Origin of the sequence: Nocardia takedensis NBRC 100417 (assembly GCF_000308695.1) — a bacterium.
Classification (GTDB): Bacteria; Actinomycetota; Actinomycetes; order Mycobacteriales; family Mycobacteriaceae; genus Nocardia; species Nocardia takedensis.
Genome location: NZ_BAGG01000021.1, coordinates 1 through 113100 on the forward strand (window position 1 = coordinate 1; position 113100 = coordinate 113100).

At 70.2% G+C, this 113100-nt stretch carries 104 protein-coding genes, 1 pseudogene and 1 riboswitch (1 of these 106 only partly in view); of the genes and pseudogenes, 65 read left to right on the forward strand and 40 right to left on the reverse strand.

Annotated features, from left to right (window positions below; translation table 11 throughout):
- The 7 genes from ON30_RS04960 to tsaD form a co-directional block, all read left to right on the forward strand.
- Positions 1-377 (forward strand): NAD(P)H-hydrate dehydratase (locus tag ON30_RS04960; protein ID WP_040704579.1); only part of this gene is annotated, 377 nt, incomplete at its 5' end.
- Positions 378-571: 194 nt separating this feature from the next.
- Positions 572-1720, forward strand: coding sequence for an alanine racemase (gene alr / locus ON30_RS04965; protein WP_040704580.1), 1149 nt, complete (start codon positions 572-574; stop codon positions 1718-1720).
- A 100-nt stretch (positions 1721-1820) separates the two neighbouring features.
- Positions 1821-2918 (forward strand): alpha/beta fold hydrolase, encoded by a 1098-nt coding sequence (locus tag ON30_RS04970; protein WP_040704724.1) that lies wholly within the window; start codon positions 1821-1823, stop codon positions 2916-2918.
- 75 nt (positions 2919-2993) lie between these two features.
- On the forward strand, positions 2994-3419 hold the full coding sequence (tsaE, locus tag ON30_RS04975) for a tRNA (adenosine(37)-N6)-threonylcarbamoyltransferase complex ATPase subunit type 1 TsaE (protein ID WP_083911159.1): 426 nt from the start codon (positions 2994-2996) through the stop codon (positions 3417-3419).
- 87 nt (positions 3420-3506) lie between these two features.
- On the forward strand, positions 3507-4202 hold the full coding sequence (tsaB, locus tag ON30_RS04980) for a tRNA (adenosine(37)-N6)-threonylcarbamoyltransferase complex dimerization subunit type 1 TsaB (protein ID WP_040704582.1): 696 nt from the start codon (positions 3507-3509) through the stop codon (positions 4200-4202).
- A gap of 5 nt (positions 4203-4207) precedes the next feature.
- Entirely contained in the window at positions 4208-4732 is a 525-nt protein-coding gene (gene rimI, locus ON30_RS04985) for a ribosomal protein S18-alanine N-acetyltransferase (protein ID WP_040704584.1), read from the forward strand.
- A complete protein-coding gene (gene tsaD / locus ON30_RS04990; RefSeq protein ID WP_040704585.1) occupies positions 4729-5787 on the forward strand; it encodes a tRNA (adenosine(37)-N6)-threonylcarbamoyltransferase complex transferase subunit TsaD in 1059 nt (352 codons plus the stop codon). The genes rimI and tsaD overlap by 4 nt, the downstream gene beginning before the upstream one ends.
- A 19-nt stretch (positions 5788-5806) precedes the next feature.
- Here tsaD and ON30_RS04995 read toward each other — a convergent pair whose 3' ends face one another.
- Positions 5807-7357, reverse strand: coding sequence for a DUF7159 family protein (locus ON30_RS04995; RefSeq protein WP_083911145.1), 1551 nt, complete (start codon positions 7355-7357; stop codon positions 5807-5809).
- 732 nt (positions 7358-8089) lie between these two features.
- On the opposite strand from ON30_RS04995, the gene groES reads away from it, so the two are divergent.
- Entirely contained in the window at positions 8090-8392 is a 303-nt protein-coding gene (gene groES / locus ON30_RS05000; protein ID WP_040704586.1) for a co-chaperone GroES, read from the forward strand.
- A gap of 109 nt (positions 8393-8501) precedes the next feature.
- Positions 8502-10112 carry a chaperonin GroEL gene (groL, locus tag ON30_RS05005; RefSeq protein ID WP_040704587.1) on the forward strand — a complete coding sequence of 537 codons (1611 nt, stop codon included), beginning with the start codon at positions 8502-8504 and terminating at the stop codon, positions 10110-10112.
- A 106-nt stretch (positions 10113-10218) separates the two neighbouring features.
- On the opposite strand, the gene ON30_RS05010 is transcribed toward groL, so the two are convergent.
- From ON30_RS05010 to ON30_RS05020, 3 genes are all read right to left on the reverse strand, one after another.
- On the reverse strand, positions 10219-10455 hold the full coding sequence (locus tag ON30_RS05010) for a hypothetical protein (protein WP_040704589.1): 237 nt from the start codon (positions 10453-10455) through the stop codon (positions 10219-10221).
- 1 nt (position 10456) lies between these two features.
- Positions 10457-11020, reverse strand: coding sequence for a sigma-70 family RNA polymerase sigma factor (locus ON30_RS05015; protein ID WP_174387383.1), 564 nt, complete (start codon positions 11018-11020; stop codon positions 10457-10459).
- A gap of 318 nt (positions 11021-11338) precedes the next feature.
- Positions 11339-11632, reverse strand: a complete 294-nt coding sequence (locus ON30_RS05020) for a WhiB family transcriptional regulator (RefSeq protein ID WP_040704593.1) — start codon at positions 11630-11632, stop codon at positions 11339-11341.
- A 619-nt stretch (positions 11633-12251) separates the two neighbouring features.
- Here ON30_RS05020 and ON30_RS05025 point away from each other — a divergent pair.
- The 3 genes from ON30_RS05025 (at position 12252) to ON30_RS05035 (ending at position 15001) form a co-directional block, all read left to right on the forward strand.
- Entirely contained in the window at positions 12252-13160 is a 909-nt protein-coding gene (locus tag ON30_RS05025; protein WP_040704594.1) for a hypothetical protein, read from the forward strand.
- Positions 13161-13314: 154 nt separating this feature from the next.
- Positions 13315-13893, forward strand: coding sequence for a sigma-70 family RNA polymerase sigma factor (locus tag ON30_RS05030; protein WP_040704595.1), 579 nt, complete (start codon positions 13315-13317; stop codon positions 13891-13893).
- A gap of 91 nt (positions 13894-13984) precedes the next feature.
- Positions 13985-15001, forward strand: coding sequence for an anti-sigma-D factor RsdA (locus ON30_RS05035; RefSeq protein ID WP_245553941.1), 1017 nt, complete (start codon positions 13985-13987; stop codon positions 14999-15001).
- Positions 15002-15197: 196 nt separating this feature from the next.
- Here the strand turns inward: ON30_RS05035 and ON30_RS05040 are convergent, their stop codons facing one another.
- Positions 15198-15608 (reverse strand): DUF5319 domain-containing protein, encoded by a 411-nt coding sequence (locus tag ON30_RS05040; RefSeq protein WP_040704598.1) that lies wholly within the window; start codon positions 15606-15608, stop codon positions 15198-15200.
- A 239-nt stretch (positions 15609-15847) separates the two neighbouring features.
- Between ON30_RS05040 and guaB the strand changes: the two genes are divergently transcribed.
- On the forward strand, positions 15848-17392 hold the full coding sequence (gene guaB, locus ON30_RS05045) for an IMP dehydrogenase (protein ID WP_281004713.1): 1545 nt from the start codon (positions 15848-15850) through the stop codon (positions 17390-17392).
- Between the two features lie 291 nt (positions 17393-17683).
- Positions 17684-18868, forward strand: a complete 1185-nt coding sequence (locus ON30_RS05050; protein ID WP_040704599.1) for a GuaB3 family IMP dehydrogenase-related protein — start codon at positions 17684-17686, stop codon at positions 18866-18868.
- Between the two features lie 14 nt (positions 18869-18882).
- Here the strand turns inward: ON30_RS05050 and ON30_RS05055 are convergent, their stop codons facing one another.
- A complete protein-coding gene (locus tag ON30_RS05055) occupies positions 18883-19737 on the reverse strand; it encodes an alpha/beta fold hydrolase (RefSeq protein ID WP_083911160.1) in 855 nt (284 codons plus the stop codon).
- A 137-nt stretch (positions 19738-19874) separates the two neighbouring features.
- Between ON30_RS05055 and guaA the strand changes: the two genes are divergently transcribed.
- The gene (guaA, locus tag ON30_RS05060; RefSeq protein WP_169334877.1) at positions 19875-21449 is read left to right on the forward strand and encodes a glutamine-hydrolyzing GMP synthase; all 1575 of its coding nucleotides are present in this window, start codon (positions 19875-19877) and stop codon (positions 21447-21449) included.
- Between the two features lie 29 nt (positions 21450-21478).
- Here guaA and ON30_RS38810 read toward each other — a convergent pair whose 3' ends face one another.
- The 3 genes from ON30_RS38810 to ON30_RS05070 are packed head-to-tail and all read right to left on the reverse strand — an operon-like array spanning position 21479 to position 23770.
- A complete protein-coding gene (locus tag ON30_RS38810; protein ID WP_157183613.1) occupies positions 21479-21622 on the reverse strand; it encodes a hypothetical protein in 144 nt (47 codons plus the stop codon).
- 20 nt (positions 21623-21642) lie between these two features.
- Entirely contained in the window at positions 21643-21942 is a 300-nt protein-coding gene (locus tag ON30_RS05065; protein WP_051028947.1) for a hypothetical protein, read from the reverse strand.
- Positions 21935-23770, reverse strand: a complete 1836-nt coding sequence (locus ON30_RS05070) for a PspC domain-containing protein (RefSeq protein ID WP_040704730.1) — start codon at positions 23768-23770, stop codon at positions 21935-21937. Before ON30_RS05070 ends, ON30_RS05065 begins: the two co-directional genes overlap by 8 nt.
- 145 nt (positions 23771-23915) lie before the next feature.
- On the opposite strand from ON30_RS05070, the gene ON30_RS05075 reads away from it, so the two are divergent.
- Entirely contained in the window at positions 23916-25301 is a 1386-nt protein-coding gene (locus ON30_RS05075) for an ATP-binding protein (RefSeq protein ID WP_083911146.1), read from the forward strand.
- Between the two features lie 92 nt (positions 25302-25393).
- Positions 25394-26029, forward strand: coding sequence for a LuxR C-terminal-related transcriptional regulator (locus ON30_RS05080; RefSeq protein WP_040704732.1), 636 nt, complete (start codon positions 25394-25396; stop codon positions 26027-26029).
- 36 nt (positions 26030-26065) lie between these two features.
- Here the strand turns inward: ON30_RS05080 and ON30_RS05085 are convergent, their stop codons facing one another.
- Positions 26066-27211, reverse strand: coding sequence for a serine/threonine-protein kinase (locus tag ON30_RS05085; RefSeq protein WP_040704601.1), 1146 nt, complete (start codon positions 27209-27211; stop codon positions 26066-26068).
- A gap of 440 nt (positions 27212-27651) precedes the next feature.
- Here ON30_RS05085 and imuA' point away from each other — a divergent pair.
- From imuA' to ON30_RS05100, 3 genes and pseudogenes are all read left to right on the forward strand, one after another.
- Positions 27652-28402: pseudogene (gene imuA' / locus ON30_RS05090) on the forward strand (DnaE2-dependent mutagenesis accessory factor ImuA').
- Positions 28403-28469: 67 nt separating this feature from the next.
- Complete coding sequence (locus tag ON30_RS05095) at positions 28470-30071, forward strand: DNA polymerase Y family protein (protein WP_373282494.1); 1602 nt, start codon at positions 28470-28472, stop codon at positions 30069-30071.
- Between the two features lie 239 nt (positions 30072-30310).
- Complete coding sequence (locus ON30_RS05100; protein ID WP_245553942.1) at positions 30311-31261, forward strand: ferredoxin family protein; 951 nt, start codon at positions 30311-30313, stop codon at positions 31259-31261.
- Between the two features lie 229 nt (positions 31262-31490).
- Here ON30_RS05100 and ON30_RS05105 read toward each other — a convergent pair whose 3' ends face one another.
- Positions 31491-32483, reverse strand: a complete 993-nt coding sequence (locus ON30_RS05105; RefSeq protein ID WP_040704602.1) for an SDR family NAD(P)-dependent oxidoreductase — start codon at positions 32481-32483, stop codon at positions 31491-31493.
- A gap of 330 nt (positions 32484-32813) precedes the next feature.
- Here ON30_RS05105 and ON30_RS05110 point away from each other — a divergent pair, with 330 nt between their 5' ends.
- The gene (locus tag ON30_RS05110; protein WP_040704603.1) at positions 32814-33269 is read left to right on the forward strand and encodes a hypothetical protein; all 456 of its coding nucleotides are present in this window, start codon (positions 32814-32816) and stop codon (positions 33267-33269) included.
- Between the two features lie 228 nt (positions 33270-33497).
- Positions 33498-34562, forward strand: coding sequence for a dTDP-glucose 4,6-dehydratase (locus tag ON30_RS05115; RefSeq protein ID WP_040704604.1), 1065 nt, complete (start codon positions 33498-33500; stop codon positions 34560-34562).
- Here the strand turns inward: ON30_RS05115 and ON30_RS35885 are convergent.
- Entirely contained in the window at positions 34559-36298 is a 1740-nt protein-coding gene (locus tag ON30_RS35885) for an FAD-dependent oxidoreductase (protein ID WP_051028949.1), read from the reverse strand. The genes ON30_RS05115 and ON30_RS35885 overlap by 4 nt on opposite strands.
- Positions 36299-36424: 126 nt before the next feature.
- Here ON30_RS35885 and ON30_RS05125 point away from each other — a divergent pair, with 126 nt between their 5' ends.
- The 7 genes from ON30_RS05125 to ON30_RS05150 all read left to right on the forward strand — a co-directional run bounded on the left by ON30_RS05125 (position 36425) and on the right by ON30_RS05150 (position 45165).
- Positions 36425-37657, forward strand: coding sequence for a helix-turn-helix domain-containing protein (locus ON30_RS05125; RefSeq protein ID WP_083911147.1), 1233 nt, complete (start codon positions 36425-36427; stop codon positions 37655-37657).
- Between the two features lie 167 nt (positions 37658-37824).
- On the forward strand, positions 37825-41148 hold the full coding sequence (locus ON30_RS05130; RefSeq protein ID WP_040704606.1) for an error-prone DNA polymerase: 3324 nt from the start codon (positions 37825-37827) through the stop codon (positions 41146-41148).
- 36 nt (positions 41149-41184) lie between these two features.
- Positions 41185-42162 (forward strand): M48 family metalloprotease, encoded by a 978-nt coding sequence (locus tag ON30_RS05135; RefSeq protein ID WP_051028951.1) that lies wholly within the window; start codon positions 41185-41187, stop codon positions 42160-42162.
- Between the two features lie 115 nt (positions 42163-42277).
- Positions 42278-43321, forward strand: a complete 1044-nt coding sequence (locus ON30_RS05140; protein ID WP_051028952.1) for a DUF4349 domain-containing protein — start codon at positions 42278-42280, stop codon at positions 43319-43321.
- Positions 43322-43361: 40 nt separating this feature from the next.
- Positions 43362-43595 carry a DUF167 domain-containing protein gene (locus ON30_RS05145; RefSeq protein ID WP_040704607.1) on the forward strand — a complete coding sequence of 78 codons (234 nt, stop codon included), beginning with the start codon at positions 43362-43364 and terminating at the stop codon, positions 43593-43595.
- A 576-nt stretch (positions 43596-44171) separates the two neighbouring features.
- Entirely contained in the window at positions 44172-44972 is an 801-nt protein-coding gene (locus ON30_RS37155) for a helix-turn-helix domain-containing protein (protein WP_083911148.1), read from the forward strand.
- Positions 44965-45165, forward strand: coding sequence for a DUF397 domain-containing protein (locus tag ON30_RS05150; RefSeq protein WP_040704608.1), 201 nt, complete (start codon positions 44965-44967; stop codon positions 45163-45165). Before ON30_RS37155 ends, ON30_RS05150 begins: the two co-directional genes overlap by 8 nt.
- A gap of 178 nt (positions 45166-45343) precedes the next feature.
- Here ON30_RS05150 and ON30_RS05155 read toward each other — a convergent pair whose 3' ends face one another.
- A complete protein-coding gene (locus ON30_RS05155) occupies positions 45344-45808 on the reverse strand; it encodes a tRNA (cytidine(34)-2'-O)-methyltransferase (protein WP_040704609.1) in 465 nt (154 codons plus the stop codon).
- A gap of 140 nt (positions 45809-45948) precedes the next feature.
- On the opposite strand from ON30_RS05155, the gene ON30_RS42490 reads away from it, so the two are divergent.
- Both ON30_RS42490 and ON30_RS05160 read left to right on the forward strand, forming a co-directional pair.
- The gene (locus tag ON30_RS42490; protein ID WP_444543690.1) at positions 45949-46062 is read left to right on the forward strand and encodes a GFA family protein; all 114 of its coding nucleotides are present in this window, start codon (positions 45949-45951) and stop codon (positions 46060-46062) included.
- Entirely contained in the window at positions 46062-46331 is a 270-nt protein-coding gene (locus tag ON30_RS05160; protein WP_218006237.1) for a GFA family protein, read from the forward strand. Before ON30_RS42490 ends, ON30_RS05160 begins: the two co-directional genes overlap by 1 nt.
- 226 nt (positions 46332-46557) lie before the next feature.
- On the opposite strand, the gene ON30_RS05165 is transcribed toward ON30_RS05160, so the two are convergent.
- On the reverse strand, positions 46558-47097 hold the full coding sequence (locus tag ON30_RS05165) for a hypothetical protein (protein ID WP_040704612.1): 540 nt from the start codon (positions 47095-47097) through the stop codon (positions 46558-46560).
- 334 nt (positions 47098-47431) lie between these two features.
- Here ON30_RS05165 and ON30_RS05170 point away from each other — a divergent pair, with 334 nt between their 5' ends.
- Complete coding sequence (locus tag ON30_RS05170) at positions 47432-47677, forward strand: DUF3017 domain-containing protein (RefSeq protein WP_051028965.1); 246 nt, start codon at positions 47432-47434, stop codon at positions 47675-47677.
- 126 nt (positions 47678-47803) lie between these two features.
- On the opposite strand, the gene metX is transcribed toward ON30_RS05170, so the two are convergent.
- Both metX and ON30_RS05180 read right to left on the reverse strand, forming a co-directional pair.
- Positions 47804-48958: a homoserine O-acetyltransferase MetX gene (gene metX / locus ON30_RS05175; protein ID WP_245553943.1), complete on the reverse strand. Its 1155-nt coding sequence runs from the start codon at positions 48956-48958 to the stop codon at positions 47804-47806.
- Positions 48955-50283, reverse strand: a complete 1329-nt coding sequence (locus tag ON30_RS05180; protein WP_051028953.1) for a bifunctional o-acetylhomoserine/o-acetylserine sulfhydrylase — start codon at positions 50281-50283, stop codon at positions 48955-48957. Before ON30_RS05180 ends, metX begins: the two co-directional genes overlap by 4 nt.
- An 89-nt stretch (positions 50284-50372) precedes the next feature.
- Positions 50373-50483: riboswitch (SAM riboswitch) on the reverse strand.
- Between the two features lie 433 nt (positions 50484-50916).
- Between ON30_RS05180 and ON30_RS05185 the strand changes: the two genes are divergently transcribed.
- The 8 genes from ON30_RS05185 (at position 50917) to ON30_RS05220 (ending at position 59075) form a co-directional block, all read left to right on the forward strand.
- Positions 50917-52134, forward strand: a complete 1218-nt coding sequence (locus ON30_RS05185) for an NADP-dependent isocitrate dehydrogenase (protein WP_040704613.1) — start codon at positions 50917-50919, stop codon at positions 52132-52134.
- A gap of 249 nt (positions 52135-52383) precedes the next feature.
- Positions 52384-53547 (forward strand): MFS transporter, encoded by a 1164-nt coding sequence (locus ON30_RS05190; protein ID WP_040704742.1) that lies wholly within the window; start codon positions 52384-52386, stop codon positions 53545-53547.
- 55 nt (positions 53548-53602) lie between these two features.
- Positions 53603-54241 carry a TetR/AcrR family transcriptional regulator gene (locus ON30_RS05195; RefSeq protein ID WP_040704615.1) on the forward strand — a complete coding sequence of 213 codons (639 nt, stop codon included), beginning with the start codon at positions 53603-53605 and terminating at the stop codon, positions 54239-54241.
- A gap of 111 nt (positions 54242-54352) precedes the next feature.
- Positions 54353-55558, forward strand: a complete 1206-nt coding sequence (locus ON30_RS05200) for a lipid-transfer protein (protein WP_040704616.1) — start codon at positions 54353-54355, stop codon at positions 55556-55558.
- A gap of 15 nt (positions 55559-55573) precedes the next feature.
- Positions 55574-56011, forward strand: a complete 438-nt coding sequence (locus ON30_RS05205; RefSeq protein ID WP_040704618.1) for a type II toxin-antitoxin system Rv0910 family toxin — start codon at positions 55574-55576, stop codon at positions 56009-56011.
- 10 nt (positions 56012-56021) lie between these two features.
- Positions 56022-56891, forward strand: coding sequence for a MaoC/PaaZ C-terminal domain-containing protein (locus tag ON30_RS05210; protein ID WP_040704619.1), 870 nt, complete (start codon positions 56022-56024; stop codon positions 56889-56891).
- 13 nt (positions 56892-56904) lie between these two features.
- A complete protein-coding gene (locus ON30_RS05215) occupies positions 56905-57783 on the forward strand; it encodes an SDR family oxidoreductase (protein ID WP_040704620.1) in 879 nt (292 codons plus the stop codon).
- A 44-nt stretch (positions 57784-57827) separates the two neighbouring features.
- Complete coding sequence (locus tag ON30_RS05220; RefSeq protein WP_040704621.1) at positions 57828-59075, forward strand: acyl-CoA dehydrogenase family protein; 1248 nt, start codon at positions 57828-57830, stop codon at positions 59073-59075.
- 39 nt (positions 59076-59114) lie between these two features.
- On the opposite strand, the gene ephH is transcribed toward ON30_RS05220, so the two are convergent.
- Positions 59115-60062: an epoxide hydrolase EphH gene (ephH, locus tag ON30_RS05225; protein ID WP_083911150.1), complete on the reverse strand. Its 948-nt coding sequence runs from the start codon at positions 60060-60062 to the stop codon at positions 59115-59117.
- Positions 60063-60131: 69 nt separating this feature from the next.
- Here ephH and ON30_RS05230 point away from each other — a divergent pair, with 69 nt between their 5' ends.
- From ON30_RS05230 to ON30_RS05240, 3 genes are read left to right on the forward strand one after another with little or no spacing between them, the layout of a single operon-like run.
- Entirely contained in the window at positions 60132-60920 is a 789-nt protein-coding gene (locus ON30_RS05230) for an exodeoxyribonuclease III (RefSeq protein WP_085999273.1), read from the forward strand.
- On the forward strand, positions 60917-61411 hold the full coding sequence (locus tag ON30_RS05235; protein WP_040704623.1) for a guanyl-specific ribonuclease: 495 nt from the start codon (positions 60917-60919) through the stop codon (positions 61409-61411). Before ON30_RS05230 ends, ON30_RS05235 begins: the two co-directional genes overlap by 4 nt.
- Positions 61411-61917, forward strand: a complete 507-nt coding sequence (locus ON30_RS05240) for a barstar family protein (RefSeq protein WP_051028954.1) — start codon at positions 61411-61413, stop codon at positions 61915-61917. Before ON30_RS05235 ends, ON30_RS05240 begins: the two co-directional genes overlap by 1 nt.
- Here ON30_RS05240 and ON30_RS05245 read toward each other — a convergent pair whose 3' ends face one another.
- On the reverse strand, positions 61918-62553 hold the full coding sequence (locus ON30_RS05245) for a TetR/AcrR family transcriptional regulator (RefSeq protein ID WP_040704624.1): 636 nt from the start codon (positions 62551-62553) through the stop codon (positions 61918-61920).
- 99 nt (positions 62554-62652) lie between these two features.
- Between ON30_RS05245 and ON30_RS05250 the strand changes: the two genes are divergently transcribed.
- Genes ON30_RS05250 through yhjD form a run of 3 tightly spaced genes read left to right on the forward strand, consistent with a single transcriptional unit; the run spans position 62653 to position 65703 of the window.
- The gene (locus ON30_RS05250; RefSeq protein ID WP_040704625.1) at positions 62653-63585 is read left to right on the forward strand and encodes an oxygenase MpaB family protein; all 933 of its coding nucleotides are present in this window, start codon (positions 62653-62655) and stop codon (positions 63583-63585) included.
- 21 nt (positions 63586-63606) lie between these two features.
- Positions 63607-64638, forward strand: coding sequence for a tryptophan--tRNA ligase (gene trpS, locus ON30_RS05255; RefSeq protein ID WP_040704626.1), 1032 nt, complete (start codon positions 63607-63609; stop codon positions 64636-64638).
- A gap of 42 nt (positions 64639-64680) precedes the next feature.
- On the forward strand, positions 64681-65703 hold the full coding sequence (yhjD, locus tag ON30_RS05260) for an inner membrane protein YhjD (protein WP_040704627.1): 1023 nt from the start codon (positions 64681-64683) through the stop codon (positions 65701-65703).
- A gap of 25 nt (positions 65704-65728) precedes the next feature.
- Here the strand turns inward: yhjD and ON30_RS05265 are convergent, their stop codons facing one another.
- Positions 65729-67018 carry a D-alanyl-D-alanine carboxypeptidase family protein gene (locus tag ON30_RS05265; protein ID WP_051028955.1) on the reverse strand — a complete coding sequence of 430 codons (1290 nt, stop codon included), beginning with the start codon at positions 67016-67018 and terminating at the stop codon, positions 65729-65731.
- A 135-nt stretch (positions 67019-67153) separates the two neighbouring features.
- Between ON30_RS05265 and ON30_RS05270 the strand changes: the two genes are divergently transcribed.
- The gene (locus ON30_RS05270; RefSeq protein WP_040704628.1) at positions 67154-67741 is read left to right on the forward strand and encodes a TetR/AcrR family transcriptional regulator; all 588 of its coding nucleotides are present in this window, start codon (positions 67154-67156) and stop codon (positions 67739-67741) included.
- On the opposite strand, the gene ON30_RS05275 is transcribed toward ON30_RS05270, so the two are convergent.
- Complete coding sequence (locus ON30_RS05275) at positions 67689-68618, reverse strand: phenylalanine 4-monooxygenase (protein WP_040704629.1); 930 nt, start codon at positions 68616-68618, stop codon at positions 67689-67691. The two genes, ON30_RS05270 and ON30_RS05275, sit on opposite strands and share 53 nt — an antisense overlap.
- Before the next feature lie 135 nt (positions 68619-68753).
- Between ON30_RS05275 and ON30_RS05280 the strand changes: the two genes are divergently transcribed.
- The 3 genes from ON30_RS05280 (at position 68754) to ON30_RS05290 (ending at position 70687) form a co-directional block, all read left to right on the forward strand.
- Positions 68754-68936 carry a type II toxin-antitoxin system VapB family antitoxin gene (locus ON30_RS05280; RefSeq protein ID WP_040704631.1) on the forward strand — a complete coding sequence of 61 codons (183 nt, stop codon included), beginning with the start codon at positions 68754-68756 and terminating at the stop codon, positions 68934-68936.
- 82 nt (positions 68937-69018) lie between these two features.
- Positions 69019-69696, forward strand: coding sequence for a RadC family protein (gene radC, locus ON30_RS05285; RefSeq protein ID WP_040704632.1), 678 nt, complete (start codon positions 69019-69021; stop codon positions 69694-69696).
- Positions 69697-69775: 79 nt separating this feature from the next.
- Positions 69776-70687, forward strand: coding sequence for an alpha/beta fold hydrolase (locus tag ON30_RS05290; RefSeq protein WP_040704634.1), 912 nt, complete (start codon positions 69776-69778; stop codon positions 70685-70687).
- Between the two features lie 156 nt (positions 70688-70843).
- Here the strand turns inward: ON30_RS05290 and ON30_RS05295 are convergent, their stop codons facing one another.
- Genes ON30_RS05295 through sdhC form a run of 4 tightly spaced genes read right to left on the reverse strand, consistent with a single transcriptional unit; the run spans position 70844 to position 74238 of the window.
- The gene (locus tag ON30_RS05295) at positions 70844-71617 is read right to left on the reverse strand and encodes a succinate dehydrogenase iron-sulfur subunit (protein ID WP_040704635.1); all 774 of its coding nucleotides are present in this window, start codon (positions 71615-71617) and stop codon (positions 70844-70846) included.
- A complete protein-coding gene (sdhA, locus tag ON30_RS05300; protein ID WP_040704636.1) occupies positions 71617-73386 on the reverse strand; it encodes a succinate dehydrogenase flavoprotein subunit in 1770 nt (589 codons plus the stop codon). The genes ON30_RS05295 and sdhA overlap by 1 nt, the downstream gene beginning before the upstream one ends.
- 16 nt (positions 73387-73402) lie before the next feature.
- Positions 73403-73834: a succinate dehydrogenase hydrophobic membrane anchor subunit gene (locus ON30_RS05305; RefSeq protein WP_040704637.1), complete on the reverse strand. Its 432-nt coding sequence runs from the start codon at positions 73832-73834 to the stop codon at positions 73403-73405.
- Positions 73835-73839: 5 nt separating this feature from the next.
- Entirely contained in the window at positions 73840-74238 is a 399-nt protein-coding gene (gene sdhC, locus ON30_RS05310) for a succinate dehydrogenase, cytochrome b556 subunit (RefSeq protein WP_083911151.1), read from the reverse strand.
- Between the two features lie 282 nt (positions 74239-74520).
- Here sdhC and ON30_RS05315 point away from each other — a divergent pair, with 282 nt between their 5' ends.
- From ON30_RS05315 to ON30_RS05330, 4 genes are all read left to right on the forward strand, one after another.
- Positions 74521-74922, forward strand: a complete 402-nt coding sequence (locus ON30_RS05315) for a cytidine deaminase (RefSeq protein WP_040704638.1) — start codon at positions 74521-74523, stop codon at positions 74920-74922.
- A gap of 25 nt (positions 74923-74947) precedes the next feature.
- Complete coding sequence (locus tag ON30_RS05320) at positions 74948-76246, forward strand: thymidine phosphorylase (protein WP_051028956.1); 1299 nt, start codon at positions 74948-74950, stop codon at positions 76244-76246.
- 61 nt (positions 76247-76307) lie between these two features.
- Positions 76308-77405 (forward strand): adenosine deaminase, encoded by a 1098-nt coding sequence (locus ON30_RS05325; protein ID WP_040704640.1) that lies wholly within the window; start codon positions 76308-76310, stop codon positions 77403-77405.
- Positions 77406-77492: 87 nt separating this feature from the next.
- On the forward strand, positions 77493-78245 hold the full coding sequence (locus ON30_RS05330; protein ID WP_040704642.1) for an SDR family oxidoreductase: 753 nt from the start codon (positions 77493-77495) through the stop codon (positions 78243-78245).
- A 45-nt stretch (positions 78246-78290) separates the two neighbouring features.
- Here ON30_RS05330 and ON30_RS05335 read toward each other — a convergent pair whose 3' ends face one another.
- From ON30_RS05335 to ON30_RS05360, 6 genes are all read right to left on the reverse strand, one after another.
- Positions 78291-79979, reverse strand: coding sequence for a serine/threonine-protein kinase (locus ON30_RS05335; RefSeq protein ID WP_040704643.1), 1689 nt, complete (start codon positions 79977-79979; stop codon positions 78291-78293).
- Positions 79980-80076: 97 nt separating this feature from the next.
- Positions 80077-81333, reverse strand: coding sequence for a SatS C-terminal domain-containing protein (locus ON30_RS05340; protein WP_040704644.1), 1257 nt, complete (start codon positions 81331-81333; stop codon positions 80077-80079).
- A 26-nt stretch (positions 81334-81359) separates the two neighbouring features.
- On the reverse strand, positions 81360-81707 hold the full coding sequence (locus ON30_RS05345; protein ID WP_040704647.1) for a YbaB/EbfC family nucleoid-associated protein: 348 nt from the start codon (positions 81705-81707) through the stop codon (positions 81360-81362).
- 40 nt (positions 81708-81747) lie between these two features.
- Positions 81748-82110, reverse strand: a complete 363-nt coding sequence (locus ON30_RS05350; RefSeq protein ID WP_040704648.1) for a hypothetical protein — start codon at positions 82108-82110, stop codon at positions 81748-81750.
- A complete protein-coding gene (locus tag ON30_RS05355) occupies positions 82107-83231 on the reverse strand; it encodes a C40 family peptidase (protein WP_040704649.1) in 1125 nt (374 codons plus the stop codon). Before ON30_RS05355 ends, ON30_RS05350 begins: the two co-directional genes overlap by 4 nt.
- 4 nt (positions 83232-83235) lie before the next feature.
- A complete protein-coding gene (locus tag ON30_RS05360) occupies positions 83236-83544 on the reverse strand; it encodes a hypothetical protein (RefSeq protein ID WP_306307324.1) in 309 nt (102 codons plus the stop codon).
- Between the two features lie 154 nt (positions 83545-83698).
- Here ON30_RS05360 and upp point away from each other — a divergent pair, with 154 nt between their 5' ends.
- Positions 83699-84322 (forward strand): uracil phosphoribosyltransferase, encoded by a 624-nt coding sequence (gene upp, locus ON30_RS05365; RefSeq protein ID WP_040704652.1) that lies wholly within the window; start codon positions 83699-83701, stop codon positions 84320-84322.
- Between the two features lie 32 nt (positions 84323-84354).
- Here upp and ON30_RS05370 read toward each other — a convergent pair whose 3' ends face one another.
- Together ON30_RS05370 and ON30_RS05375 are read right to left on the reverse strand one after the other, a co-directional pair.
- The gene (locus tag ON30_RS05370) at positions 84355-85947 is read right to left on the reverse strand and encodes a phospho-sugar mutase (RefSeq protein ID WP_051028957.1); all 1593 of its coding nucleotides are present in this window, start codon (positions 85945-85947) and stop codon (positions 84355-84357) included.
- The gene (locus ON30_RS05375) at positions 85892-86671 is read right to left on the reverse strand and encodes a purine-nucleoside phosphorylase (protein WP_040704654.1); all 780 of its coding nucleotides are present in this window, start codon (positions 86669-86671) and stop codon (positions 85892-85894) included. Before ON30_RS05375 ends, ON30_RS05370 begins: the two co-directional genes overlap by 56 nt.
- A 92-nt stretch (positions 86672-86763) precedes the next feature.
- Here ON30_RS05375 and ON30_RS05380 point away from each other — a divergent pair, with 92 nt between their 5' ends.
- The 3 genes from ON30_RS05380 (at position 86764) to ON30_RS05390 (ending at position 89985) form a co-directional block, all read left to right on the forward strand.
- Positions 86764-87468, forward strand: a complete 705-nt coding sequence (locus ON30_RS05380) for an enoyl-CoA hydratase/isomerase family protein (RefSeq protein WP_040704655.1) — start codon at positions 86764-86766, stop codon at positions 87466-87468.
- Between the two features lie 73 nt (positions 87469-87541).
- On the forward strand, positions 87542-88741 hold the full coding sequence (locus tag ON30_RS05385; protein ID WP_051028958.1) for a M20 family metallopeptidase: 1200 nt from the start codon (positions 87542-87544) through the stop codon (positions 88739-88741).
- A 113-nt stretch (positions 88742-88854) separates the two neighbouring features.
- Positions 88855-89985, forward strand: a complete 1131-nt coding sequence (locus tag ON30_RS05390) for a M20 family metallopeptidase (protein ID WP_040704749.1) — start codon at positions 88855-88857, stop codon at positions 89983-89985.
- Between the two features lie 59 nt (positions 89986-90044).
- Here the strand turns inward: ON30_RS05390 and ON30_RS05395 are convergent, their stop codons facing one another.
- Positions 90045-90518, reverse strand: coding sequence for a gamma-glutamylcyclotransferase family protein (locus ON30_RS05395; RefSeq protein WP_040704657.1), 474 nt, complete (start codon positions 90516-90518; stop codon positions 90045-90047).
- A 197-nt stretch (positions 90519-90715) separates the two neighbouring features.
- Here ON30_RS05395 and ON30_RS05400 point away from each other — a divergent pair, with 197 nt between their 5' ends.
- The 4 genes from ON30_RS05400 to ON30_RS05415 all read left to right on the forward strand — a co-directional run bounded on the left by ON30_RS05400 (position 90716) and on the right by ON30_RS05415 (position 96018).
- Positions 90716-92122, forward strand: coding sequence for an NAD(P)H-quinone dehydrogenase (locus ON30_RS05400; protein WP_040704658.1), 1407 nt, complete (start codon positions 90716-90718; stop codon positions 92120-92122).
- Between the two features lie 404 nt (positions 92123-92526).
- Positions 92527-93573 carry a hypothetical protein gene (locus tag ON30_RS05405; RefSeq protein ID WP_245553944.1) on the forward strand — a complete coding sequence of 349 codons (1047 nt, stop codon included), beginning with the start codon at positions 92527-92529 and terminating at the stop codon, positions 93571-93573.
- Positions 93574-93642: 69 nt separating this feature from the next.
- Entirely contained in the window at positions 93643-94644 is a 1002-nt protein-coding gene (locus ON30_RS05410) for a DUF8176 domain-containing protein (protein WP_245553945.1), read from the forward strand.
- Positions 94645-94812: 168 nt separating this feature from the next.
- On the forward strand, positions 94813-96018 hold the full coding sequence (locus ON30_RS05415) for an aminotransferase-like domain-containing protein (protein WP_040704660.1): 1206 nt from the start codon (positions 94813-94815) through the stop codon (positions 96016-96018).
- Here ON30_RS05415 and glpK read toward each other — a convergent pair.
- Positions 96000-97499, reverse strand: coding sequence for a glycerol kinase GlpK (gene glpK / locus ON30_RS05420; RefSeq protein WP_040704661.1), 1500 nt, complete (start codon positions 97497-97499; stop codon positions 96000-96002). The two genes, ON30_RS05415 and glpK, sit on opposite strands and share 19 nt — an antisense overlap.
- A 199-nt stretch (positions 97500-97698) precedes the next feature.
- Here glpK and ON30_RS05425 point away from each other — a divergent pair, with 199 nt between their 5' ends.
- On the forward strand, positions 97699-99432 hold the full coding sequence (locus ON30_RS05425) for a glycerol-3-phosphate dehydrogenase/oxidase (RefSeq protein ID WP_040704662.1): 1734 nt from the start codon (positions 97699-97701) through the stop codon (positions 99430-99432).
- 192 nt (positions 99433-99624) lie between these two features.
- Here ON30_RS05425 and ON30_RS05430 read toward each other — a convergent pair whose 3' ends face one another.
- From ON30_RS05430 to ON30_RS05445, 4 genes are all read right to left on the reverse strand, one after another.
- Positions 99625-100284: a TetR/AcrR family transcriptional regulator gene (locus ON30_RS05430; protein WP_306307325.1), complete on the reverse strand. Its 660-nt coding sequence runs from the start codon at positions 100282-100284 to the stop codon at positions 99625-99627.
- Positions 100281-101642, reverse strand: coding sequence for a hydroxysqualene dehydroxylase HpnE (gene hpnE / locus ON30_RS05435; protein ID WP_040704664.1), 1362 nt, complete (start codon positions 101640-101642; stop codon positions 100281-100283). The genes ON30_RS05430 and hpnE overlap by 4 nt, the downstream gene beginning before the upstream one ends.
- A 61-nt stretch (positions 101643-101703) precedes the next feature.
- Positions 101704-102501: a DNA-formamidopyrimidine glycosylase family protein gene (locus ON30_RS05440; RefSeq protein WP_040704665.1), complete on the reverse strand. Its 798-nt coding sequence runs from the start codon at positions 102499-102501 to the stop codon at positions 101704-101706.
- Between the two features lie 30 nt (positions 102502-102531).
- On the reverse strand, positions 102532-107223 hold the full coding sequence (locus tag ON30_RS05445) for an ATP-dependent helicase (protein WP_245553946.1): 4692 nt from the start codon (positions 107221-107223) through the stop codon (positions 102532-102534).
- A 101-nt stretch (positions 107224-107324) separates the two neighbouring features.
- On the opposite strand from ON30_RS05445, the gene ON30_RS05450 reads away from it, so the two are divergent.
- On the forward strand, positions 107325-107870 hold the full coding sequence (locus ON30_RS05450; RefSeq protein WP_040704666.1) for a histidine phosphatase family protein: 546 nt from the start codon (positions 107325-107327) through the stop codon (positions 107868-107870).
- Here ON30_RS05450 and ON30_RS05455 read toward each other — a convergent pair.
- Both ON30_RS05455 and ON30_RS05460 read right to left on the reverse strand, forming a co-directional pair.
- Positions 107834-109342, reverse strand: coding sequence for a nicotinate phosphoribosyltransferase (locus ON30_RS05455; protein WP_040704667.1), 1509 nt, complete (start codon positions 109340-109342; stop codon positions 107834-107836). The genes ON30_RS05450 and ON30_RS05455 overlap by 37 nt on opposite strands.
- The gene (locus ON30_RS05460) at positions 109342-110187 is read right to left on the reverse strand and encodes a phosphoribosyltransferase family protein (RefSeq protein WP_051028959.1); all 846 of its coding nucleotides are present in this window, start codon (positions 110185-110187) and stop codon (positions 109342-109344) included. Before ON30_RS05460 ends, ON30_RS05455 begins: the two co-directional genes overlap by 1 nt.
- 412 nt (positions 110188-110599) lie before the next feature.
- Between ON30_RS05460 and ON30_RS42005 the strand changes: the two genes are divergently transcribed.
- Positions 110600-113100: the 5' portion of a glycosyltransferase family 39 protein gene (locus tag ON30_RS42005; RefSeq protein WP_051028960.1), read on the forward strand. It continues 55 nt past the right edge of the window; the window shows 2501 of its 2556 coding nt (coding positions 1-2501); the start codon lies at positions 110600-110602; its stop codon lies beyond the right edge, outside the window.

The following is a 113100-nucleotide window of genomic DNA, read 5'->3' on the forward strand; positions in this document are numbered from 1 at the left end:
GACTCGCGGGCCGCGAGGTGGGGGACGACCGGGTCGCCGCCGTCCGCGACCTGGCCGAATCACTGCGGGCCACGGTCCTGCTGAAGGGCCGCGCCACCCTCGTCGCCGCGCCGGGGCACCCGACGCTGGTCAACGAAGCGGGCGGTTCCTGGGCCGCCACCGCAGGCGCGGGCGACGTCCTGTCCGGCGTCATCGGCGCGCTCCTGGCCGCGGGGCTCGATCCCGCCTGGTCCGCGGCGGCCGCCGCCCGCGCCCACAGCCTCGCCGCCGGCCTGGCCGCCCGCGCCTCCGGCGACGCGGGCGCTCCCATTTCCGCCGAACCCCTGCTGGACCACCTGCGCCCGGCCATCGCCACCCTGCGCGCCTTCGCCGGCTAGATCGCGGCCACGAGTGCCGGGCGACCTATCGCTTCGGTCGCCACCTCTCCGGAGCGCGGTGCTCGGCCGTGCGGTCGAGTCCGACTGTCTGCGACATCACTCGACCGCCCGCCGCGTCCCTGGTGAGCACGGTTGTTCCCCGGACCACATCAGCGGCGGTCGTGAGGCGCGCCGCGTCGACCCGGAGAACGGGGATGGCAGGATCGACCTTCGTGCATGCCCCACTGGAGACCGTCATCGACCTGGACGCCATCGCCCACAACGTGCGCGTGTTGCGTGAACACGCCGGGGACGCCGCGGTCATGGTCGTGGTGAAGGCGGATGCCTACAACCACGGGGCGGTCGAGGTGGCGCACGCGGCGCTGGCGGCGGGCGCGACGGAACTCGGGGTGACGACGGTCACCGAGGCGCTGCGCTTACGCGGCGCGGGCATCACCGCGCCGATACTGTGCTGGCTCAACAACTCCGACGCCGACTACGCCGCGGCGATCGCCGCCGACGTCGAGATCGGTGTGTCCTCCCTGGCGCACCTGCTCGCGGTCGCGGCGGCGGCGCGCGGTATCCGGCGCACCGGCGTGGTCGCGCTCAAGGTCGACACCGGACTAAATCGCAACGGCATCGCGCCCGACGCCTACCCGGCGCTGCTGACGGAACTGCGCGTGCTGGTCGAGGAGGGCGTGCTGCGTCTGCGGTCGGTGTTCTCGCATCTGGCGCACGCCGACGAACCCGAGCATCCGTTCGTGGACGTGCAGCGCGACCGCTTCGTCGCCGCGCTGGCCGCCGCCGAGGCGGCGGGCCTGCGACCGGAACTGGCGCACCTGTCGAATTCGGCGGCCACCCTGACCCGCCCCGATCTGGCTTTCGACATGGTCCGTCCCGGGATCGCCGTCTACGGTCTGAATCCGGTGCCGGACCTGCCCGATGTCGGCCTGCGTCCGGCGATGACGTTCCGGGCGCGGGTGGCGCTGGTCAAGCGGGTCGCCGCCGGGGAGGGCGTCTCCTACGGCCACCAATGGCTGGCCCCGCGCGATACCACCGTGGCCTTGGTGCCCGCGGGCTACGCCGACGGCGTGTTCCGTCCGTTGAGCGGACGTTTCGAGGTGCTGCTCGGCGGCGCGCGGCGGCCCAATGTCGGGCGCGTGTGCATGGACCAGTTCGTCGTCGACCTCGGTGACAACGCGGCGGGTGTGGCCGAGGGCGACGTGGCGGTGCTGTTCGGCGGCGGTCGGGACGAACCGCGCGCCCAGGACTGGGCCGATGTGCTCGACACCATCCACTACGAGGTGGTGTGCGCCCCGCGGGGGCGGGTAATCCGTCGGCATATCGGTGACCGCGCCGACTGATCGGCGGGTGACCGACGGCCGGGCGCGGTTGCGCGAGCGCCGTCGTCCGTGACATACATGTGGTCGGCTCGTGGCCTACGCCGTCACCGGGAGGGTTCCGATGGGATCGCGACGTTCGAATCGCACGGCCATCCTGCGCGGCGGGATGGCGACCGCGGGCGTGGTCGGCGCGCTGGCGGGCGCGCACGCACTGCGTCGGGTGGGGTCGCGGGTGCTGTGGCCCGCGCGTCGCGACGAGTACCGCGACGAGGATTTCACCCTGATGGAACGGGATCGGCCGGGTGCCGTCGTGGCCGAGGACGGTGTGCGGTTGACCACCCGCGAGTGCGGTCCCGCCGACGCCCCGATCACCGCGATCTTCGTGCACGGCTTCTGCAACAGCATGGAGTCCTTCCATTTCCAGCGCCGCGCCTTGGAGAAGCGCTGGGGTGAGCGGGTTCGGATGGTGTTCTTCGATCTGCGCGGGCACGGTCGTTCCGGGACGCCGAGCACCGAGAGTTGCTCGATCGCCCAACTCGGCCGCGACGTCGCCACGGTGATCGAGAGCGCCGCGCCCACCGGTCCGGTGCTGGTGATCGGGCATTCGCTGGGCGGTATGGCGGTGCTGGCGGCGGCCGCGCGGTTCCCGGCGCTGTTCGCCGAACGCGTGATCGGGGTCGGGCTGTTGTCGACCAGCGCCGCGGCGGTCACCTCGGCGGGCATCACCCAGTTGCTGCGTTCGCCCGCGATCGATGGTTTCCGGCTCGCCGTGCACACCGCACCGGCGCTGGTGCAGGCCGGGCGGACCTCGGCGCGGCACATCATCGCGCCGATCCTGCACGTCAGTTCCTTCCACGGTCCGGTCAGCCCGACGCTGTCGCGGTTCACCACGCTGATGATCGACCGGACCCCGGTGGAGACGGTGGTGAAATTCCTGAAGGCCGTGCAGGTGCACGACGAGTCGGCGGCGTTGCCGATCCTGGCCGAATTGCCGGTGCTGGTCGTCGGCAGCGGGCGCGATCTGGTGATCCCGTTCCGCAATTCGGCCGCGCTGCACAGCGCGTTGCCGGGCAGCGCGCTGGTGCGCATCGATGACGCCGCGCACATGCCGCACCTGCAATATCCGGAGGTCGTCAACGAGGCGCTGGACCAACTGCTGATCCGCGCGTGCGCGCATCAGGAGCGCACCCACTCCGATCCGGAGGCCGCCACCAGCTGAGCCGGACGCGCGCCGGTACGCTTCGGGCGGGATCGGGCGAGACGGGTGGAGGTGCTGGTGGCGCAACAGCGGCGGATGCTGCCGACGGTCGAGGACACCGAGGCGCTGGGCCGGGAACTGTCCGCCGATCTGTCCGCGGGCGATCTGGTCGTGTTGGACGGTCCGCTGGGCGCGGGCAAGACGGCGTTGACGCGCGGTATCGCCGCCGGACTCGGCGTGCAGGGCCGGGTGAGTTCGCCCACATTCGTCATCGCCAGGCAGCACCGGGCGGGCAGCGCGGCCGGTGCGGTGCCGTTGGTGCACGTCGACGCCTACCGCCTGGGCGGTGACCTGGACGAACTCGACGCCCTCGACCTCGACACCGATCTACAGCACGCGGTGGTGGTGGTGGAATGGGGTCTGGGCGTCGTGGAGCACCTGACCGACCGGCACCTGCGGGTGCTGTTGTCGCGCGAACCGGATTCCGATGTGCGGACCGCCGTCTGGGAGTGGGTCGGGTAGTCCCGATCACACCGCCCGGGCCCGCCGAGCCGCGACCAGGTAGCTCCGAACGCGGGCCGGCTACCACCCGGTATCGTGGGGCCAATCATGCTTGTACTAGCTGTCGACACCGCGACACCCGCCGTTACAGCGGGGTTGGTGGAACTGGGGCAGGCCGACGACGCCGCGGCCGGTGCGGGGCGGCCGCGCACCGTCTCCTCGCGGGTCCGGGTCGATCCCAGGGCGCACGCGGAGGTGCTCACCCCGCAGATCCTCGAATGCCTCACCGAGGCAGGTCGTTCCAGGACCGAGATCGCCGCGGTGGTGGTCGGGACGGGTCCCGGTCCGTTCACGGGCCTGCGCGTCGGCATGGCCACGGCGGCGGCATTCGGTGACGCGCTGGGCATTCCGGTGTACGGCGTGTGCAGCCTGGACGCCATCGCCGCGGACGCCGCCCCCGATCTGACGGCGGGCAGTGAACTGCTCGTGGTGACCGACGCGCGCAGGCGCGAGGTCTACTGGGCCCGCTACCACGACGGCGTCCGTATCGCGGGCCCCGAGGTGATCGCCCCCGGCGACCTCGACGCGGGCCAGGCCACGGTGATCGCCGGATCGGCCTCGCACGTCGACTTCTTCGATCTGCCGGTGCTGCCGGTGGAGACGCCCTCGCCGGCCGGTCTGGTCGCGGTCGCCGCGCCCGCGCTGCGTTCCCGGGCCGTGCCCGAGGCGCTGACGCCGCTGTATCTGCGCAGGCCGGACGCCGTGGAGAACAGTTTCCGCACCCTGGACCGGACGGGAGCGTGAGTGGCATGACCGACGACTCCGCGATCCGCGTCGAGCCCATGCGGACCGGCGACATCGCCCGCTGCGTCGAACTCGAGCAGTTGCTGTTCCCCGAGGACGATCCGTGGCACGCGGTGGCTTTCCGTTCGGAGTTGGCCGCCCCGCACAACCGCTACTTCGCCGCCCGCGACGACGACGGCCGCATGCTCGGCTACGCCGGGATCGCGCTGCTCGGTGACGCGGAACACCCGGAGGCCGAGGTGCACACCATCGGCGTCGACCCGGTCGTGCACCGGGGCGGGGTCGGCACGCTGCTGTTGGAGACGCTGCTCGCGGAGGCGGGCAAACGCGGCGGCCCGGTCTTCCTCGAGGTGCGCACCGACAACGAACCCGCGATCGCGCTCTACGCCAAGCACGGTTTCCACATCATCGGGTTGCGCAAGAACTACTACCACCCCAGCGGCGCGGACGCCTACACCATGCGCAGGCCGGAACTGACCGCCGAACCTCGGGCATGGGCGGCCGACGCGGCGGGGGAGGTGCTGTCGTGATCGTCATGGGCGTCGAGAGTTCCTGCGACGAGACCGGCGTGGGGATCGTGCGATGGCACGCCGACGGCACCTGCGAACTGCTCGCCGACGAGGTCGCCTCGAGCGTGGATCAGCACGCCCGTTTCGGCGGCGTCGTCCCCGAGATCGCCTCGCGCGCCCACCTCGAGGCCATCGTTCCCACGATGCGCCGCGCGCTCGCGGCGGCGGGGATCGCCAAGCCCGACGCGCTCGCGGTCACCATCGGCCCCGGGTTGGCGGGTGCGCTGCTGGTCGGCGTGGCGGCGGCCAAAGCCTATGCCGCGGCGTGGGATGTGCCGTTCTACGCGCTCAACCACCTCGGCGGCCACGTCGCCGTGGACACCCTCGAACACGGTCCGATGCCGCCGTGTGTGGCGCTGTTGGTCTCCGGCGGCCACACCCATCTGCTGCGCGTCGGGGATCTGGCCGCACCGATCGAAGAACTCGGCAGCACCGTCGACGACGCCGCGGGCGAGGCGTTCGACAAGGTCGCCCGCCTGCTCGGTCTCGGCTATCCGGGCGGCCCCGCCCTGGACGCCGCGGCCCGTACCGGCGACCCGGCCGCGATCGCCTTTCCCCGCGGCATGACGGGCCCGCGCGACCCGCGCTACGACTTCTCTTTCTCCGGTCTCAAGACCGCGGTGGCCCGGCACGTCGAGGCCGCCCACCGCGCGGGCGTCGATGCCGCGGACCTGCCGATCGCCGACATCTCGGCCTCCTTCCAGGAGGCGGTGGCCGACGTGCTCACCATGAAGGCGGTGCGCGCGGCCCGTGACGTCGGCGTCGACACGCTGGTCCTCGGCGGTGGCGCCACCGCGAACTCCCGCATCCGCTCGATGGCCGAACAGCGGTGCGCCGCGGCCGGACTCACCCTGCGCGTGCCGAAACCCCGCCTGTGCACCGACAACGGTGTGATGATCGCGGCGCTGGGCGCGCACGTCATCGCGGGGGGTGCGACGCCGTCGGAGTTGACCGTCGCCACCGATCCCGGTCTGGCCGTGTCCACCAGTCAGATCACGGTGCCGGTACCGAACTGAGCCCCGGAGGACGACGTCCTCAGCGCGGCGACTCGGCCACGGTGGGCAGCGGCACCGACGTCTCCGGCGGCAGCGACAGCGGAATGCTCGAATGCGCCGACTCCTGGGTGGGCGCGCCCGGCACGGGGGCCACCGACGGTGTGAGCGTGTGCGAACGCGACTCGGCCGGTGCGTAATCCGGTGCCGCGCCCGCGACCAACGGGCCGAGCATCTCGGGGAACGGGATGGGCGGCAGGTTGGGGTCGGGCCGCAATGTCGGCGGGGTGGTGGGGACGACGCCGGTACTCGACGTGGTGCGCGGCGGACCGGCCTCGCCGGCGGTGGGCGCGGTGCTCGGCGCGACGGGCGTGGGCGCGACCGTGGTGGGCGCGGTGGTGGTCGGGACGACCTCGGGCTCGATCGAGGGACCTGTCGGCGTGCCGACGACGGTGCTCGACGCGACCGGCGGCACGCTCGGCACGTGCTGGGCGCTGCTGGTGGTGCCCGCGGGCGACACCTCGTCGTCGGCGGTGGGCGCGAAGGTCTTGACGCCGTAACCGATCACGAGTCCGACCACGGCGATCGCCCCCGCGAGGGTGCCGACGACCTTCGTGAATGTGCCGACAGGAGCCTCGGGGGCCAGCGCGGCGACCGGGAATCCGGCGGGTTGGGCCGAATCGGCCACCAGCGCCGCGCCTTTGGCGATGACCGCCTCCGGGTCCTCGACGGTGTGCACGGGCATGTCGAGGCGGTCGTAGAGCGTCGTCACCACCGAGGGGATATTGGCGCCGCCGCCGATGACCGCGACCGCCTCCGGGTAGGTGGAGGCGCGGGCGAACACCGCCGCGGCGAATGCGGCCGTGTCGTGCAGCAGATCGGCGATGAGTTCCTCGAAATCGGCCCGCGTCAACTTCAGCGGTCGGCCCGCCACATGGTCGATGGTGACGGCGGGGGCGACCGAGAGATGTTCCTTGGCCGCGCGACCCCGGTTGGTCAGCATGTTGCGGTTGGGGCGGGTGCCGCGGCGCGCGTAGTGCAGATCGACCAGATGGTGGTAGATGAGGTCGTCGATGGCGTTGCCGCTGATCGCGGTGGTGCGTTCGGAGCGGAGGACGGACCCGCCGTCGCGATCGGCGACCGTCACGCTCAGGCCGGACGCGCCGAGATCGATGATGGCGACCGTCTCGTAGCGGTCCAGCAGGCCGGTGTGGCGCAGGTAGGTCAGTGCCGCCGTGCCTTCGGGGATCAGCTTCAGATCGCGCTGCTTGCCGGTGGCCGACCGGATGACCTGTGCCTGCTCGCGACTGCGGTAGGCGACCGCCACGCTGGTGGGAACCGCTTCGCGCGCACCGGATCTGGTCAAGCCGGTGCGCACGTCGAGCGGGAAGGCGACGTCGTAGGAGATCCGGTTGGTCGGCAACTGGGTGGTCATCAGTTCGATGGAGGAGGCCACCAGGTCGCCGAGGTCGGAGTGGGCGGCGTCGGCGGAGACCACCCGGTAGTCGAAGGTCTGGGAACCGTTGGGAGCGGTGGCGACCAGCGCCGAGCAGACGACTTCGTTTCCGGCGGAGATGCCGAGTGATGTTCGCATGTACACCTCCCTTCGAGCGAACGGTCCGTGCGGTTGGGACGCCCCCGACCCCGCGCGGCAACGAGATGCCGGACCTCCGCCGCGATGCGAACGGTCCTATCGACGATCCGACCCGCCGCGCGCGAGGCGAGCGGGTGACTGCCCCCGACGGATGCGCGCGCTCCCGGTGCGGTGGATCCGGTGAGCCGGCTTTCCGGTGACGCTGTCTTCTTCGGTGACGCTGTCTTCGATGACGCTGGGTTGTGGTGACGTCGGTGGTGCTGACGCTGGTCCGACGACGCTGGTTGTTGAACGACGCTGGTTGTTGAACGACGCTGGTTGTAGACGGTGGGTGGTCGGTGACGCCGGTGTTCGCGACGCCGCGGGCGCGCGCTACGGACGCGACCGTCGCCAATACTGTCACGATCTGTTATCCGAACGTTACAGATTCCGCGAAGTTATGGGAAGTCCGAATAGCTCCCGGAGGGTTGTCCCGTGCGGGGGTTGGCAACGCCTGCCCTTGAGCGCTGGCACTCGCGTGTATAGAGTGCTAGTCGGCACCGCGTGATGTGTGGGTGCCAAGCTTTTGACCACTGGGCAAGGGTCCCGGCACCCGCGACGACGGGGCTGTGCGCAGGGGTCAGATCGAACGGCCGCGGGTCATACCGGGCGGCCGAGCGAGACAACACGACACCGATGGTCCGGGGCAACAGTTCCGGACGACCGCAATCCCCTGAAAGTGGAGGGCTCAACGTGGCGAGCGTGAACATCAAGCCGCTCGAGGACAAGATCCTCGTCCAGGCCAACGAGGCCGAGACGACGACGGCCTCCGGCCTGGTCATCCCGGACACGGCCAAGGAGAAGCCGCAGGAAGGCACCGTCGTCGCCGTCGGCCCCGGCCGCTGGGACGACGAGGGCGAGAAGCGCATCCCGCTGGATGTCCAGGAGGGCGACACCGTCATCTACAGCAAGTACGGCGGCACCGAGATCAAGTACCAGGGCGAGGAGTACCTGATCCTCTCCGCGCGCGACGTGCTGGCTGTCGTCAGCAAGTGACCGCGTTCCCGGCCGACCGGTCGGGATCGAGTCGTAACGACACTGCCCCGGTTCCCCTACAGCGGGGCCGGGGCAGTGCTGTTCGTGGCCTATCCAAGGAAAAGGACTTATGGCAAAGCAGATCGAGTTCGACGAGAAGGCTCGCCGGGCTCTGGAACGCGGTGTCGACAAGCTCGCCGACGCCGTCAAGGTAACCCTCGGCCCGCGCGGCAGGCACGTGGTGCTCGCCAAGGCGTTCGGCGGCCCCACCGTCACCAACGACGGCGTCACCATCGCCCGCGACATCGACCTCGAGGACCCCTTCGAGAACCTCGGCGCGCAGCTGGTCAAGAGCGTCGCCACCAAGACCAACGACGTCGCGGGCGACGGCACCACCACCGCGACCGTGCTGGCCCAGGCGCTGGTGCGGGCCGGGCTGAAGAACGTCGCCGCGGGCGCGAATCCGATCGAGGTCGGCGCGGGCATCGCCCTGGCCGCCGACGCGGTCTCCGAGGCCCTGCTGGCCGCGGCCACCCCGGTCTCCGGCGAGCAGGCCATCGCCCAGGTCGCCACCGTCTCCTCGCGGGACGAGGAGATCGGCGCGATGGTCGGCAAGGCGCTCGACACCGTCGGCAAGGACGGCGTGGTCACCGTCGAGGAGTCCTCCACGATCCAGACCGACCTGGTCGTCACCGAGGGCGTGCAGTTCGACAAGGGCTTCCTCTCGCCGTACTTCATCACCGACGTCGACAGCCAGGAAGCGGTCCTCGAGGACGCCTACATCCTGCTGTACGGCGAGAAGATCAGCGCGCTCGCCGAGCTGCTTCCGGTGCTCGAGCAGATCGCCGAATCCGGCAAGCCCGCGCTGATCATCGCCGAGGAGGTCGAGGGCGAGGCCCTGTCGACCCTGGTCGTGAACTCGATCCGCAAGACCATCAAGGTCGTCGCGGTCAAGGCGCCCTTCTTCGGTGATCGCCGCAAGGCGTTCCTGGAGGATCTGGGCATCGTCACCGGCGGCACCGTGATCAACAACGATCTCGGCATCAGCCTGCGCGAGGCCGACATCCAGGCGCTGGGCACCGCGCGGCGCATCGTGGTCACCAAGGACGAGACCACGATCATCGACGGCGGCGGCACCAGCGAGGGCATCGAGGCGCGCGTGGGTCAACTGCGCCGCGAGATCGAGGCCAGCGATTCGGACTGGGATCGGGAGAAGCTGTCCGAGCGGCTGGCCAAGCTGTCCGGCGGCGTCGCGGTCATCAAGGTCGGCGCGGCCACCGAGACCGCGCTCAAGGAGCGCAAGTACCGCGTCGAGGACGCGGTGAGCGCGGCCAAGGCCGCCGTCGAGGAGGGCATCGTGCCCGGCGGTGGCACCGCCCTGGTGCAGGCCGCCACCAAGCTGGTCGACCTGCGCGACTCGCTCTCGGGCGACCGCGCTGTCGGCGTCGAGGTCGTGCGCACCGCGCTGTCGGCCCCGCTGTACTGGATCGCCAGCAACGCGGGCCTGGACGGCGCGGTCGTGGTGAGCAAGGTCGCCGAGGGCAAGGACGGCTTCAACGCCGCCACCCTCACCTACGGCGATCTGCTGACCGACGGTGTCGTCGACCCGGTCAAGGTGACCCGCTCGGCCGTCGTGAACGCGGCCTCGGTCGCGCGCATGATCCTCACCACCGAGAGCGCGGTCGTCGACAAGCCCGCCGAGGAGGCCGACGACCACGGCCACCACGGGCACAGCCACTGATCGCGTGCGCGAACGGACGAGGCCCCCGGATCGACGATCCGGGGGCCTCGTTCTCGATGCTGCTGCTCGTGCTGGAGAGGCGAAGCCGGTGACGCGAAGAGACGGGTCAGGAAGCGACCGGGGGCTGTTCGGCCACCGCCGCGAGCAGCCTGCCGCGTAACTCGGCGGGCGGTTCGGTGGCCGTGGCTTCCGCGAGGGCGGCCAGCGCGGCCCGCGTGCGCCGCACCTCGGCGCCGAAGGCGGGATCATCGCTGTCGAGCAGGTCCTGTACCGCGTGCTGGTCTTCGTCGTCGATCGATCCGAGCGCGACGGCGTGCGCGAGATCGATCCTGGCTTCGCTCATCTCACGTCACCCCCAAACTTTTCTTCAGTCGTGTCAGTCCGTCCCTGATCCGGGACTTGACGGTGGGTAGTCCGACGCCCAGATGGGCGGCCACTTCAGCGTAGGTCCGTCCGCCGTAGTAGGCGAGCGAGATGGCCTCGCGCTGGGTCTGGGTCAACGTGGTCAGCCCGTCCTGGACGGCCTGCTGTTCGAGTCGGCGCTCGACTTCCTCGGTGACCTCGTCGAATTCGTTGCCGAGCACACGGATGCCGTAGGCGACCTCGCGCTGGGTGTGGGCCTGTTCGGCACGGACCCGATCGACGGCGCGGCGATGCGCGAGCGTCATCAACCAGGTCACCGCGGAACCCTTGGCGGGGTCGAAACTGGCGGCGGTGCGCCATATCTGGAGGTAGACCTCCTGCGTGGTCTCCTCCGCGTACCCCGGATCGTGCAGCACCCGGAGCACCAGACCGAAGACGCGCGCACACGTCCGGTCGTACAGTTCGGCGAAAGCTTGCTGGTCGGCTCGACCGCAACGATGCAATAGGGCGGCGAGCTCGATACTTTCGGCTGCGCGTGCCGACATCGCAGATTCCACACTGGGTGGGATGGCTTCTCTACGGAACGAGTCGCCCTCTGCGGCCGGCCACCGCGTTGTCACAACGCTCCATTCTGTGTCATCGGTCACTACCGTAGCGCGCCGCTATGGCTTCCTTTCGGTGGGGTATCGGCACGGAACGACCGACGCCGATGCGCCGCCGGAGGTTCGACCGGAGTTCTGCTCCGGTGTTCGGTATTCGTGCTGGTCAGGCAATGGCCGGTTGTTTGCTAGGCATTCGGCGCACCGCTGCGTTCGGATGGGGCGGATCCCGGAAAGTGATTTTCAGACCGCCCGCACGCGGTGTCAGACCGCCATGCGGCGACGGTTGCGCCGAGCGTGCATCTCGCGCTCGGTCTCGGACATGCCGCCCCAGATGCCGTAGGGCTCGCTGACCTTCAGGGCGTGGCTGCGGCACTGCATGAGCACGGGGCAACTGCGGCAGATCTCCTTGGCGCGCATCTCGCGAGCGGTGCGGGCGCGGCCGCGTTCCCCGTCGGGATGGAAGAACACCGCGGAGTCCTGCCCGCGGCAAGAGCCTCGCATCTGCCAGTCCCAGACATCGGCGTTCGGTCCGGGAAGGTGGGTCGGCATGGGCATGGTGAACTCCTCGTGATGCGAGCTCGTCAGCGTTGTCGAGCAGTTGGTTCTGCAAATTCTCGGGCCGCGGCCGGATGGGGTGGCCCGAGGCTCGCCCTTCGTGGCCGCTGCTTTTCGCGCGGCGCCGACCGTGGCGATGAGCTACGTTAGGGCCGGCCGTGAAATTCCGTCAATAGTTCGACGCACCGGTTTTCCGAATCCACAGCGCGGAGATTTAACCTGCTCGCTGTTTACTTTTTACGATCACTCCGGTGATACTGTTCGATTGGCTAGTTGGCGGCTGGACCGAGGCTGGCCTCGTTCCGATCCGAATTGTGCTGGTGGACGGCCGATTACCCGCGAGTATCCCGATTGCTGGGCCGGTTGCCGGAAGGTGTCGATCTCCCTGACGCCCGGTACGGAAGCTTCCATCTGGTGCTGGTCAGATGGCGATGCCGGGGCGTGCAGGTTAATTGCGCGAAACGCATGTGAATTTGCATCGGCGACGATCTCGCAATGCCCCCGGGAGTTTTACCTGATGGAAACACGCCGTCCGTACCAGAACTGCTGGAAGTTAGCCGGAGCCGCGAAGAATTTCCCGCGAGCCGAGGGGAAACCGGCCTGCGGATAGAGTGCGACGGTGCTCTCGCAGGCTCCGCTCCAGGACACTCGATTCGAAGTACTCGCCGCCGCGGCCTTCGGGGGCCGACCCGGCACGGCCGCTGCCGAGTTGCCGGCCCCGGCGGACGGCGTCGACGGCTGGTTGAGCGCCGTCGCCCTGGCCGGACAGGGGTATTACGCTGCCGCCCGCGCGCGACTGCGTCGAGTCCGTCGCCTGAGCGCCGATCCGGTCCTGCTGTCGCTGGTCGCGAGCACCGAGGGCTCACTGCTGCGGCAGTCGGGCAGACACGCCGACGCCGCCGTCGCCGACGGTCGGGCCTTCGCGCTGATCGCCTCCCGAGCGTCGGCGGCGGCCGGTGCGCATGTCTCGAGTGCGCAACCTGTCGCACTCGAGATGTTCGACAAGCCGACATCCGTCACCCCCTCGGTATTCGCCGGCCTCGCCGACCCCGGCGCCGCGCTGTGCGACGCGCTCACCGGACTGGCCGCCGACGCGCTCGGCCGCGGCCGCACCGACCTGGCCGATCGCCTGTTGCGCCGCGCCGGCGGCCCCGCCGCGAGCCGACCGCGCGCGCTGATCCGCCTGCACTGGGTCAGCGCCGAGAACGCGTTGGCCGCCGGTGATCCGCGCCGGGCCCGACCGCACGCCGAGACCGCCCTCGCGCTCGCGCGCGCCTGTCCGTCGCGACGGCACGAGGTCAAATCCCTGTTGCTGACCGCCGCCGCCGCGGCCGCGGACGGCGACCTCGACACCGCCCGCGCCACCGCCGACGCGGTCGCCGCCCGCTGCGCCGAACATGATCTGTTTCCGCTGGCCTGGGCCGGTGCGATGTTGCGATCCGGACTCGGTGACGCGGCGGCCGCGAGCGACGCGGCGGCCTTCGGGGCGGTGATCGCCCGCCGCGGTGGGCATTTCCGACTCGGCTGATCGTCGGGGAGGCCGCGACGAGGTTGCGGCGACAACCGACCACGTTGCCCGGTGGTGTGCCCGATGTCGCTATTGTTAGAGCCGTTCCGCCGCCACGGCGGAAGCACAGGTCATGGGGTCTGTGTCACTTGTAACGCCAGGAATCTCTCTGACGATGACGAACACGGGCGAAGAGTTGGACCTCGCCGTCGCTGCCGCTGCGCAGGGCGACAGATCCGCTTTAGCTCAGGTACTAGAGCTTATCCGCCCGTTGGTAGTCCGCTACTGCCGTGCGCGGATCGGCGCGGCGGAGCGCGGCCAGCTCTCCGCCGACGACGTTGCGCAGGAGGTATGTCTGGCCGTGATGACCGCCTTGCCCCGGTATCAGGATCAGGGCAGGCCGTTCATGGCCTTCGTATACGGCATCGCCTCTCACAAGGTCGCCGACGCCCATCGTAACGCCGCCCGTAACAAGGCGGAGGCCATGGCCGAAGTACCAGATGTCATATCCACCGACCAAGGGCCGGAACAACGGGCTCTCGAATCCGAGACGAGCAGGCAGATGAACCGTCTGCTGGCCACGCTCCCGGAGAAGCATCGAGAGATCTTGATCCTCCGCTTGGTCATGGGTCTGTCAGCGGAAGAAACCGCGGTCGCCGTGGGCAGTACGGCGGGCGCTATACGGGTTGCCCAGCACAGGGCACTCGCGAAACTGAAGTCACAAGTGGCGAGGGCAGGTGAAATGTATGGCTAGGGATGGCGAGCGCGGTCGGGGCGACTGGAATGCGCGACGAGGATCGCGGAACAGCGGTCCCTACGCCGGGGCGTCCGAAGACTCGGGCCCGGTGGATATCGCCGCGGTCCGTCGCGACGACGCGCTGATCGAAGCCATCTCCAGCGATGGGCCGGTGCAGACCGACAGCACGGAGGAATTCCAGCTGGCGGCGCTGCTCGCGGATTGGCGCGCGGAGATCATCGAACCCCCGTTGCCCGGCGCCCCCGATCTGGACGTGGTGTTCGCCGCGGTCAACCAGGAGATCGGCGCGCGCAAGGTGCGGGTCAGCGCCCAGACCGGCGGCAGGCTACGTCTGGTTCGGCCGCTGCTGGGCACCGCCGCGGCGGTGGCGCTGGTGATCGGTGGTCTGACGGCGTTCTCCTACAACGCCGAGCCGGGCAATCCGCTGTGGCGGGTCAAAGAGGTCGTGTTCAGCGAGCAGGCCCAGTCCACGGTGGTCAACCGCGCCGACAGCCAGATCGATCAGGCCGAACAGCTTCTCGCCAAGGGTGATCCGACCGCGGCCAAGGTCCAGCTGGAGTCCGCTCTGGCCAATGTCGACCAGGTGACCGATCCGGACAAGCGCGCCCAGTTGCAGGCCGATTGGCAGCGCATGCTCGATACCCTGCGCGCCAAGAATCCCGCGCTGGCCGAGCAGATCACCACGGCGACGCGGACGCCCGATCCGCGGCCCTCGACAGCGCCGGGCGGCAACCCGTCCACGGCGCCGTCGCAACCGGGCCAGCCCGGGCAGCCGCAGCAACCGGCCAGCCAACAGACGACGCCGAACCCGACGATCATGCAGCTACCGATCGAGACCACCGGCGGCTCCGTGCCGCCGGTGACCCAGCAGCCCACCCAACCCAATGAGCCCGGCCCGACGACGGTTCCTCCGGTCACGCAGGAACCGCCGACGCAGGAGCCCCCGACCCAGGCTCCGCCGACCCAGTCGCCGCCCACCACCGTGAACTCACCCACGGTGGTGGTGCCGACCGGTGGCGCGGAGATTCCCACCCAGCCCACGAATCAGCTCCCCAACCCGGGGATCACGATTCCGAGCATCCCGCTGCCCATTCCGGGCGGGTAGTTCTCCGACGCACCGGAACCGATCGCCGCAGGTGGCGATCGGTTCTTTTCGTTTCGAAGACGAGAGCGCTCCCCGGCCCGATCCGCTGTGCGTGCGGCGATCGGGCGGGGGAGCGTGCGGCATTCCGGGCCGTCGGGGCGGTCCCGACACCCTGGGGGAGGTGCGGCGTCAGGTGACGCGCGGCACCGGGAAATCCCTAGTCGAACCCGTCGAATCCGTCGCCGTGGAACGCCTCGTTCATCGAGGCATCGGCGTAACCCCGGCAGTAATCCCAGGTGACGTATGCCTCGGGTGTCGGGTCGTAGGCGGGTTCGTGGGGGCGGACGGTTCCGTCGACCAGTAGTTGGAGCAGGTTGGCGCGGAGCATGTCCCAATCGTGGTAGTGATCCTGCCTACAATCCTCGCAACTGACCACGAGTCCGCGGATTCCGCGGTGCGCCAGCAGCGCCTCGTAGACAGCGAGATCGGCGAGATCCTCCTCGACCGCGAGGCGCTCGTGGGGATCCAGCGGTTCGCCGGGCTCGATGGCGTCGAGCGCGGCAGACGGGTCGGAGGGGTCTCCGGCGAACGGATCCGGCGGCAAGCCAGGTGGTAGATGGTCACGCACACACCCACGGTACGCAGAACAAGGTGTTCTTCGCCAGCGATGCGGCGTGCCAGTTTCGCGCGGCGGCGGCACCGAGGCGCGGTCGTGGGCGAGTTTGCGGGCCAGATACCATGGGTGCCAGGCGCCGACCGGTTCCCGACACGCTCGTCGTCGCCGTCACCGTTCCATCCCATCAGTTGTGCGCGACGCCGGTCCTGCCGGCGTCTCTCGCTTTCGACGTCCAGGAGGGGTCGATCCGAATGAGTAATCCCGTAACGGGCGAACGAATCGCAGTCCGCCCCCCTACGGGTGGTGACGATCCGAACAAGATCGCCATGCTCGGACTCACGTTCGACGACGTGCTGCTGCTGCCCGCCGCATCGGATCTCATCCCCAGTTCCGTGGAGACCTCGAGTCAGCTGACCAGGGAGATCCGGTTGCGCACCCCGCTGGTCAGCTCGGCCATGGACACCGTCACCGAGGCCAGGATGGCCATCTCGATGGCGCGCGCGGGCGGTATGGGCGTGTTGCACCGCAATCTGGCCGCCGCCGACCAGGCCGCCCAGGTGGAGACGGTCAAGCGCTCCGAGGCGGGGATGGTCACCGATCCGGTGACCTGCCGCCCCACCGACACCCTCGCCGAGGTCGACGCCATGTGCGCCCGGTTCCGCATCTCGGGCCTGCCCGTGGTGGACGAGACCGGCGCCCTTGTGGGCATTATCACCAACCGCGACATGCGCTTCGAGGTCGATCAGGACCGCCGCGTCGCCGACGTCATGACCAAAGCGCCGCTGATCACCGCCCAGGAGGGCGTGACGGCCGAGGCCGCGCTGGGCCTGCTGCGCCGCCACAAGGTGGAGAAGCTGCCGATCGTGGACGGTAACGGCAGGCTGCGCGGCCTGATCACCGTCAAGGATTTCGTCAAGACCGACCAGTACCCGAACGCCACCAAGGACCGCGACGGTCGTCTGCTGGTCGGCGCGGCCATCGGCGTCGGCGAGGATTCCTGGTCGCGGGCGATGACGCTGGCCGACGCGGGCGTGGACGTGCTGGTGGTCGACACCGCGCACGGCCACCAGGCGGGCGTGTTGCAGATGGTGACGAAGGTCAAGGCCGAGGTCGGCGATCGCATCCAGATCGTCGGCGGCAACGTCGCGACCCGCGAGGGCGCGCTGGCGCTGGTCGAGGCGGGCGCGGACGCGGTCAAGGTCGGCGTCGGCCCCGGCTCGATCTGCACCACCCGCGTGGTCGCGGGCGTGGGCGCGCCGCAGATCACCGCGATCCTCGAGGCCGTCGCCGCGTGCAAACCGCACGGTGTGCCGGTGATCGCCGACGGCGGCATCCAGTTCTCCGGCGATATCGCCAAGGCCATCGCCGCGGGCGCGTCCACGGTGATGCTGGGCTCGCTGCTCGCGGGCACCGCCGAATCGCCGGGCGAGCTGATCCTGGTCGGCGGCAAGCAGTTCAAGAGCTACCGCGGCATGGGTTCGCTGGGCGCGATGCAAGGACGCGGCCAGGCCAAGTCCTACTCCAAGGACCGCTACTTCCAGGACGACGTGCTCGCCGAGGACAAACTGGTCCCCGAGGGCATCGAAGGCCGGGTGCCGTTCCGCGGCCCCGTCAACCAGGTCATCCACCAGTTGGTCGGCGGTCTGCGCGCGGCCATGGGCTACACGGGTTCGCAGTCCATCGCGCACCTTCAGCAGGCCCAGTTCGTGCAGATCACGGCCGCGGGCCTCAAGGAGAGCCACCCGCACGACATCACCATGACGGTGGAGGCCCCCAACTACACCGGCCGCGGCTGACCGGACAGATCGGACGCCGCCGCCGGACACCCCGGCGGCGGCCCCTTCATGTACAGGCCACGCCCCGGCGTGCATGATGAACCTGCCCGCGAGCCGTAGCGCCCAGTCAGGCCCTACCTGCCCTCGCACCGTCGCGATCCGAACGCGCCCCCACGGTTTCGCGGCCGTCTCGCGGTTGCGCGGTCGAAGCGCATGCGCCGAAGGCGCGAGTCTCGACCGCGCAACCGCGAGACACCAGGGGCCGCGAAACCCGCCGCGCCGAAGGCGCGGCAATCAAACACAGGAGGACACGTGCGCGACATGGTCGAGATCGGTATGGGCCGGACGGCCCGTCGTACCTACGAGTTGGACGATGTCGACATCGTGCCCTCGCGGCGTACCCGGTCCTCGAAGCTGGTGTCGCTGTCGTGGCAGTTGGATGCCTACCGGTTCGAGATCCCGTTCCTGACCCATCCGACCGACGCGTTGGTCTCGCCGCGTTTCGCGATCGAGTTGGGCCGGTTGGGCGGGCTCGGGGTGATCAACGGCGAGGGCCTGTGGGCCCGGCACGCCGATGTCGAGGCGAAGATCGACCAGTTGTTGGAACTGGTGGCCAAGGGCGGGTACGAGCGCGCGGTCTCCTTGTTGCAGGAGTTACACGCGGCCCCGATGCAACCGGACCTGTTGGCGGCGGCGGTGGCCGAGGTGCGCGCCGCGGGGGTGACGGTGGCGGTGCGGGTGAGTCCGCAGAACGCGCGCGCGTTGACCCCGGCGCTGGTGCAGGCGGGCGTTGACCTGCTGGTGGTGCACGGCACGATCATCTCCGCCGAGCACGTGAGCGGGTCCGATCCGCAGGCCGCCGAGGGTGAACCGCTGAATCTGAAGACGTTCATCGCGGAGTTGGACGTGCCGGTGGTGGCGGGCGGGGTCAGCGATCACCGCACCGCGCTGCATCTGATGCGGACCGGCGCGGCGGGCGTGATCGTCGGTTACGGCTCGTTCCCGGGCGCGACGACGACCGGTGAGGTGCTCGGCATCGGTGTGCCGATGGCGACGGCGATCGCCGACGCGGCCGCCGCGCGCCGCGATTACCTGGACGAGACCGGCGGTCGATACGTGCACGTCATCGCCGACGGTGACGTCGCGACCTCCGGCCATCTGGCCAAGGCGATCGCCTGCGGCGCGGACGCGGTGATGTTGGGTGTGCCGTTGGCCTCGGCGGCGGAGGCCCCCGGTCGCGGTTGGTACTGGCCGTCGGCGGCGGCGCATCCGTCGGTGCCGAGGGGTTCGATGCTGCACGTGGACGATCCGTGGGATCTGGGGGGCGAGAGTGTCGCCGAACCGGTGCGTCCGACGTTGGAGCGGGTGCTGTTCGGTCCGTCCGACGACCCGTTCGGGTCGCTGAATCTGGTGGGCGGCCTGCGCCGTTCGATGGCGAAGGCCGGTTACTCGGACCTCAAGGAGTTCCAGCGGGTCGGGCTGAGCGTGCGCGCCTGACCCGGGCGGCGCGCTCAGTGTGAGCGCGCCGCCGGGTTCGGTCCGCGGTGGGTGTGCCGGATCATGTTGACCCGTCGGCGTTTCGGGGTGAGGTGTTCCCGAAGGAATTGGCGGATGGCGCGATTGACGGGTTCGGGGTGGGTCATGGTGACCGCGAGGCGCGCGCCCGCGATCTCGGTGTAGGTCGCGGCGACGAGTCCGTGGACGAGTCGTTCGGCGCGTTCGGCGGGGATCCCGCTGTCGCCCGCGTGGATGACCAGTGCGGGGCAGGTGATCTCGGGCAGTCGCTCGAGCACGGATTCACGGTTGAGCAGACAGCCCACCGCCATCTCGATGGCGGCCGGTTCGCGGCCCAGCCAGCGCCTGGTCCAGATGGCCCGATACCACTCGTCGTCGCCGATCAGCCAGTGCGCCAACTGTTTCGCCGCGTCCGCGCGGGATTCGTCGTCGTACCACTGGTCCAGGAATTCCTGGGTGGCGGTGGACTGCGCCTCGGTGGGGCCGTGCGCTTCGGTGCCGATCAGGATGAGCGCCGACACCCGTTCCGGCGCGATCAACGCCGTGCGCAGGGCCGTGAACCCGCCCTGCGCGGTGCCGCCGAAGACGGCGCGTTCCACGCCGAGGTGGTCGAGCACGGTGAGGGCGTCGCGGGCGGCGGTCCAGTAGGTGAAGGGCAGACCCTGATCGGTGGTGCGTCCGTGTCCGCGCGCGTCCCAGGACACGACGCGGAATTCCGGTGTCAGGGCGGCCACCTGCGAGGCGAACATGGTTCGGTCCATGAGGAATTCGTGCGCCAGCAGTACCGGGGGGCCGTCTCCGCCGCTGTCCTCGTAGTGGATGTCGGCGTCTATCGCACGGGCGAATGGCACGAGCACGAGGATAGCCGGCGGTGCGGGGACACGCCGGAGGATTGGACCGGCGCACCAGGTTGTCCGCGTGCCGCGGGCGGTAGCGGGGTGTCGTGCCCGTCGCGGGAGCCTTCGCGCGGCCTCACTAGACTGTGCCGGTGGCAGAATCCCAGAGACCGGTCCTCGTCGTCGACTTCGGCGCCCAGTACGCCCAGTTGATCGCTCGGCGCGTGCGCGAAGCGAGCGTCTTCTCCGAAGTGGTGCCACACACCATGTCGGTGGAGGAGATCGAGGAGAAGCAACCGCTCGCGGTGATCCTGTCCGGCGGCCCGTCCAGCGTGTACGCCGAGGGCGCCCCGCAACTGGACAAGCGGCTGTTCGACCTGGACGTGCCGGTCTTCGGCATCTGCTACGGATTCCAGGCGATGGCCCAGGCGCTCGGCGGCACCGTCGCCCACACCGGGACCCGCGAGTACGGCCGCACCGAACTCAATATCGACGGCGGTGTGCTGCACGGCGGGCTGCCCACCATCCAGCCGGTGTGGATGAGTCACGGTGACGCCGTCACCGACGCCCCCGCGGGCTTCGAGGTCACCGGCACCACGGCGGGCGCGCCGGTCGCGGCGTTCGAGGACCGCGCCCGTCGCCTCGCGGGTGTGCAATATCACCCCGAGGTGCTGCATTCCCCGCACGGTCAGCAGGTGCTGAGCCGGTTCCTGCACGAGATCGCCGGCATCCCCGCCACCTGGACGCCCGCGAACATCGCCGAGGCACTGGTCGAGGCGGTCCGCGAGCAGATCGGCGACGGCCACGCGATCTGCGGTCTGTCCGGCGGCGTGGACAGCGCCGTGGCGGGCGCGCTGGTGCAGCGCGCCATCGGCGACAAGCTGACCTGCGTGTTCGTCGATCACGGCCTGCTGCGCGCCGGGGAGCGCGAACAGGTCCAACAGGATTTCGTCGCCGCGACCGGGGCCCGGTTGGTCACCGTCGACGCGATGGACAAATTCCTCGGTGAGTTGAAGGGCGTCACCGACCCCGAGGAGAAGCGCAAGATCATCGGCCGCGAATTCATCCGCTCCTTCGAGGACGCGGTGTCCGAGGTCGTGGCCGACCAGGACGAGGCCGACGGGACGGCGACGTCGGTCGAATTCCTGGTGCAGGGCACGCTGTATCCGGACGTGGTCGAATCCGGCGGCGGCACCGGGACGGCCAACATCAAATCCCACCACAACGTCGGCGGCCTGCCCGATGACCTGGAGTTCCAGCTGGTCGAACCGCTGCGACTGCTGTTCAAGGACGAGGTCCGCGCGGTCGGCCGGGAGCTCGGGCTGCCGGAGCAGATCGTGGCGCGTCAGCCGTTCCCCGGCCCGGGTCTGGCGATCCGCATCGTCGGTGAGGTCACCGGCGACCGACTGGAGACGCTGCGGCAGGCCGACGCCATCGCGCGCGAGGAACTGACGGCGGCGGGTCTCGACGGCCAGATCTGGCAGTGCCCCGTAGTGCTGCTGGCGGATGTCCGCAGCGTCGGCGTGCAGGGTGACGGCCGCACCTACGGTCATCCGATCGTGCTGCGCCCGGTGTCGAGCGAGGACGCGATGACCGCCGACTGGACCAGGCTGCCCTACGAGGTGCTCGAACGGATCTCCACGCGCATCACCAACGAGGTCGCCGAGGTCAACCGGGTCGTGCTCGATGTGACGAGCAAGCCCCCGGGCACCATCGAATGGGAGTGACCAGGGGCTTGTGAGGACCTGTCCGCGCGTCAGTCGGTGCGCGGGCGGGTCTGTCCGAGGACGAGTTGGCCGAGCAGGATGCCGCCGAGGCGGATCGGCCGGACCGGGCGGCGCGGCTCCGGCGGCGCCGGGCGGGGTTCGGGATCGGTGCGGTCGATGTCCGGTGCGCTCATGGGATGCTCCGTGGTTCCGGTCAGTGCTTGCGGCGGGGTGAGATGACGAGTCCGATGCCGACCACGATGGCCGCGATCACGATGATCCAGCCGAGCGGCAGGGCGGTCACGGCCGAGACGGCGGCCGGGCCGACCAGGACGAGCACGCTCACCGCGAGGGCGAGAACGCCCATGAACAGCATCGACAGGGAGGGGCCGCCGCGGCGGCGGGTGCAGGGCTGATCCACGGTGGACACCTCGATTTCGGTCGAATCCGGTGCGTCGCGGTGCGTCGCGGTCCGGTGGGATTCGGTGTGCTGGGGGTTCGTCCGGTCAGCCACGTTCCACCACCACGTTGCCCATCCGGACATCGATGTTCAGGTCCAGGACCGGCGCGCCGGGGGTGTTCGGGCCGCTGACGCCGGTCGGGCAGCTCTGGTCGCCCATCCGCACGGTGCAGTCGGTGCGCACGGTCATGGCCTCCGGGACCAGCACTTTCGCCTCACCCATCCGCACCGACAGGTCCACCGTACGGTTCTCGGTCAGGTTCAATCCGCGCAGGTCCAGGGTGGCCGACCCCATCGACAGGTGGTATTCGGATTCCAGATCGGCGACCGCCGTCGGCGCCCAGGTGCGGTCGCCCATGGTGGTCTCGTCGAAGGTGATCGGGCCCACGGCGGTGGCGATGATCGCGAAGGCCATCAGCGGCACGGTCACCACTTGCAGACCGTGGCCGCGCCGCAGGAACGCGCCCGCCACCAGACCCAGCCCGACGACGGCCAGACCCACGGCGGCGATGCGCGGCGCGGTCATCCAGTCGACTCCCGAGGCGGCCAGCGCACCCGCGCCCGCCGAAGCCAGGATCGCCAGGCCGAGGACCACCGGGGTCATCCGGGAACGGGGACGGCGTGCCGGTCGCGCCGCCACCGGACGCGGCGTCGGATCGGGCAGATCCCAGGCCAGCGGGGCCACGCCGAGCGGATCCCAGGACGGCGGGGTCGGCCCGCCGGGAACGGTGTGCGGGCGCGGCGCGGTCGCGGGGCCGGTGGTCTTCCCGAGGCCGACGGTCGGTCGCTCCTCGACGGTGTTCGGATCGCGCACGGCGCGGTTCCCCTCTTTCCGCAGGTCGACCTGGTCGGTCGAGGTCTCCTCGGTCGCGGTCCGGTCATCGGCCTCGGCCCGACTGTGCGCCCCGGCTGAGGTGCGAGTGTCGTGCGCCTTCTCGGTCGCGTCATAGCTGGCCGCCGTGGTCTCGGTCCCGGCTGCGGTCCGGTCGTCGGCGGTCCGGCCATCGGCGACGGCTTCCGTTCGGTCGTAGGCGACCGTTCGGGTCCGGTCGTCGGCGTCGGCGTCGGCGGCTGTGGCTGTGGCTGTGGCAGTGGCAGTGGCAGGGTCGGCAGCGGGCGAGTCGGCGGTTGTGAACCGGTCGGCCGCGGCCATGTCATCGGAGGGTGATCCGCTTCCGCTCGCCGCGGCGGCGGTCGCGGCCCGGTCTTCGGTGACCTCCGCGTTCCGGGTGTCGGCTGTCGCGGCGGCCCAGGCTTCGGCGGCCGCGGCCTGGGGGGCGTACGGGTCGGGCGCGTACTGCTGCGGGAGTTTCGTGTAGGGCGTGTAGACGGGCGATCCGGGCTGCTCGGGCGCGTAGAAGCTGCCGGTGGCGCCGGGCGGGAAGACGGCGCCGGGGTAGCCGGTGGCGGTGAGGCCCTCGGGCGGGAAGTCGTCGAGCGAGCTGGTGCCGGGCGGCGGCTGCGGGGTGCGCATGTGCAGCATCCACCAGCCTGCGAGCATCAACGCCAGGCTGATGATCCCGGAGCCGGCCAAACCCATGCCGACCGGTCCCATGGTGGTGACCGCGATGGCCAGCGCGACGATCAGCACCACCGTCTTGGTCGGCGACTGCGAACTGCCGCCCTTGCCGAGCAGTGATTCGGCGGCGGAGTATTCGTCGCCGTCCTGGTTGCACAGCAGCCAGGCCGCGAGATAGAGCACGATCCCGGCGCCGCCGAACAGCGTCGACACCACGAACGCGACCCGCACCAGCACCGGATCCACGTGGTATCGCCTGCCGAAGCCCGCCGCGACCCCGGCGACCGGGCCCTGCCGCGGCAACCGGACGGGCCGTGTCTGCCACATCTGCTGGAGCTGCTCGCCGAAGCTCGTTTTCGCCATGGTTTCCATGCTCCGGCGAAACCGCCTCGCGGCGCATCGGGGGGAACCCTGAAGTTGCGCCGATTCCGCGCCCAGGCGGCGTCCTCGGCAGCCTCAGGGGGATTCCCGATGCCGTGTTTGCGCTGGGTGTGCCACCATCGGAGGTATGTACCCGACTGTTCCGGTGTCCGACGCCGCGCGTAGGGCGGGGGGTTCGCGGCCCGATCAGGGCGGTGGATTCGGGGTCGGCGCGGCGCGTCCGGGGCCCGCTCCGGTGCTGGATCTGGCGCCGCAGCCGCAGGTCCGTCTGGTCCGGCGCTCGGGTGGGCGCATCGTGGGCGGTGTCGCGGGCGGTATCGCCGATCAGCTCGGCCTGGACGTGTTCACCGTGCGGATGGCCTTCGTGCTGCTCTCGGCGCTGGCGGGCGCGGGTATCGCCGCCTACGGACTGCTGTGGATCTTCACCCCGGGCGGCGCGGACCAGGCGCGTCCGAGCGCGACCGAACGCAGGCAGGCGATCGGTCTGGCCCTGCTCGGGCTCGGGCTCGCGGTGGCGGTGTCGTGGCTGATGAACGGCACGGTCGCGGCGAAGATCATCGTTCCGATCGTGGTCGTCGCGCTGGGCGCGGCGCTGGTCTGGCGCGAATACGACGCGGAGGGGCCGCGCTCGCTGCTCGGGCTGCCCGCGCATCCGGGGGTGGTGACCTGGGCGCGCATCGTGGGCGGGGCGACGATGATCGTCGTCGGCTTGGGCGTGGTGGTGCTGGGGCGCATCGATCTCGGCTCGCTCGGGTCCGCGCTGGTCGCGGTCGCGGTGACGCTGGTCGGGGCGGGTCTGCTGACGGTGCCGCTGTGGCTGCGGATGATGCGGGCGTTGAATTCCGAGCGCGCGGCGCGCATCCGCAACGAGGAACGCGAGGAGATCGCCTCGCACCTGCACGATTCGGTGTTGCAGACCTTGGCGCTGATCCAGCGGCAGGCCGACGACCCGCAGGAGGTCACCCGGTTGGCCCGCAGTCAGGAGCGCGAGTTGCGCCGCTGGTTGTTCGAGGATTCGGGGCCTGCGCCGTCGAGTCTGGCGGCGGCGCTGCGCACCATCGCGGGCGAGGTGGAGGACCAGTACAGCGTGCAGGTCGCACCGGTGACGGTGGGCGATGTCAGCATGGATGTCGGTGACACCGGGAGTGGTCTGCCGAAGGAGCATTTCACCGCGCTGCTGGGGGCGAGCCGGGAGGCGATGGTCAACGCCGCCAAGCACGCGGGCGTGCCGAACGTCGACCTGTTCGCGGAGGTCGAACCGCATCAGGTGAGCGTGTTCGTGCGTGACCGCGGCGCGGGTTTCGACGTCGCCGCCATCGCCGAGGACCGGCGCGGCCTGACCAAATCCATTCGCGGCCGGATCGAGCGGCGCGGCGGTCAGGTGGAGATCCTGTCGGCTCCCGGCCGCGGGACCGAGGTGCGGATCATCATGCCGCGCACCGACTCCGGCGCGCACGAGGACGCCGAGCCGATGGCCGACACCGTGTGGGAGCCGGTGCGCCCGGTCGCGTGAGCCGAAAGCGCTGTGGTACCGATGGGTGCGCGTGTCCGGTGCGGCGCGAGTCGGGGTGGGCGATCCACCGTAGTGAGGAGAAGTAGGTGAGCGTGCGGGTCTTTCTCGTCGACGATCACGCCGTGTTCCGTTCGGGTGTGCGGGCCGAGCTGAGTCGCGAACCCGATATGGAGGTGGTCGGGGAGGCGGGCGGCGTGGCCGAGGCGATCGCCGGGATCACCGCGGCCGGACCGGATGTGGTGCTGCTGGATGTGCACATGCCCGACGGCGGCGGCGTGGCCGTGCTGACCGGGATCGGCGACGGGCCGGTGTGTCTGGCGCTGAGTGTGTCCGATGCCGCCGAGGACGTCATCGCGGTGATCCGCGCGGGCGCGCGCGGATATGTCACCAAGACGATCTCCGGCGCCGAACTCGCCGACGGCATCCGCCGGGTCGCGGGCGGTGACGCCGTGTTCAGCCCGCGGTTGGCCGGTTTCGTGCTGGACTCGTTCACCGGGCGTTCCCCGGTGCCCGAACCGCCGCTGGACCCGGAACTGGATTCGCTGACTCCGCGCGAACTCGAGGTCCTGCGGTTGCTCGCCCGCGGCTACACCTATCGCGAGATCGCCGAGAATCTGTTCATCTCGGTCAAGACCGTCGAGACGCATGCCTCCAACGTGCTGCGCAAGACTCAGCAGTCCAACCGGAACGCGCTGACGCGCTGGGCGCATCGCCGCCGGATCGATTGAGCCGCAAGGCGTCACCGTGACGGCGACGCCCCGGCCTCACATCACCGCGACGAGCACCGCGATCAGGATGATCAACCCGATGAGCAGGCCGACGGCGATGGCCAGCGGCGCGTTGCTCGGCGCGTTGCCCTGGGAGCGCTGACCGAGGGCCGCGCGCTGCGGGACGGCGGCGGGCTGCTGCTGTCCGACCGGCTGCGGACGTTGCGGTCGGGGCAGTGGCGCGGCGTGCGGGCTGCGCACCCCGGTGGCGGAATTGCGGGCGGCCCAGGCCGGGATGGTGCCGTCCTCGGTGCGCACGGGCGCGCCCAGGATGTAGGGGCCGGTGCCGGGACCGAAGGCGGCGGTGAGGATCTCGTCGCGCGCCTCGGCCATCGTCGGGCGGCGCTGCGGCGCGGGTTCGAGCATGTGCAGGATGGCGTTGGTGAGGACGCCGGTGCGGGTGGGCGGGATGATCCGCGCCATCGCGGCGCGTTCGACCAGTACGTCGGCGTCCTCGTCGAGTCCGAACGGCGGTTGGCCCTCGATCGCGGTGTAGAGGGTCGCGCCCAGCGAGAACACGTCGCTGGCCTCGGTGGGGCGCGCGCCGCGCGCGACCTCGGGCGGCAGGTAGGCGGGTGTGCCGGTGATCATGCCGTCGGGTTCGTCGGTGAGGTCGCCCGCGCCGCGCGAGATGCCGAAGTCGCTGAGTTTGGCCAGGCCGACGCCGGGGCCGCGGTCGGCGACGAGGATGTTGCCGGGTTTGATGTCGCGGTGCACGATGCCGACCGCGTGCGCGGCGGCCAAGGCGTCGGCGACCTGCGCGCCCATCTGGGCGACCTCGACCACCGGCAGCGCGTCGAAGACGGCGAGGGCTTTGGCGACGCTGCGCGAGGGCAGGTGTTCCATCACCAGCCAGGGTTCGCCCGCTTCCAACACCACGTCGTAGACGGCGATGGCGTGGTCGTGGGACAGCTTCGCGGCGACCCGGCCTTCGTGCACGATCTGCTCGCGGACCCGGTTGGCCTCGGCTTCGGGCAGGTCAGCGGTGGAGAGCACCTGTTTGATGGCGACTTCGCGATCGAGCAGCCGGTCGTGGGCCAGCCACACCGCGCCCATGCCGCCGCCGCCGAGCTTGGACTTCAGGCGGTAGCGGCCCGCGACCAGGTATTCGGGGCCGACGATGGGGCGTGGGCGATCGATCATGGGTGCAGGGTATCCGAATCTCGTAGTGGGCGACCTGATTCGAGCCGACGGTGGCCACGGCCGTCGGGGGCCGCGTACGGCGCCGGTCCGCGGCGTCGTGGACGTGTCCGACCCTACCCGGACGCGCGGGCGGCACGGGGCCGCGGGTGGGACGCGCGGGGAGCGGCGCGGGGCGAATCTCCGGTGAATTCTGGTACCGCCGTGCTGAATGAGGTGGGTGAGCCGGGAGTGTCGCGGGGTGACGGTCGGGGGTGTCGGGGTGGGTGTGGCGACACGCTTGACGGATCTCGGGGGTGGGTCTCTACTTGGTTCGCTATCGAACGTATATTCGATAGTGATCGATAGCTGAAACGGTGCTGACTCTCCGATATCGACCGATGTCGGGAGGTCGGCCCGCTCACTTCGCCCTCGGAGTCCATCGTGGGAAGTAGGTGGTGGTGATGGGTTCGGACGCGCGGGTGGGGGAGGAACGAAGACGGCCCGAACTGGAGGAACTGCGCCGTCGGATGGCGGCGATCCCCGCGCGCGGGGCGACGCCGTCGGCGCGACCCGCGCACGCGCCCGAACTGCGCCGGGAATCCCTCGCGGTGCCCGCTGCCCTCGCTGAACTGTTGCCGAAGGGCGGTGTGGTCAAGGGGTCGGTGGTCGCCTACCGCGGTGCGCGCTCGTTGCTGGCGGGTCTGCTCGCCGCGGTGACCGAGGCGGGCGGGCACGCCGCGGTGGTGGGCATGCCGCGGTTCGGTCTGCTCGCCGCGGCGGAGATGGGCGCGGAACTGGCCAGGGTGGCCGTCATCCCCGACCCGGCCCGACCCCCTCGAAATCGCTGCGGTGTTGCTGGACGGTCTGGATCTGGTGGTGCTCGGCCTCGCCGACCGCGCCGTCGCCCCCGCGCGCTCCCGCGTGCTCGCCGCCCGCGCCCGCAGCGGCGGCGCCACCCTCGTCGTCGCCGACGGTCACTGGCCCGACCCCGCCCTGCGCCTGGAATCCCGCGTCACCGGCTACGCCGGACTCGGCGCGGGCCGCGGTCGCCTGCGCTCGCTGTGTCTGGACGTCGACGTCCGCGCCAAAGCCGGACCGGCCCGCCGCGGCCGCATCGACCTGTGCCCCACCGCGGGCCGGGTGGAATGGGTCGCGCGCGAGCGGGTCGACCGGGTCGAGGAACCGATCACGGCGGACGGCGCGGCCTCGTGAACGGTCGGTGGTGGTCGCCGGGCGGCGCGACCTCGGGCGGCCTCGTGATCGACGGGTGCGGTCCGCGGTGTCACGTCGTGAACGTCGGGGGCGCAGTGTGATCCGGCCGCGGCGCTCGCGGGTGCTGGCCGTGTGGTGTCACGACTGGCCCGCGGTGGCGGCGGCCGCGGCGGCGGGACTGCCCGCGATGCGGCCGGTGGCGGTGCTGTCGGGCAATCGGGTGCTCGCCTGTTCGGCGCTGGCCCGCGCCGAAGGCGTCACGCCGGGGTTGCGGCGCAGGGAGGCACAGGCGCGCTGCCCCGAATTGTTCGTGACGCAACACGATCCCGACCGCGACGCGCGACTGTTCGAGGCGGTCGTCGCCGCGGTGGACGCGACCGTCCCCGGTGTCGAAGTGCTGCGCCCGGGTCTGCTCGCGCTCGGCGCGCGCGGGGCCGCACGGTATTTCGGGTCGGAGGAGCGGGCGGCCGAACGGTTGGTCGACGCGGTGGCGGCGGTCGGCGTCGAGGCGTGGGTCGGGATCGCCGACGAACTCGACACGGCGGTGTTCGCCGCCAAACGGGCCGTGATCGTGCCGCCGGGGCAGGACGCGCGGTTCCTCGCGCCGCTGCCCGTGGCGGAACTGGCCACCGAACCCGATCCGCCCGCACCCGAACGGCGCGACCTGGTCGATCTGCTGCACCGCCTCGGACTGCGGCGGATCGGGGATTTCGCGGCGCTCTCGCCCGCCGAGGTCACCTCCCGTTTCGGCGGTGACGCGGTCCTGGCGCACCGATGCGCGCGGGCGACGCCGCGGCGTCCGCCCTCGGCGCGCAGGCCGCCCCCGGAACTCGCGGTGGAGTACCGCTGCGATCCGCCGATCGAACGGGTCGACGCCGCCGCCTTCGCCGGGCGCATGCTCGCCACCCGACTGCACGAGGCGCTGGCCGCGGCGGCGGTGTCCTGCACCCGGTTGGCGATTCACGCCGAAACCGAAGCGGGCGAACAGCTCTCCCGGATCTGGCGGTGCGCCCAGCCGCTCACCCCGCAGGACACCGCCGACCGGGTGCGCTGGCAACTCGACGGCTGGCTGACCCATCGCGACGGTCCGGGCTCGCCGGTCACGCTGCTGCGTCTGGAACCGGTCGAGGTCGCGCGGGCGGGCGCGTTGCAACTCGGCCTGTGGGGCGGGGTCGGCGAACACGACGAACGCGCGCGCCGCGCCCTGGTGCGGGTGCAGGGACTGCTCGGCGGCGAGGCGGTGCGGGTCGGGGTGCTCAGCGGCGGTCGCGGTCCCGTCGAACGGGTCACCCTGGTGGCGCTCGGTGAGGAACTGGTTCCCGCCGCCGACCCCGGCCTGCCGTGGCCGGGCCGCCTGCCCGAACCCGCGCCGGCGCTGCTGCTGGTCAACCGCCCGACCGTGACGCTCGAATCCGCCGACGGCGAACCGGTGCTGGTCACCGCCCGCGGCCTGTTCTCCGCCGATCCGGCCCGCCTGCGCTGGGGCAGCAGGCAGTGGCGGCTCAGCGCGTGGGCCGGACCGTGGCCGGTGGACGAACACTGGTGGAGTCCGGAAGGCGTCGCGCTGGCCCGCGCGCAGGTCCGCCTCGACGGCACGGCCGAGGACGCGAAAGCCCTGCTGCTGGTCTATGTGGACCGAGGTTGGCGCGCCGAGGGCGTCTACGACTGAGCGCGACGGTCACGCTCCGGTCAGCGCGTCATGTCACGCGCGGAGTGGCCCCGATCGGCGACCTAGAGTGAAAAAGTGCTCACTCTTCGCCCGCCCAGTGACAGCGCCCGCCGGAAGGGTCCCGCGCCGCGCGGCATCCTCCCCACCGATCGGGCCGATCTGTTCGGCCGCCGTGTCGTCCCGTGTCGAGCGAGTCCCGCCAGGTCCGGGACCGCTTCGCTCGCCATGTCGTGCGCCCGATGACGGGGGTGCTGGAAACCACGTCCTTCGCCGGGATGACCTGTTCGGCCGCGTCGGCGGTAGATGTCCCGCTGCCGGGGACCGCGACCGTCGTCCCGGGGTGGTTGTGCGTCGAAGATCCGGGTCCGTGGGGGCGTGACGTGCTCGGCGACGCCGTGCTCGGCCCCGAGGTCACCGCCGAACTGGCGGTGCGGACCAAAGCGGCCCGGGTCCGCCCGACCCTGATCCGGCGACCCGGCCGCCGCGAGTTCACCGGCGCCCGCACGGTGCTGCTGGCGAGTTCGCGCCCGACGGGATCGTGGTGCGAGCGCCTGGAGATCACCGATCCGCGCGAACTGCTCGACATCGACCTGTCGCTGCTGGCCGGACCGCCGCCGGGAATCGGTGTCCGCGTGGACGATCCGCTGGTGCTGGTGTGCGCGCACGGCAAACGCGACCAGTGCTGCGCGCTGCTGGGCCGACCGATCGCCGCCGGCCTGGCCGCCGAACATCCCGACCTGGTCTGGGAGTGTTCGCACACCGGCGGTCACCGTTTCGCGCCCGCCGTGGTGCTGTTGCCCACCGGCCTGACCTACGGCCGCGTCGACGCCGCCGCAGCCGCCCGCGCGGTGGAGGCGGCCATGGCCGGCGAGGTCGCCCCGATCGGCCTGCGCGGGCGCAGTTGCTACGGGCCCGTCGCGCAGGCCGCCGAGATCGCCGTGCGCGAGGTCGCCGCCGCCGGGGCGGAGGATCTGGTGGTCGACCTGGAACCCGACGAGCCCGACACCGATCTGCCGCTGCCCGTCGACGCGACCCTCGCGGGCGTCGCCGTGGTCACCCACCGTGACGGACGGCGCTGGCAGGTGCGCGTGCACACGCGGAACTACGCTCCACGCCAGGCCAGTTGCGGCGCGTCACCCAAACCGGTCACCGCCGTGGTCGCCGACGCCCCGAGGGTCTTGCCCGCGTGATCGCCGGGGGCCGCGCCGAGCACGATCGCGCACTCCCCGCGTGATCGACGTCGTACGGCCTCCGGCGAACCAGGGGGCGGACAGCGCCGAGGTCGGATGCGGTGTGGCCGTCGCCCGCCAGGGAAGTCGCAGTCGGAGCGCAGGCGGGTGGGCGCGTCACCCCGCGAACTCGAACGCGAGCGCGCCGCGCGGGGGGTGTCGCAGTCGGAGCTCCGGCGGAGCGGTCGCGTCACCAGTGGGTGCCGGGCACCCAGCGCGCCGCGCGTCGCAGGGCGGTGCCGGTCACCCGCACCGCCGTCGAGCGCTGCCGGGGTTGTGCGGGCGCGACCGTCACGCTCCGGTCCTCGTCGCCGTTGTCGGTGAGCTCGCCCTTGGCGGCGGGGGAGTCGGGCAGCGCGCGGTAGTAGCGGTGCAGGATGCGGTCGCGGATGCCGGGGGTGACCAGCGCGCCGTATTCGGCGATGGTGCCCAAGGGGACGTCGATGCGCTTGGGACGTTCGGCGAGGGCGCGCACGATGGTCGCGGCGGCCCATTCCGGTGATTCGGACGGGCCCTGATCGCCGCTGGGCGTGATCATCGGGGTGCGCACCAGCGGCATGTGGATGGTGGTGAAAGAGACGCCGTCGGCGAGGGTTTCGATCGCGGCGACCTCGGTGAACTTGTCCAGGGCGGCCTTGCTGGCGAGGTAGGCCGAGAACCGCGGCGTGGCGACCTGCACGCCCGCGCTGCTGATCTGCACGATGTGGCCGAAGCCGCGTTCGCGCATCTGCGGCAGCAGCGCCAACGTCATGCGCAGCGCGCCGAAGTAGTTGACGGCCATGGTGCGTTCGAAATCGTGCAGTCGGTCGGTGGAGCGGTGGATGGCGCGGCGGATGGACCGTCCGGCGTTGTTGACCAGCATGTCGACGTGGCCGTGTTCGTCGAGGACGGCCGCGATGGTCTTGTCCACCGATTCGGTGTCGGTGACGTCGCACGGGTAGCCGTGGGCGCGGCCGCCCGCGGCGCGGATCTCGGCGACGACGGCGTCGATCTCGTCACCGCGGCGGGCCACGACGAAGACGACGGCCCCTTTGGCGGCGACGGCCAGCGCGGCGGCGCGCCCGATCCCGGAGGACGCGCCGGTGATGAGGACATGGCGATCGGTGAGATCGCGGCGTCGCCGGTCGCGGCGGGTCCGTTCGGCGTCGGCGGTGGTGGGGTCGTTACGCGACGCTGCGTTCATCGCCTGCTCCTTCGTGGTCTGACGGCACGGCGGTCCGTGGCATGAACTTACTCCGAAGTAAGTTCCGCTGACAAGGGCCGGGCCGTTGCCGTCTCCCCGGGCGTCCGCACCGCCGGTCGTGTGGCGATCGCTCCGGTTGCCGGGAGAGCGGCGCATCGGATGCGGGCGAGTTCGTTCCCGGCGGCCCGAGGGGATTCCGGTCTCCTCTCGAAGATATTCCGCGGCAGAGTTTTCAGCGACCGAGCGCGGCGGGCAACCGGTTGGCAACGCCGCGATTTTTCCTCGCGGGCCGTCTCGAAAGTATCGAACATATGTGCGATACTCGTGCGCATGGCGGACGATCGGATGGCGGACATCTTTGCCGCGGTGCGGCGCGGGAGCGGGAATCCCGAACAGGGTCGACATGCGCTACGCACCCTCTGGGACGAACTCGGCTCCGCCGGAGATCCGTTGCAGCGCTGCGTAGTAGCGCATCATCTCGCCGTCCTCCAGGAAACCGACGCCGAGGCGCTGGTGTGGGATCAGCGCGCGCTGGCGGCCGTCTTCGCGCCCGGCATCCCCCTGGACGACGGCCTGCGCTGCTTCCTGCCCTCGCTCTACCTCAACCTGGCCGACAGTCACCGCCGCGTGGGCGATTTCGACGGCGCGAAAATGCAACTGGCGATCGCGCGCGGTCACCTGCGCATCCTGGCCGAGGACGCCTACGGCGCGATGATCCGGTCGGGTCTGGATCGCGTCGAGGCGGCGCTGGAGGCGGGCTCCTCGGAGCGACTGGCCGTCGACTGAAGTCGGCCGACACGCGGGTCGGGGCCGGTCTGTGATCTGTCCTCCATCGAGTGTGTTCGATGACTGGCCGGAGCGGTTCGCGCGCCGCGGCTGCGGCGGGTGGGTGGATACGCCGCAGCCGGTGACCGCGCTCGTCGGCACTACCTCTGACAGGGCACGAGGCGGGCGAAGAAAGCCGTGAGCTGCTGGCGCGACCTCGCCCAAGTGGGGTCGGATAGGCTCGCGCGCATGGCCGTCTACCTCGTCACCGGTGCCGCTGGATTCATCGGCGCGAACTACGTGCTTTTCCTGCTCGAACGCGAGCCGGACGCGCACGTCGTAGCAGTCGACTACATCGGGTTCGCGGGCAACATCGCCAACCTGGACACGGTCATCGACAAGGTCAGCTTCGTCCGGGCCGATATCGCCGACCAGGCGGCGATGAAAGCGATCTACCGGCAGTACCGGCCAGATTTCGTGGTCAATTTCGCTGCCGAGTCTCATAACGATCGCGCGATCCTGGAGCCGTCGGTGTTCATGCGGTCCAACGCTTTGGGCGCGCAGGTGATGGCCGAGTGCAGCAGATCGATTCCGGTGACCTCGCACGTGCATGTCTCGACTATCGAGGTGTACGGGGAACTGGGCGACGGGCAGCAGTGGTTCACCGAACGCTCGCCGCTGAACGCGAAGACGCCGTACTCGGCGGCCAAGGCCGCCGGTGATCAGATGGTGCGCGCCTACATGGCGACCTATCCCGACCTGAATATCCGGATGACTCACTGCGCCAACAACTATGGTCGCTTCCAGCTGCCGGAGAAGTTGATCCCGCTGGCGGTGACGAACGTGCTGCGCGGCCGCAAGGTTCCGGTCTACGGCGATGGGTTGCAGTCGCGGGACTGGCTGCACGTCGATGACCATTGCGCGGCCGTGCATCAGGTGTTGCACGCCGAGCTTCCCTCGATTCCGGCCGCTGCGGGCACCGATCCGGGGCTGCTCCCGATCTTCGACATCTCCGCGCGCTGCGAGGTCACCAATCTCGATATCGCGCGGCGGATCGTGGCCGAGCTCGGCCACGATCCCGCCGAATGGATCGAACACATCCCCGACCGGCCCAACCACGACCGCCGCTACCTCATCGATCCCGCCAAGCTCGAAACCGAACTCGGCTGGGCGCCGACGCGGGCGTTCGATGCCGGGATCGCCGAGACAGTGGCCTGGTACGTCGACCATCGTGACTGGTGGGAGAAGATCATCACCGACAAGGGCGACCTCGGTTTCGACTGGTCGCGTGTCGGTCCGGCCGCTGTCGGCTAGCGCGCCGCGGCTGTCGCGGCCGCGACAGCGGTAATCACCTTCTCCACGGTTGCGGCGTCCATCGACCGCCACAACGGCAGGCAGATGTGGCGGGTGGCGAAGTCCTCGGCCCGACCGAACCGATCATCGACGTTGAGATCGGCGAAAACCGGCTGTCGGTGCAGCGGTTGCTCGTAGACACCGCGTGCCAGTGTCACCCCGTGCTCGGCGCTCGCAGCCCGAACCGAGTCCCGGTCGACGCCGTCGGCGAGCAGCGCGACGCATTTGTGGCCGCTGACCTGTGTGTTGTCGCCGATGTCGGGGAACATCGAGGCGGGACCGTCGAGGGTGTGCTGGTAGCGGTCGATGATGGCGCGGCGGGTGCGGGTGTCGGCGGTGAGCTGATCGAGGCCGATCGCCCCCAGGACCGCGCCGATCTCGGTCAGCCGCCAGCTGTTGCCTGCCAGGATGTGAACGCCGACGCTGTCCTTTCCCTGGTTGCGGAATCGGCGGGCGAACGCGGCGAGGGTGTTGTCGTTGGTGGTGATCGCGCCGCCCTTGCCGCCGGTGGTGACGACCTTGGTCGCGAAGAACGACCAGGCCGCGGCGACCCCGAAGCCGCCCGCTGGGATGCCGTGCAGGTGCGCGCCGTGAGCGTGGGCGGCGTCTTCCACCAACGCAACGCCCGCACGTTCGCACATCGTGACCAATTCGGGCAGTCGTGGGCTGAGGTAGCCGCCGATGTGGACGACCACCACAGCGGCGACCGAGCCGGTCAGTCGCATGGCGATGTCGTCGAGGTCGGGATACAGACCCGAGTCGTAGAGTTCGACGCGAGCCCCCGCGCGCAGCGCGGCTGCGGCGGTCGCGTAGTTGGTGTTGGTCGGGACCAGCACGGTTCGCCCGGTCACGTCCAACCAGGAGAAGATGATCTCGAGGGCGGTCGACCCGGAATTGCGGCCTGCTTTTGTCACCGTGGGCTGGGCTCCGCCGTAGCGCGATGCCAGCACCACCCCGCTAGCGGTCGGCGCCAACGCGGGCCATCCGAACTCGAGCCCGATCATCGGCCGAGGCAGAGCGCCTGGGTAGGCGGTCAGCATCTCCAACCGCGACGACAGGAGGGTGCCGATCATCGATCCCGCGTCATCGAGCAGAGCGCGGGTGCCGATGCCCGCGCAGACCACCACTGTCGGCGTGGACATCGACCCGTGCGCCGTCGCCACGCCGCATACCCGGCGATCTTCGGTGACGATCCGGGCGGCTTCCACCCCGACCGCGATCTCTACCCCGGACGAAACACAGTGTGCGGCGAGGCGATTCAGGAGCGCACGAGTGTCGATAACCAGTTCGCTGATCTCGGACGCGGCGACATCGCGACCGTGAACACGTAACAACTCACTGATTTCGCGGCTGCCGACGCCACGGTTGACGATGTCGTGACGGCGCCACAACTGGCGGTAGGTGTGCATGGTCTCCGGTGTGCCGTAGTACCAGCACGGCTGCGTGGCAACCACGCAGTCAGGGAAGGCGGTCCGGTAGGTGATCTGGGCTAGCGCGCATGTGGTGACAATCTCGGGGTGCCAGCGCGCGTAGAGCGCTCCGGAGTGGACCAGCCCGTGATTGCTTGTCGTCGCGCCCGCGCCGAGAAGATCACGCTCGATCAGCCGCACACTCATTCCCGCGCCCGCCAGCCGTGCTGCGGTCATCAACCCGGCGACTCCGCCGCCGATGACGACACAATCGATCCGCTTTTTCATCACGCCCCCCCTGAGATACGTCGGGCCACCCGCTCAGCCCGGTACTGGTGTCCAGGGTGGTGAGATTCGGGGCGACGATGTCTCGTTCCGCGTCTCCGGGTGTCTACACCTCGATAGCATCGACATATGACGACCCGGGGTCGCTGTGCGGTTGAGCGTGAGGCCGCCGCTGTGGTTGGTGCCCAGCTCAAGGCCGCGCGCGAAGCCGCTGGGCTGTCACTGTCGCAGATGGCCGCCCGGCTGAACTTCAGCAAATCAGCGCTCGGCCACTACGAGACCGGTACACGTGGGGCGCCGCCGGACCTCGCGTTGTGGTACGAACGCGTCTGTGGCGCCTACACAGATCCTGTCGCCGCGGTGACCGCGTTGGGTCGCGCGGATGTCGACCGCCGCTCGTTCCTGCTGCGTGCCGCCTACACCGCGGCGTTGAGCGCGACGGCGCTGACCGCCCTTGGCGCTGACCGTCTGATGGCGACGTCGGCCCGCACGGTCGGCATGGCCGAAGTCGACGCGGTTCGCGCGGTCACCTCAGCGTTGCTGTCGTTGGATGAGGCACGCGGCGGTGGTATCGGACGCACCGCGGTCGCGGAGTTCCTCGTCACCGATGTCGCCGATCTACTCAGGTCGCGCTTCGCTGACGTGCGCGTGCGTTGCGAGGCGTTCTCCGCTGCCTGCGAGCTGGCCTACCTGGCGGCCTTCAAGGCCCACGACGCCGGCCAGGACGGAATCGCGCAACGCTACTATCTCGCCGCGCTGCGGCTGGCCGAGCATGCCGACAGCCCCGTGCAACAAGCGTGGGTTCTGCGGGCGCTGGCACTGCAGGGCGTGGATATCCAGCAACGACGCTTCAGTGTCGACCTCGCCGAAGAAGCGGCGCAGCGCGCGCACGGGCATCTCGGTGCCGACGTCGACGCGCTGTTCACGATGGGGTTGGCGCGCTGTCACGCCGAGTCCGGAAACCACGCACGAGCTCGAGATGTCCTTCGCCGCGTCGAACCGGCGATGACCGCCGACCTCGCCGAACCCGCGCCACGCGCGATCGCGATGTGGTGCCCGAACAAGGCCACCGTCATCGACCAGGCCGCGAAAGCCTTCACTTCACTGGGCGAACACGGGCAAGCGCAACAGCTGTTCACCCTCGGGGCGTCGATCTGGAACCCTGGTACCCATGCCCGGGTCCACGCACTCACCTGCGCCGACGCTGGTCTCGCGCAATGGAAGACCGGTGACGAGGGTGGCGCGGTCGCGCTGTGGACCTCGGTCATCCCGGTCCTACAGCGAGTGCGGTCCGCTCGGACCGCGAAAGCGCTCGACAAGATCGCCCGACACGCATCCGAACTCGTCACCACCGCCACCTGACCCAGCCGCCGCGGCATGGCCAGGGGCCGGTCACGGTGATGAGCGCTGGCCGAGGTAACCGCGTCAACGACAACGTCGACTGATCCGTGCCGACACGCGGGTCTGCGATCGATCTATGATCCGTCATCCATCGAATGTATGTTCGATGGATGAGGAGGTGATCGGTCGTGGACTGGGGAGACGGTCCGCCGACGTGGGCGGAGATGGAACGCGTGCTGTCCGGCAGACCCGGCCGGACCGACCCGGAGGCGATGTACCCCGGCGACGGCGGCGACAGCCCCGCCTGGACCCGCACCCGCGGGGCCTACCGGGCCGACCCGGACGTGCCGGCGCCGAGCCCGACCGTCCCCTACGCCGAACTGCACGCCCACTCGGCCTACAGCTTCCTCGACGGCGCGAGCCACCCCGAGGAACTGGTCGAGGAGGCGGTGCGCCTCGGCCTGGAAGCCATCGCGCTGACCGACCACGACGGCTTCTACGGCACCGTGCGCTTCGCCGAGGCCGCCCGGGAATGGGGGATGCCGACCGTCTTCGGCGCGGAACTGTCCCTCGGCACGGACCGCGGCGTCGACTCCGCCCCGCGCACCGGCGCACCCGACCCCGCCGGACCGCACCTGCTGATCCTGGCCCGAGGTCAGGAGGGCTACCGCAGGCTCTCCCGGGAGATCTCCGCCGCGCACCTGGCCGCGGGGGAGAAGGGCATCCTGCGCTACGACATCGACACGCTCACCGCCGCGGCGGACGGGCACTGGCAGATTCTCACCGGTTGCCGCAAGGGCACGCTGCGCCAGGCCCTCGCCCGCGACCTGCGCGCTTCGGCCACCGACCTGCCCGAAGCCGCGGCGGCCCTGGGGGATCTGGTGGAACGCTTCGGTGTCGACCGGGTCGCGGTGGAACTCACCCACCACGGCATCCCCGAGGACGACGAACGCAACGCCCACCTGCGCGCCCTCGCGGGCCGCTTCGCCCTGCCCGTCGTCGCCACCACCGGCGCGCACGTCGCCGGGCCCGCGCAACGCCGCCGCGCCATGGCGATGGCCGCCATCCGGGCCCGGTCGAGCCTCGACGACCTGGCAGGCTGGCTCCCCGCGGCGGGTGGCGCGCACCTGCGCTCCGGCGCGGAGATGGCGCGCCTGTTCGCGGGCGGGACCGACGCGGTCGCCAACGCCGCCGCCCTCGCCCGCCAATGCGCCTTCGACCTGCGGCTGATCGCCCCCCGACTACCCCCGTTCGAGGTGCCCGACGGCCACGACGAGAACTCCTGGCTGCGCGAACTGACCATGGCGGGCGCGCGGCGGCGCTACGGACCGCCCGAAGCCAACCCCGCCGCCTACCGCCAACTCGACTACGAACTCGAGACCGTCGCCGTACTCGGCTTCCCCGGATACTTCCTGGTGGTGCACGACATCGTCACCTTCTGCCAGGACAACGACATCCTGTGCCAGGGGCGGGGTTCGGCCGCCAACTCGGCGATCTGCTACGCCATCGGCATCACCAACGTCGACCCCGTGGGCAACGACCTGCTCTTCGAGCGGTTCCTGTCACCCGAGCGCGATGGACCGCCCGACATCGACATCGACATCGAATCCGACCGCCGCGAGGAGGCGATCCAGCACGTCTACCGCCGCTACGGCCGCGCCTACGCCGCGCAGGTCGCCAACGTCATCACCTACCGGGGCAAATCGGCGGTGCGCGACGCCGCGCGCGCCCTCGGCTTCTCCCCGGGCCAGCAGGACGCCTGGAGCAAACAGGTCAACCGGTGGACCGGGATCGGCGCCGAGACCGGCACCGACATCCCCGAACCCGTCCTGGAACTGGCCGCCGAGATCGAAGGGCTGCCACGCCATCTCGGCATCCACTCCGGCGGCATGGTGATCTGCGACCGCCCCATCGCCGACGTGTGCCCGGTGGAATGGGCGCGCATGGCCGACCGCAGCGTCCTGCAATGGGACAAGGACGACTGCGCCGCCGTGGGACTGGTGAAATTCGACATGCTCGGCCTCGGCATGCTCTCGGCCCTGCACTACATGATCGACATGGTGCGCGAGCACACCGGCGAGACCGTCGAACTGCACCGACTCGACCTGGCCGAGCCCGCCGTCTACGAAATGCTCTCGCGCGCCGACTCGATCGGCGTCTTCCAAGTGGAGTCGCGCGCCCAGATGGCCACCCTGCCGCGCCTGCGCCCGCGCGTGTTCTACGACCTGGTGGTGGAGGTCGCGCTGATCCGGCCCGGCCCGATCCAAGGCGGCTCGGTGCACCCCTTCATCCGCCGCCGCAACGGTCAGGAGGAGATCACCTTCGACCATCCGGCGCTGCGCAATTCGCTCGGCCGCACCCTCGGCGTCCCGCTGTTCCAGGAACAACTCATGCAGATGGCCGTCGACGTCGCCGGATTCACCGCCGCCGAAGCCGACCAACTCCGCCGCGCCATGGGCTCCAAACGGTCACCGGAACGAATGGAACGGCTGCGCGCCCGGCTCTACCAGGGCATGCGCGAACTGCACGGCATCACCGGCGAGGTCGCCGACCGCATCTACGAGAAGCTCTACGCCTTCGCAAATTTCGGCTTCCCGGAAAGTCATTCGCAGAGTTTCGCCGCGCTGGTGTTCTATTCGGCGTGGTTCAAACTGCACCATCCGGCCGCGTTCTGCGCCGGACTGCTGCGCGCCCAGCCGATGGGCTTCTACTCCCCGCAGTCCCTGGTCGCCGACGCGCGCCGCCACGGCGTTCTCGTGCACGGACCCGACGTCAACGCCTCCCGCGCCGAAGCCGATCTGGAGAACCACGGCGCCGAGATCCGGCTCGGTCTGGCCTCGGTCCGGCACATCGGCGCCGACCTGGCCGAGAAGATCGTCGCCGCACGGGAATCCGGCCCCTACACCTCCTTCCTCGACCTCACCGGACGGGTCGAACTGAGCGTCGCCCAAGCCGAAGCGCTCGCCACCGCGGGCGCGCTCGGTCACCTCGCCGACAGTCGCCGCGCGGCCCTGTGGGCGGCGGGCGCGGCCGCGGGCGAACGTCACGACCGCCTGCCCGGCACCGGCGCGGCCACCGAAGCCCCCGCCCTGCCCGGGATGAGCGCACTCGAACTCGCCGCCGCCGACGTCTGGGCGACCGGCGTCTCCCCGGGCAGCTACCCCACCGAATTCCTGCGACCCCGACTCGACGAACTCGGGGTGATCCCCGCCGACGGACTGCTCGCCGTCCCCGACGGATCACGGGTGCTGGTCGGTGGCGCGGTCACCCACCGGCAGCGCCCCGCCACCGCCGCCGGGGTCACCTTCCTGAATCTCGAGGACGAGACCGGTATGGTCAACGTCGTCTGCTCGGTCGGCTTGTGGACCCGATACCGCCGCCTGGCCCAGAGCGCGCCCGCCCTGCTCATCCGCGGACGGGTGCAGAACGCCGAGGGGGCGGTCAGCGTCGTCGCCGAACATCTCCAACGCCTGGAGTTGCGCGTCGAATCACGGTCGCGCGATTTCCGCTGACCCACCGCGGGCGCGCAGCACGGACGAACGGACCCCATGCACCTGGACCTCTCCGACGACCTCTCCCCGGTGCCGCGCCGCGCGCGGATCACCACCGCCCTGGTCACCCTGCTCGCCTCCCTGCCCTCCACCGTGCTCGGCGGACTGCTCGTCTTCGCCGCGGGCGCGCTGATCGGACTGTGGCCCGCCTTCGGGCTGATCGCGATCTGGCTGGTCGGCGGCCCTTTGGTACCCGTCCCCACCGCCGAGATGGCGCAGGCGATCTTCCCCGTCCGTCATCCGCGCCCGGACGAACAAGGCGCGCTGATCACCGCCTGGCACAACGTCGCCCGCGTCGCCGGGGTCCGCGCGAGCGACTACTCGCTGTGGGTGCAGGACACCGCGCAACTCAACGCGCTCGCCGCGCCCGGCCGCATCGTCGCCGTCACCAGCGCCGCGGTCGCCGAACTCGGGCCGCGCGAACTCGAAGCCGTGCTCGCCCACGAACTCGGCCACCACCACGGCGGCGCCCAACGCGCCCAGATGATGGTCTACTGGTACGCGCTGCCGATCCGGGTCTGCTGGCAGGCGCTGGTCCGGATCACCTGGCTGCTGGCCGTTTTCGTCGCCCGCGCCGCCCACATCGTCGGCGTGGTCGCGCTGCTGCGCGCGTTCGGGGTGCGCGGCGCGATCGACGTCATCGGAATCACCGTCGCCGTGCTCGCTCGGATCGCGACCATCCTCGCCGTCGCGGTCCTGGCCGTCCTGCACTTCGGGCCGTTGGCCGCCCTGCCGTTGGCCGCGATCGTCGTGGAACCCTTCGCCGCGCGAGCCCAACGCCGTCGCACCGAGGTCGACGCCGACCGGGTCGCCGTCGACCTCGGCTACGGTCGCGAAACCCTCGCCGTCCTCGACCTCTGGTCACGCCGCGCCGAACCCGCGGGCCGGCTGGCCCGACTGCTCGACACCCACCCGCCCATCGCCGCCCGGATCGCCGCCGTCGAAACCCGCCTCGCCGCCCCGCGTTCCACCTGAGCCGACCCCGACCGCGCCGCCGCGACGGCTACTGCCGGTTGCGCGCGACGACCTCGCCGATACGACCCAGAGTCGACCCCGACCGCGCCGCCGCCGCAACGGCTACCCTGCGACCATGCGCAAGCTCGCCCTGCTGTGCCTCGGCCTGACCCTCACGACGCTGCTCGCGGGCTGCGGCAGCGACGAAACCGCCTCCTCCGACGGCAGATCGGCGTCCACCGTCGCGCCCGCGATCACCCCGCCCGGCCTGCGCGAACAAGCACCGACGCCCGCCGACAGCGGCCGCGAACAGGGCGGCGCCGAAGTCACCGCGCGCAAAGAAGTCGTCACCGGCAGCATCGACATCACCGCCGACGACCCGATCGCCGCCGCCGCGACCGTCGCCGACCGGGTGCGCGCCGCGGGCGGCCGCCTCGACAGCCGCACCGAACAACCCGGCACCGACGAGCAGGACCCCAGCGCCACCCTCACCGTGCGCGTCCCCGCCGACCGCACCGACGCCTTCATCGACGGCCTCGGCGGCATCGGCGAACTCACCCTGGTCAACACCAACCGCGACGACGTCACCATGCAGTGGGAAGACCTCGACGCCAAGATCCGCGCCCTGCGCGCCTCCGTCGACCGCCTGCGCGCCCTCATCGCCGGCGCCACCAACACCGCCGACCTCATCGCCGCCGAGAACGCCCTGTCCAGCAGACAAGGCGAACTCGACAGCCTCACCGCCCAACAACGCCGCCTCGACGACCAAGTCGCCCTCTCCAGCCTCACCATCACCCTCACCGCCCCCGAATCCCACACCCACGACCCCGGCCCGTCCAACTTCTGGGACGGTCTCGTCTCCGGCTGGAACTCCCTGATCGACTTCCTCCAGGACGCGATCGTGACCGTGGGCAAAGCCGTTCCGTGGCTGGTGTTCCTCGCGCTGCTCGCCGGAATCGGATGGGGGATCGGTCAGCTCTTCCGGCGGCGTTCGACCGCCGGGTCGCCGCGTGCGCGTCACGCGACGGCGGGCGGAGTTTCCGATGCGGCTTCCGTGGCCGGCTCCAAGGAGTCCGGTGCGACCGAGGCGAGTCCTTCGGAATCCGATCCTTCCGCGCCCGGTCCCGCCAGGTCCGGGTCTTCCGGTGCCGAGGCCGCCCCCGAAGAACCACGTGCGTGACGAATCGCGTGACTCCACGACAGCAGGTGAAAGGACCACGGTGCCCCCGAAGGTGATTCGCGCGACGATCACCCCGAACAGCCGCAAAGGCCCGCTGGTCGAACCCCGGGACGACGGCACCCTGCACCTCTACGTCCGCGCTCCCGCCGTCGAGGGCAAAGCCAACAAAGCCGCCATCGAACTCCTCGCCGACCACTTCGGCGTCCCCAAGAGCCGCGTCCGCCTGACCGCGGGTGCGACCTCCCGCACGAAACGCTTCGACATCGACCTCTGACCGCGCCCTGACCGCCCGCGCGTCTGCGTCTGCTCGCCCGTGCATCTCTGTCTTGGCGGAATCGCTGGTGTCGTCACCAGAATGCACAGGCGAGTGTGAAAGCTACGAGTCCTATGACCAAGACGACCAAGATGACTTCGGAGAACATTGCGGACCTACCTATTCGTAGTCGTCTACGTAGGGATTGGACAGATACGCGAGTGCGGCCAACTGAGGTAGGCATGGCTGCCAGGTGGGGTGCCTGTGCAAGCTCAGAATCAGCTTTGCCGACTGGTCGTTGAGCTGATCGGGATCATGCGAGCAGTCGAGCCAACGTTCATCTATCGCAACCATCGAGCCCCCCCGGACTGTTGCGAGTCGTCCGCTGACCACTTGGTGAGCGCGTCAACGGTGCGCATCAGCAGCTCTAGGGATGGGCGCTCTACCCTGCTGTTCGGGTACGCATGTGACCCCGGAATGCGTTGCGGTAGAGCATGCATGATCGGTTCCCCTCGATAGATTCCCCTGTTCAGGTTCAATGCTGCGCGTGCGAACCGATCCGAACCACGGCGCACAAGATGTACCTACGATGCGTTTATGCGCAGACAGCGACTGATCGAGGCTCGGAAGGCCACCGGCAAGACTCAGGAACAGATTGCCGCAGAGGTCGAAGTCGACCGTACGACGCTGGGTAGATGGGAACGCAACGAGGGAACCCCGCACCCGGTGCAGCGCACCAAATATGCTGAGTCGCTGGGCATTACGATGGATGAGCTGTCAGCGATGCTCAGCAGCGTTCCCGCGGTGGAGGGTGAAGTGCCGGAGTGGTTGTCGACCTATCTCGGAATGGAGCAGTCTGCAACATCGATCCGAAGCCATGAGCCCAGAGCGGTCTACGGATTGCTTCAAATCCCAAGTTACGTAGAGGCATTGGTGAGCCGTATCGGTGTCTCCGGAGTCTCGGACACCTACGTGCAACAAGCCGTAGATCAACGCTTGCACCGACAGAAGCGGGTTCGATCAGGTGAGCTTGAACTGGACGTGATCATGCCCGAATCTGCCTTGAGGCTCAGGGTCGGGACACCGGCAGTGATGGTTGATCAACTGTCGACCCTGGCCGAACTGTCGCAGTTGCCGAACGTCACGGTGCGAGTGACCACCTATGACGCTGGACAGTACGAGGCGCGTCGGCTCAACTGCTTCTCAATCATGAGTCATCCGTGGGGATCACCGAGAGTGCATTTCGAGTCCTATGCCGGCGGGCGTTGGATAACCGATGCCGAAGAGGTGGGATACTTCGGTAGCGCATACGACCACGGGGCAAAGGTAGCTCTGAATCCCAAAGAGTCGCGCAAGTTCGTTCTAGGGCTAGCGGAGGAGTGGAAACACCGTGGATGACCTCAACACGCTCGACTGGCGAGTGTCGAGCTTCACCGACAACGGCACGTGTGTGGAGGTTGCCGGTACGCCTAGCACTGTCTACGTCCGCAACAGCAATGCCCGCGATGCCGGAACCGTCGCCTTCACTCGTGCGGAGTGGTCAGCCTTCCTCGAGGGCGTCAACGCCGGGGAGTTCGACCAGTTCGGCTGAGTCTGTGCCCGCCCCCGGCGGCGGGAAGCGTCATCGTGACCGGGCCGGCCACCACTAGGTCGGCACCTTCGGCTGCCAGATGAACGCGCACGATTCCGAGTACTCGCGCGCGCCCTGGCTGCGGTGCATCTCTGTCAGCCCACACGCATCTGACACGCCCGCGCAGCGACGCAGGCGATCACGTCCCCCCGGCGAATCCCGCCTGCCGCCACGCCTCGTACACCGCCACCGCCGCCGCGTTCGACAGATTCATCGACCGCCGTCCCGCCACCATCGGAATCCGCACCCGCGCCGTGATCCGCGGATCGGCCAGCACTTCCTCCGGTAACCCGGTCGGCTCGGTCCCGAACAGCAGCACATCCCCTTCCTGATACTCGATATCGGTGTATCGGGCCTCGGCCTGCGTGGTGAACGCGAAGACCCGCGCCCCCTCCACCGCCGCCCAAGCCCGCTCCAGACTCGGATGCACCGTCACCGAAGCCAGATCGTGGTAATCCAACCCCGCCCGCCGCAACTTCGCCTCCGACAGATCGAACCCCAACGGCTCCACCAGATGCAGCTCACACCCCACCCCGGCCACCAACCGAATGGCATTCCCGGTATTTCCCGGAATCGCGGGCTCATGGAAAATCAGTCTGAACACAGCTATCCAGTCAACCAGGCGCGATGGCGGACGCCGCAACCATGTCGGTCGCGGACGTTGGGCTCGCCGCTATCACCACCGGCCTCGTGATCGGCAGCCCGGTTTCCAAGGATGCGGGTCGCATGCGAAAAGGAGGGCGAATGCGTGAGGGCGGCTGCCTGTGTGGGCATATTCGTTATCGGGCCGAGGCCGAGGCAATTTGGCCGCATCTCTGTTCGTGCGCGCACTGCCAACGCCTGGGGGCACTCCGGTGATGGCGTGGGTCGGGTTCCCCGAGGCCGCGCTGAGCTGGGTCGGCGTCGGCGGCGAACCGCGATGGTTCGAGACCTACCCCGGGATCGGGCGCGGTTTCTGCCCGGTCTGCGGTTCCACGGTCGCTTCGCGCGGTGACGCGGCGGGTGGCGTCGGCGTGACGATGATGTCGCTCGACGACCACTCCGACCTGGTCCCCGTCCACCAGTCGTTCAGCGCCGACGCCGTCCCCTGGCTCGCGCCGATCGAGAGCACCGACGACGGCGACTGAACACCTGACGCTCTGCGGGCAGGATCGAATCGAGCTTCGCTGGGGCGATCAGGGCCGGCTCCGCACGCTCCCGAACCTGATATCTGCTGTGCGGCAGTCGCTTCCGGTGACGAATCGTTCTCGCGAAGACGTTCGGTGCGGAGTAGTTCTTCGGAGCGGGCGGCGAGATCTGTTTCCGCGGTCAGGATTCCGGCGAAGGTGAGGCGGCGGCGGGACTCATCGCGGGTCAGTTGTGGCAGGTGTCGTCGTCGTTGTAGAGGAGCATCTGGGTCACCTGGGCGGTGGGGGGACTCTGCAGGCGCAGGCCGAGGAAGCCGTAGTGGACGGTGGGGTCTTCGGCGAGGTCGGCGGAACTCCAGTTGTGGCCGAGGGTGAGGGTGGGGTAGGCGGCGCGGACCTCGTCGAGGGTGGAGCCGACGGTTATGCCTTCGGGGGTGGTGGCGGGCAACTTGTTGTGCATGATCGCGACGATCTTGCCGTGTTTGGTGAAGCCGCTCGCGCCCGACGTGGTGGTGTAGCTGCCACAGCCTTCCGGATCGCCGCCCATGTCCTCAAGTTTCGCGATCTCGCCGGTGGCCTGGGCGTCCATCGTGGTCATGCCCAGGCGCAGCGCGCCGTAGCCGCGCGGGCCGAACACGGGGGAGGAGGTGTTGGCGGCCGACGGGGCCGCGACGGCCGGGGTGGCGGAGCCGGTGACGTCGTCCTCGCCGCAAGCGGTGAGAGCGGTCAGCAGCGCGGCTGCGATGACGGCACGTGCGATACGCATTGATTCCCCCGATCGTCCCCGATGAACAGGTTCCGCCGGACCGGTGGAACCCGCGTACGGTGCTCCAGTCTGGTGCCGCCCACCCGCGCGGGTCAAGGCGACACGGACCGGCACGCCGGCGCGAACCACTGCCGCGCGCGGAGGCAGCGGGCCGCAGCCGGGTACGTCGGGGCAGGCCACTGCACGGCGCGTAGGTGACGAACCCCAGTCCGGCGACGCGGGGGGCCGGGACCGTCCGGTCCCGGTCTGCGACAATCGGACCGTGAACGATGTCGAATCCGCCGCCGGGAGGCAGTCGAGTGCGTGGGGGCAGTTCTTGCGCTGTCACCTGCCGATGGTGGTGGTGACGCTCGTGATCGTGGTGGCGGTGGTGTTCGTCGCCCAGGATCGCTGGCGGCGCGGGGCGTTGTTCTTCGGCGGTGCGACGTTGTTGGCCGCCGCTTTCCGGTTGTGCCTGCCGACGGCGCGCGTCGGACTGCTGGCGGTGCGCAGTCGCCCGTTCGACGTCGCCGCGTTGACCCTGCTGGGATCGGTGATCGTCACGCTGGCCGCGACCATCACCACCATCGGCGTCGGCTGAGCGCCCCGCCGAGGCGAGACGACCCGAGGGCAATCCGATCCGGTTCGATCGAACCGCCGAGGCGATCGGAACCCGGGCGCTCCGAACCGCGCAACCGACCGGATCCGAGCCGAAACCCGCCCGCTCTCAGCGGTGTTCGCGCGCCAACCGCATGGTCTCGATCAACAGCTTCGAGACCGCCGCCGCTTCGGTGAGGAATCCGTCGTGTCCGTCGCGGGAGTGCAGGATCTCGAGCCCGTCGCATCCGGGCAGACCCTCGGCGAGTTCGCGCTGGGTGTGCAGCGGGTACAGCCGGTCGGAGTCGACGCCGCCGACCACGCACGGCACGGGGGTGGAGGCCAGCGCCGCGGCGATCCCGCCGCGGCCGCGTCCGACGTCGTGCCGGTTCATCGCCTCGGACAGCAGTACGTAGGTGGCGGGATCGAAACGGGCGCACAGCTTCTCGGCCTGGTATTCGAGGTAGCTCTGCACCGCGTAGCGGCCGCCCGCGCGCGGGTCCTCGCCGTCCTGCGGGTCGTTGGCGAAGCGGTGGTCGAGTTCGCCTTCGGTGCGGTAGGTGAGGTGGGCGATGCGCCGCGCGATGCCCATGCCCGCGGTGGGGGCGCGGCCGGTGCCGTGGTAGTCGCCGTTCTGCCAGTCCGGATCGGCTTTGATGGCGGCGATCTGGGTGGTCTGCGTGCCGATCTGGTCGGCGGTGGCGCGGGCTCCGACGGCCAGGATCAGGGCGGCGGTCACGCGTTCGGGCGCGCCGATCATCCATTCCAGGACCCGCATGCCGCCCATCGAGCCGCCGACGACGGCGGCGAGGCGGTCGATGCCGAGGACCCGGGTGAGGGCGATCTCGGCGGTGACCTGGTCGCGGATGGAGATCTCGGGGAACCGCGCGCCCCACGGTTTCCCGTCGGGGGCGAGGGCGGCGGGGCCGGTGCTGCCCATACAGCCGCCGAGGACGTTGGTCGCGACGACGCACCATTCGTCGGTGTCGACGGCGGCGCCGGGGCCGACGAGTCCGTCCCACCATCCGGCCTGCTGGTGGGTCTCGTCGGCCGGTCCGGTGACGTGCGAGTCGCCGGTGAGCGCGTGTTCGATCAGCACCACGTTGTCCAGGGCGGGGGACAGTTCGCCCCAGCGCTGCACGGCCAGTCGCACGTCGGGGATGATCGCGCCGTTCTCCAGGGCGACGTCGCCGATCGGGACGACGCCGAGACGTCCGTCGGGCGGGGGTAGTAGATCCGCTCCGGTGGCGGGTCGCCCGGTGCCGGGTTGGGTGCCCGCGATCACGTGGTCGCCGCCGCGAATCCGGCGCGTAGGTCGGCGAGGATGTCGTCGATGCCCTCGATGCCGACGGCCAGTCGGACCAGCCCGGGGGTGACGCCCGCGGCGACCTGTTCGGCGGGGGTGAGTTGCGAATGCGTGGTCGAGGCCGGGTGGATGACCAGCGACCGCACGTCGCCGATGTTGGCGACGTGGCTGTGCAGGGTCAGCGCGTCGACGAATTTCTTGCCCGCGTCGACGCCGCCGCGCAATTCGAAGGACACGATCGCGCCCGCGCCTTTGGGGGCGAGTTCCTTCGCCCGCGCGTGCCAGGGGGAGGAGGGCAGTCCGGCGTAGTGCACGACCACGACCTCCGGGTGTTCGGCGAGGAATTCGGCGACGGCGACCGCGTTGGCGACGTGCCGTTCGACGCGCAGGCTCAGCGTCTCGAGCCCTTGGGCGATGAGGAAGGCGTTGAACGGTGATACCGCGGAGCCCAGGTCGCGCAGCAGTTGCACGCGCGCTTTGAGGGCGTAGGCGGGTGCGCCGAGGTCGGCGAAGACCGCGCCGTGGTAGCTGGGGTCGGGGGTGGTGAAGCCGGGGAAGCGGGACGAGCCGTTCTCGTCGCGCACCGTCCAGTCGAAGGAGCCGCCGTCGACGAGTACGCCCGCGATGGCCGCGCCGTGGCCGCCGAGGTATTTGGTGGCCGAGTGCACGACGATGTCGGCGCCGTGGGCCAGCGGCTGGATCAGGTAGGGCGTGGCGACGGTGTTGTCCACGATGAGCGGGACGCCCGCGGCGTGGGCGACGTCGGCGATGCCGTGGATGTCGAGGACGGCGCTGCTCGGGTTGGCGATGGTCTCGCCGTAGAGGGCCTTCGTGTTGGGCCGGATCGCGGCGCGCCACTGCTCGAGGTCGTCCGGGTTGTCGACGAAGGAGATCTCGATGCCGAGTTTGGGCAGCGTGTAGTGGAACAGGTTGTAGGTGCCGCCGTAGAGCTGCGGGCTGGACACGATGTGGTCGCCCGCGCCCGCGAGGTTGAGGATCGCGAAGGTCTCGGCGGCCTGCCCGGAGGACACCAGCAGCGCGGCGACGCCGCCTTCGAGCGCGGCGACGCGCAGTTCCACCACGTCCTGGGTGGGGTTCATGATCCGCGTGTAGATGTTGCCCGGTTCGGCGAGCCCGAACAGCGCGGCGGCGTGCTCGGTGTCGCGGAAGGCGTAGGAGGTCGTCTGGTAGATCGGCAGCGCCCTGGCGCCGGTGGCCGGGTCGGGCGTCTGGCCCGCGTGCACCTGTTTGGTCTCGAAGGACCAGGCGGCGGGGTCGATCGGGGACGGAGTGGCGTCGCTCATGCTGTGCTCCAGGGGAGAGGGTTGTTCGCCGGACCGACGGTCATCGCGGGGCGCGGAACGGACAACGACACATCGGGGATACCTCCTGAACAGCGCGCTTGCTCCCGGCCTTCGGGAGCCCGGTCATCACCCGGAGCACCCCACCGCAGCTGGAGGGTTGCCGTCCAGCTAGCCGGGGCTTGACGCTGGCACTCATGACCCGTCGAACATCGTAACCGGCGCGCGCCCGGTGCTCGAAATCCGTCCGGTCGTCCCGCTCGCCCGGACGGCGTCCCCTTCCCGGATGATCGCCGGAACGTTGCCGGGCCCGCGCGGGCCGAGCGCGCCCACCGGCCGCGCGGACCGCGCCGGAGCGGCCGCGTGGGCCACCGCGGGACGGTGCGCCGCGTCACCCCGGACCTACTTGTGGGTAACAAATCACAGCTCACACCCGGTACGCTGCGAGGTCCCGCACAGTGGCACCTCCCCGCGCGGTGAACGGGGCAGCAGCAGTACGCTTGTCTTGTTTGCACCACACGTCCCGCCGACAACGCGGGACATATACGTTGTCTGTTGGAACAGCTGGGGTCCGCTCACAAGCGTGTTCGCCTGGCCGTGCAATGAGGGCACCATCCTAGGAGGACACGAAGATCCATGTCCAAGATCAAGGTTGAAGGCACCGTCGTAGAACTCGACGGCGACGAGATGACTCGGATCATCTGGCAGTTCATCAAGGACAAGCTGATCCACCCGTATCTCGACGTGAACCTCGAGTACTACGACCTCGGCATCGAATACCGTGACAAGACCGACGACCAGGTCACGATCGACGCCGCGAACGCGATCAAGGAACACGGTGTCGGCGTCAAGTGCGCCACGATCACCCCGGATGAGGCTCGGGTCGAGGAATTCGGCCTGAAGAAGATGTGGCGCTCGCCCAACGGCACCATTCGCAACATCCTCGGCGGCACGATCTTCCGCGCGCCCATCATCATCTCGAACGTTCCGCGTCTGGTCCCCGGCTGGACCAAGCCCATCATCATCGGCCGCCACGCATTCGGCGACCAGTACCGCGCCACCGACTTCAAGGTGTTCCAGGCGGGCACGGTCACCCTCACCTTCACCCCCGAGGACGGCAGCGAGCCGATCGTCCACGAGGTCGTGAAGATGCCCGAGGACGGCGGCGTCGTCATGGGCATGTACAACTTCAAGAAATCCATCGAGGATTTCGCGCGGGCCTCGTTCAACTACGGCCTGCAGCAGAACTACCCGGTCTACATGTCGACCAAGAACACCATCCTCAAGGCCTACGACGGCATGTTCAAGGACACCTTCCAGGAGGTGTTCGACGCCGAGTTCAAGACCCAGTTCGACGCGGCCGGGCTCACCTACGAGCACCGCCTCATCGACGACATGGTCGCCTCCTCCATGAAGTGGGAGGGCGGCTACGTCTGGGCGTGCAAGAACTACGACGGCGACGTGCAGTCCGATACCGTGGCGCAGGGCTTCGGCTCGCTGGGCCTGATGACCTCGGTGCTGCTGACCCCGGACGGCAGGACCTGTGAGGCCGAGGCCGCGCACGGCACGGTGACCAGGCACTACCGCCAGCACCAGCAGGGCAAGCCGACCTCGACCAACCCGATCGCGTCGATCTTCGCCTGGACCCGCGGCCTCGAGCACCGCGGCAAGCTGGACAACACCCCCGAGGTGATCGGCTTCGCGCAGACCCTCGAGGACGTCGTCATCAAGACCGTCGAGGGCGGTCAGATGACCAAGGACCTCGCGCTGCTGGTCGGCGGCGATCAGGGGTATCTGAGCACCGAGGAGTTCCTCGGCGCGCTCGACGAGAACCTGGCCCGCGCGCTGCGCTGAGCCGGTCCGGGGCGGGTCACGAGCCCGCTCCGCCTCCGGCGCTGGGGCATCCCCGGCGCCGGACCCCACCGGGCACCCGCCCACCTTCCACGGTGGTTCGGGTGCCCGATTTCGTTCCCGGGAGTGGCTCAGCTCACCTCGGATCGGGATGATTTCGCGGCGAACGGCCCGTTGCACACAGACGTGACCGATTCCGTCGACGCGCCACCGCACCCGTCCGACGCCCGGGTCGATTGGCATGTGCCCGCCATGCTGGCGCTGGCCCTCGGCGGATTCGGCATCGGCACCACCGAGTTCGTCACGATGGGCCTGCTGCCCGATATCGCGGCGGCGATGCAGGTCTCCGAGCCGACCGCCGGGCACGCGGTCTCCGCCTACGCCTTGGGCGTGGTGATCGGCGCGCCCCTGATCGCGGCGCTGTGCGCCCGCGTTCCGCGCAAGCGCCTGCTGATGGCGTTGATGGTGGCCTTCACCCTGGGCAATCTCGCGACGGTGCTGGCGCCGAGTTTCGTCCCGCTCGTGGCGGCCCGTTTCGTGGCCGGTCTGCCGCACGGCGCGTATTTCGGCGTGGCCTCGCTGGCGGCGGCGACGTTGGCTCCGGCGGGACAGCGCGCCAAGGCCGTAGCGGCGGTTATGCTGGGTCTGAGCGCCGCCAACGTTGTCGGCGTTCCCGTAGCGACGTGGTTGGGGCAGCATCTGGGCTGGCGCAACGCTTACGTCGTGGTCACGCTGATCGGCGTGGCGACGGTTCTCGCGCTGCTGCGCTTCGTCCCGGAACTCACCGGGCTCTCCACGACCGATCCCCGCACCGAACTCGGCGCCCTGCGCCGCCCGCAGGTGATCCTGACCCTGGCGGTGGGCGCGATCGGCTTCGGCGGCATGTTCGCCGTCTACACCTACGTCACCACCACGCTGACCGACGTCGCGGGCATGTCGTTGGGGCTGGTCCCGATCGTGCTGATGCTGTTCGGCCTGGGCATGGTGGCGGGCAACATCCTCGGCGGCGTGCTCGCCGATCGCGGCGTGGATCGCGCGATCTTCCTGGCCCTGGTCGCGATGGTGGTCATCCTGGCGCTGTTCGTCGCGGCCGCGCACAACCCGTTCACGGCCGCGATCGGGGCGTTCCTGATCGGCGCGTCCGGTGCGGCGCTCGCGCCCGGCTTGCAGACCCGGTTGATGGATGTGGCCGCCGACGCGCAGACGCTGGCGGCGGCGCTCAACCACGCCGCGCTCAACATCGCCAACGCGGCGGGCGCGTGGCTGGGCGGTCTGGTCATCGCGGCGGGCCTCGGCTACACCGCGCCCGCCGCGGTCGGCGCGGGTCTGGCGGTGCTCGGCGTGCTGCTGTTCGCGGTGACGGTGTGGACCGCACGACGCGCGACGCCGGCCCCCGAGGTGGTCGTCCGGTCGTGAACCGGACCCGCGCGGCAGAACATACACACCTGTACGTAAGTGTAGAATCGACCGAATGACCGGGACCGACGCCACCAAGCCGCGGCGGCGGACGCAGGAGCAGCGCAGCAGCGAGATGCGCACCCGTCTGCTCGACGCCACCATCGACTGCCTGGTCGACTACGGCTACGCGGGCACCACCACGCCCCGCGTCGCCGAGCGCGCGGGCGTGACGCGCGGCGCCCAGGTCCACCATTTCGGGTCCAAGGCCGATCTGGTGGTGGCCGCGGTCAGCAGACTGGCCCAGCGCCGCGCCGAGACGGCCATGCGGGAGATGGACCGCGTGGTCGTCGGGGTGGACCCGCTCGAGGTCACCCTGGACTACCTGTGGGAACTGCACCAGGGGCCGCTGTTCATCGCGACGGTGGAGTTGTGGGTGGCGGGGCGCACCGATCCGGTGCTGGCCTCGGCGATGGAGAAGGTCGAACCGTTCGTGAACAACGCGGTGCTCACGGCGGTGGTCCGTTTCGTGCCCGACGAACTGCGCCGCAAGGAGGCGCGCGATTTCGTCTACACGGCGATGGACGCGCTGCGCGGCATCCTGATCGCCAACTTCATCGATGCCGATTCCGAGCGCGCGCGCCGTCGCTGGCGGCGGGCCTGTGTGCACCTGCGGGCGATGGCGGGTGTCGCGAAGGTCGTCTCGGCCGACTGAATTCCGTCCGTACCCGGTCCCGGTCACACCGTTGTGGTGTTACATACATATCTGTATGTTTGTTTTCATCGCAGGGATCGCCCGCACGGGCGACCGACCCGAGGGAGTTCGATGACGAACAAGGTCTACGTGATCGGCGTCGGCATGACGAAGTTCGAGAAGCCCGGACGGCGCACCAACGAGGACGGCAGCGCCTGGGACTATCCCGACATGGCCAGGGAATCGGGGACCAAGGCCCTCGCCGACGCGGGCATCGATTACCGCGAGATCGAGCAGGCTTTCGTCGGCTACGTCTACGGCGAATCGACCTCGGGGCAGCGCGCGGTCTACGAACTCGGCCTGACCGGCATCCCGGTGGTCAACGTCAACAACAACTGTTCGACCGGGTCCACCGCGCTGTATCTGGCCGCGCAGACCATCCGCGGCGGCCTGGCCGACTGCACCCTGGCGCTCGGCTTCGAGAAGATGCAGCCCGGTTCGCTCGGCTCCACCTGGGACGACCGCGAACAGCCGATGGTCAAGCACATCATGGCGCTGGCCGAGATCTCGGAGGTGAAACTCCCGCCCGCGCCGTGGATGTTCGGCGCGGCGGGCCGCGAGCACATGAAGCAGTACGGCACCACCGCCGAACACTTCGCGCGCATCGGCCACAAGAACCACCTGCACTCGGTGAACAACCCGTATTCGCAGTTCCAGGACGAATACAGCCTCGACGACATCCTCGCCGCGCGGATGATCTACGACCCGCTGACCAAACTCCAGTGCTCGCCCACCTCCGACGGTTCGGGCGCGGTGGTGCTGGCGAGCGAGGATTTCGTGGACCGGCACGGACTGGCCGGGCAGGCCGTGGAGATCGTCGGCCAGGCGATGACCACCGATTTCGCCTCCACCTTCGATGGCACCGCCAAGAACCTCATCGGCTACGACATGAACGTCGAGGCCGCTCGCAAGGTCTACGACCAGTCCGGCCTCGGTCCGCGCGACTTCCAGGTCATCGAGTTGCACGACTGCTTCTCCGCCAACGAACTGCTGCTCTACGAGGCCCTCGGCCTGTGCGGGGAGGGCGAGGCGGGCTCGTTGATCGACGCCGGAGCCACCACCTACGGCGGCACGTGGGTCGTCAACCCGTCCGGCGGTCTCATCTCCAAGGGCCACCCGCTCGGCGCGACCGGGCTGGCCCAGTGCTCCGAACTGACCTGGCAGTTGCGCGGCGCGGCCGACCGCCGCCAGGTCGACGGTGTCACCGCCGCCCTGCAACACAACATCGGACTCGGCGGCGCGGCCGTCGTCACCGCCTACCAGCGCGCCGAGCGCTGAGCGAGGGGAATCGTCATGGGACACATCGAAGCCACCAAGGACGTCGCGGCCGCGCCGGAGGCGCTGTGGGCGGTCGTGGCCGACCCGCAGACCTGGGAGCGGTGGTTCACCATCCACGAACGGTTCCTCGAAGAACCGCCCGCCGCGCTCGCGCCCGGCGCGAAACTCGTCGCCAAGATCGTCATGCTCGGGATGGCGAACACCCTGGAGTGGACGGTCGTCGCCGTGGACGCGCCGCATCGGCTCACCCTCGGCGGCAAGGGCATGGCCGGTGTCGAGACCGAATTCAGTTTCGACATCAGGCCCGGGGCCGACGGCGGCAGCACGATCGGCGTCTCCGGCGATTTCACCGGCGCGCTCATCAAGGGCGCGTTGGGCAAGGCCGTGGAGAAGGACGGCCTGGCCCAACTCGATGCCTCCCTGGACAAGCTCGACGCGCTGGCCGCGGCCTGAGGCGGCGACGGTGACAGCCGAATCCGCGGCCCGCGCGGTCGAATTCGACGACAGCGGTCTCGACGTCTGGTCCGAGGAGCACATCTTCGAGGTCACCGCCGACCGCATGGCCGAGTACGCGGCGGCGGTGAACGATCCGATCCCGGCGCACCGCGACGGTGCGATCGGGTCGCCGGTCTTCGCGATCGTCCCCGTCTTCGAGGCCATGCTCATGCCGGTGCTCGAGGTCGCGCCGCTGAACATCTTCGGCCGGGTCGTGCACGGCGAGCAGGATTTCCACTTCCACCGGCCCATCCGCCCCGGTGATCGACTGGTCTCGCGGGCCAAGGCCATCGGCTACACCGCGCGTCCCGCCGGGTCCACCATCACGATCCTGGTCGAATGCCGGGACGCGGCGGGCGAACTGGTCAACGAGCAGTACTTGACGGCCTTCTTCCGCGGCATCGACGCGGGCCGCTCGGCGGGCCTGATCGCGCCGACGCACCGCATCGAGAACACCGGGGACGAACCTGTCGCCGCGGTCCACGCGCACGTCGACCAGGACCAGACCTTCCGCTATTCGGCGGCTTCCGGCGACCCGGTGCCGCTGCACCTGGACGACCAGGTCGCCAAGGACGCGGGCCTGCCGGGCATCATCGCGCACGGCCTGTGCACGATGGCCTTCGCCTCCTGGGCGGTGCTCACCTCGGTCGGCGGGTCCGACGCGCACCGAATCAAGCGCCTCGCGGTGCGTTTCGCCGCGCTGGTCTTCCCCGGCGACGACTTGGAGACCAGGGTGCGCCGCGTCGGCACGACAGACGGCGTCACCGCCTACACCTTCGAGACCGTGCGCGGGGCGGACGTCGTCCTGAGCGACGGCCTCGCCGAGATCATCGAGTGAATCGGAGAGATCCATGACAGCACTGCACGGCAAGGTCGCCGTCGTCACCGGCGCCGGTCGCGGGATCGGCCGCGAGCACGCGCTGCTGTTCGCGCGCGAAGGCGCGATGGTCGTGGTGAACGACCGCGGCGGCAGCAACGCCGGCGAGGGCGAGGACGCGAGCCCGGCCGAACAGGTCGTCGCCGAGATCGTCGCCGCGGGCGGCAAAGCCGTCGCCAACACCGACGACGTCGCCGACTGGGACGGCGCGCGCAACCTGGTCGACCAGGCGGTCAGCGAGTTCGGTGGCCTGGACGTGCTGGTCAACAACGCGGGCATCCTGCGTGACACCTTCCTGGCGAGCATGGACGAACAGCAGTGGGACGCGGTACTCGCTGTGCACCTCAAAGGCCATGCGGCCGTGCTGCGTCACGCCGCGGGCTACTGGAAACAGCGCAGCAAAGCCGGCGAACAACCGCGGGCCGCGGTCGTCAACACCGCCTCGGCCTCCGGCACCACGATGCCCAACGCCGGACAGGCCAATTACGGTGCGGCCAAAGCGGGAATCGCCGCCCTGACGTTGGTCGCCGCCGACGAACTGGCCCGCTACGGCGTGCGCGTCAACGCCATCGCGCCGATCGCGCGGACCCGCCTCACCCTGGCCACGCCCGGCATGGGCGCGATGCTGGCCGCGCAGGCCGAGGGATTGGCCGAGGGGGAGTTCGACGCGTTCAGCCCCGCCAACATCTCCCCGCTGGTCGGGTATCTGGCCTCGGACGCCTGCTCGATCACGGGAAAGGTGTTCGCCGTGCAGGGCGGTGCGATCTCCGAACTCGCGGGGTGGCACGACGTGAAGACGATCGAGACCGACGGATCGTGGACCATCGATGACATCGCCGCCAGGCTGCCTTGACCCGGCTGCCAGGCTCACGACCCACCCGTTAGGAGACTATCCCGATGTTCGAATGGTCCGAGACCGATCTGCTGGTCCGCGACGCCGTGCGGGCGTTCGTGGACAAGGAGATCCGGCCGAATCTGGACGCCCTGGACAGCGGTGAGCTGCCCCCGTATCCGATCATCCGGAAACTGTTCGCGCAGTTCGGCATCGACGCGATGTCGCAGGCGTCGGTGGAGAAGTCGCTGGCCCGCGAACTGGCCGCCGCCGAGGCCGACCTGTCCGGGCAGCCGGTCCCGGAGTCCGACGAGGGTGACGGCGGCGGCCAGGAATCCATGATGGCCGTGGTGATCAGCGAATTGTCCGGCGTCTGCCTGGGTCTGGTGAGCGCGATGGGCGTGTCGATCGGCCTGGGCGCGGCCACCATCCGCTCGCGCGGCACGCTCGCGCAGAAACAGCGCTGGCTCGCCGACCTGTCGACCATGCGCAAGGTGGCCTCGTGGGCCATCACCGAACCCGATTCCGGTTCGGACGCTTTCGGCGGCATGAAGACCTACGTGCGGCGCGACGGCGAGGACTACATCCTCAACGGTCAGAAGACCTTCATCACCAACGGCCCGTACGCCGATGTGATGATCGTCTACGCCAAGCTGGACGAGGGCGACCCCACCGTCGACAAGCGCGACCGCAAGGTCCTGACCTTCGTGCTGGACAAGGGCATGGAGGGGCTGACCCAGGGCAAGCCGTTCAAGAAGATGGGCCTGCACGCCTCACCGACCGGCGAGTTGTTCTTCGACAACGTGCGCCTGGGCCGCGACCGGCTGCTGGGGGAGAGCGAACAGCCCGCGGGCGGCGACGGCCGCGACAGCGCCCGTTCCAGCTTCACCGCCGAACGCATCGGCGTCGGGTTCATGGCGCTGGGCATCATCGAGGAGTGCAGGCGGCTGTGCGTGGACTACGCGCGTAGTCGCACGCTGTGGGGGCAGGAGATCGGCCGGTTCCAGCTGGTCCAGTTGAAGCTGGCGAAGATGGAGATCGCCCGGATCAACGTGCGCAACATGGTCTTCAGCGTGTTGGAGCGCGGCCGGGCCGGGAAGCCGCCGAGTCTGGCCGAGGCGTCGGCGATCAAGCTGTACGCCTCGGAGGCGGCCACCGAGGTCGCCATGGAGGCGGTGCAGTTGTTCGGCGGCAACGGCTACATGACCGAGTACCGCGTGGAACAACTGGCCCGCGACGCGAAGTCGCTGATGATCTACGCGGGCAGCAACGAGATCCAGGTGACCCACATCGCCAAGGGTCTGCTGGCCTGAGACCGACGGCCCGGGCGCACGCGTCCGGGCCGTTCCGGTTCACACGGCGCGCAGGGTGGTGCGACTGGCGTAGACGTGTTCGGCGATGAGGGTGGCCATGCGGTCCGGTGCTTCCAGCATCGGCACGTGACCCACCCCGTTGATCAGGATGCGGTCCGCCGAATCCGGCAGTTCGCGCAGGTAGCGTCGGGCGTAGGTGCGATTCGGGATGACCCGGTCGTATTCGGCGAGCAGCAACCGCACCGGGGTGCGCAGCGAGCGCAACTCGCCCAACCCCACGCCGCGCAGGTCGCTGCGCAGCACCGGCAGGATCACCTCGCAGTGCAGCGCCGAGGTGATCGCGCCCGCGAATTCGCGCCGGGGAGCCGCAGCGAAGTTCTTGGTCAGCCACAGGGCCGCGAACCGCTGCGTCACCGGGTTGTTCGCCGCGAAACCGCCCAAGCGCTTACCGATCTCGAGCAGCGGCAGCAGCGAGGCGAACTTCAGACCCACCCGGACCTGGGCCAGTGACGGCGTGCTCCACCCGCCCGCGGGCGCGATCAGGGTCAGCGTGCGGGCCCGACCGCGCCGGGCCAGCTCCAGACCGATCCGCCCGCCCAGCGAATTGCCCGCGATATGGCAGGTGCGCCAACCGAGTTCGTCGAGTTGGGCCTCGACGCGGTCGGTGAGCGTGGCGATGTCGGTGCCCCACCCGTCGGAGACGTCGCTGCCCCAGTGCCCGGCCAGCGCGGGCGCGAACACCTCGCACTGGGTGGCCAGGCGCATCGCGGTCTGCTCCCAGCAGTGCGGTGACAGCAGGAACCCGTGCAACAGCAGCAGCGGGTCGCCGGAGCCCGTGTGCAGGGCTTTCATCGGTTTCGGCCGGGCGTCGACGGGGACGCGCTTCGGGGGCGATTTCTTCTTCGCCGGTGCGGGCGCCGCGGCCTGCTTCTTCGATGTCACACCGCGCGCGGCGAGAACCCGGGGCTTGGAGGCATCGGACGTCATCGTCGTCACCCCTTCCTGGACGCAGGTGTCCGAGGTGGGTAGATCCTCCCTACATTGTACGGTCGACAGGTGGCCAACATCATCTCTACGGTGAACGTCAACGGCGTTCGCGCCGCTACGGGCAAGGTCGGCAAGGGGATGCTCGAGTGGCTGGCGGCCACCGAAGCCGACATCGTCTGCATCCAGGAGACCAGGGCGACCGACGCGCAGACCAGGGCCGCGCTGGCCCCCGCGCTCGCCGAGGGGTGGTATCTGACCCACGCCGAACCCGGCGTCAAGGGGCGCGCCGGCGTCGGCATCCTGTCCCGGCGCGAACCCTTGGCGGCCCGCGTCGGTCTCGGCAGCGCCGAATTCGACGGGGCGGGCCGCTACGTCGAGGCCGACTTCGAGGACGTCACCGTCGCCAGCGTCTACGTGCACACCGGCGAGGCGGACACCCCCATGCAGGACGAGAAGTACCGCTTCCTCGACGCCATCGGCACGCACATGCTGTCGCGCACAAGCGATTTCGTCATCTGCGGGGACTGGAACGTGGCGCACACCGAGCTCGACATCAAGAACTGGAAGGGCAACGTGAAGAACTCCGGCTTCCTGCCGGGGGAGCGGGCCTGGATCGACGGCGTGCTGGCGGCGGGCTACGTCGACACCGTGCGCGCGCTGCACCCCGAGGTCCCCGGTCCCTACAGTTGGTGGTCCTATCGCGGCCGCGCCTACGACAACGACGCCGGGTGGCGCATCGACTACCTCTTGGCTCGGGGGGAGATCGCCGCCCGTGCCAAGCAGGCCGTGGTCGAGCGCGCGCCCACCTACGCGCTGCGCTGGTCCGACCACGCGCCCGTCACGGTGCAGTACCGATGACCGGGCCCTGGAAGCCCGCGCGGGTGCTGTCCGCGGTCCTCGGGGTCGCGGTGGTGATCGTGGCCGCGGTGCTCGGCTTGCGCACCGACGGCGACAGCGAACCGTCGACGGCCGGACCCGCCCGTACCAGCGCCGTGCACACCCTGGCCCCCGGTGCGGCCGCGGTCCCGGTCGCCTCGCAGACCGCGGCCCCGCCGACGAAGGTGGCGGGCGTCCCCGAACGCGCCTACTCGACGCTGGTCGAGATCGACGCGGGCCGCTGGCCGGATTCGGCGAACGCGCCGGGGACCAAAGGCGGGGAGCGCTGGATGAACCGCGGCGGCGACCTGCCGCGCAGTGATCCCCAGGGCCGCGCGATCACCTATCAGGAGTGGGACGTCAACCCCAAACAGCAGGGCAGATCCCGCGACGCCGAACGCATCGTCACCGGCAGCGACGGATCGGCCTGGTACACCGGCGATCACTACGCGACGTTCACTAGGATGCGCTGATGACGAAGTCGGTTCCGTTGTCGCAGTTCCTGGCCCGTCCCGCCGCCGTGGGCGCGGCCCCGATGGTCGCCGCGGTGGGCAAGTCCGCGGGGCCTGCGCTGGGCGCCTTACCGGTGGACGCGGCCGAACTCAGCGCCGTGCGCCACCGCGCGCCGGACGGATACCGCACGCGCGAGGTGCGCGCGGCCAAGATGCGGACCGCCGCGGGCGTGTTCGACGAATTCGCGGCCGCGTTGCAGTTCCCGTACTACTTCGGCGAGAACAAGGACGCTTTCGACGAATGCCTGCGCGACCTGGACGAATTCCTGGGCGCCGCGCCGGGTTACGTGGTGGTCGTGCGCGGTCCGTTCGCCGCGCTGCTGGCCGACGAGCAGTCCCAGCGCGAGTGGTTCCTCGCCGCGATGCGTGACTGCGCGGACTACTGGGCCAACCGGCAGGTGGCTTTCCGCGTGGTGTTCCAGGGGGCCTCGCCCTCGCCGCGGGTGTCCACGCTGTCGCTGGACTGACTAGCGCTCTCGGCCCGCCAAGTCCTCGCCGAGCAGGACGAACACGTCGGTGGTGTGGTCGACGAGTTCGTCGCGGGTCATCGGCAGTTCGCCCTGGATCCAGCCGGTGAGGGTGTGGATGAGCCCACCGACCAGGTAGGTGGCCCGGAAGTCGACCGCCGGGTCGACCTGGGCGTCGGCGATCCCGTAGAAGCCGATGCCCTCGGCGGCGACCAGTCGCGAGAAGACCCGCGCGGTGTCGGTGATGCGGGTCCGCAGTTCCGCGGTGGCCAGTCCGTCGATGAACGACACCCGCGCTTTGCGCGGGTCGTCGGTGAGCAGGTGGATGCCCGCGGTGATGGCGGCGTGCGCTTTGGCGCGCGAGTCGTCGGGGGCGGTGCGCAGCGCCTCGACGATCGCGACGGCCATCTCGGCGGCGATCCGGTCGATCACCGCGGTCAGCACCGCGTCACGGCCGTCGAAGCTCTCGTAGTAGTAGCGCTCGTTGAGGCCGGCCTGCGCGCACAGCCCCGACACCGTGAGTTTGGCGAAGCCGTGGGTGCCGATGAGTTCGAGGGCGGCGTCGAGCAGGGCCGTGCGGCGCTGGGCGCGACGTTCGTCGGCGGAGACACCGCCGTAGGTCCGCTGCGCAGTCACCGGTCGATTCTGACACGCCGCGCGACTCGGCCGGCGCGGTTGCCCTTCGCGAGAATCTGGAGGATTCTATTGCCAGATGTGCTCGACGAGGAGGCTCCCATGTCCGACGCCGGCTATTTCGCCGACCATTCGATGATCCGGCGGGTCATGAGCAAGCGGGCCGTCGGCCTGACCTACGGGCAGCGCGCGCTCGTCGTCGGCGCGGTCAACCCGCTGCTGTTCGTCGGGACGGCCGAGAGCACCGAACACCGCATGACCCCCTACACCCGCCTCGCGCTCACCGGGAAGCTGTTCGAAGCCGTGTTCCTCGGCAGCAAGGCCGAAGCGGATCGCGCCCTGGCCTACACCACCAAGAAGCACGCGAAAGTCGTCGGCGCGCTGCCCGAGGACGCCGGGGTGCACCATCCGGCGGGCACCGGCTATTCCGCCCTCGACCCGCACCTGATGTTCATGACCATGGCCTTCACCTTCGACTCGGCCGAGGTCATGCACGACCTGCTGGTGCGCACCCTCACCGACGGCGAACGCGACGCCCTCTACCGCGACTACGTGCGCTGGGGCGAACTGTTCGGCATGCCCGCCGACGCCGCGCCCGCGACCTACCCCGAATTCCGCCGCTGGTACGACGCCTATCTCGACTCCGAGCGGCTGTTCCTCACCGACGAAGCCCGCCTGGTCGGCGCCTACCTCGCGGGCGCGCGCGTCCCGTACCCGCAGCGCCCGCCCCTCCAGCAGGTCACCTCGGCGTTCTACCTGCTGGTGCAGGGCAGCCTGCCGCCGCGCGTGCGCGACCTCTACGGCATGCGCTGGGGGCTGGCCGAACAACTGGCCCACCGCGCGCTGGCCGCCGGAGTGCGGGCCGCCCACGTGGCCCCGCCGCTGGTCCGTCCGGTGCTGCGCGACACCCTCGCGGGCCCGAGCGCGCCGCTGTACAAGCTGGTGTCCAAGCGTGAACACGCCCTGCACCGCAGCGGCCGCCCGAGCATGCCGGGCATCGAACCGCGCGAACGGGCGGCGCGGAATTCCGCTTGAAGGTCATGGGAAGATCGGGACATGTCCAGTCCCGCGCAGTCCCCGGCCGCGGACCGCAAACAGCGCGTCCTGTCCGGCATCCAGCCCACCAGTGAATCGTTCCATCTCGGTAACTATCTCGGTGCGCTCCAGTACTGGGTGACCATGCAGGACGACTACGAGGCGCTGTACTTCATCCCCGACCTGCACGCCATCACCGTGCCGCAGGACCCGAAACAACTGCGCGCCAGGACCAAGGCGGCCGCCGCCCAACTGCTCGCCCTCGGCATCGACCCGAAGAAGTCGACGCTGTTCGTGCAGAGCCAGGTGCCCGAACACGCGGAACTGGCCTGGGTGCTCAGCTGTATCACCGGATTCGGTGAGGCGAGTCGGATGACGCAGTTCAAGGACAAGTCGGTCAAACAGGGGGCCGACAACGCGACCGTCGGCCTGTTCACCTACCCGGTGCTGATGGCCGCCGACATCCTGCTCTACCGCGCGCACCAGGTCCCGGTCGGCGAGGACCAGCGCCAGCATCTCGAACTCACCCGAAACCTGGCCCAGCGCTTCAACACCCGCTTCAAGAAGACCTTCGTGGTGCCCGAACCGCACATCGTCAAGGGCACCGCCAAGATCTACGACCTCCAGGACCCCACCTCGAAGATGAGCAAGTCCGCCTCCACCGACGCGGGCCTGATCAATCTGCTCGACGATCCGAAGGTCACGGCCAAGAAGATCCGTTCCGCGGTCACCGACACCGAACGCGAGATCCGCTACGACCCGGAGACCAAACCGGGCGTCAGCAACCTGCTGGTCATCCTGTCCTCGCTCACCGACACCCCGATCGTTGCTTTGGAACGCGATTTCGCGGGTAAAGGCTATGGTGACCTGAAATCCGACGTGGCCGACGCTCTGGTCGAGTTCGTCACGCCGCTGCGGACCAAGGTGCAGGAGTACTTGGCGGATCAGGGCGAACTCGACCGTGTCCTCGCGGGCGGAGCCGAACGGGCACGGGAGATCGCAGGCAACACCCTCGCACAGGTCTACGACCGAGTGGGTTTCGCGACCCGCTGATCCCGGTCGCACCCGCGAGGTTCCGGTCGAAGGGGCTGAACGGTGCAGGTGATCGACAACATCAAGGCCGGGGTCGAGCGGCGGGTCCAGGCGCGTCCGTGGCTGGACCATCTGATCCGCGCGGGCGGGCGCTATCAGCGGCAACGCGGCGACTACTACGCCGCGGGTATCACCTATTTCACGGTGCTGTCGTTGTTCCCGCTGCTCATGGTCGCCTTCGCGGTCGCGGGGTTCATCCTGTCGAGCAGGCCGGAACTGCTCACCGAGATGCAGGACAAGATCATCGAGAACATCCCCGGCTCGCTCGGTGACCAGATCAACGAGTTGATCGACCAGGCCATCAACTCCCGCGGCACGGTCGGCATACTCGGTCTGCTCGGCGCGGCCTACGCGGGCCTCGGCTGGATGGCCAACCTGCGCGCCGCCCTCACCGAACAGTGGGACCAAAAGACCCAGGAACCCAACTTCCTGCTCAGCAAGATCTCCGACCTCGGCGCGCTACTCGGTCTCGGACTCGCCTTCGTGGTGTCGTTCGGGCTCTCGGCGCTCGGGTCGAGCACGCTGGGCGCGCAGGTCCTGGAACTGCTGAATCTCGACGGCCTGCCCGGTGCGCGGTGGCTGCTCGGCCTGCTCTCGATCGTGCTGGCGCTGCTGGCCACCTGGGCGGTGTTCGCCTGGATCATCGCCCGACTGCCGCGCGAACCGGTCACGGTGAAGAGCGCGGCCAAGGCGGCGCTGCTCGCGGCGGTGGCCTTCGAGCTGTTCAAATTCGTCGCCACCATCTACTTGCAGATCGTCCTGCGCAGCCCGGCGGGCGCAACCTTCGGCTCGATCATCGGCCTGATGGTGTTCAGCTACATCACCTACCGGATCATCCTGTTCGCGACCGCCTGGGCGGCCACCGCCTCGGACAACCTGCACGAGGCCGACGTGCCCGCCCCGGCCCCGGCGGTCATCCGGCCACGGGTCACCTCGAGCACGGGCGTCGGCGGGATCTCCGCCGCGGCCTCGTTCGGCGCGGGAGCGTTGGCGGCCTTGGTCCTCAGCCGGTTCCGCAAGCGCTGACCGGGTCGACGGCCGCGTGCCGCCGTCAGCCCCGGCGGGGGCGGGTGAGGCGACGGGCCCCGATCAGCAGCGCCGCCACCAGCACGACGCCGCCGACGACCAGCGTGAGCCGCATATCGTCGTCCTCGGTGGAACGCGGGGGATCGGCGCGCTGGTCCGTACCCGGCGGCGGCGCGGCGACCAGCACGGGGTTCTCGGGCGCGTCCGCCGAGGGCAGCGTGCCGACCGAACTGCCCGCGGGCAGTGCGAAGGCGTAGTCGAGCAGTCGCGCGGCCTGCTCCCACGGGCGGATCGGTTTCACCTCGGCCTGCAACAGCGACACCACCAAACGGCGGCCGTCACGCTGGGCGGCGGCGACGAAGGTCTGGCGCGCGTCGTCGGTGAACCCGGTCTTGCCGCCCAACGCGCCGTCGTAGTTGTAGAGCAGGTGATTGTCGTTGCCGATCGGGAAACCGGGGTGGTCGACGTCGTCCGGGTTCGCCGGATCCTTCGGGTAGCCGGGGAAGTCGACCTGTTCGGTGTGGATCAGTTCGGCGAACAGCGGGATGGTCATCGCCTCGCGGAACAGCAGCGACAGATCGTAGGCCGAGGTGCTCATCCCCGGCCCGTCAAGACCGGACGGACTGGCGGTGCGGGTGTCCAAGGCGCGCAACGCCTTCGCGGTCTCGTTCATCTTGGCCACGGTGGCCTCGGTGCCGCCGAGTTGGGCGGCGATCGCGTGCGCGGCGTCGTTGCCGGAGGCCATGATCAGCGCCTGCATCAACTGGCGGTTGGTGTAGCGCCCGCCCGGACCGATGCCGACGCGGGTGCCGTCCATGTCGGCGTCGGCCTGCGTGCCGGTCACCGTCTTGTTCAGGTCCAGCGCCCGCAACGCCACCGTCGCCAGCAGGACCTTGATAGTGCTGGCGGGCCGGTAGCGGCCGTGCGGGTCCTTGGCGGCCAACACCTCGCCGGTGTCGAGATCGGCCACCACCCAGGACGTGGCCGACAGGTCCGCGGGCGCGTCCGGCGCGCCGGCGGGCAGCACGACGCCACATTCGGCCATCCTGGCCCCGCCCAGTGCCGGTGTCGGCACCGGCAGCGCGGTCGGCGTCGGCTCGCCCGGTCGCGGGACCTCCGAGGAGTCGATCGCGGTGGGGGGACGGGACTTCTGCGGGCAGGCGTCGGTGTTCGGTGTCGTGAACGGCGTCGGCGTGGTGCTGCTCGGCGGTGTCGCGAACGCGGTCGGCCACAGCCCGCCGCCGACGGCGGCCGCCGCGACCAGGCCCGCGGCCAGGCAGCGGACGGCGGTGCGGCGAAGGTCGAGGGTGCTCATCGCCTCCGAGCCTATCGGCCGGGCGTGTCCGCGCGCCCCCGGCGCGGCCGGGTTCGCCCGCCGCCGCTGCCGGGCGTGTCGGCCGCCCGGGACGACGACGGGCACGTTCGCCGAGAATGCGACAGAATCGACGACATGTCGGTCGAAGATCCCACTGTCGGGAATCCCACCGGGTCGGGAAGGACCCGCCACCGGATACGCACCGAGGCGTATCGGCTTTTCCGGGAACGCGGCTACGGGGATACGACCGTCGAACAGATCGCCGAGGCCGCCGGAGTTTCCCCGAGCGAATTCCTGCGTCATTTTCCCACCAAGGATCAGGTGGTCCTCACCGCGCGCCTCGAGCCGCTGATGAAAACCGCCCTGGCCAGGGAACCGCGCGACCTGCCGCCACTCACCGCCTTCCGCAACGCCGTGACCACCGTATTCGTGAACCTGACCGCCGAGAATCTCGCCTTCGAGCAGGAACGCGAGGCGCTGCTATATCACATCCCGGATCTGCGGGCCGCCGTCACGACGCAGTTCGAGCGCGATATCGACGCGATTTCCGGACTGCTCGCCGAACGACTCGGCCGCGACGAAATGGATTTCGAGATCCGGGTCGCCGCGGGCGCGATCGCGGGATGCGGACTGGCCATCGCGAAGATGGTGCCGGTCAACGCCGACAACATCAGTCGGGCGCTGACGCTGTTGGAAGCCGGTCTGCCGTTGCGGGCCGAATGAGCGGATTCCCGCGCAGCGGGGTCTCGTCGTCCATGGTCGCGAAGAAATTCCCGAGCACGTCCTCGATCTCGTCGAGCGATTCCGCGCAATAGAGCACCGGTTGGTAATGGGTGATGTCGTAGGCGGCGGCGCCCATCGCCCACACGTCCAGCGGTCGCAACTCCGCGTGCCGGAATTCCTCGATCTCCCCGTAGGACGACAGCAGACCCGCACCGTAGCAACGGATCTCGCCCTCCTCGCGCAGCACGCCGAATTCCAGCGAGAACCAGAACACGTCGGCGAGGAATTTCAGCGCCCGCTCGGTGCGCAACCGGGCCGCCGCCGCGCCGACGGTCTCGTAGAGGGCCGCGAAACGCGGACTAGCCAGCTGGGTGGCGTGCCCGATGATCTCGTGCACGGCGTCCGGTTCCGGGGTGTAGAGCGGCGCGGAATGGTGGCGGATGTACTGGGTCGAATGGAAGACCCGCTCGGCGAAGGAACCGAAGAATTCCCGCAGCGGCACCAGACCCGCCGCCGGGACGTAGCGGAAACCCGTCAGCGGGGCCAGCGCGGCCCCGACCTCGGCCAATTGCGGAATGCGATCCGTCGGCAGCGCCAACCGCCCGGCGGCCGCGCGGATCTCGGCGCAGGCGTATTTCCGGTGTTTGCGCGCCAGTTCCACCGACACCGTGCGCCACACCCGCTGTTCGTCGGCGGTGTAGTCGACCGGCGGCGGCGCGTCGCCCGGCCGGTATTCCAGCGCCATGGCCGCGATGGCATTTCGCCTGGCGCGATATGCCCGGTCGTGGACGCCGGGATGTTCTTCGCTCAGGTGGACGGTCACGTCTCCCGTACCGGTGCGCGTCACCGGTGAATACAGCCGAGCCTCGGTGAACATGTGTCGATGCAAGCACCCCGGGGGCCGCGCGACAACAATCGACCCGCCGACTGCGCAGAATGCCTACGATTCGCCACCCGCGACGCCCGCTATGCCGCAAGATGACAAAAGTACGAAGGAGTACGAGGAGGACGTGTGATTTCCGTGCGGATCGATCTCGATCAGCGTTTGCTGGCCCAAGCCGCCGCCATCATGGGCACCGACGGCGGCAACGCCACGGTCAACGAGGCGCTGCGCCGGATCGTGGTGCACGAGCGGCAACTGCGACATCTGGAGCGGCTCGCGTCCCGGGAATCGCGCACGCTCGCCGCCCGCTGACCCCGCGCCGGACCGCCCGTCCGCGACCTGTCGGTGCGCGCCGGCATCATTGCCGTCACCAACGCATTCGAGGGGGCTGCGCATGTCGGTACCGATCGCCCATCTGCCGTCCGGCCAACGGCCGCGCGAACGTCTGCTGACGCTGGGGCCGCAGGTCCTCAGCGATCTCGAACTGCTCGCGCTGCTGCTCGGCCAGGGCAGGCCGGGAGCGAGCGCGCTGGACCTGGCCGCCGAACTGCTCGCCGAACACGGCGGCATCGCCGGTGTCGCCGCCGCGCGCCCGGAGGAACTGGCGCGCCATCGCGGCGTCGGGCACGCCAAGGCGGCGCTGATCTCGGCGGCCTTCCAACTCGGGGCCCGCGCGCGGCACGCCGGTCAGCGCGCGCCGCGTCTGGAACGCGCCGCCGACGTCGTCGCCGTGGCCGCGCCGCTGTTCGCGGGGGTGCGGGTGGAACGTCTGCTGGTCCTGGTCTGCGATGCCGGACATCGGTTGCGGCACACCGTCTTCGTCGCCGAGGGCGCGATCGACCGGGTCGCGGTCCCCGTCCGCGAGATCCTCAACGCGGTGCTGCGCCACGACGGGCGGGCCTTCGCGGTCGCGCACAACCATCCCTCCGGTGATCCCGCGCCCAGCCGGGAGGACCGCGCGGCCTCGGCGCTGCTGCGCTCCGCCGCGGGCACCGTCGGTCTGCGTTTCCTCGAGCACGTGGTGGTCGCGGGTGACCGCTGGTCGGTCGCCGCGCCGCTCACGGGCGTGTGAGGGTGCGGCCCCGGTGTCGGACGGTGCGGCGGGCACGTGCTGATATAGGCGTGCGTGCCGAACCGGTGGAAGGTGGTCCATGAACGAGACGCAGGCGCACGAACCCGGCTCGCCGCCGATCGGCGAGCGGGTCCGGGTCGCGGGGCGGCACCTGTTCCTGCTGCGCGCGGGCGAAGGCGGCCCGGCGGTGGTGTTCCTGCCGGGCGCGGGCGGGGTCGGACTCGACTATCTGAACCTGCACCGCGCGGTCGCCGAGTTCACCACCTCGGTGCTCTACGACCGCGGCGGCACCGGGTGGAGCGAATCCGCCGACCTGCCGCGCACCGCCAGCGAGGTCGCCACCGAACTGCGTTCGCTGCTCGCCGAAGCCGGCGTCCCTGGCCCGTATCTGCTGGTCGGCCACGGACTCGGCGGCGCCAACGCGCGCCGCTTCGCCCAGGTGTTCCCCGAGGACACGGCGGGTTTCGTCGGCTTGGAGCCGTTCCACGAGGAATGGGACGCCCACATGCCCGCCGATATGCACCTGGACCAGACCCCGGCCGTCGCGCCGGGCCGTTTCCAGACCGCGCTGCTGCGCGTGCTGTCGCGCCCGTTCTACCGCAAGCTGTACGCCGACTGGCCCGCCGAGGTGCGCCGCCCGCTGGTCGCGGGCCACGTCAGCCGGGAGTGGATGCTGGCGGGCGCGCGCGAGCGCCGCAACGCCACCGCCCTGCGCGCGGAACTGCGCGGCGGGCCCGCCTTCCCCGACATCCCCGCGGTCTATCTGGCCGCTCTCGGCGGCGACAACGGCCAACGCCGCGTGCTCACCAAGAAGATGCTCGCCGAACTCAACGACGCCAAGACCGCGCTCTACACCGCGGCGGCGGCCGAGGTCGGCGCGGGCGAGTTCCGCCCCGTTCCCGAGGCCAGGCACAGCACCTTCCACCTGGACGCCCCCGAACCGATCGTGGCCGTCATCCGCGCTCTGCACACCCGCGCGCGCACCGACTGACCGAGGCGCGTCGGCTCCGACGGGCGCGGTGACGAGGGCGATATCCCGGCGCGCGGCGGCTTTACGATCCACGAGCGCGGCGGTTTCGCGCGGACGCGCCGGAAACGACGAAGGCCGCCGCGCTCCGGGAGCGGGCGGCCTTCGCGGACCGGGGGATCAGCGGGTGAACAGCAGCGCCCGCTTGACTTCCTGGATGGCCTTGGTGACCTCGATGCCGCGGGGGCACGCGTCGGTGCAGTTGAACGTGGTGCGGCAGCGCCACACGCCCTCGACGTCGTTGAGGATGTCGAGACGTTCGCGCGCGCCCTCGTCGCGGCTGTCGAAGATGAAGCGGTGCGCGTTCACGATCGCGGCCGGGCCGAAGTAGCTGCCGTCGCTCCAGTACACGGGGCAGGAGGTGGTGCAGCAGGCGCACAGGATGCACTTGGTGGTGTCGTCGAACCGGGCGCGGTCGGCCTGGCTCTGGATGCGCTCGCGGGTGGGTTCGTTACCCGAGGTCATCAGGTACGGCTTCACCGCGCGGAAGGCGTCGAAGAACGGCTCCATGTCCACCACGAGGTCCTTCTCCACGGGCAGGCCGCGGATCGGTTCGACGGTGACGGTGATGTGCTTGTCGCCCGCGGGCAGCATGTCCTTCATGAGCAGCTTGCAGGCCAGGCGGTTGACGCCGTTGATGCGCATGGCGTCGGACCCGCACACCCCGTGCGCGCAGGAGCGCCGGAAGGTCAGCGTGCCGTCCAGGTAGGACTTGATGTAGATCAGCACGTTCAGGAACCGGTCGGTCGGCAGGACCGGCACCTGGAACGAATCCCAGTGCGCGCCCTTGTCGTCCTCGGGGTTGAACCGCGCGACCTTCACGGTGATCATGACCGACCCGTCCGGCACGGGAGCGGGCTTCTGCGAAGAAGGCGCTTCGGCTACAGCAGTCATCAGTACTTACGCTCCATCGGCTCGTATCGGGTCTGCACCACCGGCTTGAAGTCGAGGCGGATCTCGGAGAGGAGGTCGGCGCCTTCCTTGTACGCCATCGTGTGGCGCATGAAGTTGACGTCGTCGCGATCGGGGTAGTCGTCGCGGGCGTGGCCGCCGCGCGATTCCTTCCGGTTCAGCGCGCCGACGACGGTGACCTCGGCCAGTTCGAGCAGGAAGCCCAGCTCGACGGCCTCGAGCAGATCGCTGTTGTAGCGCTTGCCCTTGTCCTGCACGGTGATCCGCGCGTAGCGCTCCTTGAGGGCGTGGATGTCGGTGAGCGCCTGCTTGAGGGTGTCCTCGGTGCGGAACACGGCGGCGTTCATGTCCATCGTGTACTGCAACTCGGTCCTGATGTCGGCGACCCGCTCGTTGCCGTGATCGGACAGGATCAGCTTCAACCACTCCTGCACCATCTTGGCCGGCTCCTCCGGCATCTCCACGAATTCGGTGCGCTGGGCGTACTCCGCGGCGGCGATGCCCGCGCGGCGGCCGAAGACGTTGATGTCGAGCAGCGAGTTGGTGCCCAGGCGGTTCGAGCCGTGCACCGACACGCACGCGCACTCGCCCGCGGCGTACAGGCCGGGGACGACGTCGGAGTTGTTGCGCAGCACCTCGCCGCGGATCCGGGTGGGGATGCCGCCCATCACGTAGTGGCAGGTCGGCATGACCGGCACCGGTTCCTTGACCGGGTCGACGCCCAGGTAGGTGCGGGAGAACTCGGTGATGTCGGGCAGTTTCTCCTCGAGCACTTCCTCGCCGAGGTGGGTCACGTCGATGTAGACGTAGTCCTTGTTCGGTCCGGCGCCGCGGCCCTCGAGCACCTCGAGCACCATCGACCGGGCGACGATGTCGCGGGGCGCGAGGTCCTTGATGGTGGGGGCGTAGCGCTCCATGAACCGCTCGCCGGAGGCATTGCGCAGGATGCCGCCCTCGCCGCGGACCGCCTCGGAGATGAGGATGCCCAGACCCGCCAGACCCGTGGGATGGAACTGGTGGAATTCCATGTCCTCGAGCGGCAGGCCCTTGCGGAACACGATAGCCATGCCGTCACCGGTCAGGGTGTGGGCGTTGGAGGTGGTCTTGTACATGCGGCCGGAACCGCCGGTGGCGAACACGATCGACTTGGCGTGGAAGACGTGCAGTTCGCCGGTGGCCAACTCGTAGGCGACCACGCCGGTGGCGACCGGTCCGCGCTCGGATTCGGTGAGCACCAGGTCCAGCACGTAGAACTCGTTGTAGAACTCCACGTCGTGCTTGACGCAGTTCTGATAGAGCGTCTGCAGGATCATGTGGCCGGTGCGGTCGGCGGCGTAGCACGCACGGCGCACGGGGGCTTTGCCGTGGTCGCGGGTGTGGCCGCCGAACCGGCGCTGGTCGATCTTGCCCTCGGGGGTCCGGTTGAACGGCAGGCCCATCTTCTCCAGGTCGAGCACGGCGTCGATGGCCTCTTTGGCCATGATCTCCGCGGCGTCCTGGTCGACCAGGTAGTCACCACCCTTGACGGTGTCGAAGGTGTGCCACTCCCAGTTGTCCTCTTCGACGTTGGCCAGCGCCGCGCACATGCCGCCCTGGGCCGCGCCGGTGTGGCTGCGGGTCGGGTACAGCTTGGTCAGCACCGCCGTCCGGGCGCGGGGACCGGCCTCGATCGCCGCACGCATGCCTGCGCCGCCCGCTCCGACGATCACGACGTCGTAGCGATGCTCCTGAACGCGGGAATCAACACTCATGTGAGGTGGCCTGTTCCTAACTGATGTTGGGGTCGAAGGTGAAGATGACGTACGTGCCGACGCCCATGATCAGGATCATCGAGACAGCGAGGGCGGTGTTGAGCCAGAACCGGGTGGAGTCCTTGCGCGAGTAGTCCGCGATGACCGTGCGCAGGCCGTTGCCGCCGTGCAACTGGGCCAGCCACAGCATGGTCAGGTCCCAGATCTGCCAGAACGGGCTCGACCAGCGGCCCGCGACGAAGGCGAAGTTCAGGCGCTTCACGCCGCCGTCGAGCAGCAGCATGATCGCCATGTGGCCCAGGACCAGCGCGATCAGCAGCAGGCCGGAGAACCGCATGAACAGCCAGGCGTACTTCTCGAAGTTGTTGTTCGAGCGGGCACGCGGGGAGCGCGGGGAGTCCAGGCTGGCCGGACGGTCGTAGGACTTACCGAGTACAGGTGCGCTCATGGGTATCAGTGCTCCGTGAACAGGTAGAAGAACATGCGGCCGATCGCGGGCGCGGCCAGCAGCACCAGGACGCCCAGCACGATCCACAGCATCAGGCGCTGGTACTTGGGGCCTTTGCTCCAGAAGTCGACCAGGATGACGCGGACGCCGTTGAGTGCGTGGAACAGCACGCACACGACCAGGCCCATCTCCATGAGCGCGACGATCGGGCTCTTGTAGGTCTCGATCGCCTCGTTGTAGGTGGCCGGGCTGACGCGCACCAGGGCCGTGTCCAGAACGTGGACGAACAGGAAGAAGAAGATCGTGACGCCGGTGATGCGGTGCAGTGCCCACGACCACATTCCGGGGTCGCCTCGGTACAGCGTCTTCCGCTTCGGCTGGGCCGGAGCTTCAATCGTGGTCATAGAGTGCCGTGCCTCCAACGTCGTCGATGGACTCGGTCGCAAGTCCGAGCGCAGGCCGCGTCGGGAGGGGTGAATGCCCAGGTGGGTAACACTCCGGCCCGCCGCCGGGAACCTGAACCGATCTAGTTCTGAACTCTAATCCCCCCGCAATCGCGGAACTAATTCGGCGTGCCGTGCGTTGCGCTACATTGGGCGGAGTTAGGCTTACCTTTCTTGATGCGTAATGGGGTGCGCCGGGGTTCTGGCGCGCCCGCGTACGGCGCGTTACAGTGGAGCGGGGCGATGACGGAAATCGACTGGAATGTCTTGCGTGACAATGCTATTGAAGTCATGCGGAATGCCTATGCACCCTACTCGCGGTTTCCGGTCGGAGCTGCGGCTCTCAGCGCGGATGGCCGAATTGTGCGCGGTTGCAATGTGGAAAATGTCTCATACGGATTAGCCCTCTGCGCCGAATGTGTACTCATCGGTAACTTATTCGCGGGCGGTGGCGGCAGGCTGGTGGCCGTCTCGGTCAGCGATTCCCGCGGCGAAATCCTCATGCCCTGCGGACGGTGCCGACAACTGCTGTACGAGCACGGCGGACCCGATCTGCTGGTCGACCATCGCGCGGGCCCTGTCCCGCTGCGGCGGCTGCTGCCCGACGCCTTCGGCCCCGACGACCTCGACGCCGGGCAGACGTGATCGAACCCGTGCCAGACTGGCCGATGTGACGGCACTGGACGCGGTTTCGATCATCACCGCCAAGCGCGACGGCGGCGAACTCGCCGACACCCAGATCGACTGGATCGTGGACGCCTTCACCCGCCGCGCCGTCGCCGACGAACAGATGGCCGCCCTGGCCATGGCCATCCTGTGGCGCGGGATGACCCGCCGCGAGACCGCCCGCTGGACCGCCGCCATGATCGCCTCCGGCACCCGGATGGACTTCACCGACCTGCCGCGCCCCACCGTCGACAAGCACTCCACCGGCGGCGTCGGCGACAAGATCACCCTGCCGTTGGCCCCGCTGGTCGCCGCCTGCGGCGCCGCGGTGCCGCAACTGTCCGGCCGCGGCCTCGGCCACACCGGCGGCACCCTGGACAAACTCGAGGCCATCCCCGGCTGGCGGGCCGAGGTCCCGGTGGCCCGGATGCGCGAGATCCTCACCGACCCCGCGATCGGCGCGGTCGTCTGCGCGGCCGGGGCCGACCTCGCCCCCGCCGACAAACGGCTCTACGCGTTGCGCGATGTCACCGGCACCGTCGAATCCATCCCGCTGATCGCCAGTTCGATCATGAGCAAGAAGATCGCCGAAGGTACGGCGGCGCTGGTCCTCGATGTCAAGGTCGGGTCGGGGGCGTTCATGAAGGATCTCGACTCCGCGCGGGAACTTGCCGCCGCCATGGTCGAACTGGGCCTGGACTCCGGGGTGCGGACCGTCGCCCTGCTCACCGCCATGGACACCCCACTGGGCCGCACCGCCGGCAACGCGCTCGAAGTCGCCGAATCGGTGGAGGTGCTCGCGGGCGGCGGCCCCGCCGACGTGGTCGAGCTGACCCTCACGCTGGCCCGGGAGATGGTGGCCGCCGCGGGCCTGGACGCCGACCCCGCCGCGGCGCTGGCCGACGGACGCGCCATGGACCACTGGCGCGCGATGGTGCGCGCCCAGGGCGGCGACCCCGATGCACCGCTGCCGCGCGCCCGGCACACCGAGACCGTCCGCGCCGACCGCGCCGGCGTGCTCACCCGACTCGACGCGATGGGGGTCGGCCTCGCCGCCTGGCGGCTCGGCGCGGGCCGACGACGCCAAGGCGACCCGGTGCAGTTCGGCGCGGGCGTCGAACTGCACGCCGTGCCGGGCGACCGGGTGATCGCCGGACAGTCGCTGATCACCTTGCACACCGACACCCCCGACGCCTTCCCTGCCGCCCTGGCCGCCCTCGACGGGGCCTACGACCTCGCCCCTGCCGATTCGAACCCCGCCCCCACCGCCGTGTCGCGGGTCCTCGGGCGTGTCGCCGGCTGAACGGGCGGTGAGTGCCGCCACTGAGCTGCCGAGCGGGCACAACTGCGGCTAACGTGTGTGCATGACAGGACCGATGCCACTGACCCTCGCCTCGATCCGCCAAGCTCCCAAGGCACTTCTGCACGACCACCTCGACGGTGGTCTGCGGCCCGCGACCGTGCTGGAGCTCGCCGCCGATTGCGGTTACGCCGACCTACCCGCCACCGACGCCGAAGCGCTCGGTTCCTGGTTCCGCGACGCCGCCGACAGCGGATCGCTGGAACGCTACCTGGAGACCTTCGCGCACACCGTCGCCGTCATGCAGACGCCCGCAGGCCTGCGCCGGGTCGCCTCCGAATGCGCCCAGGACCTCGCCGCCGACGGCGTCGTCTACGCCGAAGTGCGCTTCGCCCCCGAGCAGCACCTCGAAGCCGGACTGAGCCTGGACGAGGTGGTCGAACACACCCTGGCCGGCTTCCGCGAAGGTGAGGCCATCGCCGCCGCCGAAGGCCGACCCATCGTGGTGACCTGCCTGCTCACCGCCATGCGCCACGCCGCCCGCTCCCGCGAGATCGCCGAACTCACCGTGCGCTGGCGCGACCGCGGCGTCGGCGGCTTCGACATCGCGGGCGCGGAGGCCGGGTATCCGCCCAGCCGCCACCTCGACGCCTTCGAGTACATGCGCGCCAACAGCGCGCACTTCACCATCCACGCGGGCGAGGCGTTCGGCCTGCCCTCCATCCACGAGGCACTGGCCTTCTGCGGCTGCGACCGACTCGGCCACGGTGTGCGCATCACCGACGACATCGACGTCCCCGGCGCGATCGAGGACGCCCGGCTCGGCCCGGTCGCCAACTACGTGCGCGACATGCGAATTCCGCTGGAACTGTGTCCGTCGTCGAACGTGCAGACCGGCGCGGTGCCCTCCCTCGACAAGCACCCGTTCGACCTGCTGGCGCGGCTGCGCTTCCGCGTCACCGTCAACACCGACAACCGGCTCATGAGCGACACCACCATGAGCCGGGAGATGCACAAACTGGTCGAGACCTTCGGCTACGGGTGGAGCGACCTGGAACGGTTCACCATCAACGCGATGAAATCGGCGTTCATCCCGTTCCCCGAACGCCTGCGCATCATCGACGACATCATCAAACCCGGATACGCCGTACTGCTGGGCTGAGCCGAACCGCGGTCCGAGCACCGCGATGTCACACTTCCCGACGCGGTCTCGTCCTCCCGGTGACACCACCAGAGAAGGAGACTTCCCATGCGCATCGCGGTTCTCGGAGCCACCGGACGGATCGGCCGCAAGACGGTCGAGGTGCTCACCGAACGCGGACACGACGTGGCGGCGCTCAACCGCGCCGCCGGCGTGGACGTCTACACCGGCGAAGGACTCGAACAGGCACTCGCGGGCGTCGGGGTGGTGATCGACGCCGTCAGCGTCGGAACCATCGACACCGCCGAGGTCATCGACTTCTTCGGCACCGTCGCCACCACCGTCCAGCGCGCGGCCGCCGCGGCAGGCGTCCGGCGGATCGCGCTGGTGTCCATCATCGGCATCGACCCGTTCACCACCGGCCACTACGCGGGCAAACTCGCCCAGGAAACCGCCTACCGGCGCGGTCCCGTCCCGGTCCGCTTCCTGCGTGCCGCCCAGTTCCACGAATTCACCGAGATGATGCTCGACCGGACCACCAGCGGCGACACCGCCTACGTCCCGGAAACCCGCACCCAACTGGTCGACTTGCGCACCGTCGCCGAACACCTCGCCGACTACGCCACCGCCGCCGACGCCCCCGACACGATCGAAGTCGCGGGTCCGCACGCCCTCGATCTGGCCGCCGCGGTCAGCCGCCTCGCCGCACGCCGCGGCAGCCCGGCCCACGTCACCGAGGTCGGCGACCCGTCCGACCCGGAACAGAAACTCCGCGCCGCCGGAGCCCTGCTCCCCGGCCCCGACGCCTTCACCGGCGGCCCCACCTTCGAGGAATGGCTGGACCGCCACTACCCGGCGTGACCAACCCGGACGGCGTCAGGAGCCTGCCGCGGGCGCAGCCTGTGGTTACTCGTCGGTGGTGTCGGAACGGTCGGACGGGGTGGCCGATTCGGTCGGTGGCGATTCGGCGGGGATGCCGGGTGTGCTGTCGGCGGCCAAGGGGCCCGAATCGTCTACCAGGGGGCGGGGGACGCGGCGGATGCGGCGGGGGAGACGGTTCTTTCCGCCGTTCGCGGTGCGCAGCGCCACTGGGTCGTCGTGGGTGAGATCCCGGTCTCCGGCATCGGGGGTGTGCGGGGCTTGCTCGCTGACCGTGTTCTCGGTGTGGTCGGCCTCGGCGTGGTCGCCCGAACCGGCGGCGGGGGATTGCTCCGGTTCGGCCGACCAGGCGCGGGTGTGCTGGGTATGCGCCGCGACTTCGTCGTCCAGCGCCGTCGCGGGGCTCGCGCCGGTGCTGTCGGAACCGGTGGTTCGGGACAGATCGTTCGGGCCCGACTTCGGGGCCTCGGCCGTCTCCGGGAGCGCACCGGATTCGACCGCGTGCCGTGAGCCGTCGACATCCGCCGCGTCGGAGGAGTCGGCCGGGTACCGGGCGAGACCGGCCAGCGGGGCATCGGCGGTGTAGGGCGCGTCCGCCGAACCGGTGAGGTCGCTGCGGCGCGGATCGCCCGGCGCGGAGTCTTCGCCCACGGGATCATCGACGCCGTGGACATCGCTGCCGGTGGGGATGCCGCCGACCGGATGCCCGGCCCTCGAGTCCTCTCCCACCGGGTACTCGCCGTCGGCGTCCTCGTAAGGGCGGGACAGCGGGTCGGACGGGCGGGGTGCGTCCTGATCTCCGGGCGACCACTCGGCATACGGGTCGGCGTGGGGGAGTGGGCCGTCGTGATGGACGCCGTTGCGCGGCGCGGAACCGCCGTAGGGTCCGCCGAGCGGGGGAGCGTATCGAGGCGGTGCGTCGAACGGCCGCCCGAACGCGCCTCGAGCGGGGGAGGGCAGGGGCACGGCGGGGTTGTGCGCCACGTACGGTTCGGCGGCCGTGAGGACGGCGTTGGCCAGGCCGGTGCGCAGGGCGGCGAGGAATTCGTCGTCCGGCCCGCCGGACTCGCGGCGGCCGATCTCGGCCAGACAGGCACGGATCGCGGTGACCTGGTCGCCACGCAGCGCGCGCAATCCGAGTTCCACCGGACCCGGGTCCTCCGGGGTGCCGAACAGCGGGGCCGGGACGAGTTGCCGCAGGGATTCGCGCAGATCCTCGTGGAAATCGCGGCGGCAGGCGGCTTCCTGGGCGAGATTCTCCGGTGACCAGACGATCTCGTACCCGCTGAGCCACACCTCGAAGCTGCGACTGGGCGCGCGGGCCTCCGGATCGACGCCGCCGCCGTACGGGGAGACCGCCCGGACGGTGTGGCAGGCGGGTTCGGCGCCCGGCGCGATGGACAGCGTGATCGAGCGCGGTTCGTTCGGGTCGCCGCTGTAGGTGACCGACTCCGCGTCCGGCACCGGGCGCGGCCCGAAGTACTGGTCTTCGCGGAACGGGTAGAAGATCGGCTGCCAGGAGTCGATGCCGAAGGCGAACTCCTCGGTCGGCCACCACGGGTCCGCGGTGACGGTGACCGATTCCGAGGAGTAGTACCGCGCCCCGACCCAGATGCCCGACCGGCAGAGCATGGGATCGGCGGCATAGTTCTCGACGTGGAGTCCGTGGCCTGCCAGCGGACCCCGTACGCGACGCACTTCCCGCAGACGGTTCACAACCGATTCCTCCTCGCGACGATCGCGGGATCAGTTATCTCCTGGCAACCAGGCTAACGTGCCGCGGGAGGACGGTGTGGTCGAACGCGGGTGCGGACTACTTCTGGTCGAGCCGCGCCTCGAAGGCCCGCTCCAGATCGCGCCAACTCTGCGCCTCGGCCTGGAACGGCGGATTCGGGGCCATCCGGGTCGGATCGGGATTGAGCAGGTAGGAGACGTACCAGCCCAGCGGCGTGGACTGCGCGAGCGCCTGCTCCACGGCGTCGTCCTCGGCGTAGTCGGCGGCGTCGGTGAACAACTCCACCGCCAAGTCGAGTTGGTCGATGTCGACGGCCTCCGGGCCCTGCGACAGATCGTCGGCCAGACCGGTGAGCACGTAGACGTTCTCGTCGCCGACCTCGACCTCCAGCGAACCGTCCACGGCCGCCGTCTGCACGTCGGTGTAGGTGCTGACCTTGGCCAGATCGTGTTCGTGATCGTCGGCGAGGTAGCGGGCCAGCGACCGCTCGGAGCCGAAGACCGTGATGCTGCCGTTCTGGCCGAGGAAGATGGGCTCGTCGTCGAGGTAACAGCGCAGCGTGAAGAACTCGCCGTCGGAGGTGATGATCTTGACCGGGTCGATGCCGACCTCGTGCCAGAACGTCAGCTCCTCGTCCTCCTCGTCCTCCTCGTCGTCCGCGTCGAGGTCGACGGATTCGAACTCCTCGTCCTCCTCGCCGTCGGCGGCGTCCTCGGCGTCGATCTCGTTCTCCTCGGCGGCCAGCAACTCCGCCTCGGCGACGGCGACGGCCTTGGCGTCGACCTCGGGGGTGGAGACCACCGAATCGATGGCGTCGAGTACGGCGTCCCAGTCCTTGGCGATGGCCGCGCCGATCTGGTCCCAGAGTTCCTCGCCGTCCCGGCCCACGAAGGTGCCGATGCCGGAGGGCAGCGCCCCCAGGATCGGATTCGCGCTGAAGAACTTGGTCACGGTCTCGAGTTCGCAGACCTCGCCGATGTTGCGGACCATCGCGAGCGTGTCCTCCAACTCGGCGATGGATTCCACGTCGGGGTCGGCGGCGGCCAGTTCGGGCACCGCGACCAGATCGTAGGTGTGGTTCTCCACCGGCTCCAGCTCGGCCGCCGACAGCCCGGCCACGATCTTCCAGGCCGGATGGTCCACCAGGTCGTTGTCGGAGTCGGTGCGGATGAACGCCGCCAGCTCCGCCACGGACTCGAATCCGTACAGCGAATCCTCGTGTCCGAGGAACGCCTCCCACTCGTCGTCCCCGTCTCGCCAGTGCGGTGCCCACAGGGTGACGAGATCGCCGTCGGTCAGGCCGAGCTCGATCGGGACGATGTCTCCAGAAGCCATGAGCGGAAGCCTATCGACCTTCGGTGTCAGGCACTATCCGGCCCGCCCCCAACGCCGCCCGCGGGCTGTCCGGCGGCGGGCGCGAACGACTCGTTCAGTGTCGCAACGACCTTGGAGCGCTGTTCGCCGGCGTCCTCGCTGGCCTGCCTGCACGCCCAGATGATCAGCTGACCCACCTCGGCCGGAGCCATCGAGGTGACACCCTCCGACAGCGACAGACCGACCAGCGCGCCGTCGCTGTTCACCTCGACGCTGACCACCCCGTCCTCGGTGGTGAACTGCCCGCGTACCTGCTTGAGGCCGTACAGCGCGGCCTCGAGCGCCTCCAGTTTGGCCGTCGCGTTGGCGACGAGGGCGTCCATCTCGGCACTCATGCCCGAACCTCTCCGGCCGTCCCCGGCCCCCTCACGATGCTCATACCGGCCTCATCCAGCTCGTCGGCCCGGTGTCGGCGTCATCGATGCGGTCGAGTTCGTCGACCGCCTGCTGCCGGGTGGGCAGGCCGAGGCGGTCGAGGATGTCGGCGGGCATCCCCGCCTCGGTGAGGACCTCGCGCCGGCGGGCGCGGGCGGCGATGGCCGAGCGCTGGGTCAGGCGCAGGATCTCCGCGGCCAGCGCGGCCGCGCCGTACCGGTACTCGCTGCGCTCGAACTTGATCTCCACCGGCATGCCCTGATCGGTGGCGCGCACCGCGATGGTCCCCGAGCGATTCGTACTCCCGGCGACCGTCACGTTCGGAACGGGCTGCGATTGCTGCGGATTCACCGGTTGGCTCATGCTGTCGGCCTGTAGAAGCCGTAGAACTCCATACCCACGTTCTCCGTTCGGATGGAACTGACCGAGACCGGATCGCCGGCCTCGACGAGCTGGCCGTTGCCGACGACCATCGCGACGTGGCCGTCCCATACGGCCAGATCGCCCGGCATCAGATCACCGGGGGACACCTGCGGATGTCCGATGTGCTGTTCCTGGGCCAGACGCGGCAGTTCGACGCCGGCCTCGCCGTAGGCGTATTTGGTCAGGCCGCTGCAATCGATGCCCGACCCGGGGGAGTTGCCGCCCCACACGTACGGGGTGCCGACCGCGCCGAGCGCGGACTTGACCGCCGTGGCCGCCTTCTCGTTGGGGGCCTCGACCTCGCTGCCGTCGGGCAGGGTGATCTTCACCCCGCTGCCCGAGGTCGAGCCCGTCTGCTGATTCGTGCTCGGTGTGCTGGGCGTACCCGTCGACGCCGATTTGGCCGCCGTGGCGGTGCTCGCGCTCGACGCCGCCGTGGACACCGGTTTGCTGAGGGTGCTGAGCATGCTGCCCGCACCGCCCGCCAGACCGACCAGACCGTCGAGCCCGGACTTCGCGACCGAGGTGACCGCGGCGGGCATGGAGGCGGTCGAGGTGGACGGCGGCGGCGTCAACTCGTTCATCGCCGCCGTCTGGGTGTCGAGTTCGTTGCGGGTGCGCCCGACGACCGTCAACCCCTGGTTCAGGTGGTCGATGGCCGAGCCGACCAGCACGGTGAGCCCCTGCGGCGTGGCGATCGCCGGACCGAGGGCGGTGGCCTGGGAGACGAAGGACTGGACGACGCCGTTGAGATCCTTCTGACCCGTCTCCACGTGCGCGGCGGCCTGGTCGACCACCGTGGCCATCTCGGTGCCGCGGTCGGCGATGGTGGCGGAGGAGGTCTGCACGCGCAGCGCCTTGGCGGTGGCGGCGTCGGCGGCCACGCCGTCCCACGCGGTGTTCATCTGGTTGATGCTGCCGCGGCTGACCTGGTGCAGCTGATCCAGAACCGAGGAGGTCGAATTCAGCGCGCCCGAGGGGCCGTCGGCGGGCATGACGCCGGACCCGAAGCTGGACAGCAGATCCAACAGCGGTTTGACCAGCAGGTTGATATCGATCACCGGCTCATCCGTCCAGATCGGTGGACTTCAGCGCGGCCGCGTTGTTCAGATCGGTCTCGGTGAGGACCGAGGCCGCGCCGGCCGTCGCGCCGCCGAGACTGGCCAGCACCGCGGACAACTGACCGATCGAGGCGACGTGCCCCGCGTGCGCGGCCGAATAGGCCGCCATGAAATCCCCGCCGATCAAGCCCATGATGGGACCCAGCAGCGCCGGTGACGCGCCCGCGGCCCCCGCCGCCGCGGCGGCCATCTCCCCGGACATGCCCTCGGCGGTAGCGCTATATACCGCAATACCTTCGGCGTCGGCCGACATCTTTCGCATAGTGCTCCCCCATCTGTTCGTTCCCAGGCAGAGTACGTCATCCACCTAGTACGACGCGCCTGCTTCCCGATCGGTTCCGGCCCGTCCGGAAATTTTCGGGTCCGCGTGCGACGCCGAACGCGCCCGTCGACCTTATCGTTCCCTCATGCGCACGCACATCGTGGACCATCCGCTCGTCGCCGCCCTGCTCACCGCCCTGCGCGACGAGCGGACGCCCAATCCCGTCTTCCGCGCGGCCCTGCGCGATCTCACCGGAGTGCTGGTCTACGAGGCGCTGCGCGAAGCACCCGTGACCCGGTTCGAGATCCGCACCCCGGTCGCGCCCACCGAGGGCGTGCGCCTGGCCGCGCCGCCGCTGCTGGTCCCGGTCCTGCGCGCGGGCCTGGGCATGGTCGAGGCGGCGGCCGCGCTGATCCCCGACGCCCGTGTGGGTTTCGTCGGCGTGGCCCGCGACGAGAACACCCACCAGCCCGAGCCGTACATGGAATCGCTGCCGGAGGACCTGTCCGACATCCCGGTCTACGTGCTGGATCCGATGCTGGCCACCGGCGGCTCGTTGCGGTACACCCTGGAACTGCTGGCCGCGCGCGGGGCGGTCGACGTGACGGCGATCTGCGCGGTGACGGCGCCGGAAGGCATTGCGGCCGTGCAGGAGTCGGGCCTGCTGACCCGTCTGGTCGCCGGTGTCGTCGACTCCGGTCTCAACGCCGACGCCTACATCGTGCCCGGCTTGGGCGACGCGGGCGACCGCCAGTTCGGCCCGCGCTGAGCGTTCCGCGCTGAGAGTTCAGTGCTGAGATTTCACAGCCCCGAACAGAATTCACGCAGTCCGGCCAAGCGCGCGGCGGCGGCGACGCGCGCACGGCCCAGGTCGGCGCGGCCGGCCACCGGTTCCACGACTTCGAGGTAGCACTTCAATTTCGGTTCGGTCCCCGACGGCCGGATCACGACGCGACTGCCCGCGCCGGTGAAGATCAGCGCGTCGGTGCGCAGTCCGCCGCGCGCCCGCGCCTGATCGGTGAACTCGACCGCCGCGCCCGCGATGGCGGCGGGCGGCGTCTCCCGCAAGCGCGCGACGACGGCGTTCGCGGCGGCGATATCGGTCGACCGCAGCGACACCTGATCGCCGGCGTGCAGACCGAATTCCACGGCGAGATCGTCGAGTTCGTCGGTGAGCGTCCGTTCGTCGGTCTTCTGCCGCGCCACCAGGTCGGCGACCAGCACCGCGGCCGTGACACCGTCCTTGTCACGCACCTCGGCGGGGTCCACGCAGTGGCCGATGGCCTCCTCGTAGGCGTAGGCCAGGTCGGCGCCCGCGCGGGTCAGCCATTTGAACCCGGTGAGGGTTTCGGCGAAGCGTCCGCCGCGCGCCGCCGCGACCCGCGACAGCAGGCGCGAGGACACGATGGTGGTGGCGACCAGCGCGCCCGGCAGTGCGCGCAGCACCCGGTCGCCCAGCAGTACGCCGGTCTCGTCGCCGCGCAGCATCCGCCACCCGTCGGGGCCGGGGACGCCGACCGCGCAGCGATCCGCGTCGGGGTCCAGCGCGATCGCGACGTCGGCGTCGACCCGCTCCGCCAGCGCGAGCAGCAGATCCGCCGCACCCGGTTCCTCGGGGTTGGGGAAGGCGACGGTGGGGAAGTCGGGGTCGGGTTCGAATTGTTCGGCCACCACGTGCACGTCGGTGAACCCGGCCGCGGCCAGAGCCGCCACCGCCGTCTCCCCGCCGACCCCGTGCAGGGGCGTGAGCGCGATCCGGATCGGTGTGCGCGCGCCCGGTCCGCCGAGCAGTTCGGGAATCCGGGCCGCGCGCGCGAGGTAGCGGCGCACCAGTTCACCCGTGGGATCAGAACCGAGGTCCGCCACCCGGGGGAGGGTGGGTACGGCGACCGCCGCGCGCGGGACCGGCGTGGGCGTCGCCTCGATCGCCGCCTCGATCTCGGCGTCGGCGGGCGGGACGAGTTGGCCGCCGCCGTCGAGATACACCTTGTAGCCGTTGTCCCCGGCGGGATTGTGCGAGGCCGTGATCTGCACGCCCGCGACCGCCCGCAGCGAGCGCACCGCGTAGGCGAGCAGCGGTGTGGGCAGCGGGCGCGACAATTCCAGCACCGCGAAACCGGCCGCCGCGAACACTTCGGCGGTGGTCTCGGCGAATTCCGCCGACCCGTGCCGCGCGTCCCGGCCGACCACCACGAGTCCGCCGCCGAGGCACTTGTCGCGCAGCCAACTCGCCAGGCCCGCGGTGGCGCGGGCGACGGTGTCGACGTTCATGCCGTCGGGGCCGTCCTCGATCGGCCCGCGCAGTCCGGCGGTCCCGAAGCGCAGCATGGACCCGCGCCTAGATCCGCTCAAGGATGCCGCGCAGCAGTTTGCCCAGGCGCGGCGCCGCGGCATGCCCTTCGGCCAGCACCTCGGCGTGCGACAGGTGCTCGCCGGTCACGCCCGCCGCCAGATTGGTGACCAGCGAGATGCCGAGCAGACGCGCGCCCAACGCCCGGCAGGCGATGGCCTCGAGCACCGTCGACATGCCGACCAGGTCGGCCCCGAGCGTGCCGAGCATCCGCACCTCGGCGGGCGTCTCGTACTGCGGACCCGTCAACCCCGCGTACACGCCTTCGGCGAGGCTCGGATCGACCTCGCGCGCCAGCGCCCGCAACTCCGGGTCCCAGGCGTCGACCAGGTCGACGAAACTGGCTCCGCGCAACGGCGTGCGACCGGTGAGGTTGAGGTGGTCGCCGATCAGCACCGGGTCGCCGACCTGGAATCCGGGCCGGATCCCGCCGGCGGCGTTGGTGAGCAGCACGGTGTGCACCCCCGCCGCCACCGCCGCGGTGACCGGGTGAACGACCTCGGCGGGCTGGTGGCCCTCGTAGAGATGTCTGCGGCCCATCAGCAGCAGGACCGGGGTGTCGTCGACGGCGACCGAATGCACCATTCCGACATGTCCCTGCGCGCTGGGCGTGCCGAAGCCGGGGAGTTCCGACATGGGCACCGACGCCAGCGGCGTCCCGATCTCGGCGGCCGCGTCCTGCCAGCCCGATCCGAGGACCACCGCGACCCGGTGGTGCTCGACTCCCGTACGTTCGGCGATCGCCTCGGCGGCCTGTTCGGCAAGCATGCGCTCACTCTATCGGCCTGTCCCGAGGGCGCACGGCGACCATTTGCTACCCGTCAGTAGGAAACCGGCCGGGCGCGCGTTAGGCTGCGCGCATGCCATATCTGGAGCGCCACGCCGAGGTCTTCGTGCTGACCCTGGGCAACGAGGGACAAACCGACAGCGAGAACCGCTTCCACCCGGACTGGATCGACGAGTTCCACGCCCTGATCGACGAGGTCGAAGCCGGTGACGGCCCTGCGGCCCTGGTCACCGTCGCCACCGGCAAGTTCTTCAGCAACGGTCTCGACACCGACTGGCTCTTCGCCAACCTCGACCGGATGCACGGCTACCTCGACCGCGTGCACGGCATGTTCAGTCGCCTGCTGGCCCTGCCGCTGCCCACCGTCGCCGCGGTCAACGGCCACGCCTTCGGCGCGGGCGCGATGCTGGCGCTGTCGCACGACTTCCGGATCATGCGCGCCGACCGCGGCTATTGGTGCCTGCCGGAGATCCACCTCGGCATGCCGTTCACCGTCGGGATGAACGCCCTGCTGAGCGAGCGGTTGACCAACCAGGTCTGCGTCAAGGCGATGACCACCGGTCACCGTTTCTCGGCCCCCGAGGCGCTGGCCGCGAACATCGTGGACGAGGCCGTCGACGCCGAGGCGTTGCGCGAGACCGCGCTCGCCCGCGCCGGGGCACTGGCCGGCAACCGCAAACCGATGCTGTCGGTGATCAAGCGCGCCCTGCACGCCGAGGCGCTGGCCGCCCTCGCCGTCCCCACCACCCCGGAGAATCTGGCCTTCGGCACGAACTGAAACCGGGCGGGGGTGACGCCCCGCCGCCCGGCGCACCGCACCCGATCCCCGGCGGAGTGCCAGACTGTCAGCCATGCCCGCACCGCGCAGCGACGCCACCGTGGCGGCCTCGGACGAGGCGGTCGCGGCCGCGTCGCGACGGCTGATCGAGCTGTCCCACGCCCTGCACGCCGAACCGGAACTGGCCTTCGCCGAGACCCGCAGCGTCGCCAAGGTCCTCGAACCGCTGCGCGAGCGCGGCTTCGAGATCGAGTCGGGCGTCGCCGACCTGCCCACCGCCTTCCGCGCCCGCTACGGCAGCGGTCCGCTGACCGTGGGACTGTGCGCCGAATACGACGCGCTGCCCGGGATGGGCCATGCCTGCGGGCACAACATCATCGCCGCGACCGCCGTCGGCGCCGCCCTCGGCCTGGCCGAAGTGGCCGACGAACTCGGTCTCACCGTCGTGGTGCTGGGCACCCCCGCCGAGGAGAGCGGCGGCGGCAAGGTGCTCATGCTCGAACGCGGCAGTTTCGACGACATCGCGATGGCGATGATGGTCCACCCCGGCCCCGCCGAGATCGTCGGCGCGCGCTCGCTCGCCCTGGCCGACATCGGGGTGGTGTTCCACGGCCGCGAAGCCCACGCCAGCGCCGCGCCGGAACTGGGGCGCAACGCCGGCGACGCCGTCACGATCGCGCAGGTGGCCCTCGGGTTGCTGCGTCAACATCTCCGTCCCGGACAGCAACTGCACGGTATAGTCGGCGAAGGTGGCGTAGCCCCCAACATCGTGCCCGGACGTGCGGAAGTGCTGTATTACCTGCGCGCAGTCGACTCCGCATCCCTCGACGAGCTGACGCGTCGCGCGTCGGCCTGTTTCGCGGCGGGCGCGTTGGCGACCGGCTGCACCCACGAGATACGGACGCTCGCTCCGACCTATACCGAGCTGACGCCCGATACGGCACTGCTGAGTGTCTATCGCGAGCAGATCACCGGCCTGGGCCGGGTGCCGATCGCCCCGGAACTCGAGGAGCGCCGCCCGCTCGGCAGCACCGACATGGGCAATGTCACCAACGTCATCCCGGGCATCCATCCGGTCATCGGCATCGATGCGGGCGGGGCGGTGACGCATCAGCCCGGGTTCGCCGCGGCCAGCGTCAACGCCTCGGCGGATCGTGCCGTGATCGACGGTTCGCTGGCGCTCGCGCGTACCGCGATCGCCGTCGCGCGCGATGAACTACACAGGGACAGGCTGTTGCAACGGTTGGTTCAACGACAGGAGGGCATTCGGTGAGCACTATCGGCGGATCGGCGGCTCAGACGGAAGGAGGTGGGTGCACGATCACGCAAGAACCCGGGGACGACGTTCTCGGCGCCACCTCCGGACCGGAGGCCGTCGATGCGTGGCTGGACGAGCACACGGTCGACCTCGTCCAATGGCGGCGGCACATCCACGCCAACCCCGAACTGTCCCGCGCCGAGTTCGCCACGACGGAATTCGTCTCGTCCTGGCTGACCAAAGCGGGCCTCACGCCGCGGCGCATGCCCGGCGGCACCGGGTTGATCTGCGACATCGGCCCCGCCGACGCCCCCCGCATCGGACTGCGCGCCGACATGGACGCCCTACCGCTCCAGGAATTCACCGGCCTGAGCTTCGCCTCGACCGTCCCCGGCGTCTCGCACGCCTGCGGCCACGACGCCCACACCACCATCCTGCTCGGCACCGCGCTGGCGCTGGCCGACCTCGACCTGCCCGTCGGCGTCCGCTTCGTCTTCCAACCCGCCGAAGAGGTCATGCCCGGCGGCGCGATCGACATGGTCGCCGCAGGCGTCATGGAAGGCGTCGACCGCATCTTCGCGCTGCACTGCGACCCCCGCCTCGAAGTCGGCCGGGTCGGCGTGCGCGTCGGCGCGATCACCTCCGCCGCCGACACCGTCGAACTCGTCCTGGACTCGCCCGGCGGACACACCTCCCGCCCCCACCTGACCAGCGATCTGGTCTACGCCATCGGCACCGTCATCACCGGACTGCCCGGCCTGCTCAGCCGCCGTATCGATCCCAGAACCAGCACCGTCATGGTCTGGGGCGCGGTGTCGGCGGGCAAAGCGCCCAACGCCATCCCGCAGACCGGCATGCTCACCGGGACCGTGCGCACCGGCGACCACGCCACCTGGTCACTGCTCGAACCCATGGTCAACGAGATCGTCGACGGACTGCTGGCCCCCACCGGCGTGCGCTACCAACTGAACTACCGCCGCGGCGTGCCGCCGGTCGTCAACGACGAAGAGTCCACCCGGATGTTCGAGAACGCCATCCGCGCCCTCGGCCCCGACGCCCTCGCCGACACGCCCCAATCCGGCGGCGGCGAGGATTTCTCCTGGTACCTCGAGGAGGTGCCCGGCGCGATGGCCCGCCTCGGCGTGTGGTCCGGCCAGGGCGAACAGTTGGACCTGCACCAACCTACGTTCGACATCGACGAGCGAGCGTTGGCGGTCGGAGTCCGGGTGATGAGCAAACTCATACTCGACCAGCGCTGACGAACCCAGGGGGCGGGCTCGACCATCGAAACCGAGCCTGCTCCCCGGCCTGTCGCGTGTCAGACCGATCCGGGGCCCACGTTGCGGCTGTTGCGGGTTCGCAGGGCGTGGACGTACTCCTCCGGCGCGCCGGACTTTTCGGCGGCGTCGGCCATGACGCCCAGGTAGCGGGCGGAGGGTAGGCCGCCTTCGTAGGCGTCGAGGACGTAGAGCCAGGCGAGTCTGGGTTCGGTGCCGCTGCCGGGGCTGGGGGTGACGCGCAGGCGGATCTTCTTGTGGATTCCGAAGTCCGAACCTTCCCAGCGATCGAGGCGTTCCTCGTCTTCCGGGGAGACGTCGTAGAGCACCACGAACACGCGGGAGCCAGGTTCTTCGACGACCGTCGCCAGCGGTCCTTCCCAGCCGATGTCGTCGCCGGCGAAGGTGAGTCGCCAGCCCTCCAACCAGCCCGTTCCGGACATGGGGGAGTGCGGACAGCGCTCGAGCATCTGGGACGAGTCCATATTCGACCCGTAGGCGGCGTAGATCGGCACGACGCAAGGGTAGCCAATAACCTTGGCGGATCGCCCCTATCCCGCCCAGAGTGCGCTCCGAGGGCGTCATATGGGGCATGCAAGGGGGGTTGCGTGCGTCTCGGACGGGTCGAGTCGGCAAGCGTTGCCGGGTGCTCGCCGGATAACGTGATACCCGTTGCCGGAGATCCCGGCGCACAGTCCGAGCGGAGGAATCCATGACCCGCATTGCGATCATCGGCGGTGGTCCGGCCGGTTACGAGGCGGCGCTGGTCGCGGCCCAGCACGGCGCGCAGGTCACCCTGGTCGATCGCGACGGGATCGGCGGGGCGTGTGTGCTGTGGGACTGTGTGCCGTCCAAGACGTTCATCGCTTCGACGGGCATCCGCACGGATCTGCGCCGGGCCAAGGATCTGGGCATCACGCTGGATCCGAGTCAGGCCGGGGTGGAGTTGCCGGAGGTGAACGCGCGCGTGAAGGCGCTGGCGTTGGCGCAGTCCTCCGACATCAGGACCAAATTGCAGTCGGCCGGGGTGACGGTGCTGTCGGGGCGCGCGGAGTTGACCGAACCGGCGGTGGGGCTCTCGACGAAGCACCGGGTGCTGGTGCAGCACGAGGCGGGCGAACCGGAGGTGATCGAGGCCGAGGTGGTGTTGATCGCGACGGGGGCGAGTCCGCGGGTGCTGCCGGGGGCGGAACCGGACGGTGAGCGGATCCTGAACTGGCGTCAGCTCTACGACCTCGCGGAGTTGCCGGAGACGCTGGTGGTGGTCGGCTCGGGTGTGACGGGCGCCGAATTCGTCTCCGCTTATACCGAATTGGGTGTGCGAGTGAAATTGGTCTCGAGCCGGGACCGGGTGCTGCCGGGTGAGGACGCGGACGCGGCGCTGGTGTTGGAGGAGGCGTTGGGCGAACGCGGCGTCGAACTGGTCAAGCACGCCCGCGCCGACGCGGTGGAGCGCACGGCGCAGGGCATCGTGGTGAAGCTGTCCGACGGTCGCACGGTGACGGGCACGCACGCGCTGATGACGGTCGGTTCCACCCCGAACACCGGCGATCTGGGGCTGGACCAGGTGGGGATCGAGTTGGATCGCGGCGGCTACCTGCGGGTGGACCGGGTCTCGCGCACGGCGATCCCGGGGATCTACGCCGCGGGCGACTGCACCGGTCTGCTGCCGCTGGCCTCGGTGGCGGCGATGCAGGGCCGGATCGCGATGTACCACGCGTTGGGGGAGGGTGTGAGCCCGATCCGCCTGAAGACGGTGGCCTCGGCGGTGTTCACCCGCCCGGAGATCGCGACGGTCGGGGTGAGCCAGACCGCCATCGACAACGGCGAGACGCCCGCGCGCACGGTGATGCTGCCGCTGAACACCAATCCGCGCGCGAAGATGTCGGGGTTGCGGCGCGGTTTCGTGAAGATCTTCTGCCGCCCGGCGACGGGTGTGGTGATCGGCGGCGTGGTGGTGGCCCCGATCGCCTCGGAGCTGATCCAGCCGATCGCGTTGGCGGTGCAGAACAACCTGACCGTCAACGATCTCGCGCAGACCTTCTCGGTGTATCCCTCCTTGACGGGTTCGGTGACGGAGGCGGCGCGGCAGTTGATGCGCCACGACGATCTGGACTGAGCGGGTGCGCGTCACAGGGTGACTTGCGCCCGCGCCGGTTTCGCTTGTAGGTTCTGTGGGTAGGGGAGTCCTTCGGGATCGGCGGTTCGCGATGAACGGCCGATCGGTCCGAATTTTCTTGTCGTCGGCCGTGTTCGGTCGCGTTGCCTGCGCGCCGAACATGTGATTGACTCGCCGCAGAGATGCGATCGATTCCGGTCGCTGGTTCTGTTGTGGGGGAAGGATTTCCTTTCCGAAGCGGGAAACGGCGAACGGCGCGAGGGGCGTTCGACGACCGGTTCGATGGGTCGTGCGGCACCACGCGTCTCACCATGGGACAACTGTGTGCGGCTGGCCGTGGTCGCACCCGGGAAAGGGAATTGCGAAAAGTGAAACATCGTAAGCCGAGTCGGACCCAGCGGGCGATGGCGAGCACATCGCTGCCGTTGGCCGCCGCGGCCGCCGTGGCCACGCTTCTCGCGGCGCCGGCGGGGGCTGTTCCGAACGAACCGGCAGCACCCACCACTCCCGCGCCCGCGCCCGCGCAGCCGGGTGTGGAGGCCGAGAACACGCCGAACACCAATACGCCGAACGGCCCGGAGACCCAGAAGCCGCAGAAGCCGGGTACTCCGACCACGCCGAGTCAGCCGGGTGTCACCACCCCGGATCCGGATCAGGCGTTGCCCGATCCGTCGAAGGATCCGAAGCTGTCCGCGCCGACTCAGCCGGGTGTCACCACCCCGCGCGTCGCGCCGCTGCCGGTGCCGGGCCAGTCCACCAACCCGGGTCAGCAGGCGGTCGGCCCCGATCAGCCCGCCGCGGTGCCGGGCGCCGACACCACCCCGCAGCAGCCGGGCCGCGCGCAGCCAGGGGCGACCCAGCCGGGCGGAACCCAGCAGAGCACCCCGGGCAGCACTCCCGGATCGGATTCGAATACCCGTCCGGCGCAACCGCAGTCGGAATCCGAGACGCTGGTGCAGCAGCCGCGCTGGTCGGCCCCGCGCCTCGAGTCGGCCCCGGCCGCGCCGGTCGTGGAGATGACGGGTCCGCGCACCGAGGTGGGCGCGAACATCGACGGCGGCACCGTGCTGCCGGGGTATGTCGCCAACACCCACCACTTCAGCAACCAGGCCGGTTATGTCGGCACCATCGGTTACAGCACGCCGACGGGTGCGGGCGAGGCCGGCGTGTCGGTCGAGTTCGTCGACGCGAACACCGTGTCGGTGAGCACCTACACCGGCGGTCAGGGTCTGGCGGACAACAAGAACACGCTGGTCCTGGACACCACGCAGGTGAACGCGGCCAAGGCCGCGGTCGAGCAGTGGATCGTCCAGCAGCCGGGTGGCGCCGCCGCGCTCGAAGCGGCTGCGCAGGTTAAACTTCCCGCGATCGTTCCGCCGGGCGACGTCGTCCCGCAGACGGTCAATGTGGCCGGCATCACCACGCAGTGGGGTGGCTCGGTCCAGTACTGACGAGCTGTTTCCTCGGGTGGGGCGGTCGTACGCGGCCGCCCCACTCGTGTGTCTCGGGAAGGATTGGGTGTGAGTTCCGAGCGTGACGCGAAGGACGACGAGTCGGGCGGTGCCCGGTCGGAATTCGGTCCGCCGACCGGTGATTTCGGTCCTCCGCTGGGCGATTTCGGTCCTCCGTTGGAGGAGGTGCGTCCACCGATCGCCGACTTCGGTGAGCCGACGGGGATCGAACGGGGCTGGTCGGTGCCGCAACCGCCGGGGGAGTTGCCCGCGGTGGGTTGGCGACCGGCGGGGGACGGGCCGCCGCCCGCCCCGCCCGAGCAGTTCCGCGCTCCCGAGGCCGCGCCGCCGGAGGTCGAGGAGACGGTGCGGCACGCGCCCGCCTCGCCGCCGTCGGGTGGTGTGGACGCGTGGTGGAGTCCCACCGACACCGGGGAGATCCCGAAGCCGCCGGAGCCGCCGCGCCGTCCCGAGCCGGGCCTGTCGTGGGCCGACGATCCGATCGCCAAGCGGTTGGCGCCGGGGTCGTCCGCAGTGGAACCGAAGAGTTCCGGGGGCGGGTCGCGGCTGATGCTGCTCGGTGTCGCGGCCGGTGTGGTGCTGGTGATCGCGGTGATCGGCACGATCGTCGCGCTGACCCGCGGTGGTGGCGAGGAACCGGGCGGCGGCACGGTGCGGCCGATCGAGACGACGGCGGCGCTGAGTTGCCCGGCGAGCCGGGACGGCAAGGTCACGGTGGGCAACGGTCCCGGCGGGACCACGCGCGGCGCGGACGCGATCCTGGGGTTCCAGTACGCGTTCTACGTCGACCGCAACGGTGAGCGGGTGCGCGGTTTCGTCGCGCCGGACGCGGCGAACATCTCCACCGCCGATGTGATCCAGTCGGCGATCTCCGAGCAGATCCCGCCGGGGACGACGCATTGCCTGCGCATCACCGAAGTCGCGGTGGACACCTTCGAGGTGGACCTGACCGAGCATCGCCCGGACGGCACCACCACGGTCTACCGTCAGACGGTGACCACCGTCGAGCGGGAGGGCCGGATTCTGATCTTCGCCATCGACGGGCGCTGACCAGCGATTGTTTCGAGAGGGGCCGTTGTCGCGACTGTGCGGCGGCGGCCCCTCCCGCTGTGTTCGCACCACGAGTGATCCCATGATCTGAGACGGCAATTTCATATTCTGGTCACGGCTGTGCGATGGTGGAGGTATCCCGCAGCGGCGTCCCCCTCGGAGGTTTCCATGTCTACGAATCTGCCCCGACTCTCGGGCAAACTCGACGGACTGCGCAGTTCGGCCATTCGCGACCTGCTCGAACTCACCTCGCGGGACGAGATCATCGGCCTCGCGGGCGGCCTGCCCGACGCCGCGCTGATGCCGCGCGACCGCATCGCCGCCGCCGCCGACCGCGCCCTCACCGATACCGGCGTCCTCCAGTACACCGAATCCTCCGGGTGGGGTCCGCTGCGCGCGGTGCTCGCCGAACGGGAGTCCGCCCGCCTCGGTCGCCCCGTCCCGACCGCCGAGATCTTCGTCACCCACGGCTCCCAACAGGCGCTGTCGCTACTGGCCGAGGTCCTGCTCGATCCGGGCGCACTGGTGGTGGTCGAGGACCCCGCCTACGTGGGCGCGCTGCAGGTCTTCCGCGCGGCCGGTGCGCGCATCGTCGCGGTCCCTTTGGACGAGCAGGGCATGCGGGTCGACCTGCTGCGTGAGTTGCTCGACCGCGGCGAACGGCCCGCGGCGGTCCACACCGTCAGCAATTTCCACAACCCGGGCGGGGTCACGCTGAGTCCCGCCCGTCGCGCCGAGTTGGCCGACCTGGCGGAGCGCTTCGGATTCTGGGTGATCGAGGACGACCCCTACGGCGAGTTGTGGTTCGACACGCCCGCGCCCGCCCCGGTCGCGACCGGTTCCCGGTCGGTGATCCGGCTCTCCAGCACCTCCAAGATCATCGCGCCGACCTTGCGGGTGGGGTGGATGGTCGCCCCCGACCGCGTCTGCCGCGCGGTGGAACTGCTCAAACAGGGCGCTGACCTGTGCGGATCGGCGCTGACCCAGCAGATCGCCACCGAACTGCTCGCCGACCGGACCTGGTTGGACGCGCACGTCGACACGATCCGCGCCACCTACAGCCATCGCGCCAAGGCCCTCGTGCACGCCGTGCGCGCCGCCTTCGGCGATCGGATCACCTGCACCGAGGCCGCGGGCGGCATGTTCGTGTGGGCGGCGTTCACCGACGGCACCGACACCTCGGCGCTACTGCCGACCGCGGTGGACCACGGCGTCGCCTACGTCCCCGGCGCGGCCTTCGCCGTCGACGGCGGATATCGCGACGCGTTGCGGATGTGCTTCACCACCTCCGACGCCCCGGTGCTCGAGCAAGCCGTCGAGCGTCTGGTCCGCGCGCACGCGGCGGTGGGCGGGGCTCAGTCCAGCCAGCCGTAGGTGCGTTCGACGGCCTTGTTCCACTCGGCCAGTCGCTGGTCGCGATTCTCGGCCGTCATGGTGGGCCGCCAGGTCTTGTCCGCGGTCCAGTTCGCCACGATCTCGTCGGTGCCGCCCCAGTAGCCGACGGCCAGGCCGGCCGCGTAGGCGGCGCCCAGCGCGGTGGTCTCGTTGACCACCGGACGCACCACCGGCACGTCGAGGATGTCGGACTGGAACTGCATGAGCAGATCGTTGCCGACCATGCCGCCGTCGACCTTGAGTGTGGTCAATTCCAGTCCGAGACGCTGGGATTCGGTGTCGGCGCGCATGGCGTCGACCACCTCGCGGGTCTGGAACGCGGTGGACTCCAGCACCGCGCGCGCCAGGTGCGAGCGGTTGACGAACCGGGTGAGTCCGGCGATGACCCCGCGCGCGTCGGGACGCCAGCGCGGGGCGAACAGGCCGGAGAAAGCGGGCACGATGTAGGCGCCGCCGTTGTCGTCGACCTCGCGGGCCAGCGCCTCGATCTCCTCGGCGGCGGAGATGATGCCGAGGTTGTCGCGGAACCACTGCACCAGCGACCCGGTGACCGCGATCGAGCCCTCCAGCGCGTAGACCGGTGGTCGCTCGCCCAGGCGGTAGCAGACGGTGGTGAGCAGTCCGTGCTTGCTGAACACGGCCGTCTCGCCGGTGTTGAGCAGCATGAAATTGCCGGTGCCGTAGGTGTTCTTGGCCTCGCCGGGCGACAGGCACGCCTGCCCGAAGGTCGCCGCCTGCTGGTCGCCGAGGATGCCCGCGACGGGCACGCCCGCGAGCGGGCCCGCGGTGATCTCGCCGTAGACCTCCGAGGAACTGCGGATGCGCGGCAGCATCGCCGTCGGCACGCCGAACTCCGCGCAGATCTCCGTGTCCCAGTCCAGGGTGCGCAGGTCCATGAGCATGGTGCGCGAGGCGTTGGTGACGTCGGTGACGTTTTCGCCGGTCAGATTCCACAGCACCCAGCTGTCGATGGTGCCGAAGCACAGCTCACCGGCCTCGGCGCGTTGCCGGGCGCCGTCGACGTGGTCCAGGATCCACCGCAGTTTCGGCCCCGCGAAGTAGGTGGACAGCGGCAGGCCGGTGCGGTCCTGGTAGCGGGCGGGCCCCTCGTCGCCGCCGAGTTCGGCGACCAGTCGATCCGTGCGGGTGTCCTGCCATACGATCGCGTTGTGGATCGGCGTGCCGGTCTCGCGTTCCCACACGACGGTGGTCTCGCGCTGGTTCGTCACGCCCACCGCGGCGATGTCGGCGGCGGTCAGGTCCAGGTCCGCGAGCACCTCGCCGAGTACGGATTCGGTGTTGCGCCAGATGGTCCGGGCGTCGTGCTCGACCCAGCCGGGGCGCGGGAAGATCTGTTCGTGCTCGCGCTGGGCGACGCCGACGACCCGCCCCTGCCTGTCGAAGACGATGCACCGACTCGAGGTCGTGCCTTGGTCGATGGCGGCCACATAGCGACGCATTGGAGAAGGCTACTAAAGGACCGCCGATCGGTGTTCGAATGTGCCGGCGAACGCCGCTCCCTGCGCGCGGGGCCCGCGCCGAGGATAGGGTGGCTGTGTTACCGGCGAGTAGAGCGCGGGACACGTGGTCGGCGGCCGCCTGTCCGAGCGGATCGTTCGCCTAGGTTGGACAGCACCGTCGTCGGTTGAGGAGGCGAGTATGAACGGCAGATCGGATGTGCAGTTCCTCGGTCCCGAGCAGCGCCGCGCGGCGTGGGAGCGCTTCGGCAAGGAGCATTTCGACGTGGTCGTGGTCGGGGGCGGCATCGTCGGCGCGGGGATCGCGCTCGACGCCGCCACCCGCGGCCTGCGAGTCGCCCTGGTCGAGGCGCGCGATCTGGCCTCCGGCACCTCGAGCCGGTCCTCGAAGATGTTCCACGGCGGTCTGCGCTACCTCGAACAACTGGAATTCGGGCTGGTCCGGGAGGCGCTGCGGGAACGCGAGCTGGCGCTGTCGCGACTGGCCCCGCACCTGGTCAAACCGCTGCGTTTCCTCTACCCGCTGGCCAACCGCGGCTGGGAACGCCCCTACGTGGCCGCCGGACTGGTGCTCTACGACACCATGGGCGGCGCGAAATCGGTTCCCGGACAACGTCACCTGAGCAGGCACGGCGCGCTGCGGCTGGCACCCGGCCTGCGCCGCGATTCGCTGATCGGCGGGGTCACCTACTACGACACCGTCGTGGACGACGCCCGCCACACCATGACCGTCGCCCGCACCGCCGCGCACTACGGCGCCGTGATCCGCACCTCCACGCAGGTGGTCGGTTTCCTGCGCGAGGCCGACCGGGTGACGGGGGTCAAGGTGCGCGACAGCGAGGACGGCCGCAACGCCGAGGTCCGCGCGCACGTGGTCGTCAACGCCACCGGCGTGTGGACCGACGAGATCCAGGCGCTCTCGCACAACCGCGGGCGCTTCCACGTGCGCGCCTCCAAAGGCGTGCACATCGTGGTCCCGCGCGACCGCATCGTCAGCGACACCGCGATCATCCTGCGCACCGCCACCTCGGTGCTGTTCGTGATCCCGTGGGGCGCGCACTGGATCGTCGGCACCACCGACACCGACTGGAACCTCGACCTGGCCCACCCGGCCGCCACCAAGGCCGATATCGACTATCTGCTCGAGCGGGTCAACGAAGTGCTGGTCACCCCGCTCACCCACGCCGACATCGACGGCGTCTACGCCGGGTTGCGGCCGCTGCTGGCGGGGGAGAGCGATTCCACCTCGAAGCTGTCGCGCGAGCACGCCGTGGCCCGCGTCGCGCCGGGGTTGGTCGCCATCGCGGGCGGCAAGTACACCACCTACCGGGTGATGGCCTACGACGCGATGGACGAAGCGGCGCAGGACATTCCGGCGCGCGTGTCGCCGTCGATCACCGAGAAGGTGCCGCTGCTGGGCGCCGACGGCTACTTCGCGCTGGTCAACCAGACGGTGCACCTGTCGGAGACCTACGGAATCCACCCCTACCGCGTCAAACACCTGCTCGACCGCTACGGCTCGCTCATCGACGAGGTCATGGCGTTGGCGCGGGACCGTCCCGAACTGCTGCAACCCATCACCGACGCGCCCAGCTACCTCCAGGTCGAAGCCGTCTACGCCGCGGCGGCCGAGGGTGCGCTGCACCTGGACGACATCTTCGCCCGCCGCACCCGGATCTCCATCGAGTACTCCCACCGCGGGGCCGACTGCGCCGAACAGGTGGCCCGGTTGGTCGCGCCGGTGCTGGGCTGGGACGAGGCGGAGATCGACCGCGAGATCGAAACCTACCGGGCCAGAGTGGAAGCCGAGGTCAGGTCCCAGACCCAACCCGACGACGCCTCCGCCGACGCGCTGCGGGTGGCCGCTCCCGAACCGCGCCCGCAGATCCTCGAACCGGTGCCCCTCGACAGCTGAGTCGGTGCCGCTGAACTGCTGCTGATGCCGCTGGACGGCCGAACCGGTGCCGCTGGACCGCCGAACAGGTCTCACCGGACAGCTGAGATGGTCCGCCTGGCGGCTGCACTCCTCCCCTGGACGTTCGAACCGGGCCGAGCAGTGGGTCTCAATAATCCGGACGCGACCGCGCGCACCGGCGGTCCCGTGCGGCTAGACGGGGGGCCGGGCGGCGGATTCCATGCCCACGGCCCACAGCACCAACGACCGCAGGTAGGCGACGAAATCGGCGTCCGAGCAGGTCGAGGAGTCGGCGAGGTGGTCGCGGGCCAGTTCCTCGGTCGCCGCGAGCAGGATGCGCAGGGTGACGCCGTCGGGGTCGACCCCGACGCCGGTGTGCCGGGCCAGATGCGCGGCGGCGACGCGGCGGGCCAGACTCCGGCCCGCCTCCAACCGGTCGCGCAGTTCGGGCGGCCCGCCGTCGGGCGGGCTGAGCATGATCCGCCAACTGGTCGGTGCGGCGTGCAGGTAGGCGAGGATGCGGTGCGCGACCTGGTCGAGGTCGTCGGCGAATTCGACGGTGCCGATATCGGCCATCGCGATCGCGCTCTCGCGGTCCAACAGCGCCGCCATCAGCCCGGACAGGTCGGTGAACTGCTGGTACACCAGCGCGCGTGCCACGTCGGCCTCGCGGGCCACCCGGTCGATGGTGACACCGGCGAAGCCGTCGGCGGCGACGATGTCGCGCACGATGTCGAGCAGTTGGGTGCGGCGCTCGCCCGCCGACATACGCCGTCGCGGGGCCGGTGCGGGAGGCGTCGCGGCCCGGACCGGGCGGGGATCGGCGGTGGACGCGCGAGGCTGGGTGCTCACCCGACCGACGGTAGCTCGAGCAGCAGATCCACCGCCTTGGCCGCGCTCTGCACGGCGCTCTCCATCGTCGCCGACCAGTCGGTGGCGGTCCAGTCACCCGCCAGCACCAGCGTCGGCACGGAGGTGCGCTGCCCCGGTCGCAGCCCGTGGCTGCCGACGACCTGGGAGAACGTCGCCTTGGGCATGCGCACCACCTGCGCCTGCACCACCTGCGATTCGGCGGCGGCCGGATAGTAGCGGCGCAGCAAGGCCATCTGCTCGGCGACGATCTCGTCGTTGGTCTTGTGGATCTGCTCGTAGGCGCCGCTGGTGGTCAGGCAGTACAGCCACGCCTTGTCGGTGGGCCGCCCGGTCATGCGCTGCCGGTCGAAGACCTCGTCGATGACGCCGGTGCCGCCGATGATCGCCTCGAATTCGCCGTCGGTGCCCAGCGGGCGGTCCAGGTACAGGTTGGTGCTGACGATGGGGGTGTAGCCCAATTTGTCGGCGGCGGCGTAGATCTCGGCGTGTTCGGGCAGGTCGTCGAGCAGGCCCGCGATATTGCCGTTGGGCACCGTGCACACCACCGCGTCGGCCGGGACGATCTCACCGTCGGCGAGCGTCACTCCGGTGACAGCGCCATTGGCGATGTTGATCCGTCGCGCCACGGCCCGGTGCCGCACTTCCACGCCACGGCGTCGGAACACCTCGAGTGCGCCGGTGACGTAGAGGGTGTCCAGGTCGGTGGTCGGGAAGCCGATGGCGACCGGGCGGCGCAGTCGCACGCCGAGTCGGATACCGGTGGCCATGACGTCGGCGAACACTTTCGCCGACTCCTGGTGCACGGGTTCGGCGGCGATGCCCAGCGCCAGCCAATCCCACACGGCCTCACGGGATCTGGCCGGCATGCCGACCCGGTTGAACCACTGCTCGGTGGTGAGGTCGGCGAGGACGGCGGGCTGGCGCAGCGCCTCGAATCCCAGGCGCAGGGTGGCCGCGACGGTCCGCACCCGGTCGAGCAGTGTGGTGTCGGGGTGTGCGCCGGTGAAGGTCTTGAGCACGCTGAAGACGTTCGATTTCATGACGACCTTGCGCCCGTCGGGCCAGCGCAGCGTGGCGGCCTTCGGGAAGGCGATGTGGTCGCGGGTGCCGACGCTGGTCAGGTAGCGGAACAGGTGTTCGTAGCCGCTGGCCACGACGTGCTGACCGTTGTCGGGCAGGTCGTCGGCGGCCTCGGCGCGCATGGCGTGGGTGCGTCCGCCGAGTTGGCCGCGCCGTTCCAGCAGCGTGACCTGTTTACCGGCCTCGGCCAGCCAGACCGCGGCGGCGAGCCCCGCGAGTCCGCCTCCGATCACCACGTACCGTCGCGGATCGCTCATCGCCCGTCCTCCCGGATCGCTAACTTTCAATTTGTAAGTTAACGAGGTCGCCGACCGGTCGTCAAGAGGCGCGCGCCGCCGGATCGGGCTCGGGCTGACACTTGGGACAGAAGAAGATCCCGCGCTCCTGGCGCGCGATGCGATCCGAGGCGGGCGTCGTCTCACCCAACGGGCGACCGACCACCCTGGTGCCGCAGCGCGGACACGGCCAGCGGGTCCGTCCGTACACCAACGCCCGCCACGGCGGTTCGAGCGCCGCCTTCGTCAACACCCGGTGCGACTCGTTGACCAGCGCCGACAGGTCCGGCACCGCCTCCACGGGCAGCGCGGGATGCACCCGCCGCAGATAGCAGATCTCGCTGCGATAGATGTTGCCGATCCCGGCCAGATTCCGCTGATCCAACAGCGCCAACCCGATCGGCTGCTTCGGATGACTCGCCAACCGCCGTTCCGCCTCGGCCGGATCCCAGTTCGGCCCCAACAGATCCGGGCCGAGATGCTCGATCGCGGCGTGCTCCTCGGCGCGCGAGAGCACCCGCACGAAACCCAGCGAGAACCCCACCGCCTCGGTGTCGTCGGTGGTCAGCACCACCCGCGCCGTGACCCGCGGGCGCGTCCACCGTTCCCCGACGCAGTAGGTCCGCCACACCCCCTCCATCTTCAGATGGGTGTGGATGCTCGCGCGCGGCGTGCGGATGAACAGGTGCTTGCCGTAGCTGACGACCTCCTCGACCGGTTCGCCCACCAGATCCACCGTCGCGAAGCGCGGCACCCGGAAATCGCTGCGCACCAGCGTCTTGCCGACCAACGCCCGCCGCAGTCGCGCCGCGGTCAGGAACACCTTGTCACCCTCGGGCACGGCTCGCCCCTCTCCGGCGCGCGCTCGCCGTCACGGTCGTGTCCGCAGTCGCAGGCCGCGCGGGGTCGCGGAGAACCCGGCGGCGGTGAGGAATTCGGCGAAGGTGTGGCCGTGCACGGTCTCGCCGTCCACGCGGTCGATGACCAGCGAATCCACCCGGCGGGCGCGCACCAGCTCGGCCAGCGCCGTCACCGCGGCCCGGCGCGCGTCCGGGTCCTCGGTGAAACTCAGCAACGTCTTGCCGCCGCGCTCCAAGTAGAGCGCCAGATCGCCGTCGACCAACACGACGAGCGCGCCCGCTTTGCGGCCCGGACGGTGGCCGCTCTCGCCGCCGCTCTTGGGCCAGCTCAGGGCCGCCCCGTACGGGTTCGCGGGATCGCAGGCCGCCAAGGCGACCGCCGCGCGTTGCGGCGGCGAACCCGTGCGGTCGCCGTCGAAGGAGCGCAGCCTGTCCACGATGTCGGTGGTGGAGAACTGCGCGCCTCCCAGCGAATCGATGAAGTAGCCGCGCCTGCACCGACCGCGGTCCTCGAATTCGGTGAGCACCCGGTACATCAGCGCGAATCCGCCCGGCACGCCTTCGCCCTGCACCGAACCCCGCGTGAGCACGCCGTAGCGCTCCAGCAGTGTGTCCGCGGTGGCGTGGGCGCGGATCGTGTTGTCCGACACACGGTCCGGCAGCAGCGACCACCGGCCCGCCACCGCGGGCGGACCCGAGCGCGTCGGCATCGCGGGCCGCGGCAGGTAGGCCCGACCGCGCGGGGCGCGACGCGGCATCCGATGCGCGGTGGTCGTGCGCGCGGTCCCCAGGAGCCGACCGCGCACCGGGGCGAAGGTGTCGCCCGCGACCAACCCCGCCCAGACCAGATCCCACAGCGCGGCCGCCACGGCGGTGTCGTCGAGCAGGCCGGTCGCGTCGGAGAGCTGCCGAAAGAAGTACGCGCCGCCGACCCGCGCGGGCGGCGGAAGGACGACGGGCTCGGAAACGGTTGTCCGGCCGCCGGATTCGGCGTCGAGTTCGACCACCTCGGGCAGTGTCGGCGACGCGGTGTCCCACGGGGTCGCCGACGCGCCCAGCGCGTACAGCAGCCGCAGATGGGTCTCGGACAGCTCGATCTCGTCGGGCGGAGCCAGCGTGAACGGCGCCTGTTCGGCCGGATGCAACGCGATCCACCCGTCCTTGGCGGTGAGCGAACCGTGCCCGGACCACACCACCTCCCCGCTCGCCATCAACTCGTCCAGCATCGCGGGCGAATAGTCGGCGACCCGGGCCGGCAACACCAGCGACTCCAGCGCCGACGCCGGAACGGGCACCCCCGCCAGCTGTTCCACCACCGCCGCCACACCGTCTACGCCGCGCAGCGCGCCGGTGCCGACCTGCTGCCACACCGGCAGGAACCGGCCGAACGCGGCGGTCGCGACCGGCTCCACCTCGTGCCGCGCCGCCGCCAGCGACCGCCGCCGCAACCGGCGCAACACCTGCGCGTCACACCACTCGGACCCGGTGGCCGCCGGGGTGAACTCGCCCTCCACCACCCGCTTCTCGGCGAGCAGTCGATGCAGCGCGCCCGCCGCCACCGCCGTGCCCAACCCGAACCGCGACGCCACCGCCTCGGTGGTGAACGGGGCGTGCGTGCGGGCGTAGCGGGCCACCAGATCGCCCAGCGGGTCGGGCACCGGTTCGATGAACGCCGCGGGCGTCCCGATCGGCAGCGGCACGCCCAGCGCGTCGCGCAACCGCGAAGCGTCCTCGACCGCCACCCACCAGCGCCGCCCCGCGAAGCTCACCTCCAATGCCCGCCGGGCGTCACGCAGCGCGGCGAACCAGGCGGGATGCTCGGTGCAGCCGTCCTCGGCGTGCGAAGCCGAAGGGACGCAGCGCAACCCGGCTTCCTCGGGGGTCAGCGGCCCCAACAGTCGCAGCAGATCGGCCAGCCCCTCGGCGTCGCGCGCTTGCCGCTCGGGAGTCAGCCGTTGCAATTCGCGTTCGGTCTGCTCGAGGACCCCGGCATCGAGCAGTTCGCGCAACTCGACCCGCCCGAGCAGTTCGGCGAGCAGACCGGAATCCAGCGACAGCGCCGCGGCCCGCCGCTCGGCCAGCGGGCTGTCGCCCTCGTACATGAACTGCCCGATGTAGTCGAACAGCAGCGCGTTGGCGAACGGTGACGGCGTCGCCGTCTCCACCTCGACCAACCGCACCTGCCTGCGCGCCACCCGGCCCAGCAGATCGCGCAGCGACGGCAGATCGTAGACGTCGCGCAGACATTCGCGCACCGTCTCCAACAGGATCGGGAACGCGGGGAATTTGCGCGCCACGTCGAGCAGTTGGGCCGACCGCTGCCGCTGCTGCCACAGCGGCGCGCGTTTGCCCGGGTCGCGGCGCGGCAACAGCAGCGCGCGGGCGGCGCATTCGCGGAACCGGGAGGCGAACAGCGCCGAACCACCGACCTGTTCGGTGACGATGTCGTCGATCTCGTCGGGCTCGAAGACGAACAGGTCGGCCCCGGGCGGATCGTCGGTGGTGTCGGGCAGGCGGACCACGATGCCGTCGTCGGAGGCATTCGGGGCGACGTCGACGCCGAATCGTTCGCGCAGGCGCGCGCCGACCGCCAGCGCCCACGGCGCGTGCACGGGCAGACCGTAGGGGGAGTGCAGGACCAGTCGCCAGTCGCCCAGTTCGTCGCGGAACCGCTCGACCACCAAGGTCTTGTCGGTGGGCAGGCGACCGGTGGCGGCGCGCTGTTCGTCCAGCAGGGCGGCGAGGTTGGTGGTCGCGTTGCCGTCGAGTCCGGCTCCGGCGGCGATGCCGAGCAGCCGTTCGGGGATCTCGCCCTCGGCCCGCGCGGGCCCGGCGGGGTCCGCGGATTCCCCCGCCCGGCGCAGGAACTCACCGAGGGCCGCGCCGAGTTCGGCGGGACGGCCCAGTCCGTCGCCGTGCCAGAACGGAAGCCGGCCCGGCTGCCCGAAGGCCGGGGTGACCAGCACGCGGTCGAAGGTGATGTCCTCGATGCGCCAACTGGTCGCGCCGAGGGCGAACACGTCGCCGACCCGCGATTCGTAGACCATCTCCTCGTCGAGTTCGCCGACGCGGGAGTTCTTCTCGCCCACCATGTACACCGCGAACATGCCGCGGTCGGGGATCGCGCCGCCGGAGGTGACGGCCAAGCGCTGTGCGCCGGGACGGCCGGTGAGGGTGCCCGCGTCGCGATCCCACACCAGGCGGGGACGCAGTTCGGCGAATTCGTCGGACGGGTAGCGACCGGAGAGCAGGTCGAGCACCGACTCGTAGGCCGAGCGCGGCAGCGCGGCGTAACTGCCGGTCGAGCGGACCGTCTCGAACCAGCCGTCGACGTCGATCGGTTCCAGCGCGCAGGCGGCCACCGTCTGCTGGGCGAGGATGTCGAGCGGGTGGGCCGGGATCCGCAGTTCCTCGATGCGTCCGTCGAGCATCCGCGCGGCGGTGACCGCGCAGTGGATGACGTCGGTGCGGTGCTTCGGGAACAGCACGCCCTTGGAGATCTCGCCCACCTGGTGACCGGCGCGGCCGATGCGCTGGAGGCCGCTGGCGACCGAGGGCGGGGCCTCGACCTGCACCACCAGATCCACCGCGCCCATGTCGATGCCGAGTTCGAGGCTGCTGGTGGCCACCACGCAGCGCAGTCGCCCGCTCTTGAGATCGTCCTCGATGAGCGCGCGCTGCTCCTTGCTGACCGATCCGTGGTGCGCGCGCGCCAGCAGTTGCTCCGCGCCGTGCACCACTTCGGTGGACGCGCCGAGTTGGGCGGGCGGCTTGTGCGCGTTGTCGACCGGGTCGCCCACTCGCGCCGCGTACTCCTCGTTCAGACGCGCGGTGAGCCGTTCGGCGAGGCGACGCGAGTTGGCGAACACGATCGAGGACCGATGGTCGAGGACCAGGTCCACGATCGCTTCGTCGACGTGCGGCCACAGTGATCCGGGCTGATCGGAATCGCCCAGTTCGGTCATATCGGCGACCGGCACCCGCACCGACAGGTCGAAGGTCTTCGGCGAGGGCGGGGACACGATCGTGATCGGCGCGTCGCCGACCAGGAACCGCCCCACCTCGGCGGGCGGACGCACGGTGGCCGACAGCCCGATCCGCTGCGCGGGCCGCTCGGTGAGTTGGTCGAGCCGGGCCAGCGACAGCGCCAGGTGCGCCCCGCGCTTGCCGCCCGCGATGGCGTGCACCTCGTCCACGATGACCGTGTCGACCCGCGCGAGGGTGTCGCGCGCCGCCGAGGTCAGCATGAGGAACAGCGATTCGGGGGTGGTGATCAGGATGTCGGGCGGTCTGCGCTGCATGGTGCGCCGGTCGGCGGCGCTGGTGTCGCCCGAGCGCACGCCGACGCTGATCTCCGGTGGCGCGGCCCCCAACCGTTTCGCCGTCTGCGTGATACCGACCAGCGGCGCGCGCAGGTTGCGTTCCACGTCGACCGCCAGCGCCTTGAGCGGTGACACGTACAGCACCGAGGTGCCCTCGGCCCGTTCCGCGCGCTGGGCGAGCCTGTCCAGCGCCCACAGGAACGCCGAGAGCGTCTTGCCGGACCCGGTCGGCGCGATGACCAGCGTGTGCCGCCCGGCCGCGATCGACCCCCACGCGCCGAGTTGGGCGGCGGTGGGCGCGGGGAACGCGCCGTCGAACCACTCGCGCGTGGGCGCGGAGAAGTCGGCGGTGGAGAACATGGCGGTCGGGGGTTCGGCCATGTCACCAGTCTGCACCGGGGCACCGACAAGCCGTCGGCGTGAATCGGTCAGCCCGGGGCGGGTGCGGGTCGACGCGCGGAACGAGGCCGTACTCTTCCTGCGTGCGGAAGGTGCTCAGACTCGACCTGGTCAGCCACGGCATGACCGAGGCGATGCGCAAGGCACGATTCCCCGTCGACGAGTCGCTGACCGACGCCGGGCGGCGCGCCGTCGCCGCGACCGGTCGGATCGCGGCCACCCGCGTGCTCACCGGACCAGAACGCCGCACCGTCGAGACCGCCGCGCTGATGGGACTGACCGGCCTGCCGGACGAGCGGTTGCGCGACCTGGACGCGGGGTCCTGGCGCGGCGACGAACTGACCGCCGTCCCGCAGGCCGAACTGCTGGCCTGGCTCACCGATCCGCGGTTCCGCGGCCACGGCGGCGAATCGGTGGTCGAGGTCATCGAGCGGACCAGATACTGGATGGCCGAGATCGCCTCGGAGGGGCTGGCGACGGTGGCGGTCACCCACCCCGCCGTCATCCGCTCCGCGCTGCTGGTCACGCTCGACGCCCCGGCCACCTCGTTCTGGCGCATCGACATCCCGCCGTGCAGCGTCACCCGGTTGCACTACCGCGGCGACTGGAGCCTGCACTTCTCCGCCTGATCGGCCTGCGCCCGCACCCGCGCCCTGATCTCGGCGAACCCCACGGGACGCAGGCACTTCCCGTCCCGCCACACCTCCACCAAGGCACTGGCGTCCTCCTGCGCGGGGGTGGCCTGTTCGTGCGCGATCAGGTTGCCTTCGGCGTCGGGCAGCACCGCGAGCCTGCCCTTGGCCGACCGCTTGGTCCCCGAATCGGTGACCGGATCCTTGTGGATGTCGCGGCCCACCCCGTCGACCTCCACATAGGTCGCCTTCACCGCCGAGGAGAAGGTGTCCCTGGTGACGTACTGGTAGCTGTAGGAACCCATGCCGAACACCACGGTGGTCGACGCGAAACCCATGCGGGCCAGGCGCGCGGTGATGGCCTCGGCCCGCGCGTAGGTGATCGAGTCGCCGTAGATGACGCCCACGTGCGGGTCGAGCACCCGGTAGCCCGCCTCGTTGACCTCGCCGCCGAAGGTCTCCCACAGCAGTCGCACCACGCCGAGCCCCGCCGGGCTGTCGTCGGCGTCGGTCCCGCACAGGATGGTCTCCGGATCGCCGGAATCCGGCCGGATCACCAGGGTGCCGTCGCGGGCCGTGATCCGGTCGCGCAGCGCGGGCAGGGTCTCGGTGAGCACCCGCCACAGGTCGAAGGTGTCGCTGACCACCGACACGATCCCGCTCGGATACAGCCCCAGCAGGCGACGGTAGGTGTCGTCCTCGGATTCCTTCGTGCCCGCGCACATCACCGAATGCTCCGTCGCCGCGACCGAAGCCAACAGCGGTTCCGGTCGCGCACCGGGCTCGTCGGGGTAGAAGTAGTCGATCCAGTCGGCCGCCACCAGCGAATCCGACCCCGAGAACGACAGCAGGTGCGCCGCGCCCGAGGCGGCCGCCGCCTCGATCCCGGGCATCCCGCGGAAGGAGAAGTCGTGGGCCTGGAACTCCACGGCGGCCGGATCGGCCCCGGTGTCGGCGGCGCGCGCGGTCAGCAACCGCCGCATCCGCCACGCGGTCGTCGCCGACGTCGAGGGCTGCCAGATCGCCGCCGACAGCGCCGTCTCCAGATAGTTGGTCAGCCAGAAGAACTCCGGGTGGGTGTTCTCCACGGTCAGCACCGGCACCCGCAGCGGGACCAGCGTGCCCTCGGGCAGTGAGCGGATCGACAACGGCAGGTAGCCCAGGGCGTGCAGGGCCCGGATGTGGTCGCTGCCGATGTGGTTCGGGCCGAGGATCGAGGTGACCCGCCGCTCGTACTCCGCGCACACCCGGTCCACGTCCGCGGCGAAGAAGGCCGCGAACGAATCCTCGAGCACGTCGCGCAGGAACGCCTGCAAGCCGAAGTGCACCACGTGCTCGACACCGTCGACCCGGGACGCGCGGTGGGTCAGGTTCGAGTACACGCGGGTGGTGCCCGGCGGGTACTGCCGGCGGTGGTCCAACTTGTAGGCGTCGGTCAGGAACAGCGGGTCGGTGGCGAGACGGAACATCACAGGATTCCTTCGGTGAGAACGTGATCGACCAGGTCGACCAGGTGCAGGCGGGTCGGGGGCAACGCGGACGCGCGCGCTCCCGGATGCGAGTCGGTGGTGTAGACGTGGGCGTACGGGGCGAGATTGGCGGTCAGGCGCGGGCCGCCGGAGAACACGCCGTGGGTGACCCACAGGTCGACCCGGTCGGCCGCGGCGAACCCGCCCGCCTCGGCGACGCCCGCGAAAGTGCCGCCGCCGTCGCAGATGTCGTCGACGACCAGCACCCTGCGCCCCGCGACCGCGGCGTCCAGGACGAAACCGCTGAGCCTGCCGGTCGCCGGATCGCGCTGTTTGCGACCGTGCGCGACGGGGAGGCCGCCCAGCGCCGCGGCCACCGTTTCCGCGCGCTCGCGGGCCCCGGCATCGGGCGCGACCACCAGGTCGTAGTCGTGGGGGAGCACCGACGCGGCGAGCGGCCCGAGCGGAATCTCGGTCAGCGCCGGACCTTCCAGCGCCGCGCGGGCCATCGGGGAGTGGATGTCGGCGTAGATCACCTCGTCGGCGAACGCCGTGATCACCCGCGCGTAGACCGACGATCCGCACGGCACGTCGCGGTCGGTGCGCGCCGCCGGGATGTAGGGCATGAGCACGGTGGCCTTCGCGCCGTGGTGGCGCACCAGGTCGGCCCACATTCCCAGCGCCATCAAATCGTCGGGGGAACCGCCGCGGACGACGGCGAAGCGGGTGGCGTCCGGGTCGTAGGACGGGCCGCGCCGGGCGAACCACTCGCCGCCCGGAAAGCGCGGGAACTCCAGGTCATCGGGTCGCGCCCCCTCGGGGGTGCGCACCATCGTCTCGATCATGCGACCACCGTAGCATAGTTTTGGTTTATATAACCAAAACTAGGGGTGGTTCCGTTCACAGCGACTTCGCAGGATTCTCGGAGACTGCGCTGAGGCGACCCGCATACGTTCGACCCACGCGCCCGAACCGGCGCGCCAGGACCAGGGAGGGAACCGAGATGAGGGCCGAGCGCGATCGGGCGAGACTTCCTGGTGCGAACCGTTCTTGCCTGCGGGAATCCGTGGGCGTCGGGTCGGGTCGGTCACTGAGCGTCGGTTGGTCGGGTCGGTCGGTGGAGGTCGAGTGGAGTGGTTGGTCGGGTGGTTCGGTGGATGTCGGGTCAGGTGGTCGACCGAGTGGGTCGGTAGGCGTCGAGTCGGGCCGTCGTCGGAGCGGATCGGTGCGGGCGAGTGTGCCGGCGGGCGGGCTCGCGTGAGCGCCGACGACGTGGCGGTGATCGGCCCTCGCGTCCGATCGCGGTGGGAGCGGCCCGCGCTGGTCGCACTGCTCGTCGCGACCGCGTTGCTGTATCTCCTCGGCCTGCACGAGGCCGGATGGGGCAACGAGTACTACGCGGCGGCCGCCCAAGCGGGGACCGACAACCTCACCGCGTGGCTGTTCGGCTCCCACGACGCGGGCAACGCGATCACCGTCGACAAACCGCCCGCCGCGCTGTGGCTGATGAGCCTGTCCGCCCGCGTGTTCGGCGTCTCCGGATGGTCGATCCTGCTTCCGCAAGCCCTGCTTGGCATCGGCTCGGTGGCGCTGCTCACCGTCACCGTCTGCCGCTGGAGCGGACCCGTCCCCGGTCTGCTGGCGGGCGCGGCGCTGGCCGCCACCCCGGTCGCGGCGCTGATGTTCCGCTACGACAACCCCGACGCGCTGCTCACCTTCCTGCTGATCCTCACCGCCTGCTGCACCGTGCGCGCGATCGACGCCGAAGCCACGCGATGGTGGTCCCCGAGCACCGCGTGGCTGGTCGCCGCCGCGGTGGCGCTCGGCTTCGGCTTCCTCACCAAGATGCTGCAAGCGATGCTGGTGGCGCCCGCTCTCGCCGCGGTCTTCCTGCTCGCCGCCGCGGGCGGTCTCGCCTCCCGCCTGCTGCGCCTCGCCACCGCCGGGCTCACCCTGCTGGTCGCGGGCGGATGGTTCGTCGTCCTGGTCGAACTGTGGCCCGAGCGGAACCGCCCCTACATCGGCGGCTCCACCGACAACAGCCTCTGGGAACTGGCCCTCGGCTACAACGGACTCGGCCGAATCCTCGGCGGTCACGGCAACCCTGGCGGCTCCGACACCCCGGGCCCGCCCCGCACCCCCGCCTTCGGCGGCGAGACCGGCCCCACCCGACTCTTCCGCGACCTCATGGGCACCGAGGTCTCCTGGCTGCTCCCCGCAGCTCTGCTCGGCCTGGCCGCCGTCCTGTGGCTCAGCCGCCGCGCGCCCCGCACCGACCGCACCCGCGCGTCGGCGCTGCTCTGGGGCGGCTGGCTCCTGGTCACCGGCTTGGTCTTCAGCTACATGAGCGGCGTCGTCCACCCCTACTACACCGTCGCCCTGGCCCCCGCGACAGCCGCCGCGGCCGCCACCTCCGCCCACCTGCTGTGGACCCGCCGCGCCGAACCCTTCGCCCGCTGGTCGCTGTCCGCGATCATCCTGCTCACCGGCCTCTGGTCCGCCGTCCTGCTCGCCCGCACCCCCGAATGGCTGCCCTGGCTGCGCTGGACGATTCCACTCACCGCACTCGTCGCGGCCTGCTGTCTGCTCGTACCCCCGCGTCTCGGTCTGGTTCTTTCGTCGAAACCCGAACTCGCGCACACCGATTCCGGCCCTGCCGCAACGTCTCGGTCGGGTGCTGCTGCAACGTCTCGGTCGGGTGCTGCCGCATCCCCTCGGTTGAGTGCTGCCGCAACGTCTCGGTTGAGTGCTGCTGCAACGTCTCGGTTGAGTGCTGCTGCAACGTCTCGGTCGGGTCCTGCTGCAACGTCTCGGTCGGGTGCTGCTGCAACGTCTCGGCCGAGCGTTGCCGATTCCGCGCCCGACGTCGGTGCGGGTTCGAGCGATGTCGACGGTGCGGGTTCGAGTTCGTCATCGGCCCGGAGTTCTACTCGATCCGCCGGCCGTCCACGGTCGGCGCGGGCAGTGACAGTCCTGGCGGCGGTCACCGCGCTCGTCACCGCGTTCGCCGGAACCGCCGCCTACGCGATCACCACCGCCGCCCACACGCACAGCGGCGGCATCCCCGTCTCGGGGCCCCGCGGTGACGCCATGGCCGGTCCGATGGGACCGCCGCGCGGTCCGATGCCGGGCCGGCCGGCTGATTTCGGCGGGCATCCGAACCGCGACCCGCGGGCCGAAGCCGGCGCGGACCCGCTCCCAGGGCGCGAAGACAGTGCCGCGGACGCGGATAATCGCGGCGATCGTCCCAACAGCGGCACGGGAGGCGACAACGACCTTCCCGGCGCGGGCGAGCCGACCGAACCGCTCGCCGGCTCCGCACCCATGGGCCAAAGTCCGGCCCGTACGCGACAACCCCAGTCGGCCGAACCGCAGCTGTCCGAACCGGGCCTCGGGGAACAGGGGCAGCCCAGCCCCGGCGAACCACGCCAACCGGGCCCTCCCGAAGCCATCCCCGCGAACCCCGAACTCGAAGCCCTGTTGCGCGACACCGACCGCCGCTGGGCGGCAGCGACCGTCGGCTCCTTCGGCGCGTCATCCCTGGAACTGCGCACCGGCGCGTCGGTCCTGGCGATCGGCGGTTTCAGCGGCCGCGACGACGCCCCCACCCTCGACACATTCCGCGAGTACGTGGCGGCGGGGCAGATCGGCTACTTCCTCGAGTCACGTCGCGAGGGCGGCCCCGGTCGCCCGATGGACGGACGCCCCGCCACGGCCGATTCGATCACGGACTGGGTCACCTCCCACTACACCCCCCG

Excerpts from the sequence above, each read along its gene's own strand:
- hpnE (WP_040704664.1), bottom strand. The coding sequence starts at position 101,642 with ATGAGCGATCCGCGACGGTACGTGGTGATCGGAGGCGGACTCGCGGGG.
- ON30_RS05135 (WP_051028951.1), top strand. The coding sequence starts at position 41,185 with ATGCACCTGGACCTCTCCGACGACCTCTCCCCGGTGCCGCGCCGCGCG.
- sdhC (WP_083911151.1), bottom strand. The coding sequence starts at position 74,238 with ATGACCACGATTGAAGCTCCGGCCCAGCCGAAGCGGAAGACGCTGTAC.
- ON30_RS05425 (WP_040704662.1), top strand. The coding sequence starts at position 97,699 with ATGAACGGCAGATCGGATGTGCAGTTCCTCGGTCCCGAGCAGCGCCGC.
- ON30_RS05115 (WP_040704604.1), top strand. The coding sequence starts at position 33,498 with ATGGCCGTCTACCTCGTCACCGGTGCCGCTGGATTCATCGGCGCGAAC.
- tsaB (WP_040704582.1), top strand. The coding sequence starts at position 3,507 with ATGCTTGTACTAGCTGTCGACACCGCGACACCCGCCGTTACAGCGGGG.
- ON30_RS05305 (WP_040704637.1), bottom strand. The coding sequence starts at position 73,834 with ATGAGCGCACCTGTACTCGGTAAGTCCTACGACCGTCCGGCCAGCCTG.
- ON30_RS05100 (WP_245553942.1), top strand. The coding sequence starts at position 30,311 with ATGACGGGGGTGCTGGAAACCACGTCCTTCGCCGGGATGACCTGTTCG.
- ON30_RS05375 (WP_040704654.1), bottom strand. The coding sequence starts at position 86,671 with ATGCTTGCCGAACAGGCCGCCGAGGCGATCGCCGAACGTACGGGAGTC.
- ON30_RS05325 (WP_040704640.1), top strand. The coding sequence starts at position 76,308 with ATGACAGGACCGATGCCACTGACCCTCGCCTCGATCCGCCAAGCTCCC.
- ON30_RS05400 (WP_040704658.1), top strand. The coding sequence starts at position 90,716 with ATGACCCGCATTGCGATCATCGGCGGTGGTCCGGCCGGTTACGAGGCG.
- ON30_RS05235 (WP_040704623.1), top strand. The coding sequence starts at position 60,917 with ATGACCGGGCCCTGGAAGCCCGCGCGGGTGCTGTCCGCGGTCCTCGGG.
- ON30_RS05215 (WP_040704620.1), top strand. The coding sequence starts at position 56,905 with ATGACAGCACTGCACGGCAAGGTCGCCGTCGTCACCGGCGCCGGTCGC.
- ON30_RS05360 (WP_306307324.1), bottom strand. The coding sequence starts at position 83,544 with ATGTCGGCCGACGCCGAAGGTATTGCGGTATATAGCGCTACCGCCGAG.
- ephH (WP_083911150.1), bottom strand. The coding sequence starts at position 60,062 with ATGACGTCCGATGCCTCCAAGCCCCGGGTTCTCGCCGCGCGCGGTGTG.
- sdhA (WP_040704636.1), bottom strand. The coding sequence starts at position 73,386 with ATGAGTGTTGATTCCCGCGTTCAGGAGCATCGCTACGACGTCGTGATC.
- ON30_RS05160 (WP_218006237.1), top strand. The coding sequence starts at position 46,062 with ATGGCGTGGGTCGGGTTCCCCGAGGCCGCGCTGAGCTGGGTCGGCGTC.
- ON30_RS05415 (WP_040704660.1), top strand. The coding sequence starts at position 94,813 with ATGTCTACGAATCTGCCCCGACTCTCGGGCAAACTCGACGGACTGCGC.
- ON30_RS05455 (WP_040704667.1), bottom strand. The coding sequence starts at position 109,342 with ATGTTCCGTCTCGCCACCGACCCGCTGTTCCTGACCGACGCCTACAAG.
- ON30_RS05290 (WP_040704634.1), top strand. The coding sequence starts at position 69,776 with ATGAACGAGACGCAGGCGCACGAACCCGGCTCGCCGCCGATCGGCGAG.
- ON30_RS05105 (WP_040704602.1), bottom strand. The coding sequence starts at position 32,483 with ATGAACGCAGCGTCGCGTAACGACCCCACCACCGCCGACGCCGAACGG.
- ON30_RS05015 (WP_174387383.1), bottom strand. The coding sequence starts at position 11,020 with ATGTCGGCACGCGCAGCCGAAAGTATCGAGCTCGCCGCCCTATTGCAT.
- radC (WP_040704632.1), top strand. The coding sequence starts at position 69,019 with ATGTCGGTACCGATCGCCCATCTGCCGTCCGGCCAACGGCCGCGCGAA.
- ON30_RS05405 (WP_245553944.1), top strand. The coding sequence starts at position 92,527 with ATGGCGAGCACATCGCTGCCGTTGGCCGCCGCGGCCGCCGTGGCCACG.
- ON30_RS05010 (WP_040704589.1), bottom strand. The coding sequence starts at position 10,455 with ATGAGCGAAGCCAGGATCGATCTCGCGCACGCCGTCGCGCTCGGATCG.
- ON30_RS05220 (WP_040704621.1), top strand. The coding sequence starts at position 57,828 with ATGTTCGAATGGTCCGAGACCGATCTGCTGGTCCGCGACGCCGTGCGG.
- ON30_RS05340 (WP_040704644.1), bottom strand. The coding sequence starts at position 81,333 with ATGGCTTCTGGAGACATCGTCCCGATCGAGCTCGGCCTGACCGACGGC.
- ON30_RS05165 (WP_040704612.1), bottom strand. The coding sequence starts at position 47,097 with ATGCGTATCGCACGTGCCGTCATCGCAGCCGCGCTGCTGACCGCTCTC.
- groL (WP_040704587.1), top strand. The coding sequence starts at position 8,502 with ATGGCAAAGCAGATCGAGTTCGACGAGAAGGCTCGCCGGGCTCTGGAA.
- ON30_RS05185 (WP_040704613.1), top strand. The coding sequence starts at position 50,917 with ATGTCCAAGATCAAGGTTGAAGGCACCGTCGTAGAACTCGACGGCGAC.
- ON30_RS05370 (WP_051028957.1), bottom strand. The coding sequence starts at position 85,947 with ATGCCGCGGCGCCGCGCCTGGGCAAACTGCTGCGCGGCATCCTTGAGC.
- upp (WP_040704652.1), top strand. The coding sequence starts at position 83,699 with ATGCGCACGCACATCGTGGACCATCCGCTCGTCGCCGCCCTGCTCACC.
- trpS (WP_040704626.1), top strand. The coding sequence starts at position 63,607 with ATGTCCAGTCCCGCGCAGTCCCCGGCCGCGGACCGCAAACAGCGCGTC.
- ON30_RS05125 (WP_083911147.1), top strand. The coding sequence starts at position 36,425 with ATGACGACCCGGGGTCGCTGTGCGGTTGAGCGTGAGGCCGCCGCTGTG.
- ON30_RS05205 (WP_040704618.1), top strand. The coding sequence starts at position 55,574 with ATGGGACACATCGAAGCCACCAAGGACGTCGCGGCCGCGCCGGAGGCG.
- ON30_RS05270 (WP_040704628.1), top strand. The coding sequence starts at position 67,154 with ATGTCGGTCGAAGATCCCACTGTCGGGAATCCCACCGGGTCGGGAAGG.
- ON30_RS05140 (WP_051028952.1), top strand. The coding sequence starts at position 42,278 with ATGCGCAAGCTCGCCCTGCTGTGCCTCGGCCTGACCCTCACGACGCTG.
- alr (WP_040704580.1), top strand. The coding sequence starts at position 572 with ATGGCAGGATCGACCTTCGTGCATGCCCCACTGGAGACCGTCATCGAC.
- ON30_RS35885 (WP_051028949.1), bottom strand. The coding sequence starts at position 36,298 with ATGAAAAAGCGGATCGATTGTGTCGTCATCGGCGGCGGAGTCGCCGGG.
- ON30_RS05350 (WP_040704648.1), bottom strand. The coding sequence starts at position 82,110 with ATGAGCCAACCGGTGAATCCGCAGCAATCGCAGCCCGTTCCGAACGTG.
- ON30_RS05330 (WP_040704642.1), top strand. The coding sequence starts at position 77,493 with ATGCGCATCGCGGTTCTCGGAGCCACCGGACGGATCGGCCGCAAGACG.
- ON30_RS05250 (WP_040704625.1), top strand. The coding sequence starts at position 62,653 with ATGTCCGACGCCGGCTATTTCGCCGACCATTCGATGATCCGGCGGGTC.
- ON30_RS05345 (WP_040704647.1), bottom strand. The coding sequence starts at position 81,707 with ATGAGTGCCGAGATGGACGCCCTCGTCGCCAACGCGACGGCCAAACTG.
- ON30_RS37155 (WP_083911148.1), top strand. The coding sequence starts at position 44,172 with ATGCGCAGACAGCGACTGATCGAGGCTCGGAAGGCCACCGGCAAGACT.
- ON30_RS05020 (WP_040704593.1), bottom strand. The coding sequence starts at position 11,632 with ATGCCCATGCCGACCCACCTTCCCGGACCGAACGCCGATGTCTGGGAC.
- ON30_RS05265 (WP_051028955.1), bottom strand. The coding sequence starts at position 67,018 with ATGAGCACCCTCGACCTTCGCCGCACCGCCGTCCGCTGCCTGGCCGCG.
- ON30_RS05190 (WP_040704742.1), top strand. The coding sequence starts at position 52,384 with ATGCTGGCGCTGGCCCTCGGCGGATTCGGCATCGGCACCACCGAGTTC.
- tsaE (WP_083911159.1), top strand. The coding sequence starts at position 2,994 with ATGCTGCCGACGGTCGAGGACACCGAGGCGCTGGGCCGGGAACTGTCC.
- ON30_RS05170 (WP_051028965.1), top strand. The coding sequence starts at position 47,432 with ATGGTGGTGGTGACGCTCGTGATCGTGGTGGCGGTGGTGTTCGTCGCC.
- ON30_RS05075 (WP_083911146.1), top strand. The coding sequence starts at position 23,916 with ATGTACCCGACTGTTCCGGTGTCCGACGCCGCGCGTAGGGCGGGGGGT.
- ON30_RS05195 (WP_040704615.1), top strand. The coding sequence starts at position 53,603 with ATGACCGGGACCGACGCCACCAAGCCGCGGCGGCGGACGCAGGAGCAG.
- ON30_RS05200 (WP_040704616.1), top strand. The coding sequence starts at position 54,353 with ATGACGAACAAGGTCTACGTGATCGGCGTCGGCATGACGAAGTTCGAG.
- ON30_RS05240 (WP_051028954.1), top strand. The coding sequence starts at position 61,411 with ATGACGAAGTCGGTTCCGTTGTCGCAGTTCCTGGCCCGTCCCGCCGCC.
- ON30_RS04970 (WP_040704724.1), top strand. The coding sequence starts at position 1,821 with ATGGGATCGCGACGTTCGAATCGCACGGCCATCCTGCGCGGCGGGATG.
- ON30_RS05445 (WP_245553946.1), bottom strand. The coding sequence starts at position 107,223 with ATGGCCGAACCCCCGACCGCCATGTTCTCCACCGCCGACTTCTCCGCG.
- ON30_RS04995 (WP_083911145.1), bottom strand. The coding sequence starts at position 7,357 with ATGCGAACATCACTCGGCATCTCCGCCGGAAACGAAGTCGTCTGCTCG.
- ON30_RS05385 (WP_051028958.1), top strand. The coding sequence starts at position 87,542 with ATGCCCGCACCGCGCAGCGACGCCACCGTGGCGGCCTCGGACGAGGCG.
- ON30_RS05085 (WP_040704601.1), bottom strand. The coding sequence starts at position 27,211 with ATGATCGATCGCCCACGCCCCATCGTCGGCCCCGAATACCTGGTCGCG.
- ON30_RS05070 (WP_040704730.1), bottom strand. The coding sequence starts at position 23,770 with ATGGCGAAAACGAGCTTCGGCGAGCAGCTCCAGCAGATGTGGCAGACA.
- ON30_RS42490 (WP_444543690.1), top strand. The coding sequence starts at position 45,949 with ATGCGTGAGGGCGGCTGCCTGTGTGGGCATATTCGTTATCGGGCCGAG.
- rimI (WP_040704584.1), top strand. The coding sequence starts at position 4,208 with ATGACCGACGACTCCGCGATCCGCGTCGAGCCCATGCGGACCGGCGAC.
- ON30_RS05380 (WP_040704655.1), top strand. The coding sequence starts at position 86,764 with ATGCCATATCTGGAGCGCCACGCCGAGGTCTTCGTGCTGACCCTGGGC.
- guaB (WP_281004713.1), top strand. The coding sequence starts at position 15,848 with ATGAGTAATCCCGTAACGGGCGAACGAATCGCAGTCCGCCCCCCTACG.
- ON30_RS05295 (WP_040704635.1), bottom strand. The coding sequence starts at position 71,617 with ATGACTGCTGTAGCCGAAGCGCCTTCTTCGCAGAAGCCCGCTCCCGTG.
- ON30_RS05180 (WP_051028953.1), bottom strand. The coding sequence starts at position 50,283 with ATGAGCGACGCCACTCCGTCCCCGATCGACCCCGCCGCCTGGTCCTTC.
- ON30_RS05030 (WP_040704595.1), top strand. The coding sequence starts at position 13,315 with ATGACGAACACGGGCGAAGAGTTGGACCTCGCCGTCGCTGCCGCTGCG.
- ON30_RS38810 (WP_157183613.1), bottom strand. The coding sequence starts at position 21,622 with ATGAGCGCACCGGACATCGACCGCACCGATCCCGAACCCCGCCCGGCG.
- glpK (WP_040704661.1), bottom strand. The coding sequence starts at position 97,499 with ATGCGTCGCTATGTGGCCGCCATCGACCAAGGCACGACCTCGAGTCGG.
- ON30_RS05315 (WP_040704638.1), top strand. The coding sequence starts at position 74,521 with ATGACGGAAATCGACTGGAATGTCTTGCGTGACAATGCTATTGAAGTC.
- ON30_RS05460 (WP_051028959.1), bottom strand. The coding sequence starts at position 110,187 with ATGATCGAGACGATGGTGCGCACCCCCGAGGGGGCGCGACCCGATGAC.
- ON30_RS05110 (WP_040704603.1), top strand. The coding sequence starts at position 32,814 with ATGGCGGACGATCGGATGGCGGACATCTTTGCCGCGGTGCGGCGCGGG.
- ON30_RS05275 (WP_040704629.1), bottom strand. The coding sequence starts at position 68,618 with ATGTTCACCGAGGCTCGGCTGTATTCACCGGTGACGCGCACCGGTACG.